Origin of the sequence: Raoultibacter phocaeensis (assembly GCF_901411515.1) — a bacterium.
GTDB lineage: Bacteria > Actinomycetota > Coriobacteriia > Coriobacteriales > Eggerthellaceae > Raoultibacter > Raoultibacter phocaeensis.
This window is the reverse complement of the sequence record NZ_CABDUX010000001.1, coordinates 1,730,145-1,845,487: the sequence shown is the minus strand read 5'-3', so window position 1 is coordinate 1,845,487 and position 115,343 is coordinate 1,730,145. Positions and strand designations below refer to the sequence as shown.

The window sequence follows — 115,343 nt, the reverse complement described above, 5'->3', positions numbered from 1 at the left end:
CATCGAAGGCACCGCCAACTTCATGGTTTCGCTCATGATCCTATCCTTCCTTTCCGGGAGCAGCTCCCGTATCGTTATGCGGACCGTCTGATCTCGTCTCCTTGAGATGGGCAAGCCCGTTTTCCACCATCGATGCGAGCAATCCGTCCAAGCGCTCGCGTTCGCGCAGCGCACGGGTCCATTGCTCGGCGAGTTCGATACCCTGCACGGTGAGTTCGTATTCGCGCCTGCGAGGACCTGCGCCCTCTTCGCACCAGCGTGATACCACCGACCCCTCTTCCTCCATTCTGCGAAGCGTACGGTACAGCCCGCCGACATCGGCATCCACCTGCCCGTCGCTCATTTCGAGAATAGTGCGGCGAAGGTCGTAGCCGTATCCGCCCGCATACAGAAGCGCAGCAAGCGCCGCCGGCTCAACGAGCGCACCGCCTCCCCCGCCCCGACGGCGGCAGCACGGCTTGCGGCTTTCGTTATCCGAACAATCGCCCATCGGCATATGCTGTCACCTTTCTCATCGGTCGCGTTTGTTGTGCGGTGCCGTGCGCTTGCACGGTGGCGCATGCGCCCGACAACCCGCAACACTGCTTTGTCGGTATCATCTATATGACGCTAACATATACCTTGGCGTATATGTTGTCAACATATATTTGGGAAAGGGCTACGGGCGGATTGTCGTCCATATGGATTGATGTTCGACACGATCGGCACGCTCTCTTTGCACGGGAAGAACACCTGAATAGATTGTGCCTGGTCACAGACTTAATGGTTCTGGAACACGACAGTATCCTCGCACGAGCGACATCCATATGGATCGATTTTGCCAAACGGCTCGAACGGGCGAGCCCATAAAAAAGCACCCGCCGGGCATACCGTGCGGGTGCTCGTATGGCAATGGGAGTAGCCTACAGCTTCGAAACCACCAGATCGCCCATGGCAACCGTGCCGACTACCTTGTCGGCAGGCGTATTCGCATTGGCGATGTCGCCCGTGCGCCAGCCTTCGTCGAGCACGGCAGTCACCGCGCGGCGGATGGAATCGGCCGCATCCTGCATGTCGAAGCTGTAACGCAGCATCATCTCGACCGAGAGTATCTGCGCAAGCGGGTTCGCAATGCCCTTGCCCGCGATATCGGGAGCGCTGCCGTGGCTCGGCTCATACAGCGCCGTTCCGTCGCCCAGGCTCGCGCTTGCGAGCATGCCGAGGGAGCCCGTGATCTGCGCTGCCTCGTCGGACAGGATATCGCCGAACATGTTCTCGGTCACCACCACGTCGAAGTCGACCGGGCGGCTGATCAGCTGCATGGCCGTGTTATCCACCAGCAGGTCCTCAAGCTCCACATCGGGGTATTCCTCGGCACCGATGCGGTGCACGATCTCGCGCCACATACGGCTCGTCTCCAACACATTCGCCTTGTCGACGCTGGTCACTTTGTTGCGGCGCTTGCGTGCGGCTTCGAAGGCTTGGCGTGCAATGCGCTCGACTTCGTACTCGCGGTATTCGAGCGTATCGTAGGCGCGCTGGCCGGCAGCGCCGTGCGCGCCGCAACCCTCTTCATCATAGAAGCGCTCGCGGCGCCCGAAGTACAGGCCACCCGTCAACTCGCGCACGATCATCATGTCCACGCCGTCCACGATTTCCGGCTTGAGCGTCGACGCATCGGCGAGCGCCGTGAATATCTGAACGGGACGCAGGTTGGTGTACAGGCCAAGCGCTTTGCGGATTCCCAAAAGCCCCTGTTCGGGGCGAGGTTTCTCGGGGTCGGTGGTATCCCATTTCGGGCCGCCCACCGCGGCGAGCAACACGGCATCGGATGCTTCGGCCACGCGCAGCGTGTCTTTCGGCAGAGCCTCGCCCGTCTCGTCGATGGCAACGCCACCCAGAAGCGCCTCGGTGTACTCGAACGATGCATCGAACTTCGCCCCCACCGCATCGAGCACTTTCACGCCTTCGGTGATGATCTCAGGTCCGATGCCATCGCCGGGAAGCAGGCATATCTTGTAAGTTTTCGTCATGATGTCGCTCCTTGGTACACGTGAAAAGGGCGCGAACGCACACGCCGCACCCCTGCTCTCGAACGGTCAGTTGCCCAGCTTAGCCTTCGTGCGGTTGATGAGCCCGCCCGCCTCGATGATCTCTTTAATGAACGGAGGAAACGGCTGCGCCGTGAAAGTCTTGCCCGTCGTCTCGTTCACGATTACGCCCGCATCGGCGTCAACGCTCACCGTATCGCCGAGGGCAATCGCATCAACCGCCTCGGGGCACTCCATGATGGCGAGGCCTGTGTTGATGGAGTTGCGGTAGAAGATGCGGGCGAAACTCTTCGCGATGACCACATCGACGCCGGCGGCCTTGATGGCGATCGGCGCATGCTCGCGTGACGATCCGCAGCCGAAGTTCTCGTCAGCCACGATGATGTCACCGGGTTGCACCTTGTTCACGAACTCGCTATCGAGATCCTCAAGGCAGTGCTTCGCAAGCTCGGCGGGATCGGAAGTGTTCAGGTAGCGCGCGGGAATGATGACGTCGGTATCGACATCGCGCCCGTAGCGGTGCGCGGTTCCTTTGAATTTCATAGAGCTGCTCCTTAATCCAGATCTTCGGGCAAACCGATGTGGCCGAGTACGGCGCTCGCCGCGGCCACAGCCGGCGAAGAGAGGTACACCTCGCTCGTCGGATCGCCCATACGTCCGACGAAGTTGCGGTTCGTCGTGGCGATGGCGCGCTCGCCCGCGGCGAGGATACCCATGTAGCCGCCGAGACACGGTCCGCAGGTCGGCGTGGAAACCGCGCAGTTGGCGTCGAGGAAGATTTCCATAAGGCCCTCTTCCATGCACTGGCGGTACACGAGCTGGGTTGCCGGAATGACGATGCAGCGAACATCCGGATGCACGGTGCGTCCGCGAAACACCTCGGCAGCCTGGCGCATGTCCTCGATGCGCCCGTTGGTGCACGAGCCGATGACAGCCTGGTCTATGCGGATGTCGCGCGCTTCGGAAGCAGGCTTTGTGTTGGAGGGCAGATGCGGAAACGATACCGTCGGCACGATGTCGGCGGCGTCGATGTCGTATACCTTCGCGTACACCGCGTCTGCATCGGAATGGTATTCGGTATAGGGGCGCTCGGTACGGCCGTCCAGGTAGGCACGCGTGATATCGTCGACCTCGATGAGCCCGGCTTTGCCGCCCGCCTCGATGGCCATGTTCGAGATGGACATGCGCTCTTCCATCGACATGCCCGCAATCGCGCTGCCGGCGAACTCCATCGCTTGGTACAGCGCGCCGTCCACGCCGATCATACCGATGATGTGCAGGATAACGTCTTTGCCCACAACGCCGGGGGCAAGTTCGCCCTCGATGTTGAACAGGATCGATTCGGGAACTTTGAACCACGCCTTGCCGGTCGCATAGCCCACGCCCGCATCGGTTGAGCCGACGCCTGTGGCAAACGCGCCGAGCGCACCGTAGGTGCAGGTATGGCTGTCGGCGCCGATGATGAGATCGCCCGCGCCCACGACGCCCTGCTCGGGCAGAAGCGCATGCTCCACGCCCATGCAGCCGACTTCGTAATAGTGCGTAATGCCCTGCTCGTGCGCGAAGTCGCGGACAATCTTCGCCTGCTCGGCGCTCTTGATGTCCTTGTTGGGAACGTAGTGATCGGGAACCAGTGCGATCTTCGTCGGGTCGAACACGGTGCCAGTGCCGATCTTCTCGAACTCGCGGATGGCGATCGGCGCGGTAACGTCGTTGGACAATACCAGATCGAGATCGCATTCGATGAGTTGGCCGGGCTCGACCTCATCGAGTCCTGCATGGGCGGCTAAGATCTTCTCCGCCATAGTCATGGGACGTGCCATTATGCGCTACTCCTTATATATTCGGGAAACTCGATCATTGTACCATCGCATACGAGAAGGGCCTCGACAAGGCCCTTCTCGCAACAAGGTATTTACATATGCATTCGCCGGTACAGCGCGCGGCGGCCTGGGTACGCGTGGCGGAAAGCGCTGAACGCCGCGCGCAGCCGACTGAGCACACATGGCGAGAAGCGTCGATTGCGAGGCGCTTCGACTGGACAGCGGCCGCTTCCACGCGTTCGGCGACCGCAATGCGCAAAAACCGTTCCCATCGCTTCCGTGCGTCCGACAACCGCCGGCGTATCGTCTTACCAGGAGCTGCCGTAATGGTAGCCGCCGCCCATCGAGCCCACGGCGCCCGCTACGATGGCGGTAACCATGCCGGTGATCGCAAGACTCAAGATGATGCCGAGCACGATCCAGATGACGAACCCGATGATGGCGAACTTAAGCGCATCGTTTTTAACCTGCGGCACTTTATCGGCATTCACGAGCCATGCGAGCACGATGCCCGGAATACCCATGAGGGCGCCGATCACGAGCCACCCAAACTTCATGCCGCCGGTGAGCTGCATGAGCGGAGCCGGTGCGTACATCGGCTGAGGCATGGGCTGGCCGTACATCGGCTGAGGCTGGGGCTGCTGCGGTCGAGGGGGCTCGGGTGCGGCCTGCGGCTGCGGCGCAGGTTGCGGTTGAGGCTGCGGCTGCGGTGCAGGTTGCGGCTGGGGTGAGGGAGACTCGGGGGTGGTGTTTTCATCGGTCATGGCTTGGACCCTTTCTCGTATGGACGTTCTGTTTGCCTGGAGTCCATGGACATGCAAGCCGGGCAAGCAGAACGCGCCGATTCGCACGGCTTACGTATGCTTGCAGTATATGAAACTATGCTGATGTAGAGCAACCGCGCCCAAAAGCGTCATCAAACCGATGATTCCCTTACGGTTCGCAGCGAAAGCGGTGCTGACGGCAGCCACGCAAAAACAGGCGTCGGCACTTAACGAACATCGGGAAGAGCGTATCGAGCGGGCTGCGGTCGAACGCTGAACGGCCCATCGGGCACAGGCGAGACGCGCGCTGAGGCGGCCGAGAGCTATCGGCGCGCGAGCGCAGTGCAAAGGGCATCGAGCAGCGTGATCGCGAAATGCTGGGCGGATCGGCCCGCGCCCGCCTCTTCCCACACCGTGCCGGGAAGCTCGACGGCGATGCGCGCGGGATGCATGGCGGCCGCCTCGATGGCCGAAGCCAAACGCAGGGCAAGCGTCTCGTCATCCTCGTACCCGACGCGCGGGATGTTTTTTTTGACCAGCTCGTCGGGCAGCACGATGTGCACGAGCAGCATCGACTCGTCGGGTGCAACAAGCAGCGTATCGGCCGACAGTATTTTCGATGCGGGATTGGTTGCAAGCGCGAGGTTCGACATGCGCGAAGCGACGCTGCGCGTGAACTCCTGGGTACCGAACAGGCACAGCGCATTGCGCTCGAGCACATCGGCCGCACGCGCGAAGCCGAGATACGCCGCAACGGGAGACGCCTCCTTGCCCTGCCAGGAATGCTGAAGGTTGTGGATGGCCTCATAGGTCATAGCACCGGCGATGCCGTCGGACGGAAGCCCGAGGTTCATTTGGAACTTACGAAGCGCCAGCTCGGTGTACGCACCGAAAATGCCGTCGTTTACACCGCAGGCGAATCCGAGCGCTCCGAGCGCGCGTTGCAGTTCGCGCACATCGTTGCCGTGAAAATACGGCATGCGCAAATACAAGGTACGGTCGCCGAGGCAGAACGTGGCATCGACAAGCGCCGCCCACACCTTCTCGTTCACTTCATCGAGCGCCCCCAGCCCTCCCTTTTCGGAAAAGGTGCGCACACCCAACGCCGTTGCATCGTCGTATGTACCCGTGACCTGGCTTTCATCGAGGATGCCAAGCAGACAAAGACGCTGTTGCACGTCTTCTACTGCGGCCCCGGTATCGTGTCTGCGAATCGTATCCATGGCGGTATTGTAGCGCACAGGAAAAGCCAACCCGAGGGCGTTCACAAATCGGGTAGAAAAGCTTCTCGCTTTGCCCGCTACTTTAAACGGTTGACGAACCAGTCAGCCATCGATACGAGCAGGTCGCGCGAGGGCGAGGGCTTCACCATGTCGATGAGGCGATTCTTCGCGATGCTCGTAAGGTTTTCTGCGTAGTTGCGCGCATACTCGACGCTGCCCGAGGCCTCCATGATGGCAACGGCTTCGGCGAGCACGCCTGTATCCTTCTCTTTCGAAGAGAGGATGTCGACGAGACGATCACGCTCAGGCGAGTTTTGCAGCGCATGCACGACGATGAGCGTACGTTTGCCTTCCGTAATGTCGTTGCGGAAATCCTTCTTCATGCTCTCTTCGGAACCGACGAGGTTCAAAAGATCGTCTTGAATCTGGAACGCGAGGCCCGTATCGAGACCGTAGTTGCGCAGCGCCTCGATTTCGGCTTCGGTTCCGCCGCCGATGATCGCACCCACGGCAAGCGGAACAGCACCCGAATAGTGCGCCGTCTTATGCGTGGCCATGACAAGGTAATCCTCAGGCGTCAGGTCGTAGCGTCCGTCGCGCGCCCAGCCGATATCGAGTGCCTGGCCCTCGATCGTATGCTGCGTCATGTTGACAAGCTCGGTGACCACCCGCACCTTCGTGGCGTCATCAAGCAGCGGGTCGTTCATAACCGTGCCGTTGACCAGGGAAAGCGCAAGATCGCCTGCGTTGATGGCAAGCCCGATCCCCTCGGTCAGATGCATGCAGGGCTCTCCGCGCCGCAGTTCGGCCTCATCGGCGATGTCGTCGTGGATAAGCGCCGCGGTATGGAAATGCTCGATCGCGGCCGCCGCCGACGTCGCCTTCGACATATCGCCGCCAACCGCTTGGCACGCCGCGAAGCAGATGAGCGGACGATGGCGCTTGCCGCCGTTTCTGCTGTACTCCACAAGCGGCCGGTACAGGTACCGATCCATATCGGGATGCGTGCCTTGCGGAATATACGAGTTGACGAGATCGCCAACTTCGTCCGCATAGGAGATAAGGTACTCTTCGAAACTTTCGGGCTGCTTTTGCACCGATGCCACGATCTCGTTGATGTTGTTCATGGATGCTTTCTTATCCGTCTTCGTTCGCATACTTCACGGAATGGTACCACAAGTGCCGCGCATGCAAGGAAACGGTACCTTTTCGGACCCGATTTTTCGTTTATCGTTGCAGAAGCACCACAAAATGCTCTCAGGATACGCGACCAACCGATGCCGCAGAAACTCTACGGAGCGTCGAGTCCGCGCGGGCGATGTTTCCCCGTTTGCATGGTTCAATGGATGCAGAAAGGAAGACATCCTATGAACATCCTGTACCTGAACGGCAGTCCCCGAAAACAGGCGAGTGCAACGAAGAAACTCGCAGATGCTTTCGTTGAGGGCATGCTCAAAACAGTTCCGGAAAGCATCATCGACGAAATCACCCTGTACGAGAAGGCGATCGCGCCGTGTCGCGGCTGTTTCGGATGTTGGCATGCTACGCCGGGAACGTGCGTCATCCGCGACGACATGGACAGCCTGCTGCCGCTGTTTCGGCGGGCCCATGTAGTCGTCTGGTCGATGCCGCTGTACTACTTCGGCATGCCGTCGACAATGAAGGCTTTCCTCGACCGTCTCATGCCGAACAACAGCCCCCTGTTCGAAAAACGGAAGGGAGGCGTGAGGCACCCGCAACGCTACGACGCGGCGGCCCAGCGTCACGTGCTTGTTTCCACATGCGGGTTTCAGGAGTCGGAGCGCAACTTCGAGGCGATTGCGCTCCAGTTCGATCTACTCTGCGACGACAGGGTTTCGAAAATCCTCTGCCCTGCCGGCGGTGCGTTCGCCACCGATCATCTGGGAAGCGCGGCGCGCAAGCGGCTCGAAGAGGTGCAAAACGTAGGCGCTGATTATACCGTAAGCGGCACGATCGCCCGCGACACCGAACGCGCCCTGAGCATACCGGTCTATGATCCCGATCGGTACATGGCCGTGGTGAACCGTCTTGCAGCCATAGCCGAAACGCCCGCCCCCGACTGGATGGGTGCTCGGCCGTCACCTCAGGCGCATGCCGTGCTTGCAGCGTTTGTCGCCCGCTACCGAGAGGATCCGGAACCCGAGCGAGCCCTCACGATAGAATTCGCGTTCTCCGACGAGCGCAGCCAAGCCGCTCTTCTGTGTGAAACCTCGTCCTGCACTATCGAACCGGCGCCCGATGAGCGGGCGGCTGCGCGCATCGAGGCCGATGTCGCCCTCTGGAAGCGTATCGTTTCCGGCGATACGTCTATCTCCGATGCGCTGCTCAACGGCACCCTCAAGGTTTGGGGGGATTTCGATGCCGTGCTGCGCCTCGAGGACCTGTTCGTGGGAATAGAGGTGTAGCGGACACCGTGCGGCACCGCGCTTTGCCGCACTCGGCAGGCAATACACACGCATTGTCGCCCGAAAAACATGGAATTGCCGCCGAAACCGCGTTTTTCGGGCGACAATGTCTATCGGAGCAGTCTCCGGGTGCCGGACGGGTAGCGTATGGTAGGGGCGAAGGGACTCGAACCCTTAAGACCGAAGTCGGCGGATTTTAAGTCCGCTGCGTATGCCAATTCCGCCACGCCCCCGTATGCGGGCTTCGCGCCCGCACCGAACGTGCATCATGATAGCAAAAGACGAGGCCGTGCGCAGAAACAATTAACCGTTTCTCGCCGCATCGAGGATGATTCCCTGCAAGATATCGGTTTCACTCACCGTGAACTCCTTCATGCGGGCAAGCTCCATGACGGTTTCCACGATCACCATTCCCGCCACGATCACGCTCGCGCGGCCCGGGTCGAGTCCGACGATCTCTTTGCGCTCGGCGAGCGGCACGCTGCGAAGGTGCGCGTACACCTTTTCGAGAACCGACAAAGGCACGACGGTTTTGTGGACCCGCTCGCTGTCGTAAACCTCCATACGCTCGTCGATGGACACGATGCTCGTAGCCGTACCCGCGACGGCAATCATGCGGCTCGGCTTGAATCCCGTTGCCGCAAGCTCGTCGAACTTCGGAGCCATCGAGTGCTTCGTCCACGTTTTCGCAGCGTAGAGTTCACCTGCGGTCGGCGGGTCGGCGGCCAAGAAGCGCTCGGTCACTCGACGGCACCCAATATCAAACGAGTGCTTGAATACCGGTTCGCAGCCGCCTGTTCCCGCGATAACCTCGGTCGAACCTCCCCCGATATCGACAACCAGAAGGTCTTCCCCGAGAAAATCGCTCGAAGCGCCTAGGAACGAAAGCGCCGCCTCCCGCTCGCCCGGTATCACGGTCAGCCGAATGCCGATTCCGTCGAGCATCGCCGCAAACTCGGAGGAGTTTTTCGCATCCCGTGAAGCCGAGGTCGCCATGGCGATCACGACGACCTCGGGGTGCTCGGGCGTTTTGTATTCTTCGATAATGGCGAGAAACCGCTTCATCTGCGCGGCAACCCGTTCCATGGCTTCGGGCTTCAAGACCCCCGTCGCATCGACACCTTCGCCAAGGTTTGTGATGACAACCTCGCGCCGCAGCTCATTCAGATCCGTTTCGTCGGCATCCGCAACGAGCAAACGACACGTAACGGTGCCGATGTCGATTGCAGCATAGCGTTTACTCTGCATGGTCTTCCTTTTTACCTTAGTCCGTGCCTATTCGACGCCGAAGACGACGTCCAGTATCGGAGAATACCACGTTTCGGGCGCATCGATGCTGCCGGGCGTGATTGCCTTGTTGTACGTCGATTCGTCTTCGGCGGCATCGATCCCGTACACGTTGGCTGCATGCTCGTCTTGCTTGACCCAGCCGAACTCCCTGCGTGCGCGATCCTCGATGCCGGCATCGGTCGAAAGGTTGTCGACCTCGGCCTTGATGGTCTGGTTGCGCTGCTGGAGCGCATCGTACTCTGCCTGAAGCTGATCGCGCTCGCGAACGGCTACATAGTACTGCTGCGCCGTCGGATACAGAAACACGCACGAAAGCACGAGGCATGCGGCAACCATCAGGCTTGCGACGAATTTCGGGGAGCGGGGGTTCAGGCTGATTCCCGAGAAGCGCTTTTTGGAGGCGCCCATCGACTTGCCGGGGTTTCCCTGCATCCTCGATGCCTGCTTGTGCTTTTTGCCCATTTCGCCTTTATAGAGCGCAGCCCTGCTGCCTCCCGATGACGCATCGGAATCGCCGCTGCCGAACTGCCTCGTGAACGCTTTGCCGGCCTTGTTCTTGGCGACGCTGCGTTTAAGCTTATCGATCCGCGAAGTCTTGGTTTCTTCGAAATCATCGACTTCGGGCTCTTCGTCCCAGCTCGTGCGAATCACCGCGTCAGATTCGCGACCGGTGCTCGCAGAAGCTCGTTTCGTTGAGACCTGCTTTTGAGCGGGCTGCTTGAAAGCCTGCCGATCGCGCGACGAGGTGCTGCGCACGCCTGAAGAAGCGAAGGTGCGCTGCGACGTGCGGGATCCGCTTTTCTGGGATACTAACGAGGGTTTCGCATTCGACTTTGATCGAGCTGCCGACGACTTCGATGGCGACGCAGATTGGGAGCGTATCGAAGCTTTGGGTTTCGCTGCGCTCTTTGATTTCACCGTCGATGCGGGCTTGGGTGCCGTCCTCGGTTTCGCAACCGCATTCGTTTTCTTCGCGGATTGCGGTGCTGAAGACTTTGCCGAAAGCTTCGAGCTCTTCGGCTTGGCTTTCACGCTCGGCTTCGACGCTGCTTTGGTCGACGAAGATTTTGCATTCTTGGGAGCCGCCGTTTTCACCGAGGGACGCCTGAATGCAGCGGCAGACGGACGGGTTTTACCCGCCACGGTCTTCGCCTCGTCAAACGAGACTATCTTCGCCTGTGCAACCAACGGAACGGTGCCCCTCTCAGCATCTTGGTTCGTGTGTGGTGTGTTCAATGCTAGAAGCTGATCGCAGGATAGCATAATCTCAGACACTCCGCACGTCAGGATCGGCCGTGCACGGTCTTGTAAACCATATGTTGAACAGAGGTTGACGAGGGCGTATGCGGCGATGCTGGCAAAATCAGCCGCCACAAAAAACACAGGCATGAGGTAAATAGGTGACGAATTACCAGAAAGCGGTTATGGGTTGCCAAAAAACGCAAGCAACCAACAATGCTTGCCTATTGAGCAAATTTGTTCAATACGAATTCTACGAAATACAAAAGAGATATCGTTGCCAGACTCGCAATCGCGCTACTTCTTGGAATCGATCTTCTTGATGAACGCCGCCCATTTTTTGAATGAGTCGTCGCTGATAGCATGCTCCATCTGGCACGCTTCCTCCTCGGCGACTTCGGGATCGATGCCGAGGTTCTTGGTAAGGAACTTCAAAAGAAGCTCATGGCGGCCGAGCACCGACGTTCCGTACTCGTACCCTTCGTCGGTAAGCGTGATATCGCCGTAGTACGGCTGATCTACGAGGCGCTTTTCCTTGAGTGTCGATACCGCCTTGTTGACCGAAGCCTTCGACACGCCCATCTTCGCAGCGATATCCACCGAGCGAACGGACTGCTCGGTCGTTCCCCCGAGCATAACGATAGCCTCAAGGTAATCCTCGTGCGACATTGAGATTTTTTCCACGAAACGCCTCCTAACGCGCTTTTCCCATTGTACTACATTTACTTCGTGGATCAGAGAGAGGAGAGCGGCGGGGGAAAGGGGGATTTCCCCCCCGCAAAATGTGGTGGTAGCCAGACGAGAGGAGCTCCACCACCCGGATAAGCAAAAGGAGGTCTGCCACAGGTTCAGGCTGCTGTGCGTTTCCGCTTGAGCCGCCTTCCGCTTGGCATGATGTTAGTATAGGCTAACTATTCCCGAAGCGCAAGAGAAAGTTTTCCATGGTTTACAATTCCTCCATAACTCAGGGTTTCGCGCTCGCAGAAACGGCGCGCGCAAGAAAAGCGGTAGCGGAACGGCGCTGATGTGCTTGTCGACGAGCAGTGCCGAAGCGGCGCATGCGCGCGAAAAGAGGCTGTGCGAGCTCTTTGTCTTAGAGGAAGCCCTCGGCTTGTTCGCCCGACAAGGCAGACGCGGTGCGCTTACCTCCCTGCCCGGCATACCCCATGAGCCGTTGGCGAAGACCGGGGGTTACGGGAAACTCGAACGCGCGCTTGGTGCGGACGCATCCCAAAAAACCGAGGTCGACGAGCTTCATGAGATCGGCACGCGCCGTCGCATACGCTACGCGATGGGTTTTCTGATGCGATTCGATCCTGAAGACCGCTTCGGGATTGCTGAGCGCAACCTGCAAGATCGCCCGCTGCCGATGGTTGATCTCCACATCCTCGCGAAGCGCTTGAACGAACGCTTCGTCGCGCTTGATCACGCGCTTCAACTCCTCTTCTACCCCATCGAGCCGCTGGCGCACAAGATGCGCCACAATCGCCACGTAAATCGTGTAATCGACCTCGTTGTCGATGAGCATCTCCGAATCGGCAAGCGACGTCAAAACGTTTGGCGGCTTGATAACGCCGCTTTCCCAATCGCGGCACGCCTTGACGATAGGCACGAACGCAAGCACCGGCAAACTCGATTTGCGAAACAACAGCTTCATGAGAAGCGAATACATGATGCCGTTCCAGGCGGGCAACGGCAGCGTACTCATAAACAGATGGCGGATACCCATACCTAAGATAAGCGGGTGCTCGGCAACCTCCGATCGGCTTCCGTTGATCAAATTCGACGCAAGCGCAAGCACCGACGAGCTGTCAAGCCGTTTCTCTTTCCACAGAGCCGATCGCTGCACCTGCGGCCGCACCCCCCGAAATGCAACGTCCTTTGAAACCTGCGCGTACAGATCGAGAATCAATTCGGGGGTACAGGGCTTGTCGGCGTATTCGGCCAGATCCCACATCGCCTGGTGGCCGTTGAGGAGCAGCTGCTCTACGGAGGTTTCCGGCTCCCGTTCGCCTAGCAGCACCTCGCGCGCCTTTTCGTATCCGATAGCGAGCCCGTCTTCCCGAATGGTTGTGATAGCTCCGTCGACATGGGCTTCAACAAGAAAATAGGTGGTGTTGCGGGATTTGATGGCCAAATCGAGCCAGGACCCCGAATGGCAGCGCCGGTCGATGTCATCGAGGTCGTCGAGGATGGAGCGCGTAGGATAGTACCATCCGCGCCTTCCATCTCCATCGCGAAACGGCAGGTCGATAGCGGTTTGACGCCTGAGCGCATTGAGGATGCGCCATGCCTGCTCGTGGCTGATACCATCGGGCATTCGCAAGGTTTCGAACTCCGACCACGGCAAAGGATGCGCATTCACCAATCCCCGCAGTTCGCAGAACGCAGGATCTTTCAGAAGCGCGATCATCTGCTCTACGGATTCGTTCGATAGCGATTCGGTTCCCATGCCCCCGTCCCCCGTTCGCAATTCTATCAATTATTGATAGATACAGTATACCGTATTGAACCTCAGGGGACCACGGGATGAAGACTACAGCATAAAAGCTTTTTGATCAGGTAATTTAATCGCACTCAAAAGCCATCAAACGCAATGCTTTCCATTTCGTAAGTATCAATTTTTTAGAGATTGACACTCATGAGAGCACCCCCGTATGATCGCATTCGGACAGACGTCCACGAGGGAAAAGGGAAAGGGAATCCTATGCACAACGAAAAGAACCTGACGCGCCGCAACTTCGTCGGAGCAGCACTGGTGGGAGGCATGGGCGTTGCCGCAACGTCGTTTCTTGCCGGATGCAGCAGCGCCCCGGCGGCTTCCGACACACAGGGTGCGAACCAGGAAGCGTGGGACGAGGAAACCGACGTTATCGTTGTCGGGTCGGGCGGCGCGGGCCTTGCAGCTGCGGTAGAGGCGGCGGGCGCGGGCGTAGGCGTCATCGTGCTCGAAAAGACCAACATCATTGGCGGCGATTCGACGCTGTGCGACGGCATCCTCGGCGGGTGGGGCACCAAGCTCGCAAAAGCGCAGGGCATCGACGTCAGCGCGGACGACGTATACAACTGGTTCATGGGCCATCCCGAGTGGTACGGCCCGAAAGACCCCGAGGTCGCCCGTCTGCTCGCCGATAAGAGCGGCGAGACGATCGACTGGCTGCAGGAAATCGGCGTGCCGTTCGTCGAGGAGGTCGCTCCGCGCTTCGGCTATACTGAGCTGCCGGTGATCCACCAGGTAGACGGCAAGGGTGCCGAAATGATCCGCATCCTGAAAGAGAACGCGGAAGGGGCCGGCGCCATCATCGAGACGGAAACTGCAGCCACAAAGCTCATCGCGAACGACGAGGGCCGCGTCATCGGCGTTGCAGCTTCGTCGAAAAAGGGAGATAAGCGGATCAAGGCGAACAAGGGCGTCGTCATGGCAACGGGAAGCTACGCCGGAAGCCCCTCCATGCTCGCCCAGCTGAACGCCGAGAGCGCGCATCTTCTGCCTGGCTCCAATCCCGGGGCTACGGGCGACGGCCTCGCGATGGCCATGGTTATCGGAGCCTACACCGCCAGGGCGGCCGAGCTGCCGCTCATGAGCTCGCTCGCCGGTGTCGAGTCGGGATCGATCGTCAACTGGAACTACTACGAGCGCTTGCACGGCCTGTGGCTCGATGCCAACGGCGAGCGGTTCTTCAACGAAGAGACCAACTACGAGAACCCCACCGGTCACCGCGCAATCGTACGCAAGCAAAACGAGCAGGGCAAGCAGGTGGTCGCCTTCATCGGCACTACCCCCGAACTCGAAGCCGTGCTCGCCATGCGCCCGATCGAGTGGGCAACCGGTGAAACGGTCGAGGAAGTCGCCGAGATGGTGGGGCTCGACGGCGCGCAGGTGAAGGCCACGGTGGATCGGTTCAACAGCCTGTGCGAAACCGGGCAAGCTGATGACTTCGGACGTCCCGCCGAGTTCATGATCCCGCTTACCGGGCCGTTCTACGCCGCTCCGATTTCGGTGAGCACTTCGGTGACCATGGGCGGGTTCAGGACGAACACCGATGCCCAGGCGCTGAAGCTCATGGCTCCCACGAAAGAAGGCAGCTTGACCGCCCCCATCGCCGGCCTGTACGCTGCGGGCGTGGTGTGCGAATGGAACTGCGCAGCGGGTGCGACGGTGCTCTGCGCCGTGACGCTCGGCCGAATTGCCGGCCAAAACGCTGCCAAAGAAGAACCAGCGGCGTAGGCGTTTTCCCGCAACTGGCAGGTGCCGACTGATCAGCCGTCTGGTGCCTGCCGAAAGAAAGAAGCCGGGGGTATCAGCCTCCGGCTTCTTCGCATTCATCGTGCCTGGCCCATCGTGCCCGGTATCACTTTTGCGCGTTGGCGGCGCGCTCCATATCGGCGACCATCTTGTCAACGGCACCGCATCCGGAACAACCGCCCGAAGGGCACTCGCCGTCGTGACAGTCGCAGAGTCCGCGCTTCATCATACGGCGGACGGCGAGGACCGCAAGCGCGACGATCATCAAGCTGATAATAATCGTCGGAGCATTGAGCATCAGCGGTTGCATAGCAGGCCCCCTTTCTTGTTTTCTAGTCCTGGTCCGCCCGTCGGGTCTGATGCAGGCGGACCAATCGTTCTTTCAGTGCATTCACGGAGCGAGAATCGCCCGCAGCAGCAGCACGCCTACGCAGCGCCGCCCTCAGCTGCGAGCTTCTTCGCGCCCTTCTTCTCATCGTAGTTCGGCATAGGGCGGAAGAGCTGGAACAGGATGGCGATCAAGCACACTGCAGCGACAACCGTCCACAGGTTGAACGAAAGCTCCCCGGTGATGAGTCCGCCGAACTGGTAGGCCATCAGGCCGACGACCCACCCGAACACCGTCATGTAGCCGATAGCGAACCAGGTCCACTTGGCGCTTTCCATCTGACGGCGGATCGTGCCGATGGCGGCGAAGCAGGGCGCGCACAGCAGATTGAAGGCGCAGAAGGCGATGATTGCAGGTGCAGAGCCGCCGAGCATGAGGGCGAACGCCGACCACATCGAGGGGTCAGCCTCCCCGACATCGCCGAGACTCGTAAGGATGCCGACGGTCGCGACCACGTTCTCCTTGGCAACAAGCCCGGTGACCGAGGTCACGGTCGATTCCCAGTTGCCGAAACCGAGCGGGGCGAAGATCCATGCGAGACCGTTGCCGAGGCCCGCCATGAGACTGTATTGGATATAGCCGTCCATCTCGCTATCGAGCAGTCCGAACTGGCCGTCGTACATGCCGAAGTTCATGAGGAACCAGATGACGATGGTGGACAGGAAAATGATGGTACCGGCTTTGACGATGTAGCTCCTGATGCGCTCCCACGTGGCCAACAGCACGGTCTTTACAGCCGGGATATGGTACTGGGGAAGCTCCATGACAAACGGGCTCGCTTCGCCGGCGAACATCTTGGTCTTCTTGAGCATGATACCCGAGATGATGATCGCGATTACGCCGAGGAAGTAGAACATCGGAGCAATCCACCAGGTTGTTTCGGTGTTGCCGCCCGCAAACGCGCCGAATACGAGCGCGATAATCGGCATCTTGGCACCGCAGGGAATCATCGTCGTGGTCATGATGGTCATGCGGCGGTCTTTTTCGTTCTCGATGGTTTTCGTGGCCATCACAGCGGGCACGCCGCAGCCTGAAGCGATGAGCATCGGTATGAAGCTCTTTCCCGACAGGCCGAACTTGCGGAAGATGCGGTCCATGATGAAGGCGACGCGCGCCATGTATCCGCACGCCTCAAGGACCGAGAGCAGCAGAAACAAGATGATCATCTGCGGAATGAAGCCGATGACGGCGCCGACGCCAGCGACGATGCCGTCGACCACAAGGCTCTGCAGCCACGGCGCGGCGTTCACGGCGGCGAGAGCGTCGGCAAGAAGCGGAGTCAATCCAGGAATGAACAGGCCGAATTCGGCAGGATCGGGCTCGCTTTCGGCGAGGGCCTCGAGCTGCGCTTCGCTTGCGCCCGCCTCTTCGGCGACGGCAACCTGTTCCTCCCAATCGCCGAGCGCCTCTTCGTAAGCTGCACCGCCCGTGTAGAGCCAGCCGTCTCCGGATATACCGTCGTTCGCCCAGTCGGTGACGACGCCTGTGCCGACCGAGATAGCCAGGTAGTACACTAGGGCCATGATCACAACGAAGATGGGCAGCCCGAGCCACCGGTTCGTGACGATGCGATCGACCTTCTGGGTCGTGTTCATACCCTTGCGGGATACCTTGACCGCAGACGAAACAAGCCCGACGATGGAATCGTAGCGCTCGGAAGTGATGATGCTTTCGGCATCGTCGTCCTCGGCCTCTTCCACGCGCTCGCGAACGGCGTCGATCGATGCGACATCGGAGGCCGTAAGCTTCAGGCCCGCGATGGTCCGCTCTTCGCCCTCGAACAGCTTCGTCGCGTACCAGCGCAGCGTTTCGGCGGGAACCTTGCCTTCGATGAGCTTCGAGATTTCAGCGAGAGCGGATTCGACTGATTCGTCGTAGCGCAGCTCTGGAGCGGCGGGCCTACCACCCTTCCCCGCCTTGATGGCGGTATCGAGAAGCTCCTGCATGCCCGAGCCCTTGAGCGCCGACGTTTCGACAATGGGGCACCCGAGCGCTTGGGAAAGCTGCGCGACATCGATCTTGTCGCCATTTTTCTTCACGAGATCCATCATGTTGAGCGCGACGACCACTGGAAGCCCCAGATCGAGAATCTGCGTGGTCAGATACAGGTTGCGCTCGAGGTTCGTTGCATCGACGAGATTGATCACCACATCGGGACGGCCATCGAGCAGATAATCGCGTGTGACGATCTCTTCGGGAGAATACGGTGAAAGCGAATAGACACCCGGCAAGTCCGTAATCGTTACGTCCTTGTCGCGTGTGTATTTACCTTCTTTCTTTTCGACGGTCACGCCCGGCCAGTTGCCAACGTATTGGTTGGCTCCGGTCAGATCGTTGAACATCGTCGTCTTGCCGCAGTTCGGATTACCGGCAAGCGCTATGCGAATTCCCATGTTCAGCCTTTCTTATCTCATGCGACCCATATCCTGTCGCTTCACGGTTGACCCGCGATTTCAAGTTAACCAGTGCTAACTCGCATCCCAAAAAAATGCTTCCCATGCCGACTTCATCGGCCCTGAAAAGCCCCTGGCGGCAATGCCGCCGAATCCTAACGAGCGGGCAAAGAAGAACTCTGCCCTAACCGACGAGAATGCTGTCGGCTTCGCTTTTCCTCAGCGACAGCTCGTAACCGCGCACGGTCACTTCGATCGGATCACCCAGAGGAGCAACTTTGCGTACGAACACATCGGTACCCTTCGTGATGCCCATATCCATGATGTGGCGCTTCAGCGCGCCTTCGCCCGTAAGTTTGCGGACGACGGCCGACTCGCCGATCTTCACGTCGCGCAGGGTCTTCGCCCCTACAGCCTCTGCCATGTTCCTTCCTTCCGTTTTGCTCCTACACTCTGCAACTGGACGGTGAGCACTCGCCTGAAAGCCGAGAGTAACCCGCCCGCGTTCGACTTGTTACTGCGTGATGATGCGCGTGGCGACCTGTTTGTTCAAGGCAACCTGTGAACCCTTGATCTCGACGATCAGATTCCCAGCCATCTCGGACACCACCGTGACGGCCGCACCTTCGACAAACCCGAGATTCTCGAGATGATGGTGAAGATCGCCCCTGCCGCGCACTTTTGCGACGGTGGCCGACCGACCGCGCCCCAAAAACGATAACGGCATCTGAGCCCTGCCGACACTGGGCGTTTCGTGTACTGCGGATATCGTGCTCTGTGCTGCCATGGTCTCCTGCATATCACTGCACCTCACATTGTTAGCTCTATGTAACAAAAAGTATCATAGACCAAACTTTTACAGAATGGAAGCTAAAGTTAACTTTTTTTGCGGGGTACTACACATTTCGCAACCGATTGTTGCCAGAACGCCGATTTGCGGCATCCCGCAGAAAAAGAATGCGTCTGCGGAACCGAAGCTCGACACACGCGGTGCGATGTTTGCCTCGGCAGCGACCGCACCATTCGTATTCGGGCAGAAAAACATCCGACTTGCTGCAGAAATTTGCGGCTTGTGTCTACCAGATGAGGCAAAAAAGGCATCAGCATGTCTAGATAGCATTCCATAAAGAGCGTTTTTCCAGATCGCGAAACTCGAATACAACTACCATCTCTTAATCGCGACCCCAATTCGCGCCGCAAGGTGCACAACCCGTAAAAATCTGTTAGTAGGGACGGTTAATTTCGTCCGAAGGCTGGTGAAGGCTGTCACGTCGATTCGCTTTACTGAAGGTGCCTGCAACACCTTCCCGCAATACGCGAGCTCGGGGTTCAGCGGAATCGTCTACCTCCAGAAGAACCCCCGCGGCGCCGTCGACGCAATGCGGCAGAACTACCTGATTCCACCTCTATACGGATAGTTTTACCTCTGCCGACCTTGGGCATCTTCCCCCTCGAACAGATCGATGAGTTCTTGGCGACTGTGTACGTCGAGCTTGCGGTAGATGCGCTTGGTGTGCCCACGCGTGGTATTCTCCGATATGAAGAGCTTTCTCGAAATGGCAGCGACGCTGTTGCCCTTCAGAAGCATTGCAACCACCTCGAGCTCGCGGGCCGATAGACCGCGACCCAGTTCCGTATCGGCAAGGGCATCGATTTCCTCTGCTTGCACCACCGAATCAGGCAGGACTTCTTGCTTGGCACGCACCCGTTGGGAGTTCCTGTTTTCGTCAAACGCAGCATACAGCGCAGAATTGATCACCAGCGTGTCGTCAACAGGCTCCGCAGAGCCCTTAAAGCGACGACCCAAAGAAGCCAGCCCCACGCCGATGAATAGGGCGAGGAGGCATATCGCCGAGATTCTTACAATCCTCTCATCGGTTGCAAGAGCGCCATTGACCAAAGCGAACCCGAGCGTATCGCCAATGACGAGCGCAGCGAGCAGAGGAATGACGCAAAACCCGTATATCGCTACGGGCGAAAACTGCGTTCTCGAAGCATACGTGGCGGCCATAATAAAGATGAGCAGCTTAACGAGGTGCGATCCGAAAGCAAGCGCCCCCGTTAGCAGATTCTCCCATTCACCTCCGAAGAAAACCGGAAGGCACAACACAATACCCAGCATAGGGAAGATAGCCTGGTACACATCGAGGATCTTAAACCCTTTCGAAGTGAACAGCTCGACCGAGGCAATGAGCAGAGACGCCGCGCCGAACCCGACGAGGGCCGATGTTACTGCAGCATGATCGTACAGTGCCGGAATATGGCTCGAAAGCGCCCAGGCGAAGCAGACGATCGAAGCGCACAGGACCGGTTTCCAAATATCGCCGATGACGACGCGTGCGTACGGGCGGGCATCCCTCGCAGGAAAAGAATCGACCCTCGCAAGGCTGCGCCGCAGGGTATACGTAGCGGCAAGCGGTAACACGACGACGATAGCAAACGCAGCCGCAGGAACCGGCAAAAGACGGAGCATCAGGCATACGACAACAACCATGAGCGAAGAAAGCGGAAGGTATATAGCCGATCTGTTCTGACCTTCACTTGCGTAGACGATCTGCCACAAGAGAAAGAAAACGGCACAAGCGAGTCCCTCAAGCGCGCCCAGCAGCACGCTCACCCAGTTCGCGAAGTAGCCAAACGAGAAGGCAAGCAGATAGAGCATCGCAGTGGCAGAAAGCATCAACCCGGCAAAAAATGCAGTGTCGGCAGGTATGCGGTCTTCGATTTTACGCATTGCCAACACGCATGCTACGAGAAAGACAAGCGTAAAAACCTGCTGCGACCACGTGAACGCAAGCCACTCTTCGCTCGGAGAGACGATTTGGGGAATGCCGAGCATCATCAGCAAAGGTACGGACCAAAAGAACCCGAATCCAAAACAGCTGGGCTGCAAGCTTCGCACATACGCAAACACTGCACACCTCCCTATCCCATCCGCAATTATACGCACCAAAAGCTCGCCCATCGAGCCCCGCAACCCCAAATAGACATAAAACGTGTCTACCCCTCGCCCGATCGACATACTCCGTGGCTATCGCACGCAGCAGACAGGGCTCAAGATTACAGGACCTCGAATCCGAGGAACACGATGCTAAGGAGGGCATTATGGGAGAGAAAGCGTCCATGGTCGACCGCCGCCGATTCTTACAGGCAATGGGGCTGGGGGCCGCCGCATTCGTTGGGGGAAGCGCCCTTGCCGGTTGCGCGCAAACAGATCAGACAGGGAAAGAGCCGCAAGCAAGCGACCCCCCAGCAGAAACAAAACCGACAACCGAGCAGCCTCAAAAATCAGGAGATTGGCTCGGCGAGGCTCCCTCAGTGAGCGATGCCGACTGCGTCGAAACCAAGCAGACCGACGTCGTCGTCATCGGAGCAGGCGTGGCGGGAATCGCAGCGGCACGTGCTGCCGCCGAAGAAGGCGCATCGGTCATCGTCGTCGAGCAGAGCGAGGCACCCACGATACGCGGTTTGGTATTCGGTGCGTTGAACTCGACCTACCAGCAGGAACTGGGAGCGGTTTACGATGCGGGGGAAGTCGTCAACGAGATCTGCCGCGCCATGGGCAACCGGCCCAACCAGCGACTGTGGAACAAATGGGCCGCCGAAAGCGGCAGCACGTTCGATTGGTTTGCGGAAGTCCTCGATGAGAGCGATACATACTTCCTCGAATTTTGGCCGAATCCAGAAGGATACGATAACGAAAACGAGCTGCGCAAGCAGTACTGCACGGGAATCGAGTTCGTCGATTGGATAGCTGCAGTTACCAAGCAGTACGAAAAATCGGTAGCCGAGGGGGCCGAATACGCGTTCAGCACGAAAGCGGTCAAGCTCGCGAAAAACGATGCAGGCGAGGTGGTCGGCGTCTACGCGCAAAACACCGAAGGCGACTATGTCAAATTCGAAGGCTCAAAGGGCACCATCCTCTGCACCGGCGACTACGGCCACAATATCGATATGGTCGAAGCGCTGTGCCCTGAGTTTTATTGGAATTGCAATGGCCAGCCTATCGCCATCGAGACTTCGAACGGCGACGGCCACAAGATGGCAATCTGGGCTGGCGGCGTGATGGAGCCAGCGCCGCATGCCCACATGGATCATACGTTCGCCGACATGATGGGTATCGGCAACACGACCACCTTAAGTCTCAATGCCAAAGGTGAACGGTACGCGAACGAAGACTGCGATGGGCAGTCGTTCACGAACCAAATCGTGAGGCAGCCTGCAAAATGCGCGTATCAGATATTCGATGCATCGTGGCGCGACATGATCGAGAACCAGCCTATCAGCCACGGCATGCCGTACCCCGCGACCATGGATATGGAAGCGAAGCAGGCAACGCTCGATAAGGCACTCGAAGAGCCGAAGCCCTCACTTGCGGGGTTCAACACCTTAGAAGAGCTCTTCGATTTCATGGGCATCCCCGTGGATACCGCGATGGCGAGCGTCGAGCGGTACAACGAGCTCTGTAAAAAAGGCAAGGATGAAGATTTCGGAAAACGGGCCGATCGCATGCACCCGATCGAGACCCCACCGTTCTACGCCGCATCGAGCTTGATCGCCACCGGCCTCATGACCGCCGGTGTCATGGTCGACGAGAATCTTCGTGTGATCGATGCCGACTTCAACCCCCTGCCGAACCTGTGGGCTGCCGGCAACGTTGCCGGAGGACGGTATGCCAACGAGTATCCCGTTTACCCCGTCGTCGCCACATCGCACGGAACGGCGATCACGTTCGGCCGCTCATGCGGAATGCAGGCTGCGGCGAAGTAGGCGAAATCGCAGCAACACCTTCCCGCAATACGAAGCGGGGATCCGGCGCTTCGATTCCGAATCCCCGCTTGCGCTGCAGCAATCTCAGATGCGTGCCGGGCCCCTACGCGAACACCTGCAGATTCGGAATCTCCTGGAATACCGCTGCGGCACCGCGGACGACGTTGGCCTTTCCATCTCCCCCGACCTCGATGAGCGTCGGAGCCTGCATGATGTTGTAGCGGCGCGCGAGCTCGGGGTTCTCCTCGGCGAAGATCTTCTCGAACGGCACGCCCGCCTGCTGCATGAGCTGCTCGGCGTGCTTGCAGTTCGCGCACGTCTTGGTGGCAACCATGTACACGCCTGCGGGAAGAGAGCTCGCTTCGGCGGCAGGCGCACCAGCAACCTCGGATGGCTCGTCTGCGGAAACCGCAACCGCTTCCCCGCCCCGCTCGGGCACGGCGGCCGGCGCACCCGCCTGGGCCGCAGCCGCAACCTGGGCATCGCCCTTCACGAGCTTGGATGTACCGATGTTGTACACGACGCGATCCTGGAACTCCTGCGATTTGCCGTCGTTCCAGTTCTTGACAGGACGGTAGTATCCGGTGATGCGGCTGTACACCTCGGTTTCCTCGTGACAGCAGGGGCACTCGTACACTTCGCCCGCGATGTAGCCGTGGTTCTTGCACACTGAATAGGTGGGCGACATGGTGTAGTACGGCAGCTTGTAGTTCTCGGCGATCTTGCGCACGAGCGCTGCGGCGGATCGCCAATCGGGAAGCTTCTCGCCGAGGAAGGCATGGAACACGGTACCCGACGTATAGAGCGTCTGGAGCTCGTCTTGCACGTCGAGCGCGCTGAAGATGTCCTCGGTATAGCCCACCGGCAGGTGCGAGGAGTTCGTGTAGTAGGGCTTGCCGTTCTCGTTTGCGGTGATGATATCGGAGAATTGCTCCTTGTCGTGCTTCGCGAAGCGGTACGTGGTGCTCTCGGCCGGCGAAGCTTCGAGGTTGTACAGATCGCCGTACTCCTCCTGGTAATCGCTCAGGCGCTCGCGCATGTGGTTGAGCACGTCTTTCGAGAACTCCTGGGCGGTTTGACTCGTCATATCGGCGCGCAACCACTTCGCATTCTGGCAGGCCTCGTTCATGCCCACGAGCCCGATGGTGGAGAAATGGTTCTCGAACGTGCCGAGATAGCGCTTCGTATAGGGGTAGAGCCCCGCGTCGAGCAGCTTCGTGATAACGGTGCGCTTCGTTTTGAGCGAACGTGCGGAAACATCCATGAGGTGATCGAGGCGCTGGTAGAACTCGGCCTCGTCGGCGGAAAGGTAGGCGATGCGCGGCATGTTAATGGTCACGACGCCCACCGAACCGGTGGATTCGCCGCTGCCGAAGAACCCGCCCGACTTCTTGCGCAGCTCGCGAAGATCAAGGCGCAGACGGCAGCACATCGAGCGCACGTCCGAGGGCTCCATGTCGGAGTTGATGTAGTTCGAGAAGTACGGCGTGCCGTATTTGGACGTCATCTCGAACAGAAGCTGGTTGTTCTCGGTTTCCGACCAGTCGAAATCGTTGGTAATCGAATAGGTGGGAATGGGATACTGGAACCCGCGGCCGTTCGCATCGCCCTCGATCATGATCTCGATGAACGCCTTGTTGACCATATCCATCTCGGCTTTGCAGTCGCCGTAAGTGAACTCCATGTCCTTGCCGCCCACAATGGCGGGCACGTCCTTCATGTCGGCGGGCACGGTCCAGTCGAGCGTGATGTTGGAGAACGGCGCTTGCGTGCCCCAGCGGCTCGGGGTGTTCACGCCGAACACGAACGATTCGATGCACTGCTTGGTTTCATCATACGTGAGGCCGTCGGCTTTCACGAACGGCGCAAGGTAGGTGTCGAAGCTCGAGAACGCCTGCGCACCGGCCCATTCGTTCTGCATGATGCCGAGGAAGTTGACCATCTGGTTGCACAGGCTCGAAAGATGGCTTGCGGGCTTCGAGGTGATCTTGCCGGGAACGCCGCCGAGGCCCTCCTGGATGAGCTGCTTCAAAGACCAGCCGGCGCAGTACCCCGTAAGCATCGAGAGATCGTGCAGGTGGATTTCGGCGCTGCGGTGCGCCTCGGCCACCTCGTTGTCGTAGATTTCGGAAAGCCAGTAGTTTGCTGTGATGGCGCCAGAATTGGAAAGAATGAGGCCGCCGACGGAGTAGGTGACCGTGGAGTTTTCCTTCACGCGCCAATCCTCGACGTTGACGTAACTGTCGACGATGGCCTTGTAATCGAGCAGGGTCGCGTTAGCGTTGCGCACCTTTTCGCGCTGCTTGCGGTATAGGATGTAGGCTTTCGCAACATCGGCGTATCCGGCGGTGGAAAGCACTTCTTCGACGCTGTCCTGGATAGTCTCGACATCGACGATGCCATCAACGATTTTCGGCTCGAAATGGGCCGTCACGTTGAGCGCGAGAAGGTCGATCGTCGAGGGGTGGTACTGTTTGTCCATCGCGTCGAATGCTTTGGCGATCGCTCCCGAAATCTTGACGATGTCGAAATCGGAGATCTTGCCGTCGCGCTTCCTCACCTGGTACATATACATGCTCCTTTGATGCTCTGCTACGTATTCTTGTCTGCGGTACCGCTATCCTAGACCCGCCCGTGTGCCAAGTCAACGGATACATCACCATATCTTGAATCTTTTCAGTAAGCGGCAACTATATGTTGTAGTGTAGGATATTTTCTCCGCAGAACGGTCATCGTATCTATACGCCTTCTCAACAAACGGGCAACGTGCCGAGCCCTCTTCGTCCCTCGTACAACCACTCCTTGAAGGAGCGACGAATATAGGGGCAAGTATGACCGACGATCTTATACTTATCTATGGGTTCTGCCTATCGGCGAATCCCTCAGATGCATGCGCACGCACGTACCGGCACAAGGTCCACCACGTACTGAGCTAAGCACGATGATGTCCACCTGTACCATCATACGCCCTAAGGACCAGATCATATGAGACCGACTGCCACCATCCGTCTGCACCGCGCGTGCGCTCTTATGTTCGCCTTGCTTCTGATCGCGGGTTCGGTTCCCCTTACCGCCCGCGCCGAACAATCGGATCGAGCATCACGCGCACCTGCCTCGTCGATCGACCTGATCGCACGCGCAGACCCCATCGCCACGCTCACCCCCGACGGCAGCGCCGCAGGACGCCCTGCAGTATTCGCCTCGCTCACGGCTCACGGCCGTATTGTGGAGGCGGGCGGGCAGCACAAGCTCGAACTCGGTTTCGAGCTCGCGCTCGATGATGACGCGCTCCAAGAAAACCTGATGACCTGGCTCGACGCTCATCCTGACGTCGATCCGGGCGACATCGATACCGCACTCGACGGCGACAGTGGCCTCGTTGCCATATCCTTTGCTTTCGAATACGCCCTCTCGGATACCGTTGTGCTTCCTTCAGGTGCAACCGAAAACGACATCGTCGTCACCGTCGGCGGATCGCTGGAAACAATCGGCAGCTACACTTACGAGCCCGTCCCGGAAGGCACGAGCCTGCGCGTTGAGGGGACCTTCTTCAAGCACATGTACAGCCATCAGGGCGTAACGGCGGGCGAATACTTCCAACTCGACCTCGAAGCGGGGCACACCGGCACGCCCGAGGTCGCCCTCACGCCCGAAAACGGATCGGTCGGCGCATCGGTGTCCTTTATCGGAGACGAACCGGAAGACGGAACGTACACCATCGAGAAGAGCGTCAAAGCGCGGGAGGCAAACGACCCGAACCTGTCGTATGCGATAACGGCTCGAACCGAACCTTCCTCGGCCAAGGCAAACCTGGCGGGCAAAACGATCACCGACACCCTTCCCGCAGGGCTCGAATTTGCAGGTGCACGGGATAAGGCAGGAAACGCGCTTATCGAGGGTTCGGACGCAGGATGCTACCGCTACGATCCCGCTACACGCACGTTCTCGTATCTCGTGCCGGAGAATGCGACCGACCCGCAAGCCGCGGTATCCGAAGCTACCGTCGTCATCGACGCGTACGTGAGCGGCAGCCTTTACGCCGAATTCCTCGCGGGAGACGCAAGCGGAGCAACGACGTTCGAGAACACCGCCTCCGTATGCAAACCGGGCGAGGATGCGCCGCTCACCACGTCCCTTCCAGCCAATGCGCGGTTCGGCGGCACCGGCGATGAGGGCCGCGCGCTTGCGAAGAGCGGTACGCGCACGGGCGTCAACGGCGATCAGTACGAATGGACGCTGAAGGCTTCGGCGTACCTGAACGGCGGATCGGTCTGGCTCGTCGACCGCATCCAGGGCATCGAGACAACGCACGATTACACGCGCACAGGCGGTGCCGTAGCGTATGCCGTCGATTCCGTACCGGGTAGCGCCGCAGTCGTCACGCCAGCACAGCCGGTCCGGTTCGACGATATATCGCCTTCGGCATTAAGCAGCCTGACCAGCGGAGGAACGCAGGCCGTCACGTATTCGTACGACACCGACAGCGACGGCACCGATGATGAGGCGGTGCTGATCGTCCCGCTTGCCGATCCGACGCAGCGCAACAAGACGGTGACGCTCACCTACGCCACCACCGTCAAAGCGGACCCCGCAGCCGGCGGAACCGCACAGGTCGCTCTCAAAAACGATGCGACCATGGCGTGGGATAAGGCGCGATACCAAACAGGCCCCGAAGGCACCGGTGCCACACCGACGTTTTCGGTGGAGAAGGACATCAGCGACGAATTCTCGCTACTCCGCAAATCAGCGGGAGCTTACAATGAGCACAAGCACGAGATGGTGTGGGATATCAAGCTCAACCTCGCCGGCGAGGATCTGGGGGCGGGTACGCAAACCGTCACCGACACGTTCGATACCGACAAGCAGGCGTTCAAAGAGCTGCACTACCGGGTAGACGGCGGCTCGTGGGCTGCCGTGGCCGATGCAGCAGCAAACCCTGCCGCATCACCCCGGTATACGCTTGCAAACGATCCCGTGGCGGGTACGACCTCGCTTTTAGTCTCGATCGATGCAGTCGGTACGCATCTGTACGAATTCCAGCTTGCCGCAACCGTGATCGATCCCGCGGTATTGAGCGCGCCGAAAAACGGTGCGGTGCACAACGAGGTTGCCGCCGATCTGACGGTAGAGGGAATACAGCGCTCGGTCTCCGACGCTGCAACGAAAACGGTTCCGAACGTCTTGCTTGAAAAGCGCGCCCTGAAGCTTGACGGCACCACCGTCGGGACTGAATACGATTACGAAAACCACCAACTTACCTGGCAGATAACGGTGAATCCCCACCACGTGGCGCTTTCCCCCGTCGAAACGGGCGGAGCCGTGACAGATCCTGTAACGCTTACCGACTCGCTTCCCGAGGGAACGACGTTCAACGAGCTGCTCTCTGTCACGCGCATCGCCGCAGACGGATCCGAGGCCCTCCTCGATATTACCCCGCATCCCGCAACGGGACCGATCACCGGTGCGACCGTTACGAACCCCACGAAAGACGCGTTCCTCATCGAGATGACGACCTCCGAGACGACCGGCACGGCAGGCTATTCAAACGATAGCGCCATCTTCTCCTTCATGCCGAAAGGAGCTGGCACGGCAACAGATGCCCAGGGCGCGTTCGACGACGCGTTCGTGTTCACCTTCACCACGACGGTCGACCAAGACTACCGAACCGCCACCTTCACCGACACGAGCAAAACCTACACGCTCGCCAACGCGGCGAACCTCAAAGGCACCGTCATCGGATCGGCGACGGGAGCAGCGGGCATCCCCCACGCCGCCGTCGATGCGAATGCTCGGGCCGAGCAGAAGGTCCACGCGCAACCGATCTCCAAATCGGGGACGTTTCATCCCGCAAGCGAATCGGGAAACCCGTACGAGGCGACGCTTGGACCGGTCGCCTACGCGGACTGGACCATCGTGTTCAACAAGCACGCTTGCGACATGGAAGGCGCAGAACTCAAAGACGCCCTGCCTGCGTGCTATGAACTCGACCTCGATTCCCTCGTCTTCTCGAGAGCCGTCATCGACAGCGGAGGCGTTGCCGCAGCTGGCGCACCGCTCACAGAAGATGAGATCGCTACGCTCGCGCTCGATACGGCATGCGACGGTTTTTCATTCACCGTCCCCCCGACGCTTAAAGAGCAGCCTCTGATCATCACGTTCAAAACGCTCGTCATCGATACGGTTGCCGCACAGGGGCTCACCAATACCGCCGAACTCTACCGAAACGGCACCCGGCAGACCAACTCGACGTTCCAGCCGACGAATGCGGCTAACTTCGATGCTTCCAGCTACGCTTCGGCATTGAAAACCCCGTGGCTCAGCGTAACCAAGTCCAGCACGAACTCGGTCGATGATGCAGCGGGCATGCCCGAGCACGCGATCGGCAACGCCACGTTTGCGCTTGGGACCGCAAAGCAGTGGGACAATGTTTCCGGCACCTGGTCCGATGCCGCCACGCTGCGGGGCAAAACAGCTGTGACGAAAGAATCGAACGGGTCGGCGTCGTTTTGGTTTCTCGCCTACGATACGCTCTACACGCTCGCAGAAACCGTACCTCCCTCAGGGTATGCCAACGACTTCGCACCCTGCTCGGTCGTGTTTGTGAGGGATTCCGGACTGTTCGCCGACCAAGCGTTTTCAGCCGGATTGCCTGCAGGCACGCTCATCGTCGCCGCAGATGGCAGCACCTCGGTTGCGGGCTCGGGCATAACCCCGCCGCCGGTTGCCGTAAGCACCCAAGGCGGCGTGCTCAGGGGTGCCACGCTGTATGCCGCCGATACGCCGAGTGCCGGCGTCTCGTTCACGAAAACGACCGATCGCGGCGGAAGCGTAGCGGGCATGTCGTTCACCCTGACCAGCACCGACGATTCGCTCGCTCCGCAAACCGCCGTAAGCGATGAGTACGGACGCGTCGTGTTTCCCGCCGTCGACCCCGGTTCGTATTCGCTTGCCGAAACCCCCACGGCAACCCAGCAAGCACAGTTCGCCGACGCGCCCGCATGTACCGTCGAGATGGCACCTGACGGAAGCTTCACGATAGCCTCACCCGACGATCCCCCGAGCGTACGGCACGAGGGAGGCGCGTACGCCATCGTGAACACATACAAAACGGGCACGGTGTCCCTCACGAAAGCCGATGCCGAGGACCCCGACTCCCTGCTGTCGGGAGCCGAATTCGCGCTCTTTGCACAGAACGGTTCAGTTCTCGCCGCCTATCTTTTGGAAGATGCCGCGCATCCGGGCACCTACGTGCTCTCCGAAACGGACGATCTTTCGAACCTCGGCGAGATAGGAGCCGATGAACACGGTGCACCCTACCTTGCAGCGGATGCTTCCGGCACCCTCGCGCTCACGGCGGGCACGTACACGCTTTTCGAGACGGTCGCCCCAATCGGCTACAGCCCTGAGATTCCCGCCGCGCAGCGCACGGTCGTTATCGACGGAAGCGAGCCGAACACGATGCTCGTCGTCGAAAACGGTAAAGCGCTTGTCGCGCATACGGTGCAAAAGATTTGGGCAGACGACGAAGACGCCGACGGCTTGAGGCCCGCCCTCATCGAGGTGCAGCTGCTCGCCGACGGTGCCCCGCTCGGCGACCCCGTACAACTCGACGGCGCTATGGGTTGGACGCATCGCTGGGAAGACCTTCCCGAGCAGACCGACACGGGCGCGATCGTCGCCTACAGCGTCGTCGAGTCCGCGGTTCCGGAAGGCTACGCTGCAACGTACGAGACCGCCGAGGGGATGTCGGTGATCACTAACAGCCACGTGCCGGCCTCGGTAGGCAGCGAACCGGGCGAAGATCCCGATGGTGGCGAGGCCGAGCCTCCCGTCGACAAGCTCGAACCTTCGGATGCCAACAGGCAGCGGGGAAAAGCCTCGGCCGATCTCAGCGCAGCGGGCGATACACCGATCGCGTCGGTTCTGTTCGGACTCGGGTGCGCAGCGGCATTGCTGGCGGGAGCCGCTGGATTGCACGTCCGACGAGGGGCTCGGAGCGAACGCTGAGATAGGCTGTCGTGCGCTGAAGGCCCGCAGGCGCCACAGAGCGTTACGCTTGCGCGCGGGCTTTCGCTCGACTATCCCGCCGAAGGCCCGCGAAACGTCGCGGAGTGCTACAATCAAACGCATCATGAGACTCGCAGGCCTTCAAAAACTCACGTTGCTCGACTATCCAGGAAAGACCGCCGCAACGGTGTTCACGCCCGGATGCAATTTCCGCTGCCCGTTCTGCCACAACGCCGAATTGGTGCAGGGAGCAGCACCTGCCGCCGGTAGCGACGAGAGCGAAGGCGGGAACAATGAGGAAACGCCGTACGGCGCGAACGCACAGCGCGGTGCGGATGAGGGGCGCGGCGCGGACGCGCAGTGCCCTGAGGATGACGAGCGCAACGCGGGCGCCGAATGCGCGGGCAGCACCTCTGAGTCGCACCTTTCCAAACAGCCCTTCCCCACCGTTTCCGAAGAGGAGTTCTTTTCGTTTCTCGACAAGCGCCAGGGACTCCTCGACGGCATCTGCATAACGGGCGGCGAACCGCTTCTGCAACCCGACATCGAAGCGTTCTGCGCCGAAATCAAACGGCGGGGTTTCGCCGTCAAGCTCGACACGAACGGCAGCTTACCCGACCGCCTGCGCGCACTCGTAGACGACGGGCTTGTGGATTACGTTGCGATGGACGCCAAGAACAGCCCCGCGCGGTATGCCGAGACGATCGGTGTGCCTGCGTTCGATCTCTCTTCTGTGGAAGCGAGCGTCGCATACCTGCTTTCGGGCGCGGTCCCCTACGAGTTCCGCACGACCATCGTGCGCGAGTACCACGACGAGATGGGCCTCACGGACCTCGCGCGGTGGATCAAGGGGGCCGATGCGTGGTACCTCCAAGCATTCGTCGATTCGGACACCGTACTCGCAGGTGAGGGATCGCTCAGCGGATACGCACCCGATGAGTTGGAAGCCCTGGTGGCAGCTGTGCGCCCCATCGTTCCCACCGCCCGTATACGCGGTGTGTAGGCATGCGGCGAAGGTTTCGATCGAACTCTTGAGATCGACTCGGCGCGATACCGCGCCGCATCGCGCCGAGTCGAAATCGGGTTTAACGCCTCTCATCGGCTGGCCCTACTTCAAAGGGCGCTCATCGCTCCGCCCGGTAACCGTATTGCAGAACAGTCTCGCAACGCTTTATCATAGGCTGGTACGGAAACCCTGTACGAACGCGAAAGGATGCCGCATGGCGGAACAAGACATGAGCGGACTCGAGTACGCCACCGGCTACGAGAAGATGTACGGCGTCACCGATGAGCGCTACGAGTATCTATGCTTGCTGCAAAAGCAGTTGCAGCGTTTCAACAGCGAACCACGCGCTTTTGCCACGGACAGAAAGCTCGTCGCACGGCTCGAGGATCAAAGGGCGATCCTTGCCGATCATGGTTTCGAGCCGACCAATGAAGACCGCATTTTCGAATCGGTAAAGATCGATTTCGTACACACCACCGCCCGCATCGAGGGCAATACTCTTTCGCTCAAAGAAACTGGATTAATTCTCGAAGAGGATGCAACCATACCGGGGAAATCCCTCAGCGAACACCTCGAAATCATCGATATCGCTGCAGCCTTCGATACGATGGTCCAATTCGTACGTGAGGAAAAACCGCTTTCCGCTGCAACGATATGCGTTCTTCATCGAATCGCAGCGGCACACCTCGAAGACTGCGAACCGGGTGAATACCGCTGGGATCAACGCTACATTTCTTCTTCGCCGATTCTTCCCCCACCCCCAGCACGGGTTCCCGAACTCGTAGACGCATCGGTTGCATGGGCGAATCGCACCGAGTGTTCAGCCATCGAAACCGCTGCACTGTTTCACCTCGCGTTTGAAGATATCCACCCCTTTCAAGACGGGAACGGGAGAACGGGGCGCATAGTGCTCAACTTCCAACTGATGAAAGCAGGATACCCGCCGATCAGTCTCAAAGCCGACAAAGCGGGCATCGGCGCGTACTACGGTGCCATCGATTCGTTCGTACGCGACATCGATGGACGCGACGGCTCGGCAATGGCGAATCTCGTAGCCCATCGGCTCGAAGACTCGATCGGCCAACGGATGCTGCTTTGCGAGCAGAAGAGCGCGCGCAATCTCGACGGGAGCACGCTGTAACAGACGCATACCAGAGGCAACCGTCTAATCCTTCCAGGCCCACCATCTGAGTTTTTCGGGATCGGGCGTTTCGGTTTCGGCGAAGTAGACCGCCTCGCGGTACACGTAAAGGCAGCACCGATCGACCTGTTCCTTATGCACGAGGCAATCGCGCTCGTACAATTCTTCGGGATCGGCCCCCACGAGGTCTTCGACGCACGCAATGCCGACGGCCTTGAGACGCTTTTCCATGTTCACGCCTACCCCGGGAATCGTTTTCAAATCGGTAGTCATTCGCCTTCCTTTCCGCATGCGCTGCATATACGGCGGTGCTGCGATACCGCTCCCCCGCATTCGGGGCAGGTCCACCGCGCTCGCTCTTCATCCATGAACGCTTCGAGGCCGCTGTCACGTGCCGCCGAACCGTTGCCGATCAAGCTCACGCCGTACTTCTTGTAGTTGCGCTCCATGCGCTTGCTTTCCTTGCAGGGAAACTCGGGGCACTCGAAGCAGCGCGTATGCCCTCGTTCGACACAGCACTCTTTGATAGCGCACGTACGGCACGCCTGCGGCTTGTTCTCATCCGACGCAAGGCACCCCTGGCAAGGCTTCTTCTCGGCGAGATGCCGATAGCACACGAAGCAGTTTACCCCGCAAGGAGCAAGGAACCGCGCGTCGATCCGATCCGGCATGAGCATGGCGCACCTCTTTCGTCTTTCCACCCAGTATAGCAAAAAACGAACAAATGTTTCACGTGAAACATGAAGGAAGCGGTGCGGAATGCGGCAGCGTTGGCATGCGGCGATGGCGTGGGTGCGGAATGCGACGGCGTTGGCGTTTGGCAGTGGCGCGAGGTCGACGTTCTCGGCCGGCGTGACGGGCTGGTGCTAGCGTGTGGTCTGGCGCAAGCGTGGGAGCCGGCGCAAAGACTCGATTCGGGCACGGGCATCGGGGTTGGCATGCGAAAACGCGCACGCGAGTCGGCCACAGGCAGCGAAACCGGAGCAATCGCGACTGGAGCCCGACGAGAGCATCCTACCAGTCGATTTCCTCGTACACGAATCCCTGCGCCTCAAGGCGCGCAAACAGCTCTTCGGGAGTCACCGCCTCGACAGACGAGGCGGTGAAATCCTTCGCATTGCGCGTAACGATGTAGTCGGCACCGATCTTCTCTGCGCATCGCGCAACGAGGCAGTCTTCAAAATCACCCCAACGCGCGGCGAGTGCCTTGCGCGCGTCTTCCGGCGTGATGCCCACCAAGCGAAGAAACGACAGGTTGTTCTCGATCATATCCTGAGCGCCCTGGCTTCCGAAATCCTTGCAAAGCAGATAGTACAAATCCGTGAGCATGTTCACGCTGATATACGTGTTGGCTGCTTCGACGATCCCCAACAAGCACACTTTACGCGAAAGCTCGTAAAACGGTTCGCGCCGATCGATATGATCGAGTACGATGTTGGTATCAAGCACCAGTTCCATAGCGCTCCTTCAGCCGCTCCTCGCGGATTTCTTCATCGGACATACCGCTTGGCTTTTTGGTGTGGCATGCGTCAAACGCTGCAATGCGCCGCCTTATCTCGTCTTTCGAAGGACGCTCATGCTGCTCGAAAGGGAGCGAATCGTTCTTCACGGCATAATCGAACAAACGGCGAACCGCTTCCGAAGGCGTGAAGCCGCAGCGCCTCATTACGGCAACGCCCTGTTCTTTCACCTCGTTCTCCAATCGAACAGTAAGGATCGATTCCATCATACATCCTTTCTGTATTACGTGTAATACAGTATAGAGCAATCAGCCGTTCCCCGCAAGCACGAGGGCGCTATTCCAGCCGCTTCGCCCAGGCGCCGCGCAGGTAGTACGCAAGCCCGATGAGCGCGGGGATCACCGGTGAGAGCGCTTGAGCGACGTAGATGCCGGTAAACCCGAATCCGAGCACGGAGCCGAGCAGCCACGCGAGCCCGAACCTGATTGCCACCGCATCGAAAAACGCGTTCACAAGCGCAAGCCGAGGCGCGCCCGAACCGAGGGCGAACGAATCGAAGCAGTACATGAGCGCATAGAACGCCGCGTTGAACGAGCAGGTAATGCGCAGGTAGAGCACCGTTGTCTCGATCGCCGCCTCGCCCGTAGCCCCGAACGTGAAAGCGAGATCGTAGGCGAAGACCTGCGTCGCGACGGCTATTACGCCGATCACCGCCACCGACATCGCCGCACTCGAACGGACGACCGATCGCATGCGTTCGGGCTTGCGTGCACCGGCGTTCTGACTGGTCATCGCCGTGACCGCCTGCCCGATCGCCCAACAGGGAAGTCCCGAGAACGTGCTGATCTTGAGTCCCACCCCCGAAGCGGTGGCCACATCGGCACCGAACCCGTTGAGCATGCCGGTCACCAACAGATAGGATAGGTTCACCACGACCATCTGCGACGCCGAAGGTATGCCGACGCGGAGGATAGCCGCCGCACTGCGGCGCACCGCCGCGCGATCGGCAAGCTGCGGGCGCGCCTGCGGATAGCGGCGCACGAGATGCCCGATCGCGAGCACGCACGAGAACCCTTGCGCGATGACAGTCGCCCACCCGGCACCCGCCACGCCCCAGCCGCACCCGGCGACGAGCACGATATCGAGCGCGATATTCACCACGGTTGCTAAGGCGATGTAGGCAAGCGGCCCGCGCGCATCGCCGAGGCCTTTCATGAGCGAGCACGCCGCATTGTAGCCGAACGTGAAGACGGCGCCCCCGCACACGATGGCCATGTACGCCACCGCCTCGGAAAGCGAAGCGCCGGGCACGTTGAGCGCCTCGAACACCGGTTGCGCAAACCCGATGCCGAGCGCGGCAACCGCAAGGGCGCATACGGCCGACAATGCGAACAGCGCCGCCGACACCGCCCCCTGCCCCTCAGTGTCGCCCGAGCCCTTGCACCGCGCGATCGCAACCGTGCCGCCGCCCGTCATGCCGATCGCAAGCGACCCGACGCAAAACGAGATCATGGACGCGTTGCTGATGGCCACAAGCCCGTTGTTTCCCATAACCTGGCCGACGACGATCATATCGGCTGCCTGATAGCAGTATTGCAACATGTTCGCCGCCAAAAGCGGCAGTGTGAACGCGACGAGCTGTTGGGGGATCGACCCCTTCGTAAAATCCTGTTCCGATGATTTCATGTCTCTCCTCGAAAAGTAAAAGCCGCAGACGAGATATCGCCTGCGGCTTCGAGGTTCGACCATCGGATCCGTTCTCCTTGCACTCATGTATGCGCAAATGCGGCGCGTGCGCCGTCGAGCGGTTCCGATGAGAAACGGATAGGATTTTCGCCTATCCGGTAAGCCCTGCGCGATGTCTCATCGTTTTCCTATCGCACAGAGCAGAGCCGATGCAGAGTTTCATGGCACTTCCTTTTCGAGTGCACGCGAGCCCTTGAAGCCGCGTCCGCGCTTCCTGCGAAAGCGCGCAAGGGCCATTGTAGCGCATCGCTGCACTCTTGCAAGGGAAAGGTGCCGAGCAAGTGTCGTGCGGTTCTCGGGCAGCTCTTGAGCCGAGGACTCCGATCCTCTGGCTACGGCTCGGCGGCAGGGGCTCAGAACCCCGGCCATGCCTCGGAGGCAGGGCTGCCGAACCCATAGGCGCGGCTAGGCAGCAGCGCAGCTCTTGGCGGGGAGAAGCTCAGTCCTTCTTCGTTTTCGGCGGACGGGCGGACCCGCGCTTAATGGCGATGTCGAGCGCCGCGAGGGCATCGTAGGCTGCGCGCGCCGCACGCTCAATCCCCGCGGCATCGAGGTGGCGTTCGGCTATAACGGCACGAGCGGCTTGCGCATAATCGCGACGGAAGCGCTCGTTGAGCTCGGCCCAATCGATGCCCGCGAACCCTGCGGCAACGGCGTGATCGAACGGCACGAGGCCCTGTTCCATAAGCACGGCAATCACGGGATAGCCCGCATACCCCTGCCAATAGGTGGCGTTATCGCTCGACGAGTACGCCGTATGCGCTTCGTCCCAAACAACCGTATAGGATTTCTCGCCGTTCGAGGACACCACGGTAGCAAGGCGCTCGTCAGGGCAAAGCGTCACGCGCCCGTCAGCCAGAGCGCTGTACGCCTCGTACACTTTTTCAAAAGGCGGCAGTTTTTTCACAGCATTTCCCTCGGTCGTCCATACTCGTCACCAGCATGATAGCAGACAGCCAAGGCGCGAAACCATGCGCTATCGCCCGCCTCGCGCAAATGCAATCGTAAGCGAGCCGTCTTCGTAGCGCGCTCCGGTCACGTCGCATGAACGAAGGCTCTCGGGCAGCGGGACGCGACGCGTCTGGTTCGCCAGAGCCACGATGAGGGTCTCGCCATCGTGGCGCACGTCGAGGTCGCGCTTATCGAAGAACGGCACCGCGAACGAAAGCTCGAATTCGCCGTCGCGCTCGGTCAGGACAAGCGGATCGGAGCACGCGAGCACCGCTTCGGGATCGACGCTGCCGTACAGTTCAGCCGCCGCCTCGCAAAGCGCGTCCAGCCCCACAAGCTCGCCGTGGTGCAGCATGAGGCGAAGCACGGGTACGCCGTCGAATCCCCTTTCGATCTCGTCAAGCGACGAGCGCTGCAGCTCGGTCCACCGCTCGAAGTAGCCGGCTAGGGCTTCTTCGGGATAGAGCCGGTTCGCGATCACAGCATCCACGTTGTAGCCGTAGAGGTGCAGCCACGAAAACGCACGCCGCGCCTCCTTGACGACGATGCGCTCGGCAGTCGTGACGATGCGCAGACTCACGCGGTCGTCGTCGATCAGAAGTGCCCGCAGCCGCTCGAGCCGCCCGATGAGTTCGGATGCTTCGTCGAACAGGGAGTCTTCGGGCATCGGTATCTTCATCATGCCCTCGAGTACGGGACGGCCCACTTTGAGCGCCTTGCGTTTGAGGGGAAGCGCGGTTTCGATGAAAGAGCCGAGACGCTCGGGATATTTGAGCAGCGAAAGCGTCTCGCCTGTTGGAGCGCAGTCGACAATGAGCACATCGTAGACGCCCGCTTCCTCGATGTCCAATATGGTGAGCAGGGCGAACAGCTCTTCGAGGCCGGGGAACACCAGCAGCTCGTCGGCCTCGATGCCGGCTTGCGCATGGGTTGTCATAAGCTCGCGCAGATACTTTTGCATCCTCCCCCACGCGGCGCGACCCGCTATAACCGGATCGATCTCGAGCGCATCGAGGTTCTCGGCAACATGCACGGGTTCGCTTCCCAGAGAGATGTCAAACGCATCGCCCAGGCTATGCGCTATATCGGTGCTCGCAACGAGCACGCGGCGGCCCCGTTCGGCCAGATGCACCGCGGTCGCCGCCGCAACGCACGTCTTGCCGACGCCGCCCTTGCCCGTGTACAGGATGATTCTCATAGCTGCCTTCTTTCCCTACTCAATGACGATCGACTGCAAGCCGGATGTTCGTGCGCCATGCGACGTTGAAGCGTTTCGGACGCCCTTCGCCTTGGAAGACGACCGCACCTGTCCCCCGTTTCCACATGCACCCGCCCACGGTGCGTCGCTCTCACCTTCGTGCGGGGAGTTCGAAGCATCGAGCACATCGAGCGCCGCAGCCGAACACACCCGCACCGCCAACGCTGCCGCGTCGCGCAATCCCTCGGGAACGAGCAGTGCGAACGCCTGTGCCTCAAGGCGCTTAGCCGCCACCATCTTCTCAACGAATTCAGCGTTCATCAGATTCCTCCTTCGCAAAATCGACGGCGAGCACCCCGTTGTCGAGCTTCGCACGCACCACGTCCAACCCAGCCAGAGCGTTCGGCAAGGGAATCGAGCGGTTGAACGCGCCGATGCGCACCACCAGATCGGCTCCCGCGCGGTACAGCTCCATCCCACCTTTCTCGGCAAGCGGCACGAACAGCTCCAAACACCATCCCGCATCGGTTCTGCTGTAGCGTTCATGCTCGACCTGCAAAGCGGCCGCAAACACCGCATCGTCGGGCAGTTCGTCCGAAAGCCGAGCGACATCGCGCAGGCCGCATAGGTCGGTTTCGTGCCATGCCAGCTGCGCCTGGGGGAGATTGCCGAACACGCGGGATAGCTCTTCGATGCAGCGCTTCTGCACCGAAGCCCATTCGGAGAAGAACCCCTCGCCCGCCTCGGCGGGAAGCACCCGGTTCACGATCAGGCCGTCAACGCGGTAGCCGAACAGATTCAGATACAGGTAGTTGCGTTTGGTTTCCTCCACCACCATCTTCTCGGGAAGCGCCACGATGCGCACCGAAGTGCGCTCGCCGTCTTTCAAAAGCTCCTGCAGATCGAGCAGGCGCGCGTAGAGGCGCTCGATATCGGACATGGCGTGCTTGTCGGGAAGCTCCACCTTGAGGATTTTCTTCGAAACCGGGGAAAGCACCCGCATGGCCACCTTGCCGAGCGGAAGCCACTTCTCGACGTACCAGCCCATGAGCTCGGGGAACTTGAGCAGCGCAAGCGTTTCGCCCGTCGGAGCGCAATCGACCACGATCGTGTCGTACGCGCCGCTTTCCGCATAATCGAGCAGCTTGAGCAGCGAGAACAGCCCGTCGAGGCCCGGCATCGAGGGAAGCGCCTCGTCGGGCTCACCGCCGAACTCCATGCTGCCCATCATGGCGGTAATGCCCCGTACCAAATCGCCGTATTCGCACTCCATGATGCGATCGGCGTCGAGCTCGACCGCTTCGAGGTTCTCCTCAACCGGTACCGCTTCGGGGCCGATGCGCCGATCGAGCACATCGCCCACACTATGCGCCGCATCGGTGCTGACAAGAAGCGTACGTTCGCCCGCTTTTGCCGCCTTCCAGGCGCTCGCCGCCGCGACGCTCGTTTTGCCCACACCGCCTTTGCCGGTGAATATCCGAATCTTCGCCATGTCCGTACCTTACTTCCTGTTTCGAATTATTCTTTGCCCGAACTATCTTGTCGAAAAAAGGGCGCTCGCGCGCCCGCGCGCAACCGACCGACCTACTCGATGGCAATGCGCTTCATGCCACCCCTCGAATCGCTGCCGTGCGCCCGTTCGTCCTTCGCCCCTTTCGCCAAAAGCTCAGGTACCCGCGCGAGCACCCGCAACAGCACTCGTTGCTCCTCGTCGCTCAAATCGTCGAACAGCGCACCCACGAGCGCACCGACATTTCCGATCACCTTTGCCATTTGCTGTTCGCCCTGTTCGGTGATGCGCACCGAAACCACGCGCTTGTCCGCTTCGCTGCGCCACCGCTCGACGAGGCCGCGCTTTTCAAGCCGGTTCGCGATGCCGGTAGCCGTGTTGAGCGGCACGCCCACGTACTCGGCGATACGCGACATCGTGGTTTCGCCCGTGCGGTACACGTGCGCGAGAGCCAGAAGCTCGTTCTTCGAACAGTCCATGAGAACGCCCTGCCACCGCTCAGCGGTAAACAGATCCTTCGCGCCGTCGAGGAATTCCCAGTACGTATCCTCAAGGCGAAAGGCATCGATGTTCTCAGGTGCTCGCATTTACTTCCTTTCTCGAAGTAAATTCATTCTGCCACCGAAGTAAACGGGAGTCAAGAAGATTTCTCGAGAAGTACGCGGGCCCATCGAAACCCGAGCCTGCAGCCAGCACGCGGCTCATCAACTATCGGCCGCGTCACCGCACGCCCGACCGCAATCCGCCCGTTTACGCTATCGACATGATCACCACGACGAACACGACGGTGAGCACGACGCCGCCGAGGCCGATCACCCAGATGGCCGGACGCGCGAAGTTCGCCGTCCAGCCGATGCCGAAGCGCTCGGGCAGAAACAGGCTCGGATCGTCGCGGTTGAAGTAGAAGATACCGAGCCTCCAATGCTCGTCGTCATCGGCCAAGAGCTCGTCGCTCGCGCCCATGCGGGCGAACAGGCGCGCACCTCCCTGCCCGTACACCACCGAAATGGCGATCGAACCGATCACGATGATGAGACAGACGACCATAATCGCAACCCCCGCCTGCATGAGCTCGACCACGCCCATGAACGACAGGGGCATGAGCACCATGGCAATGCAGATGGACATGCCCGTGACGAGCAGGAAAATGCTCTGCGCACGGGCGAACATGCCGTACGCGAGCGCCGAAGTCGCCGGGGCCTTGGGGTCGGAGGGCTTCTTCGAACGCAGCATGGTCCAGTGCGAGAACACCATGCACGCAACCAAAAACAACTGGATGAACACGGGCATGAGCACGACGAGCGGCGATTTCTCCGCGTATCTGCTCACCTCGCCGTCGAATCCCATCTGCATGGGAATCATGTCGGGCATGTGCGCGTATCCGACGAATCCGATTGCAAGCGTCACAAGCATAACCGGCACGTACAGAAGGTTCCACGAAAGCGAAATCGCACGGGGGGCATTGCCTTCGCCCACGAACGCGACCGATTCCTGCGCTTCGGCATGCCAGCCCTGCTGCTTCTTGTACGCCGACACCTTCTTGCGGTTGAAGAGCATGAGCGCGTAGCCGCCGAAGGTCAACAGCAGCGTTCCCGCAATCATGACCGCGATGACGCCGCCAGCATTGTCCAGAACCCAGAATGCGACGCCGATAGCCGTAACAAGCACCGTGAGCGCCAGCATCTCTATCAGAAAGCGATGCTTCAAGCCTTTAAGATACGGATCGGTCGAAGCGACCTCGGGCACGGTGACGGCGAAGCACTCGCTCTTCTTCATGAGGTAGGGAGTAAGCGCCATAAGCACGCCGACGATCGGAAGCAGTACGAGCGTGAGCCCCACCATCACCGTCGCATCCATCGCTTCGCCCATTACCGCTCCTCCTCGTATGCCCTATCCGCCTGCGCAGCCGCACGCGCAATGAAATCTTCCTTCGAGCCGCCGTGCGCCCTGAACTCGAGCGCGAGCGCCCGTATGGCCGCGTCCATGCGGGCAAGCCCCGCTTCGGCTTGGGCTTCGCCGTGGTCGGAGGGATCCGCTACGTACGCGCCCGACCTGCCCCGCATAACCACGTAGCCCTCGTCGCGCAAAACAGCGTAGGCCTTGTTGACCGTGTGAAGGTTGATGCCGAGGTCGCTCGCGAGCGAGCGGACCGAAGGCAACGCATCGCCCGGCTCGAGATCGCCTTGAGCGATGGAGGCGATGATCTGGGAACGGAGCTGCAGGTACAGCGGTTCGTTCGACTTTTGGTCGATACGTACGAGCATGCCAGCACCCCTATTCTCGCAACGGCACCGCCGACAGATTCCGAAACATCAGCCACGCGGAAACAACTAACACAACGGCTAGCATGATACCACCGATCGCGCCGAGAAAGGCCGTCGCCAGCATGCCGACCACGACAATGGCGAACCCCAAAAGCACCGTAGCCATAACGGCAACCGAACGCTTCACCGGCTCGTATTCGCTTTTCCAATCATAGCGCGGACGACGCGCGTCGATCATGAGGCCGAACATGGTAACGAAAACCGACACAGCGGCAGGCACCGCAACGCAGAGAATGCCCGACGCGAAATCGACGCCAAACGCAATCGCGAGCAGCATACCGCTCACCGACACAACAGGCAGCCCGATCACGAGGCTCAAAAGCGCCTTTGCACCGAGAATCGTTCGAGCGGGCACGGGCGCCGTATACATAAGCCACCTGCTTTTTCCTTCGAGCGATACCGAAGCAGCCGTCGTCGAGGATATGCCGATGAAAAAGGCCATCGCCCACGGCAGGAACGCCCCGATAAGAGAACCGATTTCTCCCCCGAACAGGTCGGCGGGCAGCATGCCGAGCACCGACGCCGCAATAGCGGCGATGCCGGCAACGAGCACGAGCACGTAGCCGATACAGGCGTTCATCAGGTAGATCGGCGTCGAAACAAGGCGTGCCGCCTCTTTGGCAAGCAACGCCGCAAGGGGTTTGCGCACTTTGAGCAGCCTGGCTTCGCCATCTTTGCCCGCAAACGAGAACGAACCGTTCGGTCGATGCGCCATGAGAAGCGTGTTGATGGCTGCGAAGCGACGAGAAACGAGGGCGATCGCGGCAATCGCTGGAACGACCGAGACCGCAGCGAACAGCAGAAACACCAGCGCGTCGCCGTTTGTGATGCCCGCGCTCGCCCATGCGATCGGCGGCAGCACCGCCTCCATAGCGACAAGCTGCTGAGCGGCAAGCGCGGTGATCGCCGCATCATCTCCCCCGGTCGATCCCATCATCGCATACGGAACGACAACGATGACGAGTACGGCGGCGATGGAGAGCACGACCGTCACGATGTTGGCGTGGCGCATGCGGGCAGCGAGGGCCGAGATGCCCACCGCAAGCAGGATAGCGAGTGTCATGGGAAGCAGCGGCGCCAGAAACACCGAGGCAACCATCATGACGACCGAGCCGAACGTGACGTGCGCAAGCGATGCGTAGACCCCGAAGGCCGGCAGCATGGCCACCGCGCCGAACACGAGCGAAAGCGCGTAGAGCGCAGCGAGGCGCGACAGCACCACGGCGGAAGCGGTTACCGGAAGCGACATCACAAGGTCGTAGTCTTTGAAACCGAACAATACGCCGTTCGCCTTGAGAAACGCCGCGACCGCGCCGGCAAGCGAACCCACGAGCACGGCGACGAAGGGAATGCTGTCAACGAGCCCGAATTCCGCAAGTCCGTACGCCGCACCCACGCTGTAGCCCACGCAGAGCGCACCGATTGCAAGAGCCGCAAGCACGAAAAGCCCGATCGTCCGCTTGGCTTTCGCCTTATCGGCATGGAGGGCTTTGTTGATACCGAACGTACCGAGTAGCTGCACCTTCAAAAGAAGCTTGAGTTTGCTCATGATGGACGCCTACTTTCCCAAACCGAGGAATACGTCTTCGAGGCTCTTGTCGCCGACAACCGTGTCGGTCGGACCGTCGGTGATGAGTTTGCCCGCTTTGATGATGGCTACCTTGTTGCAGAGCTTTTCCACCACTTCGAGCACGTGGCTCGAGAAGAAAATGGCAGACCCGCGCTCGGTCAGCTCGCGCATGAGGCCTTTGAGCGTATACGATGCCTCCGGATCGAGGCCGACGAACGGCTCGTCCAACACAAGCAGCTTCGGCTCATGGAGAAGCGCGCCGATGAGCACGACCTTCTGCTTCATGCCGTGCGAGTACGACGAAATGAGATCACCGAGTGCCGATGTGAGAGCAAGCTTGTCGGCGTAATGCTCGATGCGCTCGCGGCGCACGGCGGCGGGCACCTCGAATATATCGGCTATGTAGTCGAGGTACTGAATTCCCGTGAGGAAATCGTACACGTCGGGGTTATCGGGCACATACGCGGTGATCTGCTTGCAGGCGATGGGACGATCGGTTACCGACATGCCGTCGATGCTGATGCTGCCGCCATCGAATCCGGCCACCCCGACTACCGAGCGTATCAGCGTGGTCTTTCCGGCTCCGTTGTGGCCGATGAATCCATAGATATCGCCCGGCATGACCGCAAGGCTCACATCGTCGACGGCCCGCTTGGAACCGAACGTTTTCGTAAAATGCTCGACTGCAAGTACCGGTGTTGTTTCGTTCATAGCTGCTCCCTTTCTTGAATTTCGCAAGATCCGGAATTCTCGGAATTCCCTCTTGTGTACCGTTTGCCCTGTTGTTATATTTATGCTATAACAGATAGAACAACAATGCAAGCGATCAGACCAAGGTAAAGAAACGAGGCTCATCATGAAACGGATCGTCATCTATCTCGCCGTCACGTTCGCCCTCACCTACGCGCTCGAGATCCTCGTGGTCATTCCGATGGCGACGGGTACGGGTTTGGGAAGCGGACTCGCCGCGCCACCGGTTGCCGTACAGTTCATCGTGGGATCGATGATGTTCGTTCCCGCAATCGGCGTGCTGATCACGCGCCTTGTAACCAAAGAGGGTTTCAAAAACGCGATGATCAAGCCCGTCGATTTCAAGCACACGTTCAAGTACTACCTGATCGCCTGGTTCGGGCCCGCCGTGCTCACGGTTATCGGCGCCGCCGTGTACTTCCTCGTGTTCCCAGGGGATTTCGACCCGACAATGACGGCCGCCACCGCCATGCTGCAGGAGGCAACCGCCGCACAAGGAGGCGCTGCCATGCCGGCTGACATGGTGTCGATCGTGATGTGGGCGCAGCTCGCCATGGGGGTTTTCCTCTCGCCCATCCTGAACTGCCTGACCTGCTTCGGTGAGGAATGGGGCTGGCGGGGCTATCTGGTACCGAAGGTCTACGAGAGGATGCCGTTCATCCCCACCGTACTCGTCACCGGTGTGATCTGGGGCCTTTGGCACGCGCCGCTTACCGTAATCGGCCACAACTACGGCGTGGGATACCCTGGCTGGCCCTTTCTCGGCATTTTCGCCATGTGCATCTTCTGCATCGTGATCGGAACGCTGTTCAGCTATCTCACCCTGAAAGCGAAGAGCTGCCTGCCCGCCGTCATCGGCCACGGCGCCGTAAACGGCTTCGTGAGCGCAGCCGTACTCTTTTCGGTATCGGGCGGGAATCCGTTCATCGGCCCCATGCCCATCGGCATCATCGGCGGCGTCGGCTTTATCGCAGCGGCGATCGTGTGCTGTGCGCTCATGCGCAAAGACGAGAAGCATCGGATGCTCGACGGGACGGCAACCGATGCTGGCGCAAACGCCGTGCAAGGATAGGTGCTGAGCGCGCCTGGGCCGCTGCGATTCGCCGCACCCAGGCGCTTTTTCTCCCCGCATGCGCGTTGCTTCGGGATTCGCAGCATCGGCACCCGCAGCCGTTCTAGCTCCGTGAAACAAACCCTTTCGATATCGCATACGAAGCAAGTTCGACGCGGTTGCGCAATCCGAGCTTATCCATGATTTTACTGATATGCGCCTTGACCGTGTTCGGAGCAATCACCAGTTCGCTCGCTATTTCCTTGTTGGTGTAGCCCGAAGCAACCAATGCCAAAACTTCGCACTCGCGCACCGACAGGCAGTCTTGATCTGCTCCGCTTTCCGAATGCTTGCTCGATTTTGCAGCCATGGTCTTCATGATCTGGTTCAAATGGATTCTGCTGATGCTCGAACCGCTCCGATAGACTGTCTCAATGGTGCTGAAAAGCTCCTCCGGTTCGAGGTTTTTCACGAGATAGCCTGCAGCGCCCGCACTGACGCTCTCAAAAACCTGATCGTCAAAATCGGTTGCAGACAGCATAATGACAAGAAGCTCAGGCCGAAGCGCATGCATGCGCCTCATCGCTTCGATACCGTCGATTCCCGGAAGATTGATGTCCATCAATACGATATCGGGTTCAACCGAGTGCAGCAGATCGAGCGCCTCTTCCCCGCTCCCGGCTTCGGCAACCACCTCGAGCTTGCTGCACTGGGAGACCAGCGCACGGAGCCCTTTTCGGAACAAGGCGTGATCATCGACAATCATGAGAGAAACCAATGGCAAGCCCATAGTCGCCACCTATCGATATGGGATCGTAAAACGCACGATAGTTCCGTGCGGCTCAATGGAAAGCACCGAAAGAGAGCCCCCCGCATCCCGCGCACGCTCCTCCATGATCGAAAGACCAAAATGTCCCTGACGGCGCGATTCGAGCTCCTCGGTGTCGAAGCCGATCCCATCGTCTTCGACTTCGATAACCACGCAGTCGGCACGCACCCGGCTTTCGATGCGCACCCGAGAAGCGCTTGCGTGCTTTCGCACGTTGGCAAGCGCCTCACCGAGGATACGGCTCGTCTGCAAAAGCGCCGACTGGCTAAGACGCATGATGTCGAATTCCGAGAGCTTGTAATCGACTTCGATGTCGTGCCGATCCTCGTATGCTTCCGTATAATCCTTGAACGATGCGACGAATTCCTCGCCTGCTATGCCTGCTGTACGAAACGAATGGATCGTATCTCTTAAATCATCGTAGCTATCATCTACAAGATGCATGACATCCCGTATCTTCTCGACCGTCCGATCGGGTAACTCTTCCGTAAGCAACAAGGTGTTGAGATTCATTTTGACGGCTGCAAGCGATTGGCACGCATCATCGTGCATTTCTTTCGCGAGACGATTCCGCTCCTGCGCGACGGCGAGCTGCACAGCCGACTGGTGCATTTTCAGATTCGCAACCGCCATGGCGCCGGTTCCGGCAATTGCCATGACGATCTCTATCTCCTCGTCGGTCATATGCCGACGTTCATCGAAGCACATGAAGCCCGCGGCAACCGCACTGCCGTGGAACACGAGCGGAAAGGCGAGCGCCGATTTGATACCGAAAAACCGCATTGTTCGCTTATCGGTTCTCGGATCCGCCATAACGTCCTCGGCGAACACCGGTTTCGCGGTTTCGAGCGCCTCGCGCGTGAAAAGGTCGGGGGGATCGGGCACTTTGTATTCGGGCGACGGCTCCGGCTCGATCAGGTAGTAATATCCGTGCTTTGACCTTTCAGGAAACAAAAAGGAATTGCATCCCCATGCGCCGGTTGCATTGATGATTTCCTGTGAAATGCTATAGAGAACCTCTTCCATCGAAAGCGTGCTGCTTGCAACTTGCGTTATGTGCAGCAAAGCGGAAAGGCTCCTTTGCTGCTGAACGAATTCTGCTTCGGTTGCAGCAAGCTCGAACCCCGATTCTCGTTCCTCGGTGTTTTCGGTAGCGCGAAGCGGCACGCTTTCCATCGTGATGTCCCCTCACTCTGAGCCGATGAAAAACCGCATCGGCATCCCCATGCTTATAGTACTCCAAATCGCACGATGGCTTAATAACCCATTTGTACTAACCGCTTCGTATGCCTAACGAAAAAGATTGCCATTTCGGGGAATGTTGCGCCTGGTTCGAGCCGCTTACACTTGAACGGAACGCTCGCAGAGAGCGTACAGGGAGTGAGGAGGATCATATGGCAGTACAGGGAAACGACGGTACGAAAAAGAGGTTCGCTCCTACACGGCGAGATTTCCTGAAAGGGGCGGCGGCTTTCGGTATCGCGGCATCGTTCGCAGGTGTCGCAAGCGGCTGTTCGCAAGGGGCCTCTGCCGAAACAGGCACTTCGGATCAAGGGGAAAAGGCCTCGCAAGGACAATACGCCGTATCGGTGTTCGAAGGAGACGTGCTCATCATCGGCGCAGGTGTTTCGGGCATAACGGCAGCACGGAAGGCGCTTGACGACGGAGCCGACTTGATGATCGTCGACAAGGGCCCGTGGGGCCACTGCGGTTCGTCGGGCATCAACTGGGGACACGATCTCGAAACGAACGAATGGTTCAGCGGGCCTATCGAGGATGCCGTGATAACCTGGACCGCTATGAACAACGGCTTGTGCAACCAAACATACGACAAAGCCGTTCTCGAAGGAGTGCGGCAAGCTCGTCCCTCGGCTACAGCCGAGCAGGTCGGCAGCGTCTTGCAGCGCGGGGAAGACGGCGAACCCATTGCAAAGAACGCCGATAGCCCCATGGTTGTCGATCACGGATACTTCCTCATGTGGCATGCCCGCGATATTGCAGCCAAAGGTGCCCGCATCTACGACCGCGTGTTTATACTCGACCTGCTGCTAGGCGAGGACGGGAGCGCTGCGGGGGCAGTCGGGATAAACCTTGTGACTGGCGAAGCGTACGTCTTCCATGCGAAATCGGTGATCTTGGCAACGGGAAGCTACGTATGGGCGGCAGGATACAACGGACAGGGAGCCTACAGCATCGGATCACCCGAAAATACCGGAGACGGCTATCGCATGCTGCTCGACGCCGGCGTCCCCATGCGCGACATGGAACAGATCATCTGCGACGTCGCGCAGTGGTATCCGAAAGGATGCCGCCAGGGCATGGGTAACATCTGCGGCTCCATCACAACGCACAATTTCATTTTCGACAAGGACAAGCAGCCGATCACCGAGCTCGTCACCGAGAACGGATGGGGATTTCCCGAGATGCTCCGCATGCTCGCAAAAGCCGATCTCGACGGTCGAACCCTTGAGGTCGAAGAGGCCGAGATGGGCGGCTTCTACGTAAGCACCGAGTGCCAGCCGGTCAATCGCTACTATGCACGGGTTGGAGAGAATTACGAACGCGGTCTCGGATACGACATCGGCGACTACGTCATCGATGTGTTCAGCCAATGGGACTGCGCAGGCATGCCAAGCCAATTGAGCGAGCACGCCGAAACGTCGCTTCCCGGCGTATACTTCTCGAACGCCGGCGAAGGAGCCTGGAGCGGATGCGCGCTCTTATGGTGCGTCGGGACGGGATGGATCGCCGGGGAGGGTGCGGCATCGCGCGCGAAAACATCCGAGTACATGCCTATTCCGTGGGATAAGGTGCGTTCGTCGCTCGATGAGGCTTTCGGGCTGCTCGCCGCCGAACCAGCCGACAAAAAACGGGCTCTTGAAGTATTCAGAAACATCCAGAAAGCTTATTGGAAAGGATTGCAGCCGGCTCGAAGCGCCGACGGGCTCAACGAATGCCTCAAGGAAATCGACCGTATCGAAGCGGAAGAGATTCCGAACATGTACGTAGCGTCGAAAAGCAAGCAGCTCAATTCCGATTGGCAACGCGCACTCGAAGCGAAAAGCCTTTTGGCGGTTACCCGCGCAACCGCTCATGCCGCACTCGCGCGCGAGGAATCCCGAGGACACCATTGCCGAATCGATTTTCCAAAAATGGACAGTAAAAACTGGTTGAAGAACACGAACGTTACGTGCACAGACGGAACCTGGTCTGTCGAGCTAACCGATATCGACGATGCGGTATGTCCCGCTGAAACCGTTGCTTCGATGATGTCCGAATACGGCATGGAAGCGTAGGCTACCCGAAAATCCGAGAGGAGAGATTACCTATGGCAGAAACCATTACCGCAAAAATACTGCGCTACGATCCAAGCACCGACGAGGCACCGTTTTACGCATCGCATAAAATCCCCTACGAAGACGCTCAGGGCGACGGGTTCATGACGGGATTGCAGGTCCTGCATGCCGTGAACGAGCAAGAAGCCATCGGCTACGATTACTGTTGCAGAAGCGGCTTGTGCGGAAGATGCAGCATGATGATCGACGGCAAAGCCGGGCTCGCTTGCTGGACGCCTCTCACTCCAGGTGAGCACACGTTCGAGCCGCTGGCTGGATTTCCCGTCATCAAGGATCTCGTCGTCGACCGCAGCCGCGCATACCAGAAGATCATTAAAGTCACGCCGGAAACCCTTACCGTCAACCCCATAAAAGAGCTGCAACCGATAGAGCATGATCTCTATTGGAACACGCTTGAGCGCATTAACATGTGTCGCGAATGCTATTCGTGTTACGCAACCTGTTCGGCCCTTCAGCAGGGAGGCAAATGGTCAACCTATGCCGGACCTGCTGCGATGATGGTCATTGCGCAACATTATCTGGATACGCGTGACCAATCGGATCGCCTACTGCAAGCCGTGTTCGAAGGCGTCTTCGATTGCATCCAGTGCGGGTTCTGCACAGAAGTATGCCCTTCGCACATAAATATAACCGAACTGATAGCAACCATGCAGAAAGCCGCTGAAGAACGGGACCTGAAACCGACAGACGCTTAGCAATCGCCTCATCGCGTTGCCGCTGCAACGGCGAACCGAATTGACTCACAAGGGAAGACCGGACTCGAAGCCGGTCTTCCCTTCGTCAGCAGGACTCGCGATGCATTCCCTCGATCAGCAAAGCAAGCTTTATCTCGCTGCCTCGAAGGGCGATTCCGACAGCAGCCTTGCAAGATCACCGCATTCCAACCAGCACCACGCCCAACCCGCTTCCCTACTTAACCCTCACGGCAATGTAGGCGAACGTCGCAACGGCGAACACGGCTGAGAATGCGAATGCGAGCTGGTAGGCGAGTGCGGACGGTGCGGCCGTAGCCGATACGGTGGCGATGATGAACACCATGGCCGACGTGCCGAGCGAAGCGCACGCCTGGCGCACCGCGATGCAAAACGAGCTCCCGTCGGTAACGATGCGCTTCGGCAGATCGGCAAGGCTCCACGAGATGAGCGGCGCCATGAGGCCCGACACCCCGAACGCGCGAAACGCCTGGAACAGCATCGTCACGTACAACGGCGTATGCTCGTCGAGAAACACCATGATGATCGAACCGAACGCGAGCAGGATACCCGACACCATGACGACCGGGCGGATGCCGATGCGATCGACGAGCGCGCCGGACAGAGGATTGAGAAACAGCGCCGCAAGCGTACCCGGCAACAGCACGATGCCCGCATCGAGCGACGTACCCCCGCACAAACCTTCGATGTACAGCGGGATCACGAGCGTGATGCCCATAAACGACGCATGGAGGAAGTTCAACGCCATGAATCCCGCGAAAAACTGATGCGACTTGAAGATGTCCATATTGATGAGCGGATCGCTCACGCGCTTCTGCCTGCGCACGAACAGCACGAGAAACACCGCGCCGAGCGCAAGCGGCGCCCAGATGAACGGGCTTGCAAGCCCGTAGGAGCTCGCGTTCGAGAACGCAAGCAGAAGGCCGCCGAACCCGAGCGTGGATTGGGTCAGCGAAACTCCGTCGAGTTTCGCCGTGCGGTCGGACGGCGCGCTTGCGGAAACAGACAATGCCGTTGCCACAGCCAGTACGACAACCGCCGCAAGCAGCAGATAGAAGAAGCTCCGCCACCCGAAAGAGAAGATCATCGCTCCGCCGATGGTAGGACCTATGTTGGGGGCGAAGCCCATCGCTATGCCCGCGATGCCCATGGCGGTCGAACGGCGGTCTGCCGGAAAGCGCGTCATCGCGATCGTCTGCATGAGGGGCATGACGAGCCCCGTCGATATCGCCTGGAGCACGCGCCCGCCGAGCAGCATCCAGAAGTTTCCCGCCACGCAATCGAGCAGCGCTCCTGCAAAGAAGAACGCAAGCGCGATGCACACGTGCTGTTTGACCGAGAATCGCCGCGAAAAGAACGTCGCCACCGGCACCGTCACCCCGAGCACGAGCATATAGCTCGTGGTAAGCCACTGGCCCAGGTTCACATCGACGGCGAACTCGCCGAGGATGCCGGGCATCATAGCGTTCACCGCCGTTTGCGAGAGATTCCCCAACGCGCCCGCGAACATAACGATAGCGAACAGCGCATACACCTGCCCTCGTTCGCTTCGTATGATCGACTTTCCTGCCATGCCTTCCCAACCTTGATCACAAGCCGCATCGGTACGAAGCGTTACGCTCGATCCGCGCGGCAGTCGCCCATGCTCAGTTGAAATCCTGCTGGGTTCTCGCAAGCCCATGCTCGATGAGCGAACATACCGCTTCGGCCCCGCGCGAACAAGCAGCCTCGAAATCGTCTTTCGCCTCTTTGCGCGGAAGCGAAAGCACGTAGTCTGCTACGTTCATGCGTCCGGGCGGCCTGCCGATGCCGATACGTACCCGGTACCAATCGCGTGTTTGGAGCTTGTCGCAGAGGGAACGCAATCCGTTGTGGCCCGCGTGGCCGCCGCCGAATTTCACGCGCACGGTGCCCGGATCGATGTCAAGCTCGTCGTGTATCACAATGAGGTGCTCGGCATCGATACCGTAAGCGTTCATGAGCGCCTTAACAGGGCCACCCGACGTGTTCATGTAGCTCTGGGGTTTCGCGAGCACAAGATCGGTATCCCGATAGACTGCCTTAGCCGTAAGCGCTCCGCCCTCGGTTTTCCAATAGCGGACGCCAAGCTTGTCGGCGATGAGGTCAAGTGTATCGAACCCAGCGTTATGCCTGGTATGCGCGTATTCGTCTCCGGGATTTCCCAATCCCGCAATCAGATAGGTATCGGCCATGGCTGTGTGCTCGTATCAGCAGAACCCGCGCGGACCTACAGCGCGAAATCGGGGTCGAACAGGTCGGACACCGAGCCGTTGCTGTACACGTTCGCAATGGCGCGCGCAAGCAAGGGCGCAACCGTAACCACCTTGATCTTGCCCGTCTGGTGCTCCTGGGGCACAGGGATCGTGTTGCACACAACGACCTCTTCGATCTCCGAGTTCTCAAGGCGCTCGTAGGCCGGGCCGCTGAAGATGGGATGCGTGGCACACACGTATACGGTATCGGCGCCCTTCGCCTTCAAGGTTGACACCGCCGCAACGAGCGTGCCGCCCGTATCGATCATGTCGTCGTTGATGATGCAGATCTTGTCCTGCACATCGCCGATGAGCGCCGTGATCTCGGCCTGATTATGGCCAGGGCGTCCCTTGTGCATAATAGCGAGATCGGCCTCCATGATGTCGGAAAGCTTCTTAGCAGCCTTCGCACGGCCCACGTCGGGGCTCACGATGCACAGACGGTCCATATCGAGGTTCTTCGCTTTGAAGTAGTCGGCAAGGATGGGAAGCGCCGTAAGATGGTTCACGGGGGTATCGAAGAAGCCCTGGATCTGGCCCTGATGCAGGTCGATGGTGATCGTGCGGTCGACCCCCGCCACCGTCATGAGATTCGCGACGAGCTTAGCTGTGATGGGCTCGCGCGCAGCCGCTTTACGATCTTGGCGCGAATAGCCGTAATGCGAGATGACAGCCGTGACCGTGCGGGCAGAAGCGCGCTTGGCGGCATCGGTCATGATGAGAAGCTCCATGAGCGCATCGTTCACCTGTACGCCGGCAACCGACTGCACGATGAACACGTCGGCCCCGCGGACGCTCTCCAGATAGCGCGCATAGATTTCGCCGTTGGAGAACTTCTCGAGCTTCACGTGGCCGAGGTTGATGTTCAGCTCGGCTGCTATCTGCTCGGCTAGTTCAGGGTTTACCGAACCGGAAAAAACGGCCATGCTCTTCTGCATTTCGGTCATCGACGCGCTCCTTTTGCCTCTCGTTCGTATTCGATCGATTCGTATTGTATCCGCTCGCCGCCCTGCGAAACCGCAACAACGGCTAACGACCGTGGTATCTTCACCTTCGGCGTCACTTCGAGGCGTTGTGCCGCCGCTGCTTCCAATCGGCTATCTCGACCTGCTTGGAACGCTCGAGCGCGAGCGCGTCGGGCGAGACGTCGTGGGTGATAACCGACCCCGCACCGATGACCGCGCCCGCGCCGACGGTTACCGGTGCGACGAGCATCGTATCGGAGCCGACGAAAACATCGTCTTCGATGATAGTCGTGAACTTGTTCGTGCCGTCGTAGTTGCAGGTGATCGACCCGGCACCGATATTCACGCCCTCACCCATCTCCGTATCGCCGATATAGCTCAAGTGCGGCACCTTCGAGCCTTTGCCGATCGTCGATTTCTTGATCTCCACGTGCGTACCCGCTTTCGAGCCTTCGCACATATGCGCGCCGGGGCGCAGATACGCTCGGGGGCCGCAGGTGACGTTCGCATCGATGCGCGCCTCTATGGCCACAGTCTCGTCGATCGAACATCCCTCGCCCACAACCGTATCGGTCAAGCGCGAGTTCGGGCCGATTACCGTGTTGTTGGCAACGATGGTTCGACCGTAGAGAAACGTCATCGGCAAAAGCTCGACATCGCGCCCGAGCACGGCATCGGGCCCGATCCACACAAGCTCGGGATCGGTCATCGTCACGCCTTCGGCCATATGATGCTCGTTGATGCGCCGCTGCATCTGCTTAGTCGCATCGGCGAGCTGGATGCGCGAGTTGATGCCAAGGCACTCGGAGGGATCTTCGGTGATAAGCGCCGAAACCACCCTGCCGTCAGAGCGGCATATTTCGAGCACGTCGGTCAAGTAGAACTCGTTTTGCGCATTGTCTGATGTAACCTGTTCGAGCGCCGAGAACAGCGCCTTGGCGTCGAAGCAGTAGAACCCCGAGTTGCATTCGGTGAGAGCGGCTTGCTCCGTCGAGCAGTCCTTCTGCTCGACGATGCGCTCGACGCCGCCGTCTTCGCCACGCACGATGCGGCCGTAGCCAGTCGGATCATCGAGCTCCATCGTCAGCACGACGACCGCCGCACAGGACCTCTCGCGTACCTCAATGAGCGCGCGGATGGTGTCGGGGGTGATGAGCGGGCTATCTCCCGACAGCACGACAAGCGAGCCGTCGAAACCGGCAAGCGCCTCGCGGCATACGGCTACCGCGTCGGCCGTTCCCCTGCGTTCGGGCTGGACGACTACGCGCGTATCCTCCTCGACAAGGGGAATCACCTGCTCGCGCAGATGACCGACCACGCTTACGACCTCACCGATGCCCGCCTGCCGTGCCGCATCGATAACCCAGTTGACGAGCGGCTTGCCCAACAGCTCGTGGGCTACTTTGGGCTTTTCGGACTTCATGCGGGTGCCGGCTCCGGCGGCAAGGACGATAGCACGACTTTCCATCTTGTCAAACCTCCATCAGCAACAACAGGGCGCCGGCAAGGGCGCGCCGCAGATCCCCTGCGCGCTTGCTTGCCCATAGCGGAAATCAGTATAGCGCAAGCAATGCTTGCATTCGTAACCCGATAGCAAATTCAGGTATTCGCCGCGTTGATGCGCCGAGCGCCGAGCCCCTTGGCCGACGCCCGCCCGTTACCGATCTGCTGCATCACGCAGGCGCATGCAAGCGCATGCGCCGCTATCGCTTACCGCGAATCGCCGTCCCTATCGGGATCCGGCTTCCCCTCGGCTGCCGTCTTGTCGCTTCGCTGCTCGTCGGCCCCGAGGTCAACGACGATTTCAGCAAAACCGTCGCCCTCGCGCTGCGCTGCTTCGATCTCCTCTTTGAGCAGCGGGCTTTCGATCTCATCGAGCATGCGGCGGCTCGCTTCGACGTACTCTTTATCGGAAGCCTGCTGGGGCATATTGTCCTTCGACGCGGCGATGTAGGCCACGCCCTTCTTCCGGGCTGCGTTAGCCTGCACGAACAGAACCAAAAAGCCCACGACGCCCGCAATCAGCGAAGCGGACAGAATGGCGAGCTTCGCCGTGGTCACGATGGCAGGATCGTCGAACGCGAGATTCGCAACGAAGATCGCCATGGTGAAGCCAACGCCGCCTAAAATGCCCGCGCCGAGCATATGACCCCAGTTAGAATGGTCGGGCAACGATGCAAGTTTTGTCTTCACGATAATGAAGCTGAACAGCATAATGCCGATCGGCTTGCCAAGCAAGAGACCGAAGAACACGCCGTAGAGCGCAGGATCGGCAAATATGTTGCCAAGGCTTCCGTCTACAAACGACACGTCGGCATTCGTGAGCGCAAACAGCGGCAGAATGGCGAAGTATACCCAGGGATACAGCGTGTTTTCAAGTCGTGTCGCAGGCGGAACCACCTGCTTGGCAACCAAGCTCAGCTTCGCCACAGCGGTGATGTAGTCCTTCTGACCGATGACCGGATCATTCGGCTCGTAGAGCTCGCTCGCCTCTTTGACGCGCTTGCCCGACCACGAAGCGAAGCTCTTAAGATTCACGCGCGAACCCGAGGGAATCGCGAAGGCGAGCAGCACGCCCGCGATAGTCGAATGCACGCCCGACATGAACACGCAGTACCACAGTACGATTCCCATGAGAATGTAGGGAGTGAGCGAATAGATGTGCCTGCGGTTCATGACGATGAGCGCCACGAACACCACAGCAGCGGCAATGAGCCAGAAGGCCGAGGGGCTCTGCCCGTAGAAGATGGCGATCACGAGGATGGCGATGATGTCATCGGCCACGGCGAGCGTGCTCAAGAACACGCGGATGCCGTTGGGTACGCGGTTGCCGAGCAGCGCCATGATGCCGAGCGCGAACGCGATGTCGGTTGCCGTCGGCACGCCCCAGCCATGCGCCGTCTCGGGGTTCGTCGCGTTGAAGATAAGGTAGATGACGATCGGGAAGAACACGCCGCCGAACGCCGCCACGATGGGCAGAAGCGCCTGGCGGATGTTCGTAAGTTCGCCGACCGTCATCTCGTATTTGATCTCGAGCCCGACGAGCAGGAAGAACACCGCCATAAAGATATCGTTGATGATGTGCGCAAGCGACATTTCGGCTTTCGCCTCGCCGAAGAAAAAGCCCACTTCGGTGTGCCAGAACGCGTAGAACTGGTCGTAGAACGCCGTATTCGCCACGATGAGAGAGATGATAGCGGCGATGAGCATGAACGCAGCCGCTTTCGTGGACGAATGGAATATCTGGATTACCTTTTTGTACAGCGTCTGATGGCCCGCCACTTCCTGGATGAAGAGCGAGTCTTTTCCGGCTTCTTGTTTCGTCATGCGTCTCCCCGTTGTCGCCTGCACCGTTGCACGATGCTGAATCATTCGCAAAAAGTATACTATCGCGTAATGCCCAGCATGCTTTCGATCTCGATAAAGTGTTTACAATTTTTCAACTGGTTTCGGTGCACGTGGGCAAAATCGGACAACTATGCGGTATCCTGTTCGTATCAGCTTGACGGAAGGAGTCGGGTTTGGGTTTGCGTCGATCACGTGCGTCGCTGCACGGCCCGAAAACGCCCTGACCAAGCTGTTTTTTATTAGCCACGATCGTAAGAGGTGATTGCCATGAGCATTACCGTCACCGGACGCAAAATGCCTGTAACCGAAGCACTGCGCCAGTATGCCGAAGAAAAAATCGGGAACTCCATGAAAGTCATGGACATCGATCCCCTCGTTGCCGAAGTAGTGCTGTTCGTCGAGAAGAACCCGGCGAATCCGCGTCCTGCCGTATGCGAAGTCACCCTGCGCACCAAAGGCCACATCATCCGCGTCGAAGAAAGCGAAGAGGACATGTACGCGGCCATCGACGTCGCCGCTGCTAAGGTAGTTCGCCAACTGCGTAAATACAAGACCCGCGTCGTCGACCGCAAAGTCCGCGCCGGAGCGGAGAAAGCAGCACCCGACGCCATTCCCGCAACAGGCGCGAGCCTCGATGAGCTCATGGAAGAGCTTGCCGACGACGAGGTCGTGCGCGTGAAGGAAATCGAGTTCGAGCCGCTGACCGAAGAAGAGGCGCTCGTGAAGATCGATCTTCTGGGCCACGATTTCTTCGCCTATACCGATCGCGACTCCAATCTCGTAAACGTGTTGTACCGTCGCGACGACGGCGGTTATGGTCTCTTGAAGCAGACCGAAGAGTAAACACAGCGAGCGTGCAACTCGCCTCAGCTCGAACAGCGCCCGGAAGCATATCGCTTCCGGGCGTTTTTTACGGCACCTCGGATTCGAACACCGGCTTCACGGGATCTTCCCGAACCGTACCCGCGCGCACTTCGACCAGATCGAGCAGCTCCTGCTGCGAATGGATGCCGAGCTTGCGGTAGATGCTGTATACGTGGCTTTTGATCGTCTCTTCCGAAACCACGAGCTCTTCGCTGATGAACTTGCGGTTCCTGCCACGCGCAAGCAAAGCGATGATCTCCGATTCGCGCGGCGTCAGATTGTTTTCGACAGTCAGCAGCCGTGCCACGCTTTCGAGGGCGCGATCGGTGCTGACCGCGCTCGCGGGACGTGCGATCCCCCACCCTGTCGTCAGGTTCCGGTTGCTCATCATGAAAAGCGCTGCCATGAGCATGACGAAGCAGACGATCATAGCTGTAATCTGAATCCAGTACGCCGAATCCGGCTGCTGGACGAGGACGCTCGTCGCCGTTCCGCCGACCAGCTGGCCGAGCATAAGGCAGCATGTCGGCCACGCGACCACCCACGTTGCCGGAAGATCGAAGTTCTTCGTAAGATACGAGCACAGGCCCCACATCACCAGGTGCACGAAGCAGAAACCCACGAGTTGAAACGACTCCCCGATCGCCGGAAAAGGCTGCACTATGGCGATGAGCAGAGCCCCTGTTGCCATGATTCCGAATCCAACCTGGTAGATCAAATGGTTGAAATCCATCTTGACGAAGATGGCCGACAAAAACAGTAGAAGCGCCGCAACCACGAACGAAAGCGCATTGATTAGCACTGCCTCTGAGCTTCCCCCTTGTTCAATCGCGCTGCCGAGAAGAACGCCGAGCGCGAGTCCGTGCAAAAGCGCCGTTACGAGAAACTTGTAGGGCACGTTGAGCTCGGCTTCGAGGCCGTGCTCGAGCAGTGTCTTTTTAGGAAGGCGTCGCATCACCCGGTAGAATCCGATGGCAAGCGGCACGGGTATGGCAACGAACAGAAGCTGCCCGATAATCGTGGGGAGAAACGCGAGCGCGCATACGATGAGGGCCGATGCGAGCATGGCGACAATCCCGTGAAACAGGACCTCCTGAGGTCCGAAGTATCCGAACACCCTGCCCCATTCGAGAAGCAGACACGCCGTTCCGAGCCCGACACCGAGCGATCCGGCTCCGTAGAACGCGCAGGCCAGAGGCGTATCGAGCGATGCGCCGTACCCGTTGATCCACACGAAGCACAGCAGGGCGCCCGCCGCCATGCACCCGGCAACCGCCCCGATGTACCAGCGCTTTCCGAACAAGAAGTTGACGCGCTTGAACCACATGCCGAGGACCAGATAGGTGACAGCGCTCAGACTGACCGGCCCCACCCACGAAGGAAACAGCCATCCTGAATCGAGCTCGACCGAAGGAAAGAACAGCGGGCTCTGAAACGCCATGTTCACCCACGTCCAATACAGCATGAGCGCAACAAGCAGCGCGGGGTGCGCCGCGATGCTCGCATACAGCCGCTGCACGACGCGCGTGCGTTCCGACTGCTCGTTGATAAGGGAATTGGCTTTCATGCCAGACATCCATCTCTCTGCCGCTTGAGGGCACTCGGTGCTCCTGCAAATCGAAGGCCAGCAAGACACGATACGGGTGCGCTCCGCCCTGCCGTCGGCTTTCCTGCGCGCGCTCGCTAAGCCCAGCGTAGCAAAACGGGAACATCCGTCCTCCCCCGAGTCGGGGGAAACGGACGTTTTCGGCCTCTTCCCCCGCTGCTGGGGAAGACCATGATACCGCAACGAGGCAGACTTCCTTTTAGGGATCAGGTTGCCGATCTGCAATCCAATGGTTAACGCGATCATCGACTTGAAACCGCACGGTCATCCGTTCTCAACGGGCGGGTGGAAGAATGGAAAGCTGCAACGGCAATCCATTCTGGAAAGGAAGTGGACCAATGTTGAGGGAGGAAGAAACCATGGACAACACTAAGCACATCGAAGAGGAACCCGTTACCTGCTCCGAGAAGCGAAGCGGCATCTCACGCCGCGCCTTCTTGACCGGCGTTGCCGGCGTCGGCGCAGTTGCCGCAGTCGGCGCGCTCGCCGGGTGCAGCCCGCAGGATCAGGCGGCGACGGGAACGGGTTCGAACTCGAATACGGACGCGGGATCGACGGATTCGTCGGGTTCGACGACCACGCCCGAGGCGCCCGCCGCGCCCACTCAGATCGATAAAACCTACGACACCGATCTGCTCATCGTCGGCGGTGGCGGAAGCGGGCTTGCCTGCGCCGTTCAGGCAGCGCTCGACGGCACGAACTTCATTCTCATCGAGAAGAACAGCCAGCTCGGCGGCAATGCGAGTTTCGTCGAAGGCATGTTCGCCATCAATTCGTCGATGGCCGAAGAGCAGGGAATTCACGTAACCGCCGCCGAAATCGTGGAAGACGAGCTCGTACGCGGACAGCACCGCCAGAATGCGGCGTTCTGGCTCGACCTGTGCAACAAATCGGCAGAGAACATCGACTGGTGCCTTGACCAGGGCGTCGAATACAGCGGTACGATCGACGACTACTACGGCGGCCTGCATCCCACGTTCCATTGGTTCAAAGACGGCAAAGCCGCGGTCGGCTACGTCGAGCCCATGATCAAGCGCATCGACGATCTGGGCGTCGAGGTGCATTTGAGCACCGCCGCCACCCAGCTCATCATGCAGGACGGCAAAGTGGCCGGCGCCTACGCCGACGGCCCCGACGGCACCACCCAGTACAACGCGAGAGCCGTCGTGTTCGCAACGGGCGGCTTCGGAGGCAACCCCGACCTCATCGAGAAGCAGGGTTGGGATATCGAGCACCTCTTCGTCGTGGGCTCCCCGAATGCCGCAGGCGACGCGTACACCATGGCAATGGCCGTGGGCGCGAAGGACTTCATGCCCGACTCGTGCCAGTCGATCCTCTACAATATCCCGGCACTTCCCCCGATCGACTTCCACAACGACTCGCAGAACCCCGTGAACGGCTACTTCGGCATCGCCGCGGGCGGTCCGGTGCTCTGGGTGAACGAGCAGTGCCAGCGCTATTCCCGCGAGAATCTCACCGATGACAACCTCGTACTCCAGTGCATCCCCGGCAAGCAGAACATCGCCAACTACGTGGTATTCGACCAGAACATCTTCGACACGTACTTCGGCACGACCGACGATGCGAAGAAGATGTTCGACGATGCAGTCGAAAGCGACGGTGGCGATACGCTCGTGAAGGCCGACTCGCTCGAAGAGCTTCCTGCGGCGTTCGATCTCGATAAAGACGCGTTCATGGCGACGGTCGACCGCTACAACGAGCTCTGCGAACTGGGCACCGACGAGGATCTCGGCAAATCCCCCGAAGATATGATCGCCATCGAAACCGGTCCGTTCTACATGGCCAAGCTCGGCTACAGCTACTTCTTCGAGTGCGGCGGCGTCACGACTGACATCGAGCGCCGGGTGCTCGACGACAACCATGACCCGATTCCCGGCCTGTATGCGATCGGCAACGACGGCAACATGAACTACCGCCACGTGTACACGATCAACATGCCCGGCACTGCCTTCGGCAACCAGGTCAATTCCGGCCGTGAAGCCGCCCAGAACGCAAAGACGTATCTGGCAGGATAAGGCGAACCTAGCACGCACGTCTGCACAAAAGGCAGCATCCATCGCGGATGCTGCCCTTCGTTGTTTGACGAGAGCGTCGCACGCTTCCTCTATGCGAGTTTTGTCCTGCGGATGGTCGAGTTGCTGGTCACAGTAATACTCGCCATAATGGACAGGCTCCCGTCCAAGAAAGACAAGGAGCCCCATAACTAGATCCGAACCGCCGAGGCGATCCGAGAGCCGTGCGGAGCCAACAACTCCGTGCGGCTCGACCGCTAGTATACGAAAAAATCCCTCAGTCGCCAACGGGTAAATCGAGAAATTCTGCAGACCACCCCTCTCGCTCGTCGACTCGATCCTCCATGCTATAATCAATTTAGTTTGACTATCAAAGTATTATTACGGCGCTCAATTGAGCGGGCAGAAGAACGGAGCATCATGGGTTGCGCGATCATCGGCTGTGGCAAATCCCTCCCTGCGCTAGAGGTCCGAAACGACGAGCTGCGCGCTCTCGTAGACACCAACGACGAGTGGATAACCACCCGTACCGGCATCAAAAGCCGCCATATCGCCGTGAGCGAATCCAACGCCGATCTCGGCGAGGCCGCTGCACGCCGAGCGCTCGGTTGGATGTGTGGCGGATTTGCGGAGTGCCGTATCGATGCGGCAGACATCGACCTGATCGTATGCGCCACGGTCACGCCCGATGCGGTAGTGCCCTCTGCAGCTGGGTTGTTGCGCCGTCGGTTGGGGCTCACCCGAGCCGTAGCGTTCGATCTGAACGCCGCATGCTCCGGATTCGTGTACGGACTCACCGTAGCCGAAAACATGATGGCCGCCTCGGCTCCATCCACCGCGGGCGCTGCGGGGCGCAACCCCGTGCGTCGTGCACTCGTGGTAGGATCCGAACGCCTCACCCGCCTCACAAACTGGTCCGACCGCAACACATGCGTCTTGTTCGGCGATGGTGCCGGCGCTGCCGTTCTGGAGTGGGACGATGCGCGCCCCGGAATCATCAGCAGCTATATCGTTAACGAAGACGATGCGACCAATGCTCTCACCTGCGCCATGTCCTTCGATGCACCGCAACCTTTCGACGAAAACGGCATATCGCACACAGCCGCCCGATCCGACGATCCCGGACTTGCGCGAACCGATGCCGAGCTGGGCATAACCGAACTCGTCGAAGCAGGTAGGCCGCGGCAGACGCTTTACATGAGCGGTCAGAAGGTGTTCAAATTCGCAGCCGAAGCAATGACGGTAGCCGTTCACCAAACGCTCCAGCGCGCAAACCTTTCGCTTGACGACATCGCCTGCGTCGTGCCGCATCAGGCAAACGAGCGCATCATCAAGTACGCCGCAAAGAAACTCGGCAAGCCGATGGACTTCTTCCAACTGTCCATCGAAAACACCGGCAACTCGTCAGCAGCGAGCGTACCCATGGCGCTCGCCGATGCGTACGCCGAAGGCCGCATCCGCCCTGGCGATAAGGTAGTCCTCGTCGCTTTCGGCGGCGGCTTCACGTCGGGTGCCGTGCTGTTCGAGGCGTAAGAACGCCGATGCACTGCGGGTCTGCCCGAGAAGGACGGCTCGCAGCGCACTTGGCCCGAGGACGCAACAGCGCCTTCATACAGAAGGAGCTGTTCATTACGAACAATACGGTGAAGGCGCATGTGAAACACATTTACCAGAAGCTCGGTGTCTCGAGCCATCAGGAGCTAATAGACTTGGTAGACGGAGAAAAGCGGTAGCCCAAGCTATCGCGGCTCGTGTAATCCATGATAGAAGCAAGGTTTCCTGATCGGAAGCTTCATCGGTTACGATAACCTGAATTCCCCCGCATCGTCGGAAGGCCCCGGTCGGGGCCTTCCGCATCATCTGCAGAACTTGGTTCGTTTACGCAATCGGCTCGTCGAACGTGCCCATGATCTGCTTGACGGCGAGAATGCCGCCCGTCGCCGCGCGGGAAAGAGAGAAGCCGCCGAATCCGACCACGGGATAGTCGTAGCCGAAGAACGAGCCCTGCACGTTGCCGGCTGCGTACAAGCCCTCAATGGGCTCGCCTGCCTCGTTGAGCACCTGGCAATGCTCTTCGCATGCAAGGCCGCCGCACACCGCAAGCTTTGCGGGCATGCGTTCGATGGCGTAGAACGGCGCATCCTTGATGCCGTTGAACACAAAGAATTTGCTGTCCATGCCGAAATCCTCATCGAACCCCTTGTCGACCAGCTCGTTGTAGCGCTCGATCGTAGCCTTGAGCTTTGTCGCATCGAGCCCCGCTTGCTTTGCTAGATCGTCGATCGTATCGGCCTTGAGGATCTGCCCTGCTTCAACCCCCGCCTCGAGCGCTTTTGCATCGCCCGGACGGCCTCCGTTCGTGTATTCGGTTGCATGCTCAAGCAGATGCGAATCGATGATCTGGAATGCGCGGTGCTCGGGCTGCATCGCCACCGCGGTAGCAAGGTGCTGGTAGCCGACGTTCTCGTTGGTAAACCGCTCGGCGTTGATGTTCACGTGGAGCCACGGCACAGCCGAAAACGGCGCCGCCCCCTGCGGCAGTGGGCTCGGGTCGAAGTGCATCATGAGACCAACCGACGGCAAATCCATCTTGGCGCCTGCCCACATCCCCATCTTGTGGCCGTCTCCCGTATTGCACGGAACCGCATGCAGTGTGGGGATATCGAGCATGATGGGACAGTACGCTTCGAGCATCTCATCGTCATCGGAGATGTCACCTGTGCAGAGCACCACACCCTTCGAGGCATTCACCTGCACGTACCCGCCGCCCTTCTTCTCGCCAACAGCGCCCTTGACCGCTCCCGCCTCGTCAACGACGAGCTGCACAGCAGGCGTATCGAAGAGGAACTGCACGCCGTTTTCCTCGGCCTTCTCGCCCATCGCCTTATACAGATCGGCGAAAGCCTTGTAGCGGGTGGACATATCGTTGTCATAGAGCCAGCGGTACGCCACGTATCCGTCGACGATGGCGGGAGACGCCTGCGGTTCGGGGATGTTCTCGATGATGAGCTTCGAGCATTCGCCCGTGCGCTCGAGCACGTTTCGCACAAGCGTCAGGTTCGCCTTACCGTTCGCAAGATCGGCGAACGCCTGCATGGTCGACGGAATATCCCACTTGATGCCCTGCTCGGTACCCCATTCGTTGTTCCAGGTGCCGAAGCCCTGACCGTTCGTCTGCACCGACGCCTCCTTCTGCATGACGACCGTGCTTATGCCTTCAAGCCCTGCATACATGGCAGCGGGCACGCCTGCGGCTCCCGCGCCGATGATGAGCACGTCGCAGTCGATTGTCTCGGCGATGTCGGTGATGGGCTCGGGTTTAACCGACCAGCTCCACCGTCCTTGCATCTGGCCACCCGTATCAGCGTCTGCACCTGCGCTCGGCGCATCCGCTTTCGCCGGCGCGCTTTGCGATGCGCAGCCAACGAGCCCGGCTCCCGCTACAACCGTTCCCGTCGCAAGCGCCCCTTTGAGAAAGCTTCTCCTCGATATGGTTTCCTTAATGATTTCCTTCATGGTTCCCTCCTGAGATCGCTGTCGCTTCGGCCGCTTTCGATTCCGCAAGCCGATGGTCACATCGTAGAAGCCTGCACTCGCACGCGCATCGCCCGGTCTCGTCCGATGCGGGGGGATTTTCGAAAACGCGTCTCCCCCCTTCGGGCAAAACAGGGGGGATTTTCTTATCCGCGCCTACTAGAACAACCTCCGTACCGTATAATCTCTTGAGTTGATTTACGCGATACAGGGAGGTTCGCGTGATCCAGGATGGCACGAAAAGCCTGATCGATAGGCTATGGGATAAGATTCCACCCACCCCGTTCTGCTTTTTGGGCATGGGTATCTTTCGCGTATGGACGGGAACGGTCAACGATAGCGCAGCGTTTCCGCTCGTCGATTTCAGCACATACGGATACTTCGATATCGTGACCGCCGTGTTCCTTGTATGCCTTGCCGCGCTTTCGCGCTGGATCGTTCCGCTGTGCAAGAAACCGTTTATCTTCCCCATCACGGGACTGCTCATGATAGCGTGCGCGTGCATGCGGTTCTACACCGTGCTCCACCCCGAACTCGCGCCTGCGCTCACCACCCCGGCGCTCTTCCTCGGCGCGTTGGGCGTCGGGCTCATCCTCATGCTCTGGTCGGAATTTTATGGCTGCATCAACCCGCTTCGCGTGGCATTGTACTATTCGGCGGGCATCATCGTGAGCGTGTTCATCCTCTGGATTTTCAAGGGGCTCTCGTTCTATTGGCTGTGGGCGGGAACCTGCATCGTGCCCGTCGTCTCCCTCGGCTGCTTGTGGCGTTCGTACAAAACGCTTCCCGAAGACGAATACCCCCACGCAAGCTGGGGAAAGTTCTCGTTTCCCTGGAAACCGATCCTCGTCGTATGCCTGTACTCGTTCGCGTTCGGGCTGCATGAAAGCATCTTCCACGGTTACTTGAGCTACAGCGCCGGCGAAGGCGATCTGTTTGCAGCTCTGTTCGTGTATTTAGGCATCATGCTGCGAAGGGAAACGTTCAATTTCTCGCTTATATGGAAGTCCGCGATGCCGCTCATGCTGCTTTCGCTCGTGCCGTTCGGACTGCTGTTTCCCGGCGGCTCCTGGCTCACCGACGTGAGTGCCGTGACAAGCTACACGCTTTATACCATTCTGATCGTGGTGATCCTCAGCAACCTCTCCTACCGCTACGGCGTGTGCGCGCTCTGGATCTTCGGTATCGAGCGAGCCGTGCGCCTGATCGCGGTTCAGGCCGGAATCGGAGCGAGCCAGTTCATCTGGATAGCCGACACGCCCCAAAGTGCCGCCTTCGTACCGACCACCGTCATCATCGCCATCATCATCACCGTCGTGACGAGGTTTTTCTTCTCCGAGCGGCAGCTTTCCTCGCCCTGGGGCGTCCTTTTGAAGCAACCGCTCGACAAGAACCGCGAAGAGTACCTCGAGAAGAACCGCATCGGCATGAAATGTCGCGAGCTCGCGAAACAGTACGACCTCACCACCCGCGAAGAGGAGATTTTGCTCCTACTCTGCATGGGAAAGAAGCCCGCGGCGATAGAAGATGAGCTCTATGTGGCGAAGAGCACGGTGAAGACCCATATCAAGCACATTTACCAGAAGATGGGCCTTCACTCGCGCGAAGAGCTGTTCGAACTCGTGGGCGTTAACCCACGCGAAACGGGGCCCTCGGCATAGGGCGCTCGGGCAAAGCGCACTGGGCCTTAGCGCAATATGACCTGCCAGTTCGGGGTAGGTAGGGTATTTCAATCGCCGCTTTCCCGTTCGCCCACATAGCGTTCGAGACGCTTGAAATCACAGCAGACAGCGCTCATGTGGGGGTCTTCGCCCGACGTGGCCCTGTGGTAGACATGCTGTGCTTTCGAGATGATGCGCTTGGCTTTGCGGTTGCAGTAGACGAGTTCTTCGAGCAGAAGACGTTTACGTTTGTAATCTTCGAGGTTGAAATCCTTAACCGTCCCATATCTGCTTCCAATCGGTGTATGCAGGATACGTATCGAAGATACTACGACCCGATCCGCACGCCCGCTTCCGGCATCTGCACACCCGCAAGCAAGCTCCGCGCTAGTGCGCGCTCTTCACCCAACCCAGGTACTCGGCCCTGATAGGCAAGCCGAGCGCTTCGGCCATGGCACGCAAATCGTCATCGGTTACTGCGAAATCGATTGCATCGCCACCGTTTGCGGCACGGGCGGCAAGGTAGATGCCCGCTGCCTTCTCGATCGTATCCATGATGCCGAACGCAGTGTCGAAATCGGGACCCGTCGTAAACGTGCCGTGCTGCGACCAGACAACCGCAGGATGCGTTTCCATTTCCTTGCTTGTAGCGACGGCGATATCCTGGCTCCCAGGAACCATCCACGGCACGGCACCGACTCCGCTCGGCAGCACAATGGCGCATTCGGTCATGCTCTTCCATAAAAGCACCGAAAGATCGCGGCTGTTCGGCTGTTCGAGCAGCGTCACGGCGATGAGATTCGGGGTATGTGCATGGTAGACGACGCGGTTCTCGCCGTTCGTGACCGCCTTGCGCACGGCATGGATCATGAAGTGGCTCGAAAACTCGCTCGTAGGCCGCCCGTTCGGCAAGCCCCACACGAGCCGCCACGCATCGCCCGCCGCAGATATCTCGACGATTCCGATGTTCTCGGACGGATCGAGGGGAATGGTGCGGAAGTGCCGACCTGCTCCAGTGACGAGGAAGTACTCGCCGCGCAAGCTATCGGCCTGAATGCCCATGGGCACCCACTCCCCCGGCGTCTCGGCGAAAAACGAACGGCACGCAGAAACCTCTTCGGGCTTCATGCGGTAGCTCAGGTTACCGCCGTTGCTTTCGTGCCAGCCCTTGAGCCAGCCGTCATGGCACAGGCGCGTAAAGGCTTTGACGAATGCACGCTGCTCGATGGAAGTCTCGGATACGACGGTACGGGCTTTCGAAATGCCCTTATCGAAAAGGCGCGCAGCGTCGTCGAAGAAACTTTGAGCGCTTGAAGGCTGCGCGTTCTGGGGGTTCTGGGAGGTCTGGTTGTCCATACGGTCTCCTCACGTCGAAGGTGCCTGCCGCATACGTGCCGCAGGCCGTCTTCGATCATGGTACCGCAGAAACACAAAGTCGTGCGGCTACTCGCTGCACCTCGACAAAAACGCCTTGGTACGCTCGTTTCTCGGATCGTTCACGAGGCTTCTCGCATCGCCCTCTTCAACGATCACACCGCCCTCCATGAAAATGATGCGGTCGGCCACATCGCGTGCGAAATTCATCTCATGTGTGACGATGACCATCGTCATATGCTCGGCCGCCAAGTCGCGTATGACCTTCAGAACCTCTTGGGTAAGTTCGGGGTCGAGCGCGCTCGTGGGTTCGTCGAAAAACAGCACGTCGGGATTCAAGGCAAGCGCACGAGCAATGGCCACCCGTTGTTGCTGTCCGCCCGAAAGCTCGCAGGGCACCATGTCCTCTTTGCCCACAAGGCCCATCTTTGAAAGCAGTGTGCGCGCATGCGCCTCCACCTCGCCTTTCGGGCGCTTCTGCACATGAATCGGTGCATCGACGATATTCTTCATGACCGTGTAGTGCGGAAACAGGTTGAAGTTCTGGAACACGAGCCCGAAGCGCGTCTTCGCTTCCCTTTGTTCGGTCTTTCCCGCATACACCGCTCTACCCGCCGCGTCGCTTTTCGCAACGACGAGGTCGCCGTAGGCAAGCGTTCCACCGTCAAGCGTTTCCAGAAGCGTCATGCAGCGCAGAAGCGTCGATTTTCCGCCGCCCGACGGCCCGATGACGGCGACCACTTCACCCTTGTGCACTGCAAGCGAAATGTCTTTGAGCACCGGGGTGTCGCCGAAGCTCTTCCGGGCATTGTCGATCGAAACGACGGTTCCATCAGTGTGCATGACAGCTCTCCTCGCGCTTCCGGGCTAATCGTGGTAGTAGTTCATGTTCTTCTCGATGCGGGTCAGTATCATCTCGACGATGAAGTTGAACACCCAATAGATCACGCCGGCGATCACGTACGGGATCATGCTCACCTGCGACGCGGCAAGCGCCTTGGCCTGCGAGAACATTTCCATAATGCCGAGGACGAACGCGAGCGACGTATCCTTTACGAGCGTGATGATCTCGTTTCCCATGGCGGGAAGGATGCGCTTGATCACTTGGGGCAGCACGATTTTCATGAACGTTTGCGCCCGCGAATAGCCGAGCACGCTCGCCGCCTCGTACTGACCGCGCGGAATGGACTGGATGCCGCTGCGGTAGATTTCGGCGAAGTACGCCGCATAGTTGATGATGAACCCGATAGAACAGGCAATGTACTTCCAATCGGGTCCCAGCTGGAGTCCGAACAGGTAGTACGGGCCGAAGCAGAGTGCCATGAGCTGGAGCATAAGCGGCGTGCCGCGCATGACCGAAATGTAGAAGCGCGTAATCCAGGCGATGGGCTTGAACCTGCTCATACGGCCGAATGCGACCACGACTCCGAGCGGCAGCGCTCCGATGAGCGTGGTGAAGAATATCTGGGCTGTGAACAGCAATCCCGAAAGCAGGATCTCCATCATCGTCGCAAATTCCACCGTTCAGCCTTTCTCAACGCAAGGACGGGCGAGGAATGCTCCCCGCCCGTTCGCCATCTTCAATCCGCATGCGCACCGCGCGCGGCATTCCAGCGCGCACCTCTGCATGGTTCTACTTGAGCACCCAGTTGTCGTAGGATACACCAAACTCGGCGTACTTGTCGCACAATTCCTTGACGGTGCCATCGTCGTACATGGCCTTAAGGGTTTCGTTGATCGTGTTGGCAAGCTCGGTATCGCCCTTCTTGAAGCCGACGGCATAGTGCTCGGTCGACAGCGGGTCGAGCTGCATGTAGGCATCGGGCTTCGCTGCCATCTGGTAGGCCGCAATCGAAAGGTCGCAGGCTACCGCATCGACCATGCCCGATTCGAGCTGCATGAACGCGTTGTTGTAGTCGCCGATGGTCTGAAGCTCTTTGAGCGATTCTTTGAGAGCGACCATATCGGCGTTCTCATCATCGTTGAGCACGTCGAGCGCAGCCGAATCCACCTGCGTGATGACGGTCTTGCCCGCAAGATCGTCGAGCGACGCGATACCGCTGTCAGCCTTCGCGACCACAACCTGCTCGTTGAGCATGTACGGCTCGGAGAACAGATAATCGTCCTCACGGCCCTCCATGGTAAAGCCGTTCCAGATGCAGTTGATGGATCCACTGTTCAGAAGCGCATCCTTAGCATCCCAATCGATGGGTTCGAGCTTGAGCTCCCAGCCGTTGCGATCGCAGACCTCCTTCGCCATATCGAGGTCGATACCGGTGAAGTTTCCATCGTCGCCGACGAATCCGTAGGGCGGATAGCCCTGGTCGAAGCCGACCGTAAGCGTGAACGCCTCGGTGCCTGCGGCATCGCCTGAACTGTCGCCCTCGCTCTTCGCCGGCGCATCGCCGCCCGAGCAGCCGGCAAGCAGTGCGGCCGACAGGCACAGCACACATGCCATACCGATGATGGTCAAAAGCTTTTTCTTCATGTCCTGCTTCCTCCGTGTTGTCTCTCGCATCGGTGCGAATCTTCGTTTTCGCCTTCGATTGGGCAACGATCCGTCGAAACCGCTCGATCGGAGTCGGTACCCGCCGCGAAGATCCGCGTAGATGCTGCACCTTCCCTATCGCTTTACCACTCTACTTCTTTACTGTGCTAAAGCACCACGAAGTATAGCATACCGAACGTGCTAATGATGAGAATCGCGCGCCGAGATTCGGGCGACGGCGATGCGCGCGCGGCGGGAGCGTACGGACGGATGGCGTCTGCTGGAAGCGCAGGCTTTGTCCCGCTATACAGCCCGATTTCTAGCGGGCGTGCATCCGCGAGAAATCGATGGGAGCAACCTCGGTGCGCCACATACAGCAAAGTTTCCCGTCATCGGTATCGCTCGACGGTTCGATTAGCTCGACTTTGTGCGCGCCTTTATACGACCAGAACCCCCCGACGTTGTACACCTTCCCGGCATCCCATCCGAGGTGGATGAGCAGCTGCTTCATCTGGCCTGCGTACCCGCCCGCCCCGCACAGCAGAAAGATCGCCTTATCTTTCGGAAACAGGTCGTCAAGCAGTGCTTCCGATTCCCAGTACGCGGGAACAGCAGTCGCGATTGAGCCGTCCTCGGCCCATTCGACCATCCACGCAGCAGGGCCGTCGTACGCGTTTGCCACCGGCAAAGGCGGAAGCGTCGCAACAAAGGGAAACGGAACGACCTTGAAACCCTCGATAGTCGCTGTGAGATCGGGGTCTCCCCCCATGGAGGCGTAATCAGCGGGGTCGAACAGCATGCGTACATCGCGGTACGCCACATCGTCGCGACCAAGCCATTCGTCGATCGTATCGACGGTGATCGCGCGATCGATGCCGAAGTCGCTTTCCGGATTGGGATCGGCCGGCGGCAACGCTTGAGCCGCATCGAGCGAGGGGGCGTCCTGCGTACCATCCCGATCCGACGATCCGCCATCGGAAGCAGTTGAGGCGTCCCGAGCATCGCGCGGAGAACTCGAGCCGCAGCCGACGGCCAGCGCTCCTCCTATCGTAGCGACCCCCGTCGCAAAAGCTCCTTTAACAAAGCTTCTTCGATCCAAGTCACTCACCTCCGACAAGCGCGTTTTCGACAGCCTCTTTCAACCCCATGCTCGTTACCGTAGCGCCGGCAACTCCATCGACTTCGAACGTGCCCGCTTCGGCCATCCTCTTTGCCAGCGTTTCGAGCGCAGCACCTCCGATGTCGGCATACTCGCTTTGGCGAAGCACCTCTACCGAACGCACGGCGCCTCCTTCCGAAGAGACTTTCACCCACAGTGGACCGCCGAGACCTTCACCTACCCCCATCGACTCGCCCAACGCGAGCCCTTCGGCATCGGGCTTTTCGTCGTAGACGGAAACCTCCCCCGATCCCGGTCCGCACGCCAACCCGTCCGAAGCGATATCGAACGCATCGTCCTTGTGCGCTGCGGCTTCTTCACCGGCGATTTTTCCGAAGACGATGCATTCGGAAAGATTACCGCCGCCTTGGGCGTTGCGTGCCATGATACTTCCGAATTCGCCTGCGGCATACAGATGCGGTATAGGGGCATCATCGCAGTCGAGCACTTCGGCGCGAGCCGTGCGCTCGGGTCCCCCGTTCGTGCTGACAACGGAGGGGAATACCCGGACCGCATAGTACGGTCCCTCGCCAAACGCCCGCATGGCCTCGGCTTTACGCCCGAGCGGATCCGCTCCCGATTTCGCAGCGCCGTTAAACGCCTCGATGGTCGCCGAAAGAGCAGCTGCGTCGAGTGAAAACGCATCCGCAATGCCCCAGAGCGTATCGGACTTGACTACCTTGCCCGATTCGACTTCCGCCGCAAGATCCCCGCTCCAATTAGGAAAGGGCTTGGCAAGAGAGCCCTCCGCCATTGCCTGGCGCTGAGCCTCGTCGAACACGAAGACGTTCGTATCGGGGCGAGGGGGAACAACCCACGTTCCGCCAACGAGCACGCGCCCATGGCGCTGCTCGAGGTCCTCGGCAATATAGCGCTTCGCATCTCCTCCGATCAACACGACCGACCCAGTCGTGAAGAACTCGATGGAGTCGCCTATGCTGCGCATGCGATCCTCTTCAGGCGCAAGTCCCACGCCTCCGCTTTTCCACGCGTTCATATGCCAGAGCTTCGCACCGACCGCCTGGGCCATCCGCACGCCGTCGCCTTCGTTGTAGAGCGTTCCCACCGGCAGCCCCTTCGGCGCATCGATGGTCTGCTGAATCAACGAAACGTTGTTCTCGTATCCACCGGGTGCCATGATCACGCCGCCGCGAGCGGCGATGTTGAGCTTTTTTCCCTCATGCTCGATTTCCACACCGACGATTGCCTTTGTGTCCGGGTCTTGGATAAGTGCCGTAACAGGGGACGAATACCAGCAGTCGATGCTATCCTTGCGGGCCACCACGCTCTTTTTGAGGAAGCGCCACAAAGCCGCATCGTTGATCGACGTGCCGATGAGGTTTGTGCGAATAGCCGAAGCGCCAGGCAGCTCGGGAAAATCGACGGATAGACGCGGGAGGTTGTCGAGGGCGGGGATAACCGCAGAGGCTATCGCGGGAGCCTGAGGCGAAGGCATGGGAGGCGCATCCTCGGATACGCCATCCAAGCTTGCGCCGCACTTCTTGCAGTTCGTCGCATCGAGGCTGTTCGACGCCCCGCACTTCGGACAGATGATCGTGCTTTCAGCATCGACGCTCGGGGGTCTAAAACACATGGGGCATCCTCCTTACGTGCGCTCGCGGTTCGCCGCGATCACGCTGATGTCTTCGTCGGTCACGTCGGTCACGTCGAGCAGCTCGGATGGGTCGAGGCCCCATCCGATAAGCGTATCCCGTAGAGCGCACAAGCCCTCGGCATACACATCCACAACGTCTTCGGGCACCGAGTACCCGCTGCAGAGCGCCTGATGATACGCAACGGCCTCATCCTTATCCTCTGCCGAAACGAAGAGCTGGGAACTGTACCTGCTGTTCCCGCCTTCGCTGCCTTCGGGCGCTTTGTCGGTGACAAGGACGCTCGCACCGCTTTCCGCAGCCGAAATGGCCGCAGCGGCCCCGGCCGCGCCGAAGCCGACCACGACGACGTCGAAGGCGCCGTCCCAGGATATCTCTTCCAGTGCAGCCGGTCTCGAAGGCTCCGATTGACCCGATGTGCACGATCCCAACACCGCGGTGCCCAGACCCCCCAATCCGACTGCTGCACTCACCTTGAGAAACGTTCTGCGCGAAGTCGTCGGCTGTTCCATGGCTTCCTCCATACCGTATCGCGTATCCGACGCCGCTACTGCACCAGCGTCGCCACCGCGTTTGCCACCACATCCGCATGCAATCCTGCCATAAGAATCAAAAACCGCAAGGCGCACCCGCCCAGAAGGGCACCAGCCGCACCGACAACGGCAAGGCTATCGGAGCTTTTCGAACGCATCGCCAAACCGACGACAGCCGCAATCAAAGGAAGCGCCAATCCGCATGCCACCACAAGCCCCCAGAAGTACGGGGCAAGCGCTCCCCCGATGAGCAGTTCGGCCGATGCACTGCCTGCAGCCGCAACCGCAGCGCTTGCGGCACCACCGGCGAGCATGGTGTTCAAAAGCACGAACAGCACAACGAGCTCAGCAACCACCAAAACGATCACGCACCGCTTAAGCAGTGTATGGGCTTTATGCGATTGAGGGGTTCCCGCACGCTTGCGGCCGAGCGCAACAGCGATGATTTCGACGAGCGCAACGCCCGTATCGAGTGCCGAAACCGTAAACAGACAGGGCAGCAGAAGCGTATTCCACAAAGGTACCCCCGGCGCCGACATGAGAAGCACGCCTGTGTACACCGCCACGACAAGACCCAGCACGATACCCAAAACCGCAAGGACGGTGCGCGCTGTTTTCAGCCTTTTCGAAGCCTTCTTCCATTTTTTGGTGAGCACCGCTACAAATTTACCCGTTGTCAGCAGAGCCATGAGCCCGAACACGATAACGGCCGCAAACACCGCCCACGCGCCGAATGTCATCCACGACGATCCGTTGCTGAAGCTCTGCCATAAAAGCATGCCGCGCAGCGGATTCGTCAACTCGGACAAAAGCAGCAGCAACCCGACGACCAAACTGATAGTTGCCGCCCACGCTGCTATGCAAATCGTTTTCTCGTTGTTCTTTCGATCGTAGAAATACAGCACGGCAGCCGTCACGAACGCGCCTGCGCCCATGCCTCCCAGAAACAAATACAGGGCTGGCTGCCACCCCCAAACCGATTGCAATTCAGCCATCGATTACCTCCTCGTTTGCTTATCGAGCACATACCGTTTCATCTGCATCACGATCCGTACGCGCCTATTGCAGCAAATACGAAGGGCCCGTGGGCGAATCGATCTGCTTTGCTCTTCCGCCCGATCCAGCCATAAGCTCCTCGAGCGTGCCGTAGTGCAGTGCACGGAATTTGCATGCCCTCACGCAATAGGGCTTCTCACCTAACGCGACGCCCGCAGAAAGGCAGCAATCGCATTTGTCCATACCTACGGACGTATAATGAGGGACGCTGAAAGGACACGCCTGGTAGCAGTACTTGCATCCGATGCAGCGATCGGGATCGACCGATACGACGCCGCCGTCGCCCTTGGTTATCGCGCGGGCAGGGCACACTGTCGCACACGCGGGCTCTGCACAGTGCATGCATCCGGTGGAAACGTACACGGTCTGGCTCGAAGCGGTCGTATACTGCGTTACCGTTCGGCGCGCTGGTACGTTTTCGGGCGTGTTGTTAGCACGGCGGCATGCCTGCACGCACTCTTGGCAATCGACACAGTTCGACGTGCGGACCAGAAAACCGTACTGGTCGCCGCTTTGAACCGCAGCAGAGCCTTTCCCGTCTTGCGCCAAAGCCTGATCATGCGGCAAGGCCAACGCGCCGCCCGCGAGAGCCGACACGCCAAGCACGGCAGCACCCTGCAAAAGGGTACGCCGCGGAATACTCGTATCGTCTTGCATGTTTTCTCCATTCTCTTACAAAGCGTTGACCGTCTTGGTTCGACGAAACAAAGCTTTTCGCATTCAACGCGTTTGTGCGCCGAGTGCTCGATGCGCAGTATATAATTGCTTATGCACGCGCACCGACCCATCGAAAGGAGCCCCATGATCGCCCCCGTCCAAGGTAAAGTCGGCCAACCTGTCACCTTCGAAGGTTATGCCGATGACTACGGCAACCATATCGTCGCTCTCGAGTTCTCTCTTGACGGCGGTAAAACCTGGGCCGTGCAAGACACGAGCGATTCGAACCCCGATCTCATGATCCACTGGACGTACACCTACACACCCGAAGAAGAGGGAACGTATCAGCTCAAGGTTCGCTCCGTCACCGAAGATGGGCGGAGAACCCCTTTAGCAGCCGTCGCCGATCTCTACGTAGAGGCATAAGGCACGTCGTTTATCGTATTTTCAACGGGCCTCGCGTGGCAAATCGCTCACGCGAGGCCTTTTTGCTCCGGGAATCAGCCCCGAATAGAACTGTTTAACCAATCGCAGAGCGAACGCGATGAGGCGCTATCCGACCGAGGCTGAGAGCAAACCAACGTTGGGACTGTTGGGATATTCCCTGTTCTCGCCAGGATTCGGCGGAACCACCTCTTCGGTCGTAACACGAATCTCGGTGATATCGCGCACAAAGTAGTTCGCAGAAGCACCGGCCATCCATAGCTGGTTGTTTCCGCCAACCGAAGCCGACAGGTCCTCGCCGTTGATCTCGAATGAAATCACGCTGTGACGGCCCACCACGTACGCGAGCGGCATCGAAACCTCCGTGCCATCCGATGATATGAAAGCGATCGTGTTCACGTCGGCATGGGCACCGGCGCGGCCTACGAGATAAGAAACTGGAATGCCCTTGACGTCGGCCGTGATGATAGCTTTGCCATCGGAGGGGTTACCGCCGCACGAGCACGTCATTGTTTTCTGAACTGCCTGCTCCTGAGCGAGTTCGTCGACGGTAGCCGTAAAGGCGTTGTCGACATCACCGGAGACCGAGAGCTTCCACTGCAAGGGGTTGACCTCCGCGAAGTCGGTCGTTGCGTTGCACAGTGCATTCGTCGCCGTGCGAAACACATCGCGGATGACGGAATTCGGCGTGATGGTCGTCTGATCCCACGCGAACCGACCCTCCGCAGCATCCGCAGCAGTATACGCGCTCGAACTTTCACCCGATTGCTCAATGGATGCATCAACGTTTTGCGCCTGGTCGATTGCTGCATCGTTCGGGGTGGCCGCCAAGGCGGGAGCCGCACCAGCGAGCAACATCGAAGTCGCTGCTACCGCACTGACGGCTATCTGTTTTTTGTTTGCCATGAATGTCACCTCCGCTATTTCACGTTCAGCAAGAACTGGGTATTGATGCCGTTCACGCGCTCTGCTCCGTCAGGCTGGATGCTCGTCGTACGGATGTCGAGCAGATAGGCACCCTCGCTCGGCGGCGTGAACTTCATACGCCAATACGTCCAGTACTGAGGATCATTGTTCGGAGTCTCAAGCGTCGTCCACGTTTGGCCGTGATCCCAGGAGAACTCGACCTTCTGGATAGGCTCGTCGAATGCATCGGCAAAGCCTTCCAGGGTAAGCTCGGTGCCAGCCGCTCCTTCGAGCACAACGCCTGAGGGGTAGTTGAGCACCGCGCTGTTAGGTTTATCGGCAGGAGCGCCGTCGAGACCCGCATCTTCGAATCCGCCGAGGAAGTAGCCCGATGCGGTGAGGTCTTCGGTCGTCTCGATGAAATTGACGCCCGTGCTCACCTTGAACACGCCGCCTGCAGCCGATCCGCCCGCAGTCCAAACGGAGCACGGATAACCCTGGGTGTTCGGCAGCGTTTCACCGTTCATTTCGATGACAAGCAGCGAATCGTTCTCGGTCATCGCCGTGAAGGGGATGTTGTAGGTTTTGCCGACATTGGGATACGGATCCTCGGTCAAGAACTCGACGGCGTTTACACCGTTCTTGGGTTTGACGTAGTCGATGATGGCCTGCATGGGCACGCCTGTTACTTCGTTCTGCGTGATGACGGCATTGCCCGCACCGTTGATCGTGCACTGCTGCTTCATGACGGAGGTTTCGGTTCCGAACTTCTCGACGAGCTCGGGAAGCGTCATCGAGATCGGGTTCTCGACCTCGCCGCCGACCGTGAACACCCAGTTGTCGAACAGCTCGGGATCCATGAAGCTGTCGTCGGTGCGCCAGTTGCTCGGATAGAAATCGCCGTACTGCTTGATGCTCTTGTAGAACACGTCGTCGAGTTCGGTTACGGTATCCTGATCGTAGGTCACCGAAAGGTCGGCCTCGCTTGCCGCAACATCGGTGATACCTTGGTACAGGTTGTACTTTTCGTAATCCCAGCGTGTGAAATCGCCGTTCTCGTCAACATAGTGGCACGAATCGCAGGTACCGCCCCTGTTCTCGAATAAGTCGTTGCCCAAGTGCGTCCCATGGATGCTCGTACGCAGCGGATTCGCCCAGATGTGACATGCGAAGCAGGTGGATACCGTTATCTCCGTCGGATAACCGCTGAAAATGGTTCCATGGTACGTATCCATCATCATGAGCGCATCCTCAAGCGTATGGCACGAGGTACACCCGCGGTCGTCGGCGTTCAGGTAGCTGATGTTCCAGCCCTTATCGTCGCTCGGAACAGGCTGAACCGTAAAGCCGTTGCGGTCGACGTAGCTGAACGGTACGTTCTTCTCTGCATTCTCCGCATCGAGGTTCTGATTGATGCCGCTCGGAAACTCCGCGACGTTGTCCTTGTATCTTCCCTCGGCGGCGTAGTCAACCGTCGCCGCTCCCGTCTCAGGTGTCTCGGCAGCCTCCTCGTTCACCGTAGCCGCATGAGAGCAGCCTACCATGGCGAAAAGAGCGAGAGCGATCGCCACCGTGGATAGCTGAATCTTTCGATTCGCGATGAAGTGCTTCATCCCTTCCATTTCTCTCCTTCCCGTATGCGTTCACAACAAACAAAAAAGATGAATTCTCGTCGCATCCTCCCCCTTGTCCATCTTCCGGCTTTTCTCAGCGGATCGGATAGCAGCTTCCGATCGGTGCCCTTCGGTTCGCCGCGAGAAGAACCGCAGGTGAGAAGAGAGCCTAAACGCACATTTCCCAGTGTTTTGGATACGATTCCGCTCTAAAACGCAAGCCCGTTTGCATCCTGTCCACTGATTTTCCATCGATATAATATCATATATCATACAAATACATGATACTTATCGTAGTATCGTATGATTCTTTTTTAAGGATAATAGGAAGAACGTCCTAAGGGCGGGTTGCCACGCACCCGTCGCATGCATCTGTCGTGTTTCCTCATCGATGAAAGGTCGTCGGAGAAAACAAGCGCCGTGATCGAATACATCGTCCGATCGCGGCGCTTCATTGATTGCTTGGAGCCTTGAGGCTCAAGGAGATACGGTAACCTAGCGTTTCGTGATCTTTTCCAAACCCTCGAACGCTTCGGATAGGGCGCTTGGGATCACTACGAGCCCCCCTTTGTCCTTCACGCTTTCAGACACGAAACTCATGGCGCGCAGCTGCAAGGCAGCATCCTCTTCCTTGTACGTTCGGGCGGCATCCACAAACATTTCGGACACTTCCTTCTCGACCTCGGCGAGAATGATGCGCGCATTGTATTCCCGCTCCGCCCGCGCTTCGGCCGAGAGCGATTCCTGCAACTCTTCGGGAATTTCGATATCCCTAATCTCCACCGAGACGATAGTTATCCCCCATTCGCTTGTTTTCCGTTCGAGAATGTCGGCGATCTCCTTGTCGATCTGTGTGCGGCGCACGCCCATCTGCGCGATACCGACGCCACCCATGACGTCGCGCAGCGTTGTCTGAGCTATCCAGAACACAAGCCGTTCGTAATTGCGCATCTCCGAACATGCCTTGCCCGCATCCCACACCATCCAAAACAGCACCGCATCGACATCGACCGGCACGAGGTCGGAAGTGAGCACGTGCTCGGCCTTGAACGCAGTCGACCTCATACGCAAATCAACCGTCGCAGCAGAATACTCAACGAAGGGGATCATGAAGATGAGTCCGGGACCTGCTACGCGGTTGAATTTGCCGAACCTGAGCACGACAGTCCGCTCCCACTCGAGCACGACATGAGCGCAGCTGAACAAAACGATGCCTGCCGCAATACCGAGCACGACAAGCGGAATCGAAGCGAAGTACCACGCCGCAGCGAAGAACAGCACCGCAACGCCTACCGCGAGAAGCCACCGGAGGAGCACCGCGCCAAAGCGGCTCGTCGCCGTGTCCTCGAACATGCCATCTTCGTCGGTAATCTCGGGCTCGGCATTGAATTCGGGTTCGTCAGGTATGGTTCTCGCCATGATAATACCCCCTAGCTATCCGCTTGTTCTGAAAAACGCTCTTCGACCCTGATCAGCACATCCTGCTTGGTAACGCCTGCTTCTTCGGCAACCCGTACCAGCTGATCGATCACCAGATCGACCGGAGATTCAGGGAGCTGCAAAGCGTTGGTGTTCACATCGGCCACGAACGACCGCTTCCCCCTGCTCGAGCAAATGAGTCCGTCTGCCTCGAGATCCTGATAGACCTTGTGGATCGTATTGTAATTAACTCCTAGCTGAGCAGCTAATTCACGAACGGTCGGAAGAATATCGCCCGATTTGATGCGCTCCATCTTGATGAGAGATACCATGTGGTTCCGGATTTGGACCCAGACCGGCACTCCCGATTTCTCGTTGATTCGCAGCGTATCGAACAAGCGACAGACCTCACTCTTGAAAGTATCTTGCATCCGTATGATAGCATGATCTCGCGAAACTCTCTGGGAGATTGCCGTTTCCACGAATCGAGTGGCAACGGCTGCGTTTCGCGTGTCGAAAGCGAGCCTAATCCTTCGGTACGGATAGCAATCTTTGTTATCGACCTCAGTTCGCACTTTTGCGAAGATTCGCCTTGCGAGCCGTGGATCTGCGAAAAATCGCAACTTCTGAGCCGCCGCGGTGCGTCCCTATAGCAGTCCCGGATGCAGCCACGCGATTGCTTCGGCGATGCGGAACGCATCGAAATGCGAGAGGCGACCTACGGGGTCGTCATCGAGAAAAACGCTCTGAGGGATAGCCAGCACCTGCGAGCAACGAGCTGCGGAAGGCTTTTCCAACCCCGCCTCCTGCCAATCGCGCAGCAATACGTAGCCGCTTTCAACGCGCTCAACATTGCTCGTAACTTTCGTTACGAGCGCAAGGCGCAGTTCCTCTTGCCAATCGAGAATGATCGCCGGACGATTCTTTACGTGATCCGGGCGATCGAGAAAGGCAAACGGAACCCACCACACCTCGAAAGCCATTGGATCTCGCACATTACTCACCGTCATCCCGCTCGGAAGGGAGCATCACGACCCCGTTTTGAATTTTAGGGTAGCGAATGCAGGGATCATCCCAGTCGATACCGAGCACTGGATAGCCGTCAGAATCCATAGGCATTGCTTTTGCAACTCCCCCGCCAGGAACGGTTGTGGGACGAAACGGCATACCCCCCTCACGTATGGATTGCCGAAGAAACACATTGACGGCCCCGCTCAAGGTCATACCGAGAGATTCGTAGAGGCGAGCTGCACGTTCTTTGACGTCTTCATCGACATTAGAGACAAGCTTCGTAGTAGCCATTTTTACCTCCTTTTAGCACCTATTATATACCCATTATACCCCGTTTCTTCTTCATTCAGAGAAACATCACGCATGAAAAGACTTGCATCCGGCATCCCCCGTTGCGCAAAAGCGGGTTCGGACACCATGCGCCCGAACCCGCTGTTCTCGCTTGCCTGCACCGTGCGCAAGGTGGCCGTCGCGGCGGATGCGCCCTGCGGCTTCCCGAACCCGCTGCCCACCGGTACGCGCCAAGCGCGTCTTACTTTCCCAAATCCCCCGCAGCTTTCGCCTTCACACGGTTCGTGTGTCCCGGATAGTACGCAAGCGGCACGTCCTCGATGTCGATGATCTCCACCGTGTCGCGCACAGCTCCCGCCGCAACCGCCTCTTCGATGGCGGCCTTGCGTGCGCGCTCGAGCGCTTCGTCACGCGGAACCTCGTCGTAATCGACAAGGGCTTCGTAGGTGCCGCTCACCTTCGAGATGGCCGAGCCGATGGCGTTCGCGCATCCGGAATGTTCGGGCTTCATCACCTTCGCCGTACCGGCCAGATCGGTCGGCAGCACGATCGAACCGCCGCCCACCAACACGACGTCGATATCGTCGCTCGTCACCTTCATGACGTCGATGCCCTCTTCCACCAGCTCGCGAATAGCCGCCATCGCACGCTTTGCCAGATCCTTGGAGATGCCCGCGACGAGCGCCGCATCCCCCACCTCGGCCATGCCGAGGCGCACCGCGATGTCGGTCGCCGTGCAGGTGTCGCCGCCGAACACGAGCGCTTTACTCGTGATCTCATAACCCACCGAATCGGGGCCGACGCTCACCGAGCCGTCCTCGTACTCGCGCACGATCGAGCCGCCGCCGAGGCCGATGGACACGACGTCGGGCATGCGGAAGTTCGTGCGCACACCGCCGATGGTCACCGCAACCCCGCTCTCACGCGGGAAACCGTGCGCGAGTACGCCGAGGTCGGTCGTCGTGCCGCCTACGTCAATGACGATCGCATCGTCCATGCGGGAAAGGTAGCTCGCCCCGCGGATGGAATTCGTGGGGCCGCAGGCGATCGTGAAGATCGGATAGCGGCGCGCGTACTCCATAGTCATAAGCGTGCCGTCGTTCTGCGACAGGTACACGTCGGCGTTCACAACGCCCTTGTCGGCGAGGCTTTGCGCGAACCCTTCCGTAAACCGCTTGGCCACATCGTAGAGCGCCGCATTCAATATGGTTGCGTTCTCGCGCTCGATCAGGCCCATCGAGCCAATTTCACTCGAAATCGACACGTGCACCGCATCTCCGAACACCTCAGTGGCGATCTCGGCAGCCCGCAATTCGTCGTCGTTGCGCACGGTCGAGAACACGCACGAAATCGCAACGGCTTCCACCTTGCCCTTGACGCCTTCGAAGAACGCACGGCACGCCGCTTCGTCGAATGCCGCCAAACGCTTGCCGTCGTACTCGAACCCGCCCTCGATGATGGTTTCGGCTACGCTCACCGCACGGATGTCATCGGCCCAATCGACCATAGGGGGAATGCCCACCGTGGCAGGCGCGCCGATGCGCAGCACTGCGATGGGAGCGAGGCCCTTGCGCTCCACGATGGCGTTCGTGCACTGCGTCGTGCCGAGCATGGCCTGTTTGATCTGGGCACGGTCGATGCCGCTTTCCTCGAGCACCGCATCCATAGCGCCCATGATGCCGGCAGTGATGTCCTTCGATGTGGGATACTTCACCGCCGCGACGACGGAAAGATCCTCGTCGATCAGAACGGCGTCGGTGTTCGTGCCGCCTACGTCGATACCGAGTTTATACATGACGGCCCCCTTTCGCGTACGCGCGCTCTTCCACGGGAATGTAGTCGGTGTCGATGCCGAAATAGCGCGGTCCCACCAGATCGAGACCCGCCTGCGTGCGCCACAGGTGGAAGCACTCGAGCCCCACGACGAGCACACGCTTGCCGTATTTGAGCGCATCGGTGGGAACGGGCCGGAACGTCTCGGTGTCGACGAGGCAGATGAGGTCGGGCGTGGTTGCGAGGATCTCATTATCCACGACGGCGCAGAGGTTCTCGTTTTGGAACTCCACATACGCCTCGCTGCCCTTGCAGTCGCCGATGCCCTCGAGCACGACCTTGCCGAAGTTGAACGAGCCGCGCACCTCGCGCAGCACGTCGGCGATCTTTCCCTTAAACAGACGGTGCCCGCCCACGAAATCGAGGAAGTACTCCTCGGGCGTCTTATCACCCGCGTTGTCCTTCGCAAGACGGATGGCGCGCCCGATCTCCTCGGAACGGGTTACGATGCCGTGAACGCCGTATTTCCGCAGCGTCTCTGCATCCATGCAGAACAGCGAGATGGTCAGCGTGCCGCCGCACTCGGTAGTCACCGAACGGGCGATGTTCTCGGTCCACTTGTTCGTGATGGTGGACAGTATGCCCTTGTTTCCCTTTTCGTCGATCCAGGCCATCGGGGTAGCCGATGCACCGCCGATCGTGAACGTGACCATCTGCAGTTCGGGAAACGCACGGCCCATGCCGTCCACATCGACCATCGGAATGCCCAAGCGCGCCGCTGCGGCGATCGGCAGCATCGAGTTCACACCGCCCGCCTCGATGGGCATCGTGGCGTAAATCTCCTTGCCGTAGAACCGCGAGATCATATCGAAGAGCTGCGCGAACTCGTTAGCTCCCACGCCTTTCTCCGCGAGAATCGAAGGAGCCCCCATGGAAGCTGCGGGCATGATGAAAGCCCCGTCGGGCACCTCGTCGATGCCGATCATCTTGACCGGTCCGCACTCCTTCACCGCGCCGATGGCAGTGAGCTTGCCGATATACGGATCGCCTCCGCCCCCCGCGCCCAAAAGCGCCGCGCCTAAGGCGATGTCCTCGATTTCCTGTACGCCCAACTCTCTCATATGGTGTCCTTTCATGCAAAGCCCGCCTCAAGGATGCGGGCGCCTCTTATCTTACCTCTATCAACCGATGGGCGGCCATGAACACGACGATCGACACGACGATACCGTTCACCGGCCCGATGAAGAACGGAACGTCGAGAAACGCGAGCGCTGGAATCATGCCGAATGTGCCGCCGGTTACAAGCGCTACGAGCGTTCCGACCGAAAACGCGATCATGCCGCACGCGCGAAAGCCCGGCCCGATGCAAAACTTCGCCTTATCGCCGCGATTCACGATCCAGTAGTCGGCGATCATCGTGCCCGCAAGCGCGGGCGCGCAGGCCGAAAGCACGTTCAAGAAAACCGTGAGGTGATCGAGGATGCCCGCCGCCGCGAACGCGATGCCGATAAGTCCCGCCACTGCGGTCGTCGATTTGCGGTTGTCGGTGTCGCGGCCGAGCATGACCGAGAAGCCGAGCCCCGCCGAATACACGTTGCTCGCATTGACCGTCCACGTGGACAGAACGAGCGCAACGAGACCCACGGCGGGCAAGCCGAACGATGCCATGATGACGGCGATGTTGGCCTCCCCTGTAGAGATCGACATGATCGCGCCCATCATGAGCACAACCACGCCCGCAGGCAGAAGCCCCGCCAAACAGGTAAGCACCGCCGTCTTTCGGTCACGCGCGTAGCGGATGAAATCGCCTGCGGTCGTACCGAGCATGGCGATGACGCCGATGGCGAAGTTCACGCCCGCGACGAGCGCGATGGCCGCCTCGGGGGCGGGAACGTATCCGAGCAGAGCCTGGATGCCGCCGCCGGACGATACCGAGACGACGGTACCGTAGACGCAGATGATCGCCAAAAGCGGTGCCGCAACGTAACCGAGATAGCGCAGCCCGTTGAACCCGTACACCGCAGTCACCACCATGATGGCGCCCCAGAACACCGTGGAGGCCCACACCGGAACGTCAAAGGAGGCCAGATCGTTCATCATGAGCGAAAACGACGCCCCGCACACCGCCGCCTGAATGCCGAACCATCCTAAGCACGCAACGCCCACGATGATGGCTACGAGATAGCGTGCTCCGGACCTACCGAGCGCAGCACCTGCGAACGCCGCGGTGGGCAGCCCCGTGTCGGCGGCCTCCATGACCACGAAGCACATGTAGCACATTACGAAGCCGAAGCCGAACACGATGGCGAGCAGACTGTCGGCAAGCGTGAGACCCGCACCGATCGTCGCACCCACGAGCAGGGCCGATGCGCTGAACATATTGCCGATGGGAACCGGCGCGATAGAGAGAAAGCCCTTGCGTTCGCCATCCTTCACGCGCAGCTGAGCAAGCGAGCCGCCCGTACCCTGATCCCCTTCCACCTCACACTCCTCTGATGCTCGTGCAGCCGATAAGCGCCGCCGCACGCATGCGGTCGGCGGACGTTGCCGCGTATAAACGGTTGACCTGCGACGGCATACCTGAAACCCTAGCGTCGCTTGAGGTTTGAGATGAGCCCCGCCTTTTTAGGCGGCTCGGGCAGCTCGATCACGCGCGGCTCGAAATCGAACAGATCGCTGGTCGAAACCACATCGGAAACCGTGATGCACTTCTTGAGGCAGATGTCCTCGCACATGCGGCACTGCACGCAATCCGCCGTCGAGAACTCGATCGCATGCACCTTGCCGTCTTCGGCTTCCTCGCTTTTCCTGAGCGCGCCTGTCGGGCAGAACGTCGTGCACATGAAACATGACGAGCATTTCTCGGTGTCGATCTGAACGTTTCCCCAAAGCCTCGTCTCGAATGCGTCGGCGATCGGCATGCCGATCGTATCCATAGCGTCGAGCACGTGCATACGCCTCATGGCGTTGAACTGCGGAAGCGACCCTTTGTCGTTCATCTTGAGACGATCGCGAAGCGAAGGCGCCTTCTTCTCGAGCTCTTTTTTGAGCGCGGTGACGGCAGCCTTCTCCGCTGCGTCTTTCGCCACGTCTTTGGCCTGCGTGAAGAAGCCGCGCCGCGACACGCCGAACAAGCCCGTCGTCTCCTCGACGCGCAGCTCTTCGGGAAACTCCGACATACGTTCGACCCTCAGCGAGATGCCCTCAGCTTCGAGCAGCGTGTTCACCGAAGCCACCGTCGCGTCGATGCCGGGGTTGCACGCGCGGTACTTGCAGGTCTTGCACGTACCGTCGACGAGCACAAGGCGCGACACGCCGTGCGCCGCAAGCCCCATGAGCACGCTTTCCTCCATGCGCGCCAAGCACGGCACCTCCGCGTAGCGGTTCGGATCGGCCGTGCGCTTGGCGGCTGCACGCGCGCAGGCGAACACCGCCGTACCGTCGGCAAGTACGCAGGCTTGCGCGATCGAGGTCGCCAGATCCTCGTCGAGCGGCCGCATGGGGATGAGCGTCTCAGTCGGGCAGACCACCGTGCACGCGCCGCACGACACGCAGGCGCGCGCCGAATACGTAAGGCGGTTGCCGCCCACCTCGATCGCGCCGGACGGACACGCCTCGACGCACTTGCGGCACTTCGCGTTGCGGTTGCGCACCACGACGCAGCGCTCCTCGGCGGCGAACACCGCTTTGCTCTCAAGTGCTTCGGCGATCTCGACGATGTCGTTCAAATTGGGCATAAGGTTACTGATCCTTGTCTTTCTTCAGAGTCTCTTCGATAGCGGCGAGCTCCTCGGGCGTGTTCACGTTGACGAAGCATCCTCCCATGGGCTCGACCTCGAGCACTTTCGCCTGCGGAAGCTCCTGCACGCGCACCTCGTCGAAGAACGACTGCGCGCGGCGATCTCCCCTCGACAGGGCTTTACGCACGGCAGGCAGACAGCCCATGCGGTTGTACATCGCATGGAAGGGCTCATAGCCGTGTTTGTTCGCGGGAACGACGATGTCGGCCCCGGTGCGCTTCATTTCGAGGGCCTCGGCAACGATGAGCGCAGCCGAGGCGAACACCATGTCGCAGGCGACTACGGCCACGTAGGGGTTGCGTGCCGCCTGAAGCGCCGTGTACAAGCCCGGCAGCGCCCCGCGGTAGTCGGCGGCGTCGCACACAAGCTGAATGCGCAGATGGGGAAATTCGGTATGGAGGAACACGAGGTTCTCGGGCTCGTTCGTCGTGATGATGAGATCGTCGGCGACCGGGCTCAACCGCTCGATAAGGCGGCAGATGAGCGGACGGCCCAGAAACGGCACCGTCGCCTTGCTGCGGCCCATACGCCTGCTCTCTCCGCCCGCCTGGATGACTACCGTCAACCGCGGACGCACGTAGCGCATCTCTATAAACTCCGCGAGCCCCTCGACGTCGTCGAGCCTGAACGCCGGTATGCCGTAAATCTTGGCAGCCTCGACGGCCTCGGGAATGTCGGTGACAACCGCTTCGGTGCCCGCCATCGGAAGCTTGTTGGAGATATCCTCGTAATCAGGCGCCTGGGTGGGAAAATGCTCGGTCACGGGGTTTTCGCCCTCGCCGTGCATGGGTATCTCTTCGCCGTCGTGCTCGTCAACGGGAACCATGCCGCGTGTCAGCTGCGTGAAATCGGTACCGAGCGGCCAGCCGAGATTGGCGCCCTCGCAGAACACCTGCGCAACGCGCGAATCGGCGTCGTTGCCCGAGCGCATGATCTCGATCGTGGGAAGGCCGCTTTTGCGATACCCCTCGACGATGACGATATCGTGGCCGGGCATGGTGTGGAGAATCTCGTCGCACTCCATCTCGCCGTCGACCGTTTTGATGCGAGCCATCTGACCCGGTGCCGCGATCACCGTTTCCGATGCACCGGCCGCGCGATGGCGGTAGGAATCCTTACCGGGAATGTCGATGTCGAACCCCACGTGGCTGTGGTGTTTCACGCTGCCCACATCGTGTCCGCGCCCTACCAGCTCGGCAATGAGCCGCTCGATGAGCGTCGTCTTTCCGGAGTTATGCCGCCCGACGATCGATATCGCAGGACTTGGAACCTGAACAGCCATGGCCACCTTCCTTCTCGTGGATGAAAAGTATACCATTGCGCGCCAAGCAGCAACCGCGCTACATGTTATGCATTGACAAGCAGGTCGACGAATTTGAACTCGGTGCAATCGACGAGCCCGCGGTTCGTGAGGCGAAGGTCGGGCAGGCACGCGAGCGGGATAAGCGCCATGGTCATGAACGGCGAGGGCATCGTACACCCAATCTCGCGCCACGCCTGTTCGAGCCGCTCGACTTTCGCACTCATGTCTTCAGCCGAAAGCGGTGCCATGAGCCCGGCGATCGGCAGTGTTACGTGCCCGAGTATTTCCCCGTCCGCCACCACGACCATGCCGCCTTCCGATTGGACGAGGGTATTGGCCGCAAGAGCCATATCCTCGTCGTTCGCGCCCACCACGAGCAGGTTATGAGCATCATGCGCTACCGTCGAAGCCATCGCGCCGCGCGTGATGCCGAAACCCTTCGTGAACCCGTAGCCGAAGGTGCCGGTTTCGTGGTGCCGCTCGAATACGAAGGTTTTGAGGATGTCGCGTTTTGCATCGCTTTGAATCGTGCCCGCAACCACAGGCATGTTCAAGTGACGCTCGATGTCTCCCACGTGCGCGCCGATGACCTCCATTACACGGATCGTCACCTCTGTTGCGTGTTCGTCGAGGGAGCGGGGCGCGACGACGAACGATTCGGGAGTGATGGGATCCTTGACGTGCATGGAGTGCATCACCCACGAGGGATACTCGAACGGGGCGGGATCGAACAGCGGCGTGCCGTTTTCGGCCACCACGTTGCCATCGATCATGACGCGAAGAACCTCGATGCTTTCCAGGTCCTTCAAAAACACGATGTCCGCGCACTTGCCCGGAGCGATGCTTCCCAGCTCGTCGTCCATCTTAAAGCAGGTCGCGCAGTTGATGGTGCACATCTGGATGGCCGTGACGGCGTCGATACCCTCTTCCATAGCGCGCCTGATCAGGTAATCGAGGTGTCCCTTTTCTACGAGGGTATTGGGATGGTTGTCGTCGGATACGAGCACGGCGAAGCGGCTGTCGATCTTCCCGTCGGCGATCACGGGCGCAAGCGCCGCCAAATCGTGCCAGGCGCTTCCCTCGCGCATCATCGCATACATGCCCCGGCGCATCTTCTCAAGCGCATCCTCGGCGCGCGTGGATTCGTGGCAGCAGCGGATACCCGAAGCGATGTAGGCATTGAGGCCGCGATCGGTTTCAGGAAGCGAATAGTGGCCCGTAACCACACGATCCTGCTTGAGCGTTTCGGCCACTTCGCCGTGTGCGTGGTCGGAACCCGAAAGGATACCGGGAAAGTTCATCATCTCGCCGAGGCCCACGACGCTTTCCCACTTCATGGTTTCGGCGATATCGGCGGGACCGACTGCCGAGCCCGTATCCTCGAACCCGGGAACAGCGGGTACGCAGGAAGGAGTGGTGATCATCGTTTTGAGGGGCACGCGCTGCGCATCCTCGTCCATGACCTTTACGCCTTCGAGCCCGAGCACGTTGCAGATTTCGTGCGGGTCCATGTAGATGCCCACCGTGCCATGGGGCACCGTCACACGCGCGTACTCCGTCACGCCGAGCATCGAAGATTCCACGTGGATGTGCCCGTCGAGGAAGCCGGGGGCGATGTAGGCTCCGTCGGCCTCGATGACCGTCGTACGCTCGCCCACGCAGTGATCGGCGTTGGCTCCCACATACGCGATGCGGCCTTTCGCGATGGCAACATCGATGCCCTCTTGTATCTCAGCGGTGCACACGTTGACGAGTTTCGCGTCCTTGATAACCGTTTCCGCAGGCTGAACACCCTGCGCTACCGCAGACAAGATCGGTGTTACATCCCAAAGTTGATGCGTGCAGAACCGGTTGATCATAACAGCCTCTTTCGACTCGCGAGAATGATAATCTATTACCAGAAACGCTACGCCAAAGGAGGCGATTCGTCAACGGGAACCGAACACGGCCATCTTTTTGACAAACCGCCGTGAATCCCGCCCGAACCAAACGGACGGCATCGAATTGCTGCAAACCCTGCCCGAGCCGCGCGGACGGCGACAAATCGTCGTAACCCCCACCCGAGCCGCGCAGAGGCCGCACTCGCTTCACAATACAGCGAGAAGGGCGATGTGCGACCGTTCGCCAGTACGTCTTTCAGCTGATCGCCGTTACGGCTCCCGCCTGGCAGTGCGGCCCTCAGCACCCCTTGCACGCAATACGACAAAGAGCAGTCCCGCACCGAGCGACGCGCCGAGCGTATCGACGACCCAATCGACAGGATCGCACATGCGCTCAGGAACGAACAGCTGATGGATTTCGTCGGTGATCCCGTACGCGCTCGCACACACGACAGCGATTACGAACGCTCTGCGAAGCGGCATATGGCTGCGCAGCGCGTTTGCAAAAAGCACACCCAGCACGGCGTACTCGCAGAAATGCGCGATCGAGTTGATGGCGTCGGCATCGGGACCCAAGAGCTGCGTTTGCATCTCGTCGAGTACCCGGTAAATGCTCGAGAAGAAACCCAGATCGTTGCTCAGGCCCGAGCCCGTGTTCGCCGACATGAAGAAAATGAAGGCAGCCCATACAGCAACGAGAATCCAGCTTATGGCGGTGAAGCACCGGGGGCGGGGCGAGCCGCCCCCTCTGGCTCGGTCCCGCGTGCCACCGTTCGCGCAATCTCGTTCGGTCCGGCTTGCCGGGGCTTTTGCGGCAGAAGCGTCTTCGGCGGGGTTTCGCCCAAGCGCAGAGTCGCACCCGTGGTCGTCGTCTGTATTGTGGTTCGCGTTCATAGCGGAAGCTTAGCACAACACAAGCAATGCACGTTCGTCTAGATCGCACAACAGCGAACCGCTTGGAGGTGCACCGCCCGCACGTCTCCCGCTAGCGCAGAGCCGAAGCAACCACCGAAAGCCATCGCAATCGCCGAGGCCCTTGAAACCCAGTGCAACTGAGATCGGACGCGCCTCAACGTGAAACCGAGTGCGACCATCACGCCGCCACACGGCCCAACGAAAAATCGACCAGTTGTCGCGCCGCCGCACGACTGCCATTTATCGATAATGCGTTTCTGCACGAAAACTGCCTTCGGATGCAGGCGAACCGCCGCTTTGCGAAACCCGGAAGCCCACCTATAGCTTGCATGCCTACTGCGTTTCAGACAATCCCCTGGTCGCAGTTTGTTCGAGCAAACAATGTGGCCCCAGCGAGGAAGGTAAAGAGCGGCTCAGCGTCGCAAAGCGAGCCTTCGCAGCCATTTCGAGGTCGTTTTTCGACAAAACTCTTCGAAGCGGAACCGCTGATACGCATGCGGCCCCCGAATGTCGATTCCAACGTTTGGCAGCCCCACCCATCCACTGCGACACATGCTCACGAAGCGGCCGAAGAAAGCTCCGCCTGCTCGCCCTTTCGATCCAAAAACGCTCGACGGATTCGCAGCACCGCGTATGCCCCGAAAAGAACGGTATACACGGCAATGCTTACGCGCGCCGTTATCCCCTGGTGAAGCGCCGAAGGCAGGAGAATGCTCACAAGGTGTACGTATATCAAACCGAAAAACGCGTACGCTCCCTTTTGCACGGCCTTCCATAGATTTGCATCCATTCTGCGTTTGACCTTCCTGAACGACGTGACGCCTAAAACCAGAAGCAGTACGAGGAGCACGAGCGCCGTCGCAAAGAACACGAGAAAGCCCCCATCGAGCGCACTGCCGTTCAGCAGGCGGGGTGCAAACGACACCACGTACATCACCATATGTCCCAACGCGAGGATGCATGCGAGAATCGAAAGCTCGGCTCGCACGGGGCGCAAGCCTAAACTCACGACAGAATCCTTCCGGAACACACCGATGAACATGACCACCGTGAACACGGCGAGCGAAAGCGTGCATTTCTGCATAAGCAAGAACAGGCCGCGGCGCATCAACTCGGGGTACGTGACGAACATGTTCGAAACGTACAATACGGTAAGCAGCAGGCCGAGCGCGTAAAACACCATCGGATGCTTCGCCAAAGGAGCGCGCAGCAGCCATATCGCAAGAGTCGTGCATACGAGAACGAGAACGAAGCTCATGGGATTCCTTTCGCTATATGCAGACTTCAAAAGGGCTTCCCGCTTCTTCGCGGGAAGCCCGAAATGCGTTACTTCACGTAGTACACCGACGGATTCGTACCTTGCTCAGGCATAAGCTGTATCGCCTCGCGATCAGAAACGAGCTTTGCCACCTCGGAGGCGAGATCGTCCAGATCACCGAAGAAGCGGGCGTATCCCACACAGGCTTGCACGCACATGGGCTCTTCACCGGCGTCGATGAGATTCTTGCACAAGGTGCACTTCTCCACCGTATTGGCAATATGCACCGGCGCGTCAGCGCGGCCGACTGCAAAGTCGAGCGCATAGGCGGGTTCGCCGTCATTGTACACGCGCACGGCGTAGGGACATGCCTCGATGCACGACTTGCAGCCGATGCAGGTTTCGGGATCCTGCATAACGATGCCCGTCTCCTCGTCGCGATATGTTGCACCCGTGGGGCACACCGCAACGCATGCAGGCTCCTTGCAATGCTGGCAGGCGATGGGATAGTGCTGCAGTTTGCAGTTCGGATAATCGCCCGACGCCGTATCGATAGTTTCACCGCCCTCGGTGCGTACCGTGTTCCACCAGTTGCCCGACGGCAGGTTGTTGGCGAGCTTGCACGAGGTCGCGCAGGTTTGGCAGCCCATGCATCTTTGAAGATCGATAACCATTCCGTATTGCATGATAACCCCCTACTGAACCTTTTCCATTTGAACCAGGCAGTCGAACCAGTTGTCCTGCTCGAAGCGAGGCCACGTTTCATAGGTAGACAGATCGGAATAGTGGCCGTCGATATAACCGTCGCGTTCCCATCCGTGATCGATGACCAGCATGCCCGGTCGGACACCTGCATTCAGAACCACCTTGATGACCACATAGCCGCGATCGTTTTCGATGCGCACGGTATCGCCTTCGGTTACGCCGTAGGCCTCGGCGTCTTTCGGATTCACCTTGACGTAGGGTTCGGAATCCAACTCGAGGATCATCGACGAGTTGTTGAACATGGTGTGGGTCTTGAACTTGCAGCGTTCGGAGATGAACAGCAGCGGGTATTTTTCCGCTTCTTCCACGGCCTCGAAGCCGCCGATCGTCTCGGGCCATGCCTCGATGGGCGGCTCCCAGAACCAGCAGGATTCCTTCATCATATCCCATTCCTGCCCCACGTTTGCCATGGCTGGATTCCCTCGTGATAGAACTCGAAGCGGCCAGTGGCGCTCAAAATAATGTCCGTCAAACCAACCACTTGGGGTTCTTCGGGATAGGTCCAGATCGCGTGCTGCTCCTGAAGCGCTTCCCAGCTCAAGCCGACGGCTGCAGCAGCATCGTTGGTCACGCAGGAAGCCAAAAACGTGGTGAGATCCTGCGTAAAGTACTCTTCAAAGCCCATGGCTTTGCCCAGCGCGGTGATGATCTCGAAGTCGCCCATAGCCTCGCCCGCAGGCTCGACGGCCTTTTGGGTGTACTTGACGAAGGGATTGGAGGTGGAGGACAAATCGTCGCGCTCGTAGAGGAAAGCGACCGGCAGCACGTAATCGGCGTACTGGGCGGCTTCGGACATGAACATGTCGGAAACGACCACCATCTCCATCGTGTCGAACGATTTCAGCCATTTCTGACGATCCGGTTCGTTGGTGATGGGATTGCAGATGTAGATGTAGGCAGCTTTCGGTGCCGTCATGCCGGCCAACTCGCCATCCTCCATAAGCTGATGGAAATGAGGGGCATGGATGGTGCGACCCGGAGCAGCAACCCCGGCAAGATCGGCGGTAGCGGTGTTCACGATTCCCGGCGTATTGGGGGCGCTGAAATCGGTGCACGAACAGCCGGCACCGTGCTTGGCCTCCTGGCCCGTAATGTCCATGAGAGCGAACATGCCGTCGTAGCCGCATTGGCCGTTTGCGTAGTGGTCGGGTCCGAAGCCGGTGAAAATATAGGAGAGGCCGGAATTCCAGAGGGCGGCCAGCTCTTCGATGGTCTCCAGCGGTACGTCGGTCATCTCTGCAATGGTGTCCAAATCCCACTCGTTCAGACGATCGAGCAGAATCTGGTAGGCCGGCTTGACCGCAACGCCTTCAACCTCGAAGCTGCCGCGGATTTCGGGATTTGCGGCGGCGTCGAAAGCCACGGGCTCGCCGCCGTCCATGACAAGGATACGGTCATCCTCGCTCAGGGGCTCTGCTTTGCCGAGGTCGGAAAGGCGCAGATACAATCCGTCGGAATCCTTCACCAGGAAGGGGGCGACCGTCATGGTCTGCAAGTGGGCAACGTCCTCGTGCCCGTCGCGGATGGAGATGAGGGCCATGCCGGCAGCCAGAAGTCCATCGGTAGCGGGACGGATGGGCACGTACAGGTCGGCCTTGGCGGCAGAGGTGGTGAAAATGGGGTCGATGCAGATGACCTTGGCACCGTTTTCTTTCGCCTGAGACACCAGGTGATAATCTACGATGTTGGACTCAGTGGGATTGGTTCCCCAGATGAACAGGTTGTTCGCGTTCACCATATCGCGGTGTTCGTTGTGCCCGATGGTATAAGCACCCAAACCGCCATGGTTCATCTGCACGTTCATGCCCGTGTTGTCGTAACACGGAGCGATGGACATAGCGCCCATGAGCGCCTGGAGGCGTCCCGTGTAAGAGATGGTCGCCATGCCGGAGCCGGAACCGCTCATGAAGGCCACGGCCTCGGGACCGTACTGCTCCTGCAGTTCTTTCCACTTCGTCGTGATCTCGCTTACGGCATCGTCCCACGAGATGCGCTCCCATTCACCTGCGCCTCGCTCGCCTGCGCGTTTCATGGGGTACAGTACGCGCGTCGGCGAGTACATGCGCTCGATGTTGGCGTATCCCTTCAGACATGTTTCCTGATAGGGGCTATCGCTTCCGTCGGGGCACTTCAGCTTCGCACGGGTGATGTTTGCGATCTTGCCCTCGCGGACGTGCACGTAGCAGGGGCAACCCCATCCCGAACAATTGCCCATACAGCTTTGGAAGTACGTCTCTTCCGCAACTTGAACAGGTGCATCATCTTTTGGGGCTTCGCCCTCCGATGCCGGTTGGCTGCAGCCTGCAAGCGTTGCGAGCGACGCAGTACCCGCCGCGAAGGCCGTAGTTTTCAGGAAGGTTCGTCTTGTGAGCGTGGACGGCTCGTTTCCAGCCATGATTCCTCTCCTCTCGTCATGAGGCATGAACGCATAGCACGATTGCTCCACCCCGTTGGTCACGAGACAGACCGGTGCCTCCCTTACGCGTCATACCGTAGCTTCGGAATCAGCTGAATTCCCCACATACCGTTATACAGGATTGTCGCACGACATTCAAGATTGTTGTGCGACAATTTCCGATTGTCATTATTCTATTTTGCGGCTAATAGGATACCCGGCTATGCGTGCTCGTGTCCCTCCCCTTGCGAAGGCGCGAAGCCCTCCGTATACGAACTGGGCACGACGACGGCACCCGCATTCTCATGAATCCCCTCGTGGATCAAATGCATCTTCCTCAGCTCGAGCGCCACTTCGTCATCGCGGTACCGGTCAGAAACCTCTGAAAGCAATTCGGAGATGTCCTTCTCGGCCTCCATGAGCATGATCCTCGAGTTTCGACGCCGCTCGGCCTGTGCTTCGAGCGACAAGGAGTCTTGCAGTTCGCTCGGCACGATGATATCACGCACTTCAACGGAAATGACGGTGACGCCCCAATCCGAAACCTTCCCTTCGATAGCCGATCGCAATTCGTGATCGAGCTGGTTTCTTCGGACGACTACCTCGGAGATGGGCGCTCGCCCGATGGCATCGCGCAATGCGGTCTGGGCGGCCAAAGCCACCGCAAAATAACAGTCCTCGATCTCCGTGCATGCCCGTTCGGGATTCCAGATCATCCACGACAAGACCGCATCGACATCGAGGGGGACCAGATCGGAAGTAAGCGTTTCCTCGGCCCCGAACGGCGTGATCATGATACGCTGATCGACCCGAAGCGAGCAGTACTCGATAAGCGGAACGGTGAAGAACACGCCCGGACCCGCAACACGCGCGAACCGCCCGAAGCGCAGGATGACGACACGCTCCCATTCGAGCGCAACGTGAACCGACGTGAGCGCCGCTAAAAATGCTAGAAATGCGACACAGACCGCTACGAGTCCGATTTCGGAAGCAGCCAGGTAAAATACCAGCAAGACCGCGCCGAAAACCGCTACCGCCAATGCGATCTGCAGCGCGAGTGCGCCGTTGCGAGTCGCGCGCTTGCTCGGATCGGAGCGGTACGCTTCCGCTGCTACGCCGAACTCCATTTCGATACGACGAGCGGTATCGCGTTTTCTCGATGCCTCCGCTGCGCCGACCTTACTTCCCTTGCTTCTTTTCATGTTCCCTCTTTAGCTTCCGAATGGACTTGTTGACGTGCTTTGGAATGTCATCGTACGTCATACCCTTTTCCAAACAGTTGTTTACAAAATCCTCCACCATCGCATTGACGTCGGGGGCATCCGATACGGAATCCGGCTCGCTAACGAAGGCTCCCCTGCCCTGCGTCGTTACGATATAGCCTTCCCGCTCAAGCGCAACATATGCTTTGCTGACGGTGTTGTAGCTTATGCACAATTCGGCTGCGAACTTGCGAACGGTAGGCAATTGATCGCCCGGCTTGTAGTAGCCTGCATTGATCAGGTACACGAGCCTGTCGCGCAGACGAACCCACAGCGGCAAATCGCTGGATTCGTCGATCTCGAAAGACGGTATCGGTTTCGCTGTCATACTTCCTCATTCATGTGCCGCTGTGTATTCTCGCTTCGAACAGGCCGAGCCTCAAGCAAAACCCGCCGACGAGCACCAGGCAAGCCAACGCTGCATCGAGTCGTTCATCGTGTTGCCGCTTGATAGAAATCGCATCCATGATGCCGGGTGTCACCAGCCCGCACAACATGAAACCGCCCACGAAAACCAAGGCGGTATCGCCGACGAGCAGACGCTCCACCGACTTCGCTCCGAGCTCGGTATCCGCAACCGAAACCAGATACGCAAGGCAAGCGACAATCTCAAGGATGATAACAACCAGATCAACCTGCGCTAATCGTTTTGATAAGGCAGACCCCATGCGCTTGAGGCAGAGCCCACCTGAGCACAACAGCACAAGCGCGATGCCCGTCGACAAGGCGGATAGAACAAAGAGCACGATCAGCCACGGCGAATTCCACAGCGCAATCGATCGCATCGACTGCAAGAACACGCCGGTATACGTCATCACGGACAAAGCCGAAACAAAGCCGATCAGGAGCATAGCAGGCTTTGCGCGATTAAGAAAACGAGGCAACGCAAACTGCCCGATTATCACAAAATACAGTGCACAGAGCATGAGGGCCGCAAGCGAGTACGTTCCCACGCTGATATACGAAAACGTCGGTTGCGTGAAGAGCATGTACGCTATTTCCGGGCGCCCTAGATCAGCAAGCAGACAGACTGCGCCGAGCGCCAAAGCCGCAAACGAAACGACGTACCCCCTCTTCACAAGAAGCGACAGATACCGTTTTTCGACCGATCCTGTATGCGAGGGAATCCAAGACAACCCGCGAATGCCAAAGAATCGAGCATCGATGCAGGCGAGAACCGCAAAGGCCCCGGCCCCCGCTCCGCCCAAAAACAGGTATGCAACGATCAACAGGCTCAAAATGCGTCGGATCTTCCACTCGGCAATCCCCAGGTTCTGCCGAGCATAGAATAACACATTGTCGCACGACTTTTTGTCATACGACTATCGAGCTCTTTTCGAGTGGGTTTTGGGCCAGAGGGCTGTAGCCGCTTTCGAAAGACGGTTGGCGTGTCGCTTCCGAAGCATCGCGCAGCTTGCGTGGCTTGGACGCGATGCGGCAGGTAGCTTCGTGAGCGTTCTTTACAGCGATTTTCACGCGTTTCAACTATATGATGGCGCAAAAAACACTTCCTCATCAGGCGCTTTACTCAAACTTGAAAAAACCCTATTGTTATTGTGGCAAACGTTGTATAATTACGGATGCGTTACAGAAGGTAAACACTTCAACGAGCTTCGGCAAAGATAAAGATTCTGTTTTTTGGAGGGGGCAGGATCTTTCATCTTTGCCGAAGCGCTTTCAGGGGCGGTGAGCATTCACCGCCCGATTTGTTTGAAAACCTGCCGCTCGCTCATGGTGAGCAAAATATTCGTACGCATCACGCGAACGACCGAAGAAACGCAATGAACTCTTGCTTGCTATGCACATCTGCTTTCTTGTAGATGTTCCTCAAATGAGTATAGAGGGTTGCGGTCGTTATAAATAGCTCTGAGGCCACGAGTGCGTTATCCTTCCCCTGCAAAACCCGCAACGCGATCTCCTGCTCGCGTTCAGTGAGCTTGATTGTCGCAGACGCCTTATCAACGCAGAGCCGACATGCGGATTCATCGTCTCTATCAAGAAACGCGCTTTTTCCCTGAACGATTTCGCGAACTTTCTGATCGTTGAGGAGGAAAGACGAAACGAGCACCGAGACGATGCAGATGACGGCAACGACGACGAGACTGCTCGCACCCGCTACCCCAGCAATCAACTGAATCCCACTCCCTATAAGCGTGCTCACTGAGAGGAAAGCGGATCCAAAAGAAAAAACGGCAAGAGGTGACAAAGCCGTTCGAGAAGCAGCGATCCGCCAAAGCTCCCAGGCGAAAACGATAAAAAACGTCCAGCTGAAACCGATGAAAGCTACTTCGTACGGTTGCTGGTCGGCTTCGATGAAAAAGACGAGGAATATGCAGACAACGATAATAGGCAGCATCAAGCGGAACACAAGCGTAAAATCGATAGGATGTCGATAGAGACGTGCAATGCCGAGTATAACGAGAGAGGTTGCCAGACCAACCACAAGCGTGAGCAATTCGTCTGGGACCGACGTCTTTCCCTCCGACAGACCGTTCGCCAACAACAGGATCGCTCCAAAAATACCTATTCCCAAAAACACACGGTACGGTGCTGCACGCAAAGAACCATCCCGCCCGCTTTCGATAGCCACGAGCCGTTCGCGAGGGTACGATTTTCGCACCAAAAACCATAGCGCGAGCGATGCTACAGGAAGTGCAACTTGCAAAACGGCAACTGCTTCCTTCGAGAAACCCGTCCCCGCAAGAGCCATGACATACGAAAACGCGTACGCTCCTGAAATGCAAATCAGGGATTCCTTGATTCCCACATAGCAGAGCTGCTCGCCCCAAAGCATCGCAATGCATGCAGCAGCCGCGAACAGCACCCTTCCTGCCATCGGCAAAAGAAGCGGGGCATCGTCGGTAACGTACGAGAAAACGAACAACGCCGTCCCCAGACACACTACCGTACAACTGACGACCATCAACTTCTCACGACTGAACCGAGCTGATTTCTGAGCCGCGACACCGATCGCCACAAGAATTACGGCATACACGATGTCCTCCCAAAGCCCCGCATTCGCTTCAGCGAAAACAGCAATGCTGCCCGAAGGAACGAAAAGCGTTGGAGAGCCACCGATGACGCTCCATCCGCGAAACAACCCGAATCCGAGCATAATAAGAAGCATGCGGTAAAAAATTGGTTTTCCCGCAGCCAACTCTTGGCTTCTCTTACCGGCTTCGCCTTCATTCGACTCGAGTTTTTTGTGACCCAAACGCGACATCGCCCAATCGCCTCTCACGTTGCACACGTTGCGTAACATGCCCCATGCCCACTCCCATTATATCGTCCCTTGCTTAATGACTCCTCCACAGTGTGCGGTGCGTTTCGGAAAACCGCTGGTCAGAAATTATCTACCAAAGAAATACCAAACATGCTACTCGCGCTACCAAGCTTTTCATCAGGATGTTGGCCTTTTTCTGGTGCGGGCTCAACTACAGTCAATGCGTCGGATTCGTCATGCGAAATAGGCGCCGTTCGCATCGAGCACGACGAAACGGTAGGGAGGATCGGCTCCATGCCGATCCCGCATGAAAAGCCATCATAAAATGGCGGATTGGAAAACCATGGGAGAGAACCGTATACAGCAAAATGAAATGAGCCGCCGGAGCTTTATCGTCGGGGCAGCAGCGGGAACAGCGGGACTTGCCGCAGCAGGACTATTTTCCGGATGCAGCGCACAACCGAATACAAGCACCGACAACGCTGAGAAAACCAATTCCCCTACGATACCCGAAGAGTTTACCGACGGCGTTTACCTCACCAAAGCAATCAGCATGCATGGCCCCATCAACGTAAAAACAGTCATTGCCGACGGTGCCATATCCGAGGTGACCGTGCTCAACAACCGCGAAAGCTACGTCATCGGCGAGGCGGCTATAAACTCCATGCCGCAGCGCATCCTCGACAGCCAGTGCATCGATGTCGATTGCGTCACCGGAGCAACGCTTACGAGCATGGCTATTCAAAACGCCGTTTCGGAAGCGATAACTCTAGCAGGCGGCGATCCTGGCAATTTCAAAGGCTACCAATCTCCCGAGCCGAAAGAAGCCGATGTCGAGCGAGAATGCGATGTTGCCATCATGGGAGCTGGTATGGCTGGTCTTATGGCAGCATGGAAGCTCGCCGAAAACGGCAAGAGCGTTATGGTGTTCGAAAAAATGCCCTACGTTGGCGGCTGCATGCCGATAACGAGTACTGCATGGAACGCACAGGATACCATCATCCAAAAAGCCTGGGGCACCGAGCAGATTTTCGAAGCATGGAGCTCGGTTGAGGCCCAGCTTCAATCGTATCGCGAGGGCAGAATCGAACCAGACAATCCGTATTACAATCCGGACATGCCATTCATAACCCCTATGTTTGACGCTGCGAGAGATGCGACCGATATGATGATTAACATCGGCGTCGGATTCTGCCCCATCAGCGACTGGCCTGCTCCCCAACTGGCGCCAGGCGCTTTTTCGATCGGCGGTAAATTTTGTCTCGACATCGTAAAGAATTACCTCACCTACCAACTGGGCGTCGAAATTATCACTGAAGCACCCGTAACCGAACTCGTCACGAACGAGGGAGCTGTTACAGGGCTTGTTGCGAAAGGCGCCGACGGCACGGTATATCATATCGCCTCAAAGGCAGTCATGCTCGCGAGTGGCGGCTACATCAGCAACAACGAACTCATGGAGCAGTACCAACCGGACGAACTTAAGTTTCCGCTCATGGGACCACCGTGGGCTACGGGAGACGGCCTCCTTCTCGGCCAAGAAGCGGGAGCTGCCCTTGAGACCATGGATCAAGGAGTTACGAGCCATTATTCTGGAGCCGTTTCGCACGCCGAGATATCGTATATCCACTACGTCTGCCCCGGCGTTGTGGTAAACGGATCGGGAGCGCGGTTTGTCAGCGAAAACATGGAGTACAAGCAGGCTCTTCGCGTATTCAAGGACCAGCCGACAACAGATTTTTACTGGGTATTCGACGAGGTTTCGCGCCAAGGCATGGTTCCTTCAGGAAATTCGTACCGCCTCGACTACACCTTCCTACTCGAAACAGGAGACGCGACAGAGGCTGGAAACTATCAGGAACTTGCCGAAAAACTCAATCTTCCCGATTTAACGGCTACGCTCGATGCAGTTAACGAATGCGCACGTAACGGTGCCGTCGATGAGTTCGGAAACGAGAAGCTGCGCGCCATGTTGCTCGACGGAAACATGTACGCCATCAAGGTCACGCCGACACCCTACATCGCACAGGGGGGTCTCAAGGTAGATCCCGCATGCCACGTCCAAAAAGAGGACGGTACGCCGATTGCGGGCCTGTACGCCGCAGGAGACGTGGTTGGCTCCGTAGAGAATCGGGACGGTGCCATGTACCGCATCGGGTTAACGCAGGCTATCGCCTACGGCCTCATAGCTGGCGAGACCATGTCGGCAGAGTTGTAAAGAAACAATATCGGTCGAGCAAAAACAAGCGCACCGTCGAGAGGCGATCATGTGTGTCGACGGTGCGCGTACGTGTGCGATTCATCCGAACACATCACAAGATTCGGAGTCCCGCCTACAGCACGCGCCTGCTCTCGATGGCGCGACCGAGCGTGACTTCGTCGGCAAATTCGAGGTCGCCGCCGACGGGCAGGCCGCTCGCTAAACGCGTGACCTTGATGCCCATGGGCTTGATGAGGCGCGCGAGGTAGGCTGCCGTCGTCTCGCCTTCGACGTTGGGATTGGTGGCAAGCAGCACTTCGGTTATGTCCTCTGTTGCCAAGCGCGACAGCAGTGCGGCAATATGGAGATCGTCGGGGCCGACGCCCTCCATGGGGGACAGCGCACCGCCGAGCACGTGGTACGTTCCCGAAAACGCCGCCGTCCGCTCGATGGGCGGAATGTCGCGCGGTTCGCTCACCACACAGACGATTCCCTGATCGCGCTTGGGCGAGGCGCACACGTCGCACAGCTCGTCCTCGGCGTAATTGAAGCAGCGCTTACAGAAATGCACGGTCTCCTTCACCTCGGCGATGGCTTCGGAAAGCCGCAGGGCGGTCGCCTTGTCGGTGTTGAGAATCCAATACGCGATGCGCTGCGCCGATTTCGGACCGACGCCCGGCAAGCGCTCGAGTTCGTCGAGCAGCGTCTGTATCGATGGCGCAGCGTTCACGGATAAGCCTTACATCAAGCCGGGGATGTTCATGCCCCCGGTAACGGAATTGAGACGCGAGGAGCTTTCGTCGCTCACGCCGCGCAGCGCCTCGTTTACAGCCGCAAGCACCATATCCTCGAGCATCTCGACATCCTCGGGATCAACCGCATCCTTGTCGATTGTAATGCTCTGGATGGTCATATCGCCGAGCGCGACCGCCTTCACCATGCCGCCGCCAGCGGTAGCCTCGAAGGTCATATCCTTGATCTCCTCCTGGGCGCGTGCAAGCTCCATCTGCATTTTCTGCGCTTGCTTCATCATCTTCTTCATATCCATGGCGCTTCTCCTTGTCTGTAACGTATGCCACCGGCTGCGAAGCCGGGCTATTCAACTTCTTCAAACGTGATGCCGTCGCCGAACCCTGCCGCGAGAATCGATTCGATATCGCTCGCGTCGGCAGCCGAGACGGGCTCGCCGACCGATGAGGGCTGGGAGGCAGGCGCTGACCGATCGGCCGATGCGGGCTGCGTGTGCGACGAGGCAGCCGGGGACGACGGTGCATCTGCCTGCTGCGAAACGGGCGAATCTGCCACCGGAGACGCCGCCGAATGCATGCCCGACGACGCGGGAGCAGGCGCGTAGGGGTCATCGGCTTCGGATGGCACGTACATGCTATCGTACGCGTCGAGCGGAGGCCTGTCATCGTCGGGTGCAGCGTATGCGGAAGGCTCCGAGCGGTCCGCATCGCTCGGCGAAGGCACGCTTTGTGCGGGCTGCGCCTGCGTCGGCACGGACTGCGACGCAGCCGGGGACGCCTCGCGTTGCACGGCAGCTGCCTGAGGCGCCGCGACAACCGATTGAGCGGCGGATTGGGCCGGCGAGGCGGTACCGGACGGGACCGCTGCTCCCCCACCCTGCGCGTACCTGAACGGGATGTCGGCTCCGGCAGCTTGCGAAAGCGATGCCTTCACCACCTCGAATACCTCGGGCTTCTGCACCGCGTTGAACGCAAACGCGTTTTCGGGCGGGAACTCGATGACGATACCGCCGCGCTCCGCATCGTGGATCGCCTTCGTGTTGAGGAAGAGCACGCCGTACGCAGCCTTCGCCTTCTTGATGGAGGAAAGCGCAGCCTGCCAGATACGCTGCAACGCTGCTGGATTGTCAAAGCCGCCAACCGCACCCGCGGGTTGCGCCGCCGTGACGTCTGCCTGCGCAGACGGCGGCACCGAGGTGGATGGCTGCCGCTCGATAACGGGTTCGGGCACCGAGTCCTCAGCGGCGGGATCGAATGCGGGAGCGGCTGAGTGCGCATCGCCCGCCCCGGATGCTTGCACGGACGCAGCAGGCTGCGCTGCGGGTGCAGTATGCTGCTGAGCAGGCGCTACTTGCTGAGCGGCTGTAGCGCTGGGCTGAGCTTGCGGCGAGGCCGCTACCACATGCGACACCGCCGAATAGCCCGATTCGAGCGCCTCGATGCGCTCGGCGAGTGATTCGAGCGTCAAATCGGAATCGGGGCGCACCATGCGCGTAAGCGCGATCTCGAACGAAAGGCGCGGGTTCGTGGATGTACGCAGCTCGGCCGATAGATCGCCGAGGACCCCGAGCAAGCGAGCCAAACGATCGGGGCCGAACAGCTCCATCTCGCTCACGAGCTCACGGCGGGTCGCCTCGCTCACCTCGAGCACCGTATCGGTGCCCGCAAGCGCAAGCACATACATGTTGCGGATGTGCTCGGCTAAATCGCGCGTGAACTGCGCTAAATCGGCACCGGTTTCGATGTACTCGGAAGTCCAGGTGAAGCACGACGCGATGTCGCGCGAGCCGATAAACCGCACGATTTCAGCCATGTCGTTCGTATCGAGCGAACCGAGGAGCCGCTCCGCGTTTGCAAGCGTGACCTTCCCTTCGCCGAACGCAATGACCTGCTCAAGCGACGTGAGCGCGTTACGCATCCCGCCCTCGGCACGATACGCGATGAGATCGAGCGCATCGCCCTCGAATTCGACGTCTTCGGCCACGCAGATGGCGCCGAGCCGCGATACGATTGCCTCCGACGAAATACGGCGGAAGTCGAAGCGCTGGCAACGCGAGTGAATGGTCTCGGGAACCTTCTGCGGATCGGTCGTGCACAGGATGAACACCACGTGGCTCGGAGGCTCTTCGAGCGTCTTCAAAAGCGCGTTGAACGCCGCGGTCGAGAGCATGTGGACCTCGTCGATGATGTAGACCTTGGAGCGCCCGCGCGTCGGCGCGAACTGCACGCGCCCGATGATTTCCTCGCGCACGTTCTCGACACCCGTACGGCTCGCCGCGTCGAGCTCGTACACGTCCGGATGCGTTCCGTTGGCTATCTCAAGGCAGTTATCGCACGTGCCATCAGGCTCGGCCGTAGGACCCTTGTCGCACAGAAGCGCCTTGGCGAGCAGGCGGGCCGTCGTGGTCTTGCCGGTTCCGCGCGGACCGGTGAACAGGTAGGCATGGCTCACCTTGTCCTGTTCGATCGCGTTTTTGATCGTGCGTTCGATATGCTCTTGGCCCACCACATCCTCGAAGATCTGGGGGCGGTATTTCCTGTACAGCGCTTCTGCCATGCTATCGCCTTTTCCTACCCTCGCATATGTACGACATCGGCCCTTCGTGGGCCCCGTTTTTGTAGTTTACTGCTCTTCGGCAATCCGTGCATCCGCCTCAGGCGCAGGCACGGCCCCGCCCTGAGTCGCAGCCGAAACGCTGCCCTCGTCCGTTAGGGCGGTACCGTTCTCGGAAGCGGGCTTCTTCCCGAATTTCGCCTTGATCACGCCGCCGACCGCAGGGATGAGCGATATGGCCACGATAGCCACGATCACGAGTTCGAAGTGCTCCTGGACAACCGGGATGCCACCGAAGAAGAACCCGAGCAGCACGAACACCGTCGACCAGACAACGCCACCGAGCACGTTGAAGAAGAGGAACTTGCGGTAGTGCATGTGCCCGAATCCCGCGAAAAACGGCACGAACGTACGGATGAACGGGAAGAAGCGCCCGAGGAAGATCGCAAGCGGCCCGTACTTGTCGATCAGGCCCTCCGTCTTCTCGATGCGCTCGGGCGTCATCGATTTCACCCTGCCCGAATCGATGATGCGCTTGCCGAATTCGCGTCCGATCCAGTAGTTGCACTGATCGCCCACGATGGCCGCCACCCACACGACGGGAAGCAGGATGGCTAGGTTGAGACCTCCCCCGTCAGCCGCGAAGAAGCCTGCCGTGAACAAGAGCGAATCGCCCGGCAGAAACGGCATGATGACCACGCCGGTTTCGATGAAGATGATGAGAAAGATGGGTCCGTACGCCCCCAAGGGGCCGAGGGTGCTGATCCACCCCGCGATGAAGCTGCGGGGATCTTGGAGCAGATCGATGAAGAACTGGATGATTTCCATTGAAGCCTATCGCGTCGCGCGTACCCGTAAACGTGCAAGTATCTCGAATAGGCGAGGGCGCTCGTCAGCGGTCCCTTATGGCTGCTTCCTTCCGGACCTGACCAGGTTCAGAACATGGCGCCGCCCTAGCCCATTCGAGATACTCGATCTTGAACCAAACCAGTATAGACGAACGCACGGCTTGCCCCGAGAGCCTAACGCGTGAAGCAACCAAATTCACACAGACCCCGGAGCACCCGTTAGAGCACTTTGGAACTCTTCTTAGGTTTCTTCTTCGGCGCGTAGTCCTTCATGCCTTCGACGGTGCCGTTCGCGACTTCCCAGAAGTACAGGCTCGCAATGCTGTTGTACGGCGCATACCGGCGGCGGTATTTCTCGAAGAGATCGCGGGGTATACGGCGATGATGGTGCACCATGCGCATCCCCTTGTGGATACCGAAATCGCCGAAGCTCAGCACGTCTTTGCGTTGCAGGGAGAAGATCATGAGCATCTCGGCCGTCCATACGCCGATGCCGTCGAACGCGCAGAGTTCGCGGCACACCTCATCGTCGGGCAACTCGCGCAGTGCTTCGAGGTCGAGTTCGCCTCCCGCCACCTTCTCACCTGCGTTATGGATATAGCGGGCCTTCGAAAACGACATGCCGTACTGCTGCAACTCGTCGACCGAGGCCGCAGCGATGCGCTCAGGCGTGATTTCGCCGAGGCCCTCGACTATGCGGCCCATTACCGTAGCCGCCGCCTTGCCCGATATCTGCTGCGCCACGATGGAGTCGATGAGCGCTGGGAACAAGTCGGCATGCACCTCTCGTTCAAGGTGGCCGAGCTTCTCGATCACCTCGGCAAGGCGCTTGTCCTTTGCTTTGAGGTAGGCGATTTCCTCGTCGCCGTATTCGAAGTAGCGTTTCTCCATGCACTCGCCTCCGATCGAGAACGCAGTATAGAACGTACGTCCGTATCCGAGGCTATTGTACACGAATTCGCCGCACATGCAGAAGGTACGGGTTATGCCATGGGTAGATCCAGGTCGAATTCGTGCATTCCTTTATTTGTAAGCTCGAAAGCAATCCTAAACGTGAAAAATCGCAGTTTTTCACGTTTAGAGCCTCATTGCGTGGTCGCAAAAATACAATCGATGCTGTTTTTATACTATAGGAGCACTTCGACACTTTGGCCGAGAAGCAACCGTAAAACAGCCGTTGCGCCCGCACGGTACGCAGGCGCAACGGCACAAGTTCTTTGAGTTTCAGCTTTTTCGCGTCGATAGATCCATCAGACAGACGCTACATGCGTGCCCGTCAAATACCCGAATACGATGCACCTGCCCACCGAAAGACCCATCGTAGAAAGCGAATAATCGATCGCTCCGTAGAACGGTCCCGAGCAGTTGCCCGCCGCAAACAAACCCTCGATGGGTTCGCCCTCGGCATTCTTGCACTGGCCGTTTACGTCGACCAACAAGCCAGCGGGAATAGCCGAAACGGCGTATTCGCGCGGCATGGCGTAAAACGGCGGGGTATCGACGGGCTTCATGTACTTGGATGCCTTCCCGAAATCGAGATCGACCCCCAATTCGCATAGCTCGTTGTAGCGTTCGACCGTCGCGACGGTCGCCTCGACCGGCAAGCCTGCAGCCTGCGCAAGCTCCTCGATGCTGTCAGCCTGCAGAAGCGTGCCGTCCTCTACGAATGCGGCGATCTTCTCGGGAGTACCGTTCGCCACGGTCGGCACCGTCGGATCGCTTCCCCAACTGTATATCTGGTCGGAATAATTCGCATCGAACAAGGTCACCATGCGATGCTCCGGCTGATCGCGCAGGATCGTATTGCGCGCACCGTAAGGAACGTCTTCGTACATAAACCGTTCTCCATTGACGTTAACAGCCAAAAGAGGCTCTTCGCGAAAACACCCTTTGCCGCCGTGGATCATCTTGCTGTGGCCGCCGGGCTCCATAACGGCTCCCGCCAACAGTCCGATCAGGTGGCCGTCGCCCGTCTTGTTGATCTGTTTGCGGTTGAACACGAGCGCATCGGGAACGTATTTAGCGAGCATGGCATCGTTGTTCTGAAAATCTCCCGTCGCGAGAATCACGCCTTTTGCGGCAGAAAATTTTTTGTATGCCCCGTCTTCCGCAAAACCGATGACGCCCGTCACTTTTCCGTCTTCGACCGCAAGCTGCACCGCTGGGGTGTTGTAAAAGAATTCGACGCCGTCTTTGGCCGCTTGCTCGGCAAGCGCCGTCGTCGGAGCCTGCATGCTGTCAGAAAACAGCAGACCTTGCACGTAGCAGTTGCCGTCTTCGTACACATGATCCATCGAATCGCTTTCCTTGCACGCATCGAAGCCGATTTCGGCAAGCTTAGCTTCATACCAATCGAGAACCTCTTCCGAAGTATCGGCGAACTCTTTGAGCAGTGCCATATCGGGTTGATGGGCATTGAGCTCGTGCATTTCGTGGATGTAGGCTGCAATGCCCGCCTCCGCACTCTGCCCCTTGACAACCCGTGCGGCAAGCATGCCCTGCGCCACAGGGTTTGCCTCTTTCTGGAGCACCGCTACCTTAGCGCCCGCTTCGTGGGCAGCTAAAGCGGCAGGAATACCCGTGGTTCCAGCCCCCACAACCACCACGTCGAAGCTCAATTCCTCAGCATACTCGGTGATAGGCTCCGCTACGGCAACCGAGCTTTCGAGCTCTGGTGCACTCACTCGTCCATCGGCGTACACGGCCATGCCGTCGATGGCTCCGCTTCCCTTTGCTGCGTCCGCCTTCGCCTCGCCCGAAGGCGAGCATCCCGCAAGCGATGCCGCTGCGACTGTCGCCGCAGCCGTTGTTCCGAGCGCCAGAAAACCACGGCGGCTCATGTGCGCTGTGTCGACACTTCCCATAATCGTTCCCCTTTCGTTCTTGGGTTCCTACCGCGAACCCGTATGCTTTCGTGCCATTCGCCCGCAGACGCCACTTTCGGCTTCGCTCGGGCGATCGGCAGCGCCATTGTGGGACGAACCGCCCGGTTTCACGAGAAGAGAACGTGGGTGATCATCGGCTTTCGAGGGATGATATTTATCATCCCCCATCGTTTTAGCTGATCAGCCAAGCGCTTTTGCAACCCCACACAAGGTTGCCCTGCCATTCGGTACGACGCGCGCCGCCTGGCTTGCTATAATCGCTTGCGGGTAGGGAAAGGGATGTCATGGAAAGCACTTCAACGGACAGGGATCTCATTTTGTCAAAGGCAGGTTTGTTTCCTTTGCGGTTTCTCGGCGTGGGCGTGTACCTCGCCTGGCTCTTCACCATCCATTTCTCGACGAGCGTATTCGAGACGTCCGACCGAGCGCTCGATTCGCTCATCCTGTCTAATTTCGCCAATCTTATCTGCTTGACGCTTGCAGCCTTATTCGCACGGAGAATCGCTCCCATTTCCACCAAGAAGGGATTTGTATGGACGGCTGGTGCCAGCTCGTTTCTCGGAACCGTCATCGCCTCGCTCGCCCCGCTCGGCGCTCCAGCCGAGGCCCTTCTGTTCGTGATCGGCAATGCGCTCGTCGGCGCGGGCACATCGCTGCTCATATTGCTCTGGAGCGAACTGTACGCGAGCCTCCCCCGAAGGGATGCGAGCATTTTCTATTCGAGTTCCTTCGTGCTCGCAGCCGTTTTGTTCTATGCCGTCTCGTTGCTCGATTCGTTGTGGCAGATGGCCTCCATCGCGCTTCTGCCCGTCGTTTCGATGGTGATGTTTTCATTAAGCGTACGACTCCTACCCAACCAGGCGGAGGAGGTGAAGGAAAGCGCCCAGTCCCACTGGACGTTTCCCATACGGCCCTCCATCCTCCTTGCGGTGTACGCATTCGCCTCGACGCTGAGCAGATCGATGAGTTTCGATTCGAACGACGTGGGCATGCTCGGCATGCTGCTGATTGCGGCAGTCGTGCTCGTATGCAATGTGTTTCTGTTCGACAGGTTCGATGCCCGCTTGCTCTACAAAGTTACGCCGCCGCTCATGATCGCCGGGTTTCTGCTCATCTCGTTCTTCACCGGTTTCGACGGAATCGGCAACATATTGATCAACGCTGGATTTTCGGGATTCGTCATCCTCACGCTCATCGTACTCAGCAACATCTCTTACACCTACGGCGTCACCGCCATTTGGTTGTTTGGCTTAACACGCGCATTTCGCGTACTGGCAAGCATCGCCGCCGCATACGGATACTCTTGGGCCACGTCACTAGGTTTCAACGACAAAGCAGTGCTCGGGGCATGCACGATCGTGCTTATCGCGACGTGCGCGATGTTTTTCCTCTCCGATAAAGATTTTACTAGTACCTGGGGCATCAACCCGCTTCCCGCAAAGAAAAGCGATACCGTCGAGGAGTTTTTCGAAACGCTACAAGGAAAATGCTCGATTATCGCCCATCGGTTTGGCTTGACGCAGCGGGAAGAAGAGGTGCTCGTCCTGCTTGCGCAAGACAAAAGCATCGCCGAAGTCGAGGAAGCGCTTTTCATCTCGAATGGCACCGCGAAAAGTCACATCAGGCACATCTACGCCAAACTCGATGTACATGCTCGGGAAGAAATCGTCGAGATGGTGCGGGAGCTGTGACGGATGCTCGGCCGCATAAGCCGCCATGCAGAAGCGGACGCAACCCCATACGGCTTGCGTCCGTTTGCTTCCTGCTGCTTTGCGAAGGGTGCCGTCCGTTCGGCCTAGCCGTCCGAAACGGCTTCGACCCTGAACTACTCGGGGTCCACCTCGAGCTGAATATCGGCATTATCGCCACGCGAAATCTCCTCGGCACGCTCTTCCAGCGCAACAATCGCCTCGTCGATCTCTTCGTCGGTAGGCTCGTCCCGCTTCGATTCGGTCTCCTCGGCACCCGCACCCGTCGACAACTCGTCTGCCGCCTCTTCGATCGCGTCGGCCGATTCGGTGTCGTCGACCTCCAAACCCGGTTGCCTGTTTGTTCTATGAATAGCTTCCAAAGTCGCATGCATGATAGCGTCCTTTCCTCGATATGCTCGCCGGAAGAATCCGGCATGTCCCGTTTAGGTAAGTATCGACCATACTGCGAGAGCATTCAATGAACGCACCGTATCGGTCTAGCGACAATCGCATGACAGCGCCGCGGTTCCACTGCAAAGCGAACGGTACCGCTTCGAATCCGCGGGAGACTTCCCATCGCTCGAACTCAACCACCACCCCCGAAACTAACCCGGACAGAAAAGAACGCCTCTGGTAACAGATTTTTGCGACTTGTGCATGCAAAACCAGCGATTCGAACGCCACAAAGGGTCGAACCGGGACGAAAACCCGCTTACCGTCGCGCGCGCGAAAAGTAAGCCCTGATGACAGAAGACCGCTTATGCAGAGGTTGGTCGCAAGCGTACACAAGTCGCAAAAATCTGGCTGTGTTAGACCACTGTTGACAAGAACACTTGTACCAAAAAGGCTCTCCAACTATACTGAAAGTTATCAGACGACCAGTAAGGAGAAGAGCCTATGCTTGAGATTCTACACCAACTTTTGCCCCAGCTAACCCGCGCTGAGAAAATCGAGATGCTCGCCCACCTAAAAGAAGCCATTGCCGAAGAGCTGATCGTTAGCTCTGAAGGCAACGGACCTTCCGTTTGTCCGCACTGCGGCTGTGCGCGCTTCACCAAGAAGGGCCATGGCCGCTCAAGAGAACAACGATGGCTTTGCGGCGGCTGTGCGCGGACCTTTTCCGGTGCGACCAAAGGACTGCTGGCAAACTCGAAGCTCAGCGGAGGGGCGTGGATGAGCTTTGCCGCATGCATGGTGGATGCATTGAGTCTTCGGGAGTCTGCCAAGCGTTGCAATACCTGCCTTTCCACCGCCTGGTTCATGCGCCACCGCCTTTGTGAGGTGATGGCGAAAAGACTCATGCCTTTTCGTGTCGGGAAAGGGTCAGCCTGCCAGATCGATGAAACCATAGTCAATGAGAATCTCTCGGGGAACTGGACCAGATCAGGGTCTGTTTCGCTACCGAGAAAACCCCATAAGCGGGGGAACGCCATACATGTTTCGGGGTCGTCCAGGGAAAGGATCAGCATCTTAACCGGCATCAGTGACCGGGGAGACTGCTTCTGCGAGGTGTGCTGTCGGGGCAAATCGAGCATCGAAGATATCGAGGCGCTCCTAAAGGGCAAGGTCGAAAAAGGGGCCATCGTATCAAGTGACTGGGATGCAGCTTACCCCAAAGCCTTGGCATCGATCGGTGCGGGGCATAGGCGTTATTGCACATCATCGGGTAAGGGGTATAAGATCAACATGGTCAATGCTCTCCATTCACGCTTGAGGGATTTCCTATTCCCGTTCAAAGGTGTTTCCACAAGGCGCCTTAAACATTACCTTGACTGGTTTTGCTACGTTGAGCAATTCAGGAAAAGCGATGCTGACCGTCGTGAGGTGCTGTACTCAAATGCCATAAGCGGAACATACGAGACGACCAGAAGGAACTATCCTTCAACTCCGTTTCCCTTCGGAGAGTACTGGAATATGTCAACAGTGGTCTAACACAGCCAAAAATCTGTTACCAAAGGTCGATTTTCGCGCGCTGAGGGCTTGGGGCCTGGCACCAAGCGTCCCGCATGCCACTGCCCGGCGGTTTTCGCGCGCTGAAGGCAGGGGTCTGTTGGCTCTAACAGGAAGGCAGCGTACCGCCACGACAAGTAAGCCCAAGCGCATATACGCAAAGCGGCCGGCACCTGAGTACCGGCCGCTTGCGTGCGCATCGCCCCGAAGGGAGGGAAGGCGGCGATGCATCCTTGCGCTCGTCCGAGCGCAATCGGACTGTTAGATGTCGAGGCTCGGAATCTTCGCGTCGGCATCGCCGCCGGCAGCGTTGATGCCGGCAATACGGCCGAAGGTCACGCAGCGCCCGTGCCCGATGCCCGGCACGTAGGTGGGATAGTCGCCCGCGCCGAAGAACTCGCCGGCGGCAGAACCGCATACGTACAGGCCCTCAATCGGCTGGTCTTCGGCGTCGAGCACCTGGCACTCGAGGTTGGTGCGCAGACCGCCGCACATGGTGAGAAGGCTCGCCACCAGCTTGCCAGCGTAGAACGGCGGCTCCAGGATCTTGCCCATGACCTCGGGACGCTTGCCGTAGTCGAGGTCTTTGCCCAGATCGCACAGCTCGTTGTACCGATCAACCGAGGCAATGAGGTTTTCGGCGGGCACGCCCATCTGCTTGGCAAGATCTTCAAGCGAATCGGCCTTCAACGTCTGACCGCTTTCGACCTCACCCTCAAGCACGATCTTCTGCGCTTCGAGGTTGTATTCGCCACCCACAGGCTGCGTGAGCTGGCCCCACTGCAAGCCGCCGCCAAGACCGGCATCGATCTGCTCTTTCACCTGTTCAAGCCCGTGCGAGTCGTAGATGCTCCAAGCTTCTTTCTGCGTCTGCAGCGCCTTCGTGACGCTCTTGGACTGAGTGTTCACGTCTTCGTTCTTGAAACGCTTGCCCTCCCAGTTCACGTGCAAGAAGCCATAGCTCGCTGCACCGAAGTCGAGGTGCATGACGGCAGAATGCGGCTCGGATTTCTGCATAGCGCCGCCTGCCCAGATGGCCTGCTTGTGCATATCGCCGGTGTCGCAGTCGGGCGGGTTGTAGAAGCGGCCGTCCATGGCGTAGGCCGTCATGGGCGAATAGTACTGGAACATTTCGTCGTCGGCGGCGTAGTCGCCTGAAGCGATGATGACCGATTTTGCGTTGATCTGCGTGTACTCGTCTTTGCCGGTAGACACGATGGCACCGGTGACGGGGCCGTCGCCCTCGCGGACGAGCTGCTCGCTCTTCGTTGCCCAACGGATCTCGCCACCCAGATCGGCAATGGTCTCGTACAGAGCCGGCACGAGCACCGCGTTGCCGTACACATCGCCCACGCCCGAGCCCTGATAGAACGTGAAGTTCACGGTCTCCTCGTACTTATCTGCCTGGTAGAAGATGTGCGTAACCGGATATTCGGTGTAATCGGGACCCTTGTAGTAGCCGTCCCACAAAAGCGCTTCGAGGTTCTTCTTGGTTGCCAGGTCGTACAGCCAATCGAAGCACGCACCGCTCTTGTGCGCGAATTCCCACAAAAGCGGCTCCTTCACGCGGCCCTGAGCCCAGTTGATCCAGCGACGCACCACGTTGTTGTAATCGGGCTCTTCAACGAGGCCTTCGTCAACGAGCTTCTGCTGCACCTTTGTGTGGAATCCGGCGATATGGACGCCACGCGCAACCACCGTCTCGGGGTTCTTGTCGATGACGATCACCTTGCCGGCACCCTCTTCGAGCGCTGCAATGCTGGCGCAGCATCCGCCGAGGCCTGCACCGATGACGAGCACGTCGCAGTCCTCCGTGCCCGAGATCTTGTCAGCCGCAATGGGCTCGGGAGCGATCTCCCAGCTGTGCATCCCAGCGACGTCCGGGCCCGCCGACGCACCGCTGTCTGCCACGGGCATGCCGCCCGCAGCGTCCGATCCCCCGGCAGCCGTCTGGCCTGCTCCAGTATCGGCTGTGCCCTGCGGTGCGCAGCCCGCCATGCCAGCCATGGCAGCGCCTGCGAGCGCAGCTCCGCCGAGTCCGATAAACGAACGGCGCGAGAGTCCCTTTTTTGTAGTTTCCTCCATGCGATTCCCTCCTGAAACGAGTAACCTGCGACGCACGCCTCTGCGTGCGGCTCAGGTATCGACCCTACGCCGCTGAAACGCACCCGTCATCCCGTTGATAGGGGGAAACGGGCCGCTCACACGGGAAAATCCCCCGAGCAGGGGGATGGTCGTTTCGGCTCAACCCGTAAGAAGTCCTCTATAATGCAGAATGCGAAACGAGCTCCTATCGGCGCACATCCGCCATGGGCGGCAAACGAAGGCGACCGCCGGACACTACAGCGAGGTGTTTCGCATCGCATCGAGAGCAGCAAGCCTCAGGAGAGCGCTCGGTGCACAGCGCTGGAAAGCGCGAGGGAATCGCATGGTAGGATGACGGACGCAAGCCGCGCGCGAGGAGGGACGCGGCTCGATGTTCGAAAGCGCAACAACCTGGATGGCGGACGTGAGCCGCGCGCGAGGAGGAACCTGCATGAAGAGCCGCTTGCTCGACGGAGGCTTGCGCAAAGAGCTATGGCGCACGCCTGATCTCATCGGATTCGCCGCACATTGGACGTGGATCTGGTGCGTGTTTTGGAGCTCGCTGTTCTACAGCGAGGGAACCTTCATTACCACCTCGACCGCAGACGCGTTCGCACTTGAGCCTTTGTGGGTAACCTCGTTGCTTGCCAACGTGATCACCATCGCGTTTTTGCTCATGCTCTCCTACTTCCGCAATCCGCTTTCGAGCATACGGTCGCTTCCGTGGACCGCCGCCGCCCTGACGGCCGCCGGAA

Annotated in this window: 100 protein-coding genes, 1 tRNA gene and 1 other RNA gene (2 of these 102 cut by a window edge); 20 read left to right on the top strand and 82 right to left on the bottom strand. The window is 59.1% G+C overall.

The annotated features are described in order from the left end of the window. From FJE54_RS07390 to FJE54_RS07355, 8 genes are all read right to left on the bottom strand, one after another. Nucleotides 1-36, bottom strand: the start of a protein-coding gene (locus tag FJE54_RS07390) for a NifB/NifX family molybdenum-iron cluster-binding protein (protein ID WP_139652043.1). The gene continues 345 nt to the left of window position 1, outside the view; 36 of the gene's 381 nt are visible here — the first part of the coding sequence; it begins with the start codon at nucleotides 34-36; its stop codon lies beyond the left edge, outside the window. 4 nt (nucleotides 37-40) lie between these two features. Continuing rightward, complete coding sequence (locus FJE54_RS07385; protein ID WP_255467267.1) at nucleotides 41-490, bottom strand: PadR family transcriptional regulator; 450 nt, start codon at nucleotides 488-490, stop codon at nucleotides 41-43. A 412-nt stretch (nucleotides 491-902) separates the two neighbouring features. Next, nucleotides 903-2,012: a 3-isopropylmalate dehydrogenase gene (leuB, locus tag FJE54_RS07380; RefSeq protein ID WP_139652041.1), complete on the bottom strand. Its 1,110-nt coding sequence runs from the start codon at nucleotides 2,010-2,012 to the stop codon at nucleotides 903-905. A 66-nt stretch (nucleotides 2,013-2,078) separates the two neighbouring features. After that, nucleotides 2,079-2,573, bottom strand: a complete 495-nt coding sequence (gene leuD, locus FJE54_RS07375; protein WP_139652040.1) for a 3-isopropylmalate dehydratase small subunit — start codon at nucleotides 2,571-2,573, stop codon at nucleotides 2,079-2,081. 11 nt (nucleotides 2,574-2,584) lie between these two features. After that, nucleotides 2,585-3,853, bottom strand: a complete 1,269-nt coding sequence (gene leuC, locus FJE54_RS07370; protein ID WP_139652039.1) for a 3-isopropylmalate dehydratase large subunit — start codon at nucleotides 3,851-3,853, stop codon at nucleotides 2,585-2,587. A 308-nt stretch (nucleotides 3,854-4,161) separates the two neighbouring features. Next, complete coding sequence (locus FJE54_RS07365; protein ID WP_139652038.1) at nucleotides 4,162-4,617, bottom strand: spore coat protein SP96; 456 nt, start codon at nucleotides 4,615-4,617, stop codon at nucleotides 4,162-4,164. A gap of 323 nt (nucleotides 4,618-4,940) precedes the next feature. Further along, nucleotides 4,941-5,840, bottom strand: coding sequence for a peptidoglycan-binding domain-containing protein (locus tag FJE54_RS07360; RefSeq protein WP_139652037.1), 900 nt, complete (start codon nucleotides 5,838-5,840; stop codon nucleotides 4,941-4,943). A 77-nt stretch (nucleotides 5,841-5,917) separates the two neighbouring features. Continuing rightward, nucleotides 5,918-6,967, bottom strand: a complete 1,050-nt coding sequence (locus tag FJE54_RS07355) for a polyprenyl synthetase family protein (RefSeq protein ID WP_139652036.1) — start codon at nucleotides 6,965-6,967, stop codon at nucleotides 5,918-5,920. A 240-nt stretch (nucleotides 6,968-7,207) separates the two neighbouring features. Between FJE54_RS07355 and FJE54_RS07350 the strand changes: the two genes are divergently transcribed. Beyond that, nucleotides 7,208-8,266 carry a flavodoxin family protein gene (locus tag FJE54_RS07350; RefSeq protein WP_180326624.1) on the top strand — a complete coding sequence of 353 codons (1,059 nt, stop codon included), beginning with the start codon at nucleotides 7,208-7,210 and terminating at the stop codon, nucleotides 8,264-8,266. Nucleotides 8,267-8,414: 148 nt separating this feature from the next. On the opposite strand, the gene FJE54_RS07345 is transcribed toward FJE54_RS07350, so the two are convergent. From FJE54_RS07345 to FJE54_RS16005, 3 genes are all read right to left on the bottom strand, one after another. Beyond that, a tRNA-Leu gene (locus FJE54_RS07345) sits at nucleotides 8,415-8,499 on the bottom strand. A gap of 70 nt (nucleotides 8,500-8,569) precedes the next feature. Further along, complete coding sequence (locus FJE54_RS07340) at nucleotides 8,570-9,514, bottom strand: Ppx/GppA phosphatase family protein (RefSeq protein ID WP_139652034.1); 945 nt, start codon at nucleotides 9,512-9,514, stop codon at nucleotides 8,570-8,572. A 27-nt stretch (nucleotides 9,515-9,541) separates the two neighbouring features. After that, entirely contained in the window at nucleotides 9,542-10,207 is a 666-nt protein-coding gene (locus FJE54_RS16005) for an FtsB family cell division protein (RefSeq protein WP_180326623.1), read from the bottom strand. Between the two features lie 67 nt (nucleotides 10,208-10,274). Between FJE54_RS16005 and FJE54_RS16000 the strand changes: the two genes are divergently transcribed. Beyond that, nucleotides 10,275-10,805, top strand: a complete 531-nt coding sequence (locus tag FJE54_RS16000) for a hypothetical protein (protein WP_180326622.1) — start codon at nucleotides 10,275-10,277, stop codon at nucleotides 10,803-10,805. Between the two features lie 287 nt (nucleotides 10,806-11,092). Here FJE54_RS16000 and FJE54_RS07330 read toward each other — a convergent pair whose 3' ends face one another. Both FJE54_RS07330 and FJE54_RS07325 read right to left on the bottom strand, forming a co-directional pair. Continuing rightward, nucleotides 11,093-11,479, bottom strand: coding sequence for a metal-dependent transcriptional regulator (locus tag FJE54_RS07330; RefSeq protein ID WP_139652032.1), 387 nt, complete (start codon nucleotides 11,477-11,479; stop codon nucleotides 11,093-11,095). Between the two features lie 409 nt (nucleotides 11,480-11,888). Next, nucleotides 11,889-13,247 (bottom strand): Fic family protein, encoded by a 1,359-nt coding sequence (locus tag FJE54_RS07325; protein ID WP_255467266.1) that lies wholly within the window; start codon nucleotides 13,245-13,247, stop codon nucleotides 11,889-11,891. A 255-nt stretch (nucleotides 13,248-13,502) separates the two neighbouring features. On the opposite strand from FJE54_RS07325, the gene FJE54_RS07320 reads away from it, so the two are divergent. Beyond that, on the top strand, nucleotides 13,503-15,023 hold the full coding sequence (locus tag FJE54_RS07320; RefSeq protein ID WP_139652031.1) for an FAD-dependent oxidoreductase: 1,521 nt from the start codon (nucleotides 13,503-13,505) through the stop codon (nucleotides 15,021-15,023). A gap of 124 nt (nucleotides 15,024-15,147) precedes the next feature. Here FJE54_RS07320 and FJE54_RS07315 read toward each other — a convergent pair whose 3' ends face one another. From FJE54_RS07315 to FJE54_RS07295, 5 genes are all read right to left on the bottom strand, one after another. Then, nucleotides 15,148-15,351: a FeoB-associated Cys-rich membrane protein gene (locus tag FJE54_RS07315; RefSeq protein WP_139652030.1), complete on the bottom strand. Its 204-nt coding sequence runs from the start codon at nucleotides 15,349-15,351 to the stop codon at nucleotides 15,148-15,150. A gap of 116 nt (nucleotides 15,352-15,467) precedes the next feature. Continuing rightward, nucleotides 15,468-17,822: a ferrous iron transporter B gene (gene feoB / locus FJE54_RS07310; protein WP_139652029.1), complete on the bottom strand. Its 2,355-nt coding sequence runs from the start codon at nucleotides 17,820-17,822 to the stop codon at nucleotides 15,468-15,470. 184 nt (nucleotides 17,823-18,006) lie between these two features. Then, nucleotides 18,007-18,246: a FeoA family protein gene (locus FJE54_RS07305; RefSeq protein ID WP_139652028.1), complete on the bottom strand. Its 240-nt coding sequence runs from the start codon at nucleotides 18,244-18,246 to the stop codon at nucleotides 18,007-18,009. A gap of 90 nt (nucleotides 18,247-18,336) precedes the next feature. Further along, nucleotides 18,337-18,609: a FeoA family protein gene (locus tag FJE54_RS07300; protein ID WP_255467265.1), complete on the bottom strand. Its 273-nt coding sequence runs from the start codon at nucleotides 18,607-18,609 to the stop codon at nucleotides 18,337-18,339. A 633-nt stretch (nucleotides 18,610-19,242) separates the two neighbouring features. Beyond that, entirely contained in the window at nucleotides 19,243-20,664 is a 1,422-nt protein-coding gene (locus FJE54_RS07295) for a helix-turn-helix transcriptional regulator (RefSeq protein ID WP_255467291.1), read from the bottom strand. A 263-nt stretch (nucleotides 20,665-20,927) separates the two neighbouring features. Between FJE54_RS07295 and FJE54_RS07290 the strand changes: the two genes are divergently transcribed. After that, nucleotides 20,928-22,592: an FAD-dependent oxidoreductase gene (locus FJE54_RS07290; protein ID WP_139652026.1), complete on the top strand. Its 1,665-nt coding sequence runs from the start codon at nucleotides 20,928-20,930 to the stop codon at nucleotides 22,590-22,592. 103 nt (nucleotides 22,593-22,695) lie between these two features. Here FJE54_RS07290 and FJE54_RS07285 read toward each other — a convergent pair whose 3' ends face one another. Then, nucleotides 22,696-25,161 (bottom strand): ribonucleoside triphosphate reductase, encoded by a 2,466-nt coding sequence (locus FJE54_RS07285; protein ID WP_139652025.1) that lies wholly within the window; start codon nucleotides 25,159-25,161, stop codon nucleotides 22,696-22,698. A 416-nt stretch (nucleotides 25,162-25,577) separates the two neighbouring features. On the opposite strand from FJE54_RS07285, the gene FJE54_RS07280 reads away from it, so the two are divergent. The 3 genes from FJE54_RS07280 (at nucleotide 25,578) to FJE54_RS07270 (ending at nucleotide 32,746) form a co-directional block, all read left to right on the top strand. After that, entirely contained in the window at nucleotides 25,578-30,599 is a 5,022-nt protein-coding gene (locus tag FJE54_RS07280; RefSeq protein ID WP_139652024.1) for a SpaA isopeptide-forming pilin-related protein, read from the top strand. Nucleotides 30,600-30,723: 124 nt separating this feature from the next. Next, entirely contained in the window at nucleotides 30,724-31,602 is an 879-nt protein-coding gene (locus tag FJE54_RS16135; protein WP_139652023.1) for a radical SAM protein, read from the top strand. 217 nt (nucleotides 31,603-31,819) lie between these two features. Further along, nucleotides 31,820-32,746 carry a Fic family protein gene (locus FJE54_RS07270; protein ID WP_180326620.1) on the top strand — a complete coding sequence of 309 codons (927 nt, stop codon included), beginning with the start codon at nucleotides 31,820-31,822 and terminating at the stop codon, nucleotides 32,744-32,746. Nucleotides 32,747-32,770: 24 nt separating this feature from the next. Here FJE54_RS07270 and FJE54_RS07265 read toward each other — a convergent pair whose 3' ends face one another. From FJE54_RS07265 to FJE54_RS07200, 14 genes are all read right to left on the bottom strand, one after another. Further along, nucleotides 32,771-33,019: a helix-hairpin-helix domain-containing protein gene (locus tag FJE54_RS07265; RefSeq protein ID WP_139652021.1), complete on the bottom strand. Its 249-nt coding sequence runs from the start codon at nucleotides 33,017-33,019 to the stop codon at nucleotides 32,771-32,773. Then, nucleotides 33,016-33,423, bottom strand: coding sequence for a DUF3795 domain-containing protein (locus FJE54_RS07260; protein WP_139652020.1), 408 nt, complete (start codon nucleotides 33,421-33,423; stop codon nucleotides 33,016-33,018). The genes FJE54_RS07265 and FJE54_RS07260 overlap by 4 nt, the downstream gene beginning before the upstream one ends. 337 nt (nucleotides 33,424-33,760) lie before the next feature. Further along, the gene (locus FJE54_RS07255; RefSeq protein WP_139652019.1) at nucleotides 33,761-34,204 is read right to left on the bottom strand and encodes a type II toxin-antitoxin system VapC family toxin; all 444 of its coding nucleotides are present in this window, start codon (nucleotides 34,202-34,204) and stop codon (nucleotides 33,761-33,763) included. Continuing rightward, a complete protein-coding gene (locus tag FJE54_RS07250) occupies nucleotides 34,188-34,475 on the bottom strand; it encodes a type II toxin-antitoxin system RelB/DinJ family antitoxin (RefSeq protein ID WP_255467264.1) in 288 nt (95 codons plus the stop codon). The genes FJE54_RS07255 and FJE54_RS07250 overlap by 17 nt, the downstream gene beginning before the upstream one ends. Before the next feature lie 67 nt (nucleotides 34,476-34,542). After that, nucleotides 34,543-35,892 (bottom strand): MATE family efflux transporter, encoded by a 1,350-nt coding sequence (locus tag FJE54_RS07245; RefSeq protein ID WP_180326619.1) that lies wholly within the window; start codon nucleotides 35,890-35,892, stop codon nucleotides 34,543-34,545. A gap of 499 nt (nucleotides 35,893-36,391) precedes the next feature. After that, nucleotides 36,392-36,859, bottom strand: a complete 468-nt coding sequence (locus FJE54_RS07240; RefSeq protein ID WP_139652017.1) for a UCP014422 family protein — start codon at nucleotides 36,857-36,859, stop codon at nucleotides 36,392-36,394. A gap of 69 nt (nucleotides 36,860-36,928) precedes the next feature. Beyond that, nucleotides 36,929-38,101 carry an ArsA family ATPase gene (locus tag FJE54_RS07235; RefSeq protein ID WP_139652016.1) on the bottom strand — a complete coding sequence of 391 codons (1,173 nt, stop codon included), beginning with the start codon at nucleotides 38,099-38,101 and terminating at the stop codon, nucleotides 36,929-36,931. 15 nt (nucleotides 38,102-38,116) lie between these two features. Next, nucleotides 38,117-38,422, bottom strand: a complete 306-nt coding sequence (locus FJE54_RS07230) for a hypothetical protein (protein WP_139652015.1) — start codon at nucleotides 38,420-38,422, stop codon at nucleotides 38,117-38,119. Next, entirely contained in the window at nucleotides 38,412-39,593 is a 1,182-nt protein-coding gene (locus FJE54_RS07225) for an ArsA family ATPase (protein WP_139652014.1), read from the bottom strand. Before FJE54_RS07225 ends, FJE54_RS07230 begins: the two co-directional genes overlap by 11 nt. 92 nt (nucleotides 39,594-39,685) lie before the next feature. Beyond that, on the bottom strand, nucleotides 39,686-40,198 hold the full coding sequence (locus FJE54_RS07220; protein ID WP_139652013.1) for a MarR family winged helix-turn-helix transcriptional regulator: 513 nt from the start codon (nucleotides 40,196-40,198) through the stop codon (nucleotides 39,686-39,688). 163 nt (nucleotides 40,199-40,361) lie between these two features. Then, complete coding sequence (locus FJE54_RS07215) at nucleotides 40,362-41,480, bottom strand: DUF1648 domain-containing protein (protein WP_218971898.1); 1,119 nt, start codon at nucleotides 41,478-41,480, stop codon at nucleotides 40,362-40,364. Further along, complete coding sequence (locus tag FJE54_RS07210) at nucleotides 41,480-41,875, bottom strand: GntR family transcriptional regulator (protein ID WP_139652012.1); 396 nt, start codon at nucleotides 41,873-41,875, stop codon at nucleotides 41,480-41,482. Before FJE54_RS07210 ends, FJE54_RS07215 begins: the two co-directional genes overlap by 1 nt. A gap of 10 nt (nucleotides 41,876-41,885) precedes the next feature. Then, on the bottom strand, nucleotides 41,886-43,484 hold the full coding sequence (locus tag FJE54_RS07205) for a hypothetical protein (RefSeq protein ID WP_139652011.1): 1,599 nt from the start codon (nucleotides 43,482-43,484) through the stop codon (nucleotides 41,886-41,888). A 9-nt stretch (nucleotides 43,485-43,493) separates the two neighbouring features. Beyond that, nucleotides 43,494-44,216, bottom strand: coding sequence for an ABC transporter ATP-binding protein (locus FJE54_RS07200; protein WP_139652010.1), 723 nt, complete (start codon nucleotides 44,214-44,216; stop codon nucleotides 43,494-43,496). Nucleotides 44,217-44,361: 145 nt separating this feature from the next. On the opposite strand from FJE54_RS07200, the gene FJE54_RS07195 reads away from it, so the two are divergent. Then, nucleotides 44,362-45,327: a CPBP family intramembrane glutamic endopeptidase gene (locus FJE54_RS07195; RefSeq protein WP_139652009.1), complete on the top strand. Its 966-nt coding sequence runs from the start codon at nucleotides 44,362-44,364 to the stop codon at nucleotides 45,325-45,327. Between the two features lie 103 nt (nucleotides 45,328-45,430). Here the strand turns inward: FJE54_RS07195 and FJE54_RS07190 are convergent, their stop codons facing one another. Together FJE54_RS07190 and FJE54_RS07185 are read right to left on the bottom strand one after the other, a co-directional pair. Then, a complete protein-coding gene (locus tag FJE54_RS07190) occupies nucleotides 45,431-46,096 on the bottom strand; it encodes a response regulator (protein WP_139652008.1) in 666 nt (221 codons plus the stop codon). Between the two features lie 9 nt (nucleotides 46,097-46,105). Continuing rightward, nucleotides 46,106-47,311, bottom strand: coding sequence for a GAF domain-containing sensor histidine kinase (locus tag FJE54_RS07185; RefSeq protein WP_139652007.1), 1,206 nt, complete (start codon nucleotides 47,309-47,311; stop codon nucleotides 46,106-46,108). Nucleotides 47,312-47,529: 218 nt separating this feature from the next. On the opposite strand from FJE54_RS07185, the gene FJE54_RS07180 reads away from it, so the two are divergent. Both FJE54_RS07180 and FJE54_RS07175 read left to right on the top strand, forming a co-directional pair. Continuing rightward, a complete protein-coding gene (locus FJE54_RS07180) occupies nucleotides 47,530-49,431 on the top strand; it encodes an FAD-binding protein (protein ID WP_180326618.1) in 1,902 nt (633 codons plus the stop codon). A gap of 32 nt (nucleotides 49,432-49,463) precedes the next feature. After that, complete coding sequence (locus tag FJE54_RS07175) at nucleotides 49,464-50,186, top strand: succinate dehydrogenase/fumarate reductase iron-sulfur subunit (protein ID WP_139652005.1); 723 nt, start codon at nucleotides 49,464-49,466, stop codon at nucleotides 50,184-50,186. Nucleotides 50,187-50,400: 214 nt separating this feature from the next. Here the strand turns inward: FJE54_RS07175 and FJE54_RS07170 are convergent, their stop codons facing one another. The 5 genes from FJE54_RS07170 to nhaA form a co-directional block, all read right to left on the bottom strand. Then, a complete protein-coding gene (locus FJE54_RS07170) occupies nucleotides 50,401-51,777 on the bottom strand; it encodes a DHA2 family efflux MFS transporter permease subunit (RefSeq protein ID WP_139652004.1) in 1,377 nt (458 codons plus the stop codon). Between the two features lie 73 nt (nucleotides 51,778-51,850). Next, nucleotides 51,851-52,417, bottom strand: a complete 567-nt coding sequence (gene pth, locus FJE54_RS07165; protein ID WP_139652003.1) for an aminoacyl-tRNA hydrolase — start codon at nucleotides 52,415-52,417, stop codon at nucleotides 51,851-51,853. 35 nt (nucleotides 52,418-52,452) lie between these two features. Beyond that, nucleotides 52,453-53,424 carry a ribose-phosphate diphosphokinase gene (locus FJE54_RS07160; protein WP_139652002.1) on the bottom strand — a complete coding sequence of 324 codons (972 nt, stop codon included), beginning with the start codon at nucleotides 53,422-53,424 and terminating at the stop codon, nucleotides 52,453-52,455. Between the two features lie 112 nt (nucleotides 53,425-53,536). Beyond that, nucleotides 53,537-54,910, bottom strand: coding sequence for a bifunctional UDP-N-acetylglucosamine diphosphorylase/glucosamine-1-phosphate N-acetyltransferase GlmU (glmU, locus tag FJE54_RS07155; RefSeq protein WP_139652001.1), 1,374 nt, complete (start codon nucleotides 54,908-54,910; stop codon nucleotides 53,537-53,539). A gap of 242 nt (nucleotides 54,911-55,152) precedes the next feature. After that, on the bottom strand, nucleotides 55,153-56,769 hold the full coding sequence (nhaA, locus tag FJE54_RS07150; RefSeq protein ID WP_139652000.1) for a Na+/H+ antiporter NhaA: 1,617 nt from the start codon (nucleotides 56,767-56,769) through the stop codon (nucleotides 55,153-55,155). A gap of 288 nt (nucleotides 56,770-57,057) precedes the next feature. On the opposite strand from nhaA, the gene hpf reads away from it, so the two are divergent. After that, nucleotides 57,058-57,633: a ribosome hibernation-promoting factor, HPF/YfiA family gene (gene hpf / locus FJE54_RS07145; RefSeq protein ID WP_139651999.1), complete on the top strand. Its 576-nt coding sequence runs from the start codon at nucleotides 57,058-57,060 to the stop codon at nucleotides 57,631-57,633. A 67-nt stretch (nucleotides 57,634-57,700) separates the two neighbouring features. Here the strand turns inward: hpf and FJE54_RS07140 are convergent, their stop codons facing one another. After that, on the bottom strand, nucleotides 57,701-59,221 hold the full coding sequence (locus FJE54_RS07140; protein WP_139651998.1) for a response regulator transcription factor: 1,521 nt from the start codon (nucleotides 59,219-59,221) through the stop codon (nucleotides 57,701-57,703). A gap of 398 nt (nucleotides 59,222-59,619) precedes the next feature. Here FJE54_RS07140 and FJE54_RS07135 point away from each other — a divergent pair, with 398 nt between their 5' ends. The 3 genes from FJE54_RS07135 to FJE54_RS07125 all read left to right on the top strand — a co-directional run bounded on the left by FJE54_RS07135 (nucleotide 59,620) and on the right by FJE54_RS07125 (nucleotide 63,026). Next, nucleotides 59,620-61,296, top strand: coding sequence for an FAD-dependent oxidoreductase (locus FJE54_RS07135; RefSeq protein ID WP_139651997.1), 1,677 nt, complete (start codon nucleotides 59,620-59,622; stop codon nucleotides 61,294-61,296). A gap of 417 nt (nucleotides 61,297-61,713) precedes the next feature. Beyond that, complete coding sequence (locus FJE54_RS07130; protein WP_139651996.1) at nucleotides 61,714-62,826, top strand: beta-ketoacyl-ACP synthase 3; 1,113 nt, start codon at nucleotides 61,714-61,716, stop codon at nucleotides 62,824-62,826. 8 nt (nucleotides 62,827-62,834) lie between these two features. Beyond that, entirely contained in the window at nucleotides 62,835-63,026 is a 192-nt protein-coding gene (locus FJE54_RS07125) for a response regulator transcription factor (RefSeq protein ID WP_139651995.1), read from the top strand. 145 nt (nucleotides 63,027-63,171) lie between these two features. On the opposite strand, the gene FJE54_RS07120 is transcribed toward FJE54_RS07125, so the two are convergent. Further along, nucleotides 63,172-64,809: an FAD-binding protein gene (locus FJE54_RS07120; protein ID WP_139652256.1), complete on the bottom strand. Its 1,638-nt coding sequence runs from the start codon at nucleotides 64,807-64,809 to the stop codon at nucleotides 63,172-63,174. 239 nt (nucleotides 64,810-65,048) lie between these two features. Here FJE54_RS07120 and FJE54_RS07115 point away from each other — a divergent pair, with 239 nt between their 5' ends. After that, nucleotides 65,049-66,488, top strand: coding sequence for a helix-turn-helix transcriptional regulator (locus FJE54_RS07115; RefSeq protein WP_139651994.1), 1,440 nt, complete (start codon nucleotides 65,049-65,051; stop codon nucleotides 66,486-66,488). A gap of 68 nt (nucleotides 66,489-66,556) precedes the next feature. Here FJE54_RS07115 and FJE54_RS16435 read toward each other — a convergent pair whose 3' ends face one another. The 10 genes from FJE54_RS16435 to FJE54_RS07065 form a co-directional block, all read right to left on the bottom strand. Then, nucleotides 66,557-66,787: a type III toxin-antitoxin system ToxN/AbiQ family toxin gene (locus FJE54_RS16435; RefSeq protein WP_369406388.1), complete on the bottom strand. Its 231-nt coding sequence runs from the start codon at nucleotides 66,785-66,787 to the stop codon at nucleotides 66,557-66,559. A gap of 88 nt (nucleotides 66,788-66,875) precedes the next feature. Beyond that, nucleotides 66,876-67,844: a rhamnulose-1-phosphate aldolase gene (gene rhaD, locus FJE54_RS07105; protein WP_139651993.1), complete on the bottom strand. Its 969-nt coding sequence runs from the start codon at nucleotides 67,842-67,844 to the stop codon at nucleotides 66,876-66,878. A gap of 87 nt (nucleotides 67,845-67,931) precedes the next feature. Then, nucleotides 67,932-68,705, bottom strand: coding sequence for an amino acid ABC transporter ATP-binding protein (locus tag FJE54_RS07100; RefSeq protein WP_139651992.1), 774 nt, complete (start codon nucleotides 68,703-68,705; stop codon nucleotides 67,932-67,934). 24 nt (nucleotides 68,706-68,729) lie between these two features. Next, the gene (locus tag FJE54_RS07095; protein ID WP_139651991.1) at nucleotides 68,730-69,383 is read right to left on the bottom strand and encodes an amino acid ABC transporter permease; all 654 of its coding nucleotides are present in this window, start codon (nucleotides 69,381-69,383) and stop codon (nucleotides 68,730-68,732) included. 112 nt (nucleotides 69,384-69,495) lie between these two features. Further along, nucleotides 69,496-70,350: a transporter substrate-binding domain-containing protein gene (locus FJE54_RS07090; protein ID WP_139651990.1), complete on the bottom strand. Its 855-nt coding sequence runs from the start codon at nucleotides 70,348-70,350 to the stop codon at nucleotides 69,496-69,498. A gap of 319 nt (nucleotides 70,351-70,669) precedes the next feature. Then, complete coding sequence (locus FJE54_RS07085; RefSeq protein WP_139651989.1) at nucleotides 70,670-71,449, bottom strand: hypothetical protein; 780 nt, start codon at nucleotides 71,447-71,449, stop codon at nucleotides 70,670-70,672. A gap of 1 nt (nucleotide 71,450) precedes the next feature. Then, a complete protein-coding gene (locus FJE54_RS07080; protein ID WP_139651988.1) occupies nucleotides 71,451-73,103 on the bottom strand; it encodes an FAD-binding protein in 1,653 nt (550 codons plus the stop codon). A 12-nt stretch (nucleotides 73,104-73,115) separates the two neighbouring features. After that, nucleotides 73,116-73,634, bottom strand: a complete 519-nt coding sequence (locus FJE54_RS07075) for a twin-arginine translocation signal domain-containing protein (protein WP_180326617.1) — start codon at nucleotides 73,632-73,634, stop codon at nucleotides 73,116-73,118. Between the two features lie 35 nt (nucleotides 73,635-73,669). Continuing rightward, entirely contained in the window at nucleotides 73,670-74,650 is a 981-nt protein-coding gene (gene nrfD, locus FJE54_RS07070) for an NrfD/PsrC family molybdoenzyme membrane anchor subunit (protein WP_139651987.1), read from the bottom strand. Nucleotides 74,651-74,714: 64 nt separating this feature from the next. Next, a complete protein-coding gene (locus FJE54_RS07065; protein ID WP_139651986.1) occupies nucleotides 74,715-75,368 on the bottom strand; it encodes a 4Fe-4S dicluster domain-containing protein in 654 nt (217 codons plus the stop codon). A gap of 144 nt (nucleotides 75,369-75,512) precedes the next feature. On the opposite strand from FJE54_RS07065, the gene FJE54_RS07060 reads away from it, so the two are divergent. After that, a complete protein-coding gene (locus tag FJE54_RS07060) occupies nucleotides 75,513-75,794 on the top strand; it encodes an Ig-like domain-containing protein (RefSeq protein ID WP_139651985.1) in 282 nt (93 codons plus the stop codon). Between the two features lie 126 nt (nucleotides 75,795-75,920). On the opposite strand, the gene FJE54_RS07055 is transcribed toward FJE54_RS07060, so the two are convergent. The 21 genes from FJE54_RS07055 to FJE54_RS06955 all read right to left on the bottom strand — a co-directional run bounded on the left by FJE54_RS07055 (nucleotide 75,921) and on the right by FJE54_RS06955 (nucleotide 99,644). Next, entirely contained in the window at nucleotides 75,921-76,718 is a 798-nt protein-coding gene (locus tag FJE54_RS07055) for a molybdopterin-dependent oxidoreductase (RefSeq protein ID WP_139651984.1), read from the bottom strand. Between the two features lie 14 nt (nucleotides 76,719-76,732). Then, on the bottom strand, nucleotides 76,733-78,340 hold the full coding sequence (locus FJE54_RS07050; RefSeq protein ID WP_139651983.1) for a molybdopterin-dependent oxidoreductase: 1,608 nt from the start codon (nucleotides 78,338-78,340) through the stop codon (nucleotides 76,733-76,735). Between the two features lie 486 nt (nucleotides 78,341-78,826). After that, the gene (locus FJE54_RS07045) at nucleotides 78,827-79,750 is read right to left on the bottom strand and encodes a slipin family protein (RefSeq protein WP_139651982.1); all 924 of its coding nucleotides are present in this window, start codon (nucleotides 79,748-79,750) and stop codon (nucleotides 78,827-78,829) included. A gap of 11 nt (nucleotides 79,751-79,761) precedes the next feature. Further along, nucleotides 79,762-80,082, bottom strand: a complete 321-nt coding sequence (locus FJE54_RS07040) for a GntR family transcriptional regulator (protein WP_255467262.1) — start codon at nucleotides 80,080-80,082, stop codon at nucleotides 79,762-79,764. A gap of 315 nt (nucleotides 80,083-80,397) precedes the next feature. Then, nucleotides 80,398-80,733, bottom strand: a complete 336-nt coding sequence (locus FJE54_RS07035) for a type II toxin-antitoxin system PemK/MazF family toxin (RefSeq protein WP_218971897.1) — start codon at nucleotides 80,731-80,733, stop codon at nucleotides 80,398-80,400. 13 nt (nucleotides 80,734-80,746) lie between these two features. Continuing rightward, nucleotides 80,747-81,052: a type II toxin-antitoxin system RelB/DinJ family antitoxin gene (locus FJE54_RS07030; RefSeq protein WP_139651979.1), complete on the bottom strand. Its 306-nt coding sequence runs from the start codon at nucleotides 81,050-81,052 to the stop codon at nucleotides 80,747-80,749. 241 nt (nucleotides 81,053-81,293) lie between these two features. Continuing rightward, entirely contained in the window at nucleotides 81,294-82,847 is a 1,554-nt protein-coding gene (locus FJE54_RS07025; RefSeq protein WP_139651978.1) for a hydantoinase/oxoprolinase N-terminal domain-containing protein, read from the bottom strand. Further along, entirely contained in the window at nucleotides 82,840-83,946 is a 1,107-nt protein-coding gene (locus FJE54_RS07020; protein ID WP_139651977.1) for an S-methyl thiohydantoin desulfurase family protein, read from the bottom strand. Before FJE54_RS07020 ends, FJE54_RS07025 begins: the two co-directional genes overlap by 8 nt. A 46-nt stretch (nucleotides 83,947-83,992) precedes the next feature. Continuing rightward, a complete protein-coding gene (locus FJE54_RS07015) occupies nucleotides 83,993-85,306 on the bottom strand; it encodes a cytosine permease (RefSeq protein ID WP_218971896.1) in 1,314 nt (437 codons plus the stop codon). Between the two features lie 107 nt (nucleotides 85,307-85,413). Next, complete coding sequence (locus FJE54_RS07010; protein WP_139651976.1) at nucleotides 85,414-86,562, bottom strand: 4Fe-4S dicluster domain-containing protein; 1,149 nt, start codon at nucleotides 86,560-86,562, stop codon at nucleotides 85,414-85,416. 4 nt (nucleotides 86,563-86,566) lie between these two features. Continuing rightward, nucleotides 86,567-87,907 carry a molybdopterin-guanine dinucleotide biosynthesis protein B gene (mobB, locus tag FJE54_RS07005; protein WP_139651975.1) on the bottom strand — a complete coding sequence of 447 codons (1,341 nt, stop codon included), beginning with the start codon at nucleotides 87,905-87,907 and terminating at the stop codon, nucleotides 86,567-86,569. 65 nt (nucleotides 87,908-87,972) lie between these two features. Beyond that, a complete protein-coding gene (ade, locus tag FJE54_RS07000) occupies nucleotides 87,973-89,787 on the bottom strand; it encodes an adenine deaminase (RefSeq protein ID WP_139651974.1) in 1,815 nt (604 codons plus the stop codon). 291 nt (nucleotides 89,788-90,078) lie between these two features. Further along, a complete protein-coding gene (locus FJE54_RS06995) occupies nucleotides 90,079-90,702 on the bottom strand; it encodes a VanZ family protein (protein ID WP_139651973.1) in 624 nt (207 codons plus the stop codon). Nucleotides 90,703-91,279: 577 nt separating this feature from the next. Beyond that, nucleotides 91,280-91,981, bottom strand: coding sequence for a ferric reductase-like transmembrane domain-containing protein (locus FJE54_RS06990; protein WP_139651972.1), 702 nt, complete (start codon nucleotides 91,979-91,981; stop codon nucleotides 91,280-91,282). 68 nt (nucleotides 91,982-92,049) lie between these two features. Then, nucleotides 92,050-92,667 carry a 4Fe-4S dicluster domain-containing protein gene (locus tag FJE54_RS06985; protein ID WP_139651971.1) on the bottom strand — a complete coding sequence of 206 codons (618 nt, stop codon included), beginning with the start codon at nucleotides 92,665-92,667 and terminating at the stop codon, nucleotides 92,050-92,052. A gap of 9 nt (nucleotides 92,668-92,676) precedes the next feature. Next, nucleotides 92,677-93,156 carry a molybdopterin dinucleotide binding domain-containing protein gene (locus FJE54_RS06980; RefSeq protein ID WP_139651970.1) on the bottom strand — a complete coding sequence of 160 codons (480 nt, stop codon included), beginning with the start codon at nucleotides 93,154-93,156 and terminating at the stop codon, nucleotides 92,677-92,679. After that, a complete protein-coding gene (locus FJE54_RS06975; RefSeq protein WP_180326616.1) occupies nucleotides 93,126-95,141 on the bottom strand; it encodes a molybdopterin-dependent oxidoreductase in 2,016 nt (671 codons plus the stop codon). Before FJE54_RS06975 ends, FJE54_RS06980 begins: the two co-directional genes overlap by 31 nt. A gap of 221 nt (nucleotides 95,142-95,362) precedes the next feature. Beyond that, the gene (locus tag FJE54_RS06970) at nucleotides 95,363-96,343 is read right to left on the bottom strand and encodes a slipin family protein (RefSeq protein ID WP_139651968.1); all 981 of its coding nucleotides are present in this window, start codon (nucleotides 96,341-96,343) and stop codon (nucleotides 95,363-95,365) included. After that, entirely contained in the window at nucleotides 96,321-96,731 is a 411-nt protein-coding gene (locus FJE54_RS06965; protein ID WP_139651967.1) for a GntR family transcriptional regulator, read from the bottom strand. The genes FJE54_RS06970 and FJE54_RS06965 overlap by 23 nt, the downstream gene beginning before the upstream one ends. 10 nt (nucleotides 96,732-96,741) lie before the next feature. Further along, nucleotides 96,742-97,641: an NrfD/PsrC family molybdoenzyme membrane anchor subunit gene (gene nrfD / locus FJE54_RS06960; protein ID WP_180326615.1), complete on the bottom strand. Its 900-nt coding sequence runs from the start codon at nucleotides 97,639-97,641 to the stop codon at nucleotides 96,742-96,744. Between the two features lie 518 nt (nucleotides 97,642-98,159). Continuing rightward, complete coding sequence (locus FJE54_RS06955) at nucleotides 98,160-99,644, bottom strand: helix-turn-helix transcriptional regulator (protein WP_180326614.1); 1,485 nt, start codon at nucleotides 99,642-99,644, stop codon at nucleotides 98,160-98,162. A gap of 325 nt (nucleotides 99,645-99,969) precedes the next feature. Here FJE54_RS06955 and FJE54_RS06950 point away from each other — a divergent pair, with 325 nt between their 5' ends. Further along, on the top strand, nucleotides 99,970-101,844 hold the full coding sequence (locus tag FJE54_RS06950) for an FAD-binding protein (protein WP_180326613.1): 1,875 nt from the start codon (nucleotides 99,970-99,972) through the stop codon (nucleotides 101,842-101,844). Nucleotides 101,845-101,959: 115 nt separating this feature from the next. On the opposite strand, the gene recR is transcribed toward FJE54_RS06950, so the two are convergent. The 7 genes from recR to FJE54_RS06915 form a co-directional block, all read right to left on the bottom strand. After that, nucleotides 101,960-102,556: a recombination mediator RecR gene (recR, locus tag FJE54_RS06945; protein WP_139651963.1), complete on the bottom strand. Its 597-nt coding sequence runs from the start codon at nucleotides 102,554-102,556 to the stop codon at nucleotides 101,960-101,962. Nucleotides 102,557-102,565: 9 nt separating this feature from the next. Continuing rightward, on the bottom strand, nucleotides 102,566-102,874 hold the full coding sequence (locus tag FJE54_RS06940; protein WP_139651962.1) for a YbaB/EbfC family nucleoid-associated protein: 309 nt from the start codon (nucleotides 102,872-102,874) through the stop codon (nucleotides 102,566-102,568). A 47-nt stretch (nucleotides 102,875-102,921) separates the two neighbouring features. Continuing rightward, nucleotides 102,922-105,132 (bottom strand): DNA polymerase III subunit gamma/tau, encoded by a 2,211-nt coding sequence (dnaX, locus tag FJE54_RS06935; protein ID WP_139651961.1) that lies wholly within the window; start codon nucleotides 105,130-105,132, stop codon nucleotides 102,922-102,924. Nucleotides 105,133-105,198: 66 nt separating this feature from the next. Beyond that, on the bottom strand, nucleotides 105,199-105,957 hold the full coding sequence (locus FJE54_RS06930) for a DedA family protein (protein WP_139651960.1): 759 nt from the start codon (nucleotides 105,955-105,957) through the stop codon (nucleotides 105,199-105,201). Nucleotides 105,958-105,999: 42 nt separating this feature from the next. Further along, nucleotides 106,000-106,093: signal recognition particle sRNA small type (gene ffs, locus FJE54_RS06925), an RNA gene on the bottom strand. A 103-nt stretch (nucleotides 106,094-106,196) separates the two neighbouring features. Beyond that, the gene (locus FJE54_RS06920; protein WP_139651959.1) at nucleotides 106,197-106,868 is read right to left on the bottom strand and encodes a DNA-3-methyladenine glycosylase family protein; all 672 of its coding nucleotides are present in this window, start codon (nucleotides 106,866-106,868) and stop codon (nucleotides 106,197-106,199) included. 359 nt (nucleotides 106,869-107,227) lie between these two features. Next, nucleotides 107,228-108,841 carry an FAD-dependent oxidoreductase gene (locus FJE54_RS06915; protein WP_139651958.1) on the bottom strand — a complete coding sequence of 538 codons (1,614 nt, stop codon included), beginning with the start codon at nucleotides 108,839-108,841 and terminating at the stop codon, nucleotides 107,228-107,230. 305 nt (nucleotides 108,842-109,146) lie between these two features. On the opposite strand from FJE54_RS06915, the gene FJE54_RS06910 reads away from it, so the two are divergent. Continuing rightward, a complete protein-coding gene (locus FJE54_RS06910; RefSeq protein ID WP_139651957.1) occupies nucleotides 109,147-110,553 on the top strand; it encodes a response regulator transcription factor in 1,407 nt (468 codons plus the stop codon). A gap of 134 nt (nucleotides 110,554-110,687) precedes the next feature. Here the strand turns inward: FJE54_RS06910 and FJE54_RS06905 are convergent, their stop codons facing one another. Beyond that, entirely contained in the window at nucleotides 110,688-110,897 is a 210-nt protein-coding gene (locus tag FJE54_RS06905) for a hypothetical protein (RefSeq protein ID WP_139651956.1), read from the bottom strand. Between the two features lie 553 nt (nucleotides 110,898-111,450). On the opposite strand from FJE54_RS06905, the gene FJE54_RS06900 reads away from it, so the two are divergent. Further along, on the top strand, nucleotides 111,451-112,485 hold the full coding sequence (locus FJE54_RS06900) for an IS1595 family transposase (RefSeq protein ID WP_139650786.1): 1,035 nt from the start codon (nucleotides 111,451-111,453) through the stop codon (nucleotides 112,483-112,485). Nucleotides 112,486-112,764: 279 nt separating this feature from the next. On the opposite strand, the gene FJE54_RS06895 is transcribed toward FJE54_RS06900, so the two are convergent. Beyond that, nucleotides 112,765-114,588, bottom strand: a complete 1,824-nt coding sequence (locus FJE54_RS06895; RefSeq protein ID WP_139651955.1) for an FAD-dependent oxidoreductase — start codon at nucleotides 114,586-114,588, stop codon at nucleotides 112,765-112,767. A gap of 451 nt (nucleotides 114,589-115,039) precedes the next feature. Here FJE54_RS06895 and FJE54_RS06890 point away from each other — a divergent pair, with 451 nt between their 5' ends. Continuing rightward, nucleotides 115,040-115,343, top strand: the 5' end (the start) of a protein-coding gene (locus tag FJE54_RS06890; RefSeq protein WP_139651954.1) for a helix-turn-helix domain-containing protein. Its footprint extends 1,160 nt past the window's final position; only the first 304 of its 1,464 coding nucleotides appear in the window; it begins with the start codon at nucleotides 115,040-115,042; its stop codon lies beyond the right edge, outside the window.

Excerpts from the sequence above, each read along its gene's own strand:
- FJE54_RS07295 (WP_255467291.1), bottom strand. The coding sequence starts at position 20,664 with ATGATGCTCGGCATTCCCCAAATCGTCTCTCCGAGCGAAGAGTGGCTT.
- FJE54_RS07100 (WP_139651992.1), bottom strand. The coding sequence starts at position 68,705 with ATGCACACTGATGGAACCGTCGTTTCGATCGACAATGCCCGGAAGAGC.
- FJE54_RS07305 (WP_139652028.1), bottom strand. The coding sequence starts at position 18,246 with ATGGCAGAGGCTGTAGGGGCGAAGACCCTGCGCGACGTGAAGATCGGC.
- FJE54_RS07020 (WP_139651977.1), bottom strand. The coding sequence starts at position 83,946 with ATGAGAGAGTTGGGCGTACAGGAAATCGAGGACATCGCCTTAGGCGCG.
- FJE54_RS07135 (WP_139651997.1), top strand. The coding sequence starts at position 59,620 with ATGGACAACACTAAGCACATCGAAGAGGAACCCGTTACCTGCTCCGAG.
- FJE54_RS06990 (WP_139651972.1), bottom strand. The coding sequence starts at position 91,981 with ATGAGCTTCGTTCTCGTTCTCGTATGCACGACTCTTGCGATATGGCTG.
- mobB (WP_139651975.1), bottom strand. The coding sequence starts at position 87,907 with ATGGCTGTTCAGGTTCCAAGTCCTGCGATATCGATCGTCGGGCGGCAT.
- FJE54_RS06985 (WP_139651971.1), bottom strand. The coding sequence starts at position 92,667 with ATGCAATACGGAATGGTTATCGATCTTCAAAGATGCATGGGCTGCCAA.
- FJE54_RS06920 (WP_139651959.1), bottom strand. The coding sequence starts at position 106,868 with ATGGAGAAACGCTACTTCGAATACGGCGACGAGGAAATCGCCTACCTC.
- FJE54_RS07045 (WP_139651982.1), bottom strand. The coding sequence starts at position 79,750 with ATGGCGAGAACCATACCTGACGAACCCGAATTCAATGCCGAGCCCGAG.
- FJE54_RS07255 (WP_139652019.1), bottom strand. The coding sequence starts at position 34,204 with ATGGAACTGGTGCTTGATACCAACATCGTACTCGATCATATCGATCGG.
- FJE54_RS06895 (WP_139651955.1), bottom strand. The coding sequence starts at position 114,588 with ATGGAGGAAACTACAAAAAAGGGACTCTCGCGCCGTTCGTTTATCGGA.
- leuC (WP_139652039.1), bottom strand. The coding sequence starts at position 3,853 with ATGGCACGTCCCATGACTATGGCGGAGAAGATCTTAGCCGCCCATGCA.
- FJE54_RS07210 (WP_139652012.1), bottom strand. The coding sequence starts at position 41,875 with ATGCTCGTACGTATCGACCAAAAGTCGAACGAACCGCTGTACCTGCAG.
- FJE54_RS07080 (WP_139651988.1), bottom strand. The coding sequence starts at position 73,103 with ATGTGTTTTAGACCCCCGAGCGTCGATGCTGAAAGCACGATCATCTGT.
- FJE54_RS07340 (WP_139652034.1), bottom strand. The coding sequence starts at position 9,514 with ATGCAGAGTAAACGCTATGCTGCAATCGACATCGGCACCGTTACGTGT.
- dnaX (WP_139651961.1), bottom strand. The coding sequence starts at position 105,132 with ATGGCAGAAGCGCTGTACAGGAAATACCGCCCCCAGATCTTCGAGGAT.
- FJE54_RS07030 (WP_139651979.1), bottom strand. The coding sequence starts at position 81,052 with ATGGCTACTACGAAGCTTGTCTCTAATGTCGATGAAGACGTCAAAGAA.
- FJE54_RS07010 (WP_139651976.1), bottom strand. The coding sequence starts at position 86,562 with ATGCCCAATTTGAACGACATCGTCGAGATCGCCGAAGCACTTGAGAGC.
- FJE54_RS07205 (WP_139652011.1), bottom strand. The coding sequence starts at position 43,484 with ATGAGCAAACTCAAGCTTCTTTTGAAGGTGCAGCTACTCGGTACGTTC.
- FJE54_RS07270 (WP_180326620.1), top strand. The coding sequence starts at position 31,820 with ATGGCGGAACAAGACATGAGCGGACTCGAGTACGCCACCGGCTACGAG.
- FJE54_RS07250 (WP_255467264.1), bottom strand. The coding sequence starts at position 34,475 with ATGATGGAATCGATCCTTACTGTTCGATTGGAGAACGAGGTGAAAGAA.
- FJE54_RS07300 (WP_255467265.1), bottom strand. The coding sequence starts at position 18,609 with ATGGCAGCACAGAGCACGATATCCGCAGTACACGAAACGCCCAGTGTC.
- FJE54_RS07055 (WP_139651984.1), bottom strand. The coding sequence starts at position 76,718 with ATGGCAAACAAAAAACAGATAGCCGTCAGTGCGGTAGCAGCGACTTCG.
- FJE54_RS07180 (WP_180326618.1), top strand. The coding sequence starts at position 47,530 with ATGGCAGTACAGGGAAACGACGGTACGAAAAAGAGGTTCGCTCCTACA.
- FJE54_RS07350 (WP_180326624.1), top strand. The coding sequence starts at position 7,208 with ATGAACATCCTGTACCTGAACGGCAGTCCCCGAAAACAGGCGAGTGCA.
- pth (WP_139652003.1), bottom strand. The coding sequence starts at position 52,417 with ATGGCCGATACCTATCTGATTGCGGGATTGGGAAATCCCGGAGACGAA.
- FJE54_RS06995 (WP_139651973.1), bottom strand. The coding sequence starts at position 90,702 with ATGAACGCGAACCACAATACAGACGACGACCACGGGTGCGACTCTGCG.
- FJE54_RS07290 (WP_139652026.1), top strand. The coding sequence starts at position 20,928 with ATGGGAGAGAAAGCGTCCATGGTCGACCGCCGCCGATTCTTACAGGCA.
- FJE54_RS07065 (WP_139651986.1), bottom strand. The coding sequence starts at position 75,368 with ATGCAAGACGATACGAGTATTCCGCGGCGTACCCTTTTGCAGGGTGCT.
- FJE54_RS07190 (WP_139652008.1), bottom strand. The coding sequence starts at position 46,096 with ATGGGCTTGCCATTGGTTTCTCTCATGATTGTCGATGATCACGCCTTG.
- FJE54_RS07365 (WP_139652038.1), bottom strand. The coding sequence starts at position 4,617 with ATGACCGATGAAAACACCACCCCCGAGTCTCCCTCACCCCAGCCGCAA.
- FJE54_RS07230 (WP_139652015.1), bottom strand. The coding sequence starts at position 38,422 with ATGAACGCTGAATTCGTTGAGAAGATGGTGGCGGCTAAGCGCCTTGAG.
- FJE54_RS07360 (WP_139652037.1), bottom strand. The coding sequence starts at position 5,840 with ATGGATACGATTCGCAGACACGATACCGGGGCCGCAGTAGAAGACGTG.
- hpf (WP_139651999.1), top strand. The coding sequence starts at position 57,058 with ATGAGCATTACCGTCACCGGACGCAAAATGCCTGTAACCGAAGCACTG.
- FJE54_RS07125 (WP_139651995.1), top strand. The coding sequence starts at position 62,835 with ATGCACTGCGGGTCTGCCCGAGAAGGACGGCTCGCAGCGCACTTGGCC.
- FJE54_RS07235 (WP_139652016.1), bottom strand. The coding sequence starts at position 38,101 with ATGAGAATCATCCTGTACACGGGCAAGGGCGGCGTCGGCAAGACGTGC.
- FJE54_RS07185 (WP_139652007.1), bottom strand. The coding sequence starts at position 47,311 with ATGGAAAGCGTGCCGCTTCGCGCTACCGAAAACACCGAGGAACGAGAA.
- FJE54_RS07195 (WP_139652009.1), top strand. The coding sequence starts at position 44,362 with ATGAAACGGATCGTCATCTATCTCGCCGTCACGTTCGCCCTCACCTAC.
- FJE54_RS07035 (WP_218971897.1), bottom strand. The coding sequence starts at position 80,733 with ATGGCTTTCGAGGTGTGGTGGGTTCCGTTTGCCTTTCTCGATCGCCCG.
- ade (WP_139651974.1), bottom strand. The coding sequence starts at position 89,787 with ATGATCAACCGGTTCTGCACGCATCAACTTTGGGATGTAACACCGATC.
- FJE54_RS06980 (WP_139651970.1), bottom strand. The coding sequence starts at position 93,156 with ATGGCAAACGTGGGGCAGGAATGGGATATGATGAAGGAATCCTGCTGG.
- FJE54_RS07040 (WP_255467262.1), bottom strand. The coding sequence starts at position 80,082 with ATGGTATCTCTCATCAAGATGGAGCGCATCAAATCGGGCGATATTCTT.
- FJE54_RS07320 (WP_139652031.1), top strand. The coding sequence starts at position 13,503 with ATGCACAACGAAAAGAACCTGACGCGCCGCAACTTCGTCGGAGCAGCA.
- glmU (WP_139652001.1), bottom strand. The coding sequence starts at position 54,910 with ATGGAAAGTCGTGCTATCGTCCTTGCCGCCGGAGCCGGCACCCGCATG.
- FJE54_RS06965 (WP_139651967.1), bottom strand. The coding sequence starts at position 96,731 with ATGACAGCGAAACCGATACCGTCTTTCGAGATCGACGAATCCAGCGAT.
- FJE54_RS06940 (WP_139651962.1), bottom strand. The coding sequence starts at position 102,874 with ATGGATATGAAGAAGATGATGAAGCAAGCGCAGAAAATGCAGATGGAG.
- FJE54_RS07140 (WP_139651998.1), bottom strand. The coding sequence starts at position 59,221 with ATGAAAGCCAATTCCCTTATCAACGAGCAGTCGGAACGCACGCGCGTC.
- leuD (WP_139652040.1), bottom strand. The coding sequence starts at position 2,573 with ATGAAATTCAAAGGAACCGCGCACCGCTACGGGCGCGATGTCGATACC.
- FJE54_RS06900 (WP_139650786.1), top strand. The coding sequence starts at position 111,451 with ATGCTTGAGATTCTACACCAACTTTTGCCCCAGCTAACCCGCGCTGAG.
- FJE54_RS07285 (WP_139652025.1), bottom strand. The coding sequence starts at position 25,161 with ATGTACCAGGTGAGGAAGCGCGACGGCAAGATCTCCGATTTCGACATC.
- FJE54_RS07220 (WP_139652013.1), bottom strand. The coding sequence starts at position 40,198 with ATGCGAGCACCTGAGAACATCGATGCCTTTCGCCTTGAGGATACGTAC.
- FJE54_RS06970 (WP_139651968.1), bottom strand. The coding sequence starts at position 96,343 with ATGAAAAGAAGCAAGGGAAGTAAGGTCGGCGCAGCGGAGGCATCGAGA.
- FJE54_RS07265 (WP_139652021.1), bottom strand. The coding sequence starts at position 33,019 with ATGACTACCGATTTGAAAACGATTCCCGGGGTAGGCGTGAACATGGAA.
- FJE54_RS16135 (WP_139652023.1), top strand. The coding sequence starts at position 30,724 with ATGAGACTCGCAGGCCTTCAAAAACTCACGTTGCTCGACTATCCAGGA.
- FJE54_RS07225 (WP_139652014.1), bottom strand. The coding sequence starts at position 39,593 with ATGGCGAAGATTCGGATATTCACCGGCAAAGGCGGTGTGGGCAAAACG.
- FJE54_RS07050 (WP_139651983.1), bottom strand. The coding sequence starts at position 78,340 with ATGGAAGGGATGAAGCACTTCATCGCGAATCGAAAGATTCAGCTATCC.
- FJE54_RS07245 (WP_180326619.1), bottom strand. The coding sequence starts at position 35,892 with ATGAAATCATCGGAACAGGATTTTACGAAGGGGTCGATCCCCCAACAG.
- FJE54_RS07025 (WP_139651978.1), bottom strand. The coding sequence starts at position 82,847 with ATGTATAAACTCGGTATCGACGTAGGCGGCACGAACACCGACGCCGTT.
- leuB (WP_139652041.1), bottom strand. The coding sequence starts at position 2,012 with ATGACGAAAACTTACAAGATATGCCTGCTTCCCGGCGATGGCATCGGA.
- FJE54_RS06950 (WP_180326613.1), top strand. The coding sequence starts at position 99,970 with ATGGGAGAGAACCGTATACAGCAAAATGAAATGAGCCGCCGGAGCTTT.
- FJE54_RS07215 (WP_218971898.1), bottom strand. The coding sequence starts at position 41,480 with ATGGGCGAAGCGATGGATGCGACGGTGATGGTGGGGCTCACGCTCGTA.
- FJE54_RS07280 (WP_139652024.1), top strand. The coding sequence starts at position 25,578 with ATGAGACCGACTGCCACCATCCGTCTGCACCGCGCGTGCGCTCTTATG.
- FJE54_RS07355 (WP_139652036.1), bottom strand. The coding sequence starts at position 6,967 with ATGAACAACATCAACGAGATCGTGGCATCGGTGCAAAAGCAGCCCGAA.
- FJE54_RS07175 (WP_139652005.1), top strand. The coding sequence starts at position 49,464 with ATGGCAGAAACCATTACCGCAAAAATACTGCGCTACGATCCAAGCACC.
- FJE54_RS07090 (WP_139651990.1), bottom strand. The coding sequence starts at position 70,350 with ATGAAGAAAAAGCTTTTGACCATCATCGGTATGGCATGTGTGCTGTGC.
- FJE54_RS07120 (WP_139652256.1), bottom strand. The coding sequence starts at position 64,809 with ATGAAGGAAATCATTAAGGAAACCATATCGAGGAGAAGCTTTCTCAAA.
- nhaA (WP_139652000.1), bottom strand. The coding sequence starts at position 56,769 with ATGACGAAACAAGAAGCCGGAAAAGACTCGCTCTTCATCCAGGAAGTG.
- FJE54_RS06915 (WP_139651958.1), bottom strand. The coding sequence starts at position 108,841 with ATGGGAAGTGTCGACACAGCGCACATGAGCCGCCGTGGTTTTCTGGCG.
- FJE54_RS06975 (WP_180326616.1), bottom strand. The coding sequence starts at position 95,141 with ATGGCTGGAAACGAGCCGTCCACGCTCACAAGACGAACCTTCCTGAAA.
- FJE54_RS07170 (WP_139652004.1), bottom strand. The coding sequence starts at position 51,777 with ATGGCAGGAAAGTCGATCATACGAAGCGAACGAGGGCAGGTGTATGCG.
- FJE54_RS07160 (WP_139652002.1), bottom strand. The coding sequence starts at position 53,424 with ATGACCGAAATGCAGAAGAGCATGGCCGTTTTTTCCGGTTCGGTAAAC.
- rhaD (WP_139651993.1), bottom strand. The coding sequence starts at position 67,844 with ATGGACAACCAGACCTCCCAGAACCCCCAGAACGCGCAGCCTTCAAGC.
- FJE54_RS07260 (WP_139652020.1), bottom strand. The coding sequence starts at position 33,423 with ATGCTCATGCCGGATCGGATCGACGCGCGGTTCCTTGCTCCTTGCGGG.
- FJE54_RS07075 (WP_180326617.1), bottom strand. The coding sequence starts at position 73,634 with ATGGAACAGCCGACGACTTCGCGCAGAACGTTTCTCAAGGTGAGTGCA.
- FJE54_RS07060 (WP_139651985.1), top strand. The coding sequence starts at position 75,513 with ATGATCGCCCCCGTCCAAGGTAAAGTCGGCCAACCTGTCACCTTCGAA.
- FJE54_RS06930 (WP_139651960.1), bottom strand. The coding sequence starts at position 105,957 with ATGGAAATCATCCAGTTCTTCATCGATCTGCTCCAAGATCCCCGCAGC.
- FJE54_RS06910 (WP_139651957.1), top strand. The coding sequence starts at position 109,147 with ATGGAAAGCACTTCAACGGACAGGGATCTCATTTTGTCAAAGGCAGGT.
- FJE54_RS07385 (WP_255467267.1), bottom strand. The coding sequence starts at position 490 with ATGGGCGATTGTTCGGATAACGAAAGCCGCAAGCCGTGCTGCCGCCGT.
- nrfD (WP_139651987.1), bottom strand. The coding sequence starts at position 74,650 with ATGGCTGAATTGCAATCGGTTTGGGGGTGGCAGCCAGCCCTGTATTTG.
- FJE54_RS07130 (WP_139651996.1), top strand. The coding sequence starts at position 61,714 with ATGGGTTGCGCGATCATCGGCTGTGGCAAATCCCTCCCTGCGCTAGAG.
- FJE54_RS07325 (WP_255467266.1), bottom strand. The coding sequence starts at position 13,247 with ATGGGAACCGAATCGCTATCGAACGAATCCGTAGAGCAGATGATCGCG.
- FJE54_RS07315 (WP_139652030.1), bottom strand. The coding sequence starts at position 15,351 with ATGCAACCGCTGATGCTCAATGCTCCGACGATTATTATCAGCTTGATG.
- feoB (WP_139652029.1), bottom strand. The coding sequence starts at position 17,822 with ATGGGAATTCGCATAGCGCTTGCCGGTAATCCGAACTGCGGCAAGACG.
- FJE54_RS07200 (WP_139652010.1), bottom strand. The coding sequence starts at position 44,216 with ATGAACGAAACAACACCGGTACTTGCAGTCGAGCATTTTACGAAAACG.